The organism is Enterobacter cloacae complex sp. SHL018 (assembly GCF_049237905.1).
GTDB classification, from domain to species: domain Bacteria; phylum Pseudomonadota; class Gammaproteobacteria; order Enterobacterales; family Enterobacteriaceae; genus Enterobacter; species Enterobacter hormaechei_C.
Map to the genome: position 1 here is coordinate 1 of NZ_JBMKJE010000006.1, position 110,958 is coordinate 110,958.

General features: G+C 55.2%; 126 protein-coding genes (1 of these 126 only partly in view). 36 read left to right on the forward strand and 90 right to left on the reverse strand.

Annotated elements, in window-relative coordinates; translation table 11 throughout:
* Positions 1–350 precede the first annotated feature (350 nt).
* Positions 351–905 carry a gamma carbonic anhydrase family protein gene (locus ACOTY5_RS19305; protein ID WP_003863357.1) on the forward strand — a complete coding sequence of 185 codons (555 nt, stop codon included), beginning with the start codon at positions 351–353 and terminating at the stop codon, positions 903–905.
* Here the strand turns inward: ACOTY5_RS19305 and ACOTY5_RS19310 are convergent.
* Genes ACOTY5_RS19310 through dprA form a run of 6 tightly spaced genes read right to left on the reverse strand, consistent with a single transcriptional unit; the run spans position 881 to position 4,664 of the window.
* Complete coding sequence (locus ACOTY5_RS19310) at positions 881–1,129, reverse strand: DUF1488 domain-containing protein (protein ID WP_015571398.1); 249 nt, start codon at positions 1,127–1,129, stop codon at positions 881–883. The genes ACOTY5_RS19305 and ACOTY5_RS19310 overlap by 25 nt on opposite strands.
* A complete protein-coding gene (gene aroE / locus ACOTY5_RS19315; RefSeq protein ID WP_015571399.1) occupies positions 1,126–1,944 on the reverse strand; it encodes a shikimate dehydrogenase in 819 nt (272 codons plus the stop codon). The genes ACOTY5_RS19310 and aroE overlap by 4 nt, the downstream gene beginning before the upstream one ends.
* Before the next feature lie 4 nt (positions 1,945–1,948).
* Positions 1,949–2,521, reverse strand: a complete 573-nt coding sequence (tsaC, locus tag ACOTY5_RS19320; RefSeq protein WP_017383724.1) for an L-threonylcarbamoyladenylate synthase type 1 TsaC — start codon at positions 2,519–2,521, stop codon at positions 1,949–1,951.
* Complete coding sequence (locus tag ACOTY5_RS19325) at positions 2,514–3,068, reverse strand: type I DNA topoisomerase (protein WP_045142205.1); 555 nt, start codon at positions 3,066–3,068, stop codon at positions 2,514–2,516. Before ACOTY5_RS19325 ends, tsaC begins: the two co-directional genes overlap by 8 nt.
* 26 nt (positions 3,069–3,094) lie before the next feature.
* A complete protein-coding gene (gene smg / locus ACOTY5_RS19330) occupies positions 3,095–3,568 on the reverse strand; it encodes a DUF494 family protein Smg (protein WP_000460665.1) in 474 nt (157 codons plus the stop codon).
* Positions 3,540–4,664 carry a DNA-protecting protein DprA gene (gene dprA / locus ACOTY5_RS19335; RefSeq protein ID WP_032649694.1) on the reverse strand — a complete coding sequence of 375 codons (1,125 nt, stop codon included), beginning with the start codon at positions 4,662–4,664 and terminating at the stop codon, positions 3,540–3,542. The genes smg and dprA overlap by 29 nt, the downstream gene beginning before the upstream one ends.
* 127 nt (positions 4,665–4,791) lie before the next feature.
* Here dprA and def point away from each other — a divergent pair, with 127 nt between their 5' ends.
* The 5 genes from def (at position 4,792) to mscL (ending at position 9,571) form a co-directional block, all read left to right on the forward strand.
* Positions 4,792–5,301 (forward strand): peptide deformylase, encoded by a 510-nt coding sequence (gene def, locus ACOTY5_RS19340; protein ID WP_015571402.1) that lies wholly within the window; start codon positions 4,792–4,794, stop codon positions 5,299–5,301.
* A 24-nt stretch (positions 5,302–5,325) separates the two neighbouring features.
* On the forward strand, positions 5,326–6,273 hold the full coding sequence (gene fmt / locus ACOTY5_RS19345; RefSeq protein ID WP_017693884.1) for a methionyl-tRNA formyltransferase: 948 nt from the start codon (positions 5,326–5,328) through the stop codon (positions 6,271–6,273).
* Positions 6,274–6,325: 52 nt separating this feature from the next.
* Complete coding sequence (gene rsmB / locus ACOTY5_RS19350; RefSeq protein ID WP_032682266.1) at positions 6,326–7,612, forward strand: 16S rRNA (cytosine(967)-C(5))-methyltransferase RsmB; 1,287 nt, start codon at positions 6,326–6,328, stop codon at positions 7,610–7,612.
* Positions 7,613–7,634: 22 nt separating this feature from the next.
* Positions 7,635–9,011, forward strand: a complete 1,377-nt coding sequence (gene trkA / locus ACOTY5_RS19355; protein ID WP_003863337.1) for a Trk system potassium transporter TrkA — start codon at positions 7,635–7,637, stop codon at positions 9,009–9,011.
* 146 nt (positions 9,012–9,157) lie between these two features.
* Positions 9,158–9,571, forward strand: coding sequence for a large-conductance mechanosensitive channel protein MscL (gene mscL / locus ACOTY5_RS19360; protein WP_003863335.1), 414 nt, complete (start codon positions 9,158–9,160; stop codon positions 9,569–9,571).
* Here mscL and ACOTY5_RS19365 read toward each other — a convergent pair whose 3' ends face one another.
* The 31 genes from ACOTY5_RS19365 to rpsJ all read right to left on the reverse strand — a co-directional run bounded on the left by ACOTY5_RS19365 (position 9,572) and on the right by rpsJ (position 24,401).
* Positions 9,572–9,787 carry an alternative ribosome-rescue factor A gene (locus ACOTY5_RS19365; protein ID WP_017383729.1) on the reverse strand — a complete coding sequence of 72 codons (216 nt, stop codon included), beginning with the start codon at positions 9,785–9,787 and terminating at the stop codon, positions 9,572–9,574. It abuts the gene before it with no gap.
* 57 nt (positions 9,788–9,844) lie between these two features.
* Positions 9,845–10,270 carry a Zn(2+)-responsive transcriptional regulator gene (gene zntR / locus ACOTY5_RS19370; RefSeq protein ID WP_003863328.1) on the reverse strand — a complete coding sequence of 142 codons (426 nt, stop codon included), beginning with the start codon at positions 10,268–10,270 and terminating at the stop codon, positions 9,845–9,847.
* Positions 10,271–10,272: 2 nt separating this feature from the next.
* Positions 10,273–10,641, reverse strand: coding sequence for a DUF1992 domain-containing protein (locus tag ACOTY5_RS19375; RefSeq protein ID WP_023295520.1), 369 nt, complete (start codon positions 10,639–10,641; stop codon positions 10,273–10,275).
* A 107-nt stretch (positions 10,642–10,748) separates the two neighbouring features.
* Positions 10,749–11,132 (reverse strand): 50S ribosomal protein L17, encoded by a 384-nt coding sequence (gene rplQ, locus ACOTY5_RS19380; protein WP_001216368.1) that lies wholly within the window; start codon positions 11,130–11,132, stop codon positions 10,749–10,751.
* A gap of 40 nt (positions 11,133–11,172) precedes the next feature.
* The gene (locus ACOTY5_RS19385) at positions 11,173–12,162 is read right to left on the reverse strand and encodes a DNA-directed RNA polymerase subunit alpha (RefSeq protein WP_002919219.1); all 990 of its coding nucleotides are present in this window, start codon (positions 12,160–12,162) and stop codon (positions 11,173–11,175) included.
* A 25-nt stretch (positions 12,163–12,187) separates the two neighbouring features.
* Positions 12,188–12,808 carry a 30S ribosomal protein S4 gene (rpsD, locus tag ACOTY5_RS19390; RefSeq protein WP_003863314.1) on the reverse strand — a complete coding sequence of 207 codons (621 nt, stop codon included), beginning with the start codon at positions 12,806–12,808 and terminating at the stop codon, positions 12,188–12,190.
* A gap of 32 nt (positions 12,809–12,840) precedes the next feature.
* Positions 12,841–13,230 carry a 30S ribosomal protein S11 gene (rpsK, locus tag ACOTY5_RS19395; protein ID WP_003863312.1) on the reverse strand — a complete coding sequence of 130 codons (390 nt, stop codon included), beginning with the start codon at positions 13,228–13,230 and terminating at the stop codon, positions 12,841–12,843.
* A 16-nt stretch (positions 13,231–13,246) separates the two neighbouring features.
* Positions 13,247–13,603, reverse strand: coding sequence for a 30S ribosomal protein S13 (gene rpsM / locus ACOTY5_RS19400; RefSeq protein ID WP_003863308.1), 357 nt, complete (start codon positions 13,601–13,603; stop codon positions 13,247–13,249).
* 146 nt (positions 13,604–13,749) lie between these two features.
* Positions 13,750–13,866 (reverse strand): 50S ribosomal protein L36, encoded by a 117-nt coding sequence (rpmJ, locus tag ACOTY5_RS19405; RefSeq protein WP_000868187.1) that lies wholly within the window; start codon positions 13,864–13,866, stop codon positions 13,750–13,752.
* A gap of 31 nt (positions 13,867–13,897) precedes the next feature.
* Positions 13,898–15,229, reverse strand: coding sequence for a preprotein translocase subunit SecY (secY, locus tag ACOTY5_RS19410; RefSeq protein ID WP_003863305.1), 1,332 nt, complete (start codon positions 15,227–15,229; stop codon positions 13,898–13,900).
* Between the two features lie 7 nt (positions 15,230–15,236).
* Positions 15,237–15,671 carry a 50S ribosomal protein L15 gene (rplO, locus tag ACOTY5_RS19415; protein ID WP_003863304.1) on the reverse strand — a complete coding sequence of 145 codons (435 nt, stop codon included), beginning with the start codon at positions 15,669–15,671 and terminating at the stop codon, positions 15,237–15,239.
* A 3-nt stretch (positions 15,672–15,674) separates the two neighbouring features.
* Positions 15,675–15,854: a 50S ribosomal protein L30 gene (rpmD, locus tag ACOTY5_RS19420; RefSeq protein ID WP_003863301.1), complete on the reverse strand. Its 180-nt coding sequence runs from the start codon at positions 15,852–15,854 to the stop codon at positions 15,675–15,677.
* A gap of 6 nt (positions 15,855–15,860) precedes the next feature.
* Complete coding sequence (gene rpsE / locus ACOTY5_RS19425; protein ID WP_003863299.1) at positions 15,861–16,361, reverse strand: 30S ribosomal protein S5; 501 nt, start codon at positions 16,359–16,361, stop codon at positions 15,861–15,863.
* Between the two features lie 14 nt (positions 16,362–16,375).
* Positions 16,376–16,729: a 50S ribosomal protein L18 gene (gene rplR / locus ACOTY5_RS19430; RefSeq protein WP_003863297.1), complete on the reverse strand. Its 354-nt coding sequence runs from the start codon at positions 16,727–16,729 to the stop codon at positions 16,376–16,378.
* Between the two features lie 9 nt (positions 16,730–16,738).
* Positions 16,739–17,272, reverse strand: a complete 534-nt coding sequence (gene rplF / locus ACOTY5_RS19435; RefSeq protein WP_006178917.1) for a 50S ribosomal protein L6 — start codon at positions 17,270–17,272, stop codon at positions 16,739–16,741.
* Between the two features lie 12 nt (positions 17,273–17,284).
* The gene (rpsH, locus tag ACOTY5_RS19440) at positions 17,285–17,677 is read right to left on the reverse strand and encodes a 30S ribosomal protein S8 (protein WP_006178918.1); all 393 of its coding nucleotides are present in this window, start codon (positions 17,675–17,677) and stop codon (positions 17,285–17,287) included.
* A 30-nt stretch (positions 17,678–17,707) separates the two neighbouring features.
* Positions 17,708–18,013 (reverse strand): 30S ribosomal protein S14, encoded by a 306-nt coding sequence (rpsN, locus tag ACOTY5_RS19445; RefSeq protein ID WP_003863291.1) that lies wholly within the window; start codon positions 18,011–18,013, stop codon positions 17,708–17,710.
* A 14-nt stretch (positions 18,014–18,027) separates the two neighbouring features.
* Complete coding sequence (rplE, locus tag ACOTY5_RS19450) at positions 18,028–18,567, reverse strand: 50S ribosomal protein L5 (protein WP_003863290.1); 540 nt, start codon at positions 18,565–18,567, stop codon at positions 18,028–18,030.
* A gap of 14 nt (positions 18,568–18,581) precedes the next feature.
* On the reverse strand, positions 18,582–18,896 hold the full coding sequence (rplX, locus tag ACOTY5_RS19455; RefSeq protein ID WP_003863287.1) for a 50S ribosomal protein L24: 315 nt from the start codon (positions 18,894–18,896) through the stop codon (positions 18,582–18,584).
* Positions 18,897–18,906: 10 nt separating this feature from the next.
* Positions 18,907–19,278, reverse strand: coding sequence for a 50S ribosomal protein L14 (gene rplN / locus ACOTY5_RS19460; RefSeq protein WP_002919748.1), 372 nt, complete (start codon positions 19,276–19,278; stop codon positions 18,907–18,909).
* 166 nt (positions 19,279–19,444) lie between these two features.
* Positions 19,445–19,699, reverse strand: a complete 255-nt coding sequence (rpsQ, locus tag ACOTY5_RS19465) for a 30S ribosomal protein S17 (protein ID WP_002438707.1) — start codon at positions 19,697–19,699, stop codon at positions 19,445–19,447.
* On the reverse strand, positions 19,699–19,890 hold the full coding sequence (rpmC, locus tag ACOTY5_RS19470) for a 50S ribosomal protein L29 (RefSeq protein ID WP_003863282.1): 192 nt from the start codon (positions 19,888–19,890) through the stop codon (positions 19,699–19,701). The genes rpsQ and rpmC overlap by 1 nt, the downstream gene beginning before the upstream one ends.
* Positions 19,890–20,300, reverse strand: a complete 411-nt coding sequence (gene rplP, locus ACOTY5_RS19475; RefSeq protein WP_002919759.1) for a 50S ribosomal protein L16 — start codon at positions 20,298–20,300, stop codon at positions 19,890–19,892. Before rplP ends, rpmC begins: the two co-directional genes overlap by 1 nt.
* Before the next feature lie 12 nt (positions 20,301–20,312).
* Positions 20,313–21,014 carry a 30S ribosomal protein S3 gene (gene rpsC, locus ACOTY5_RS19480; protein ID WP_000529945.1) on the reverse strand — a complete coding sequence of 234 codons (702 nt, stop codon included), beginning with the start codon at positions 21,012–21,014 and terminating at the stop codon, positions 20,313–20,315.
* A gap of 17 nt (positions 21,015–21,031) precedes the next feature.
* The gene (gene rplV / locus ACOTY5_RS19485) at positions 21,032–21,364 is read right to left on the reverse strand and encodes a 50S ribosomal protein L22 (protein WP_002919773.1); all 333 of its coding nucleotides are present in this window, start codon (positions 21,362–21,364) and stop codon (positions 21,032–21,034) included.
* Positions 21,365–21,378: 14 nt separating this feature from the next.
* The gene (rpsS, locus tag ACOTY5_RS19490) at positions 21,379–21,657 is read right to left on the reverse strand and encodes a 30S ribosomal protein S19 (protein ID WP_001138117.1); all 279 of its coding nucleotides are present in this window, start codon (positions 21,655–21,657) and stop codon (positions 21,379–21,381) included.
* 16 nt (positions 21,658–21,673) lie between these two features.
* Positions 21,674–22,495 carry a 50S ribosomal protein L2 gene (gene rplB / locus ACOTY5_RS19495; RefSeq protein WP_000301859.1) on the reverse strand — a complete coding sequence of 274 codons (822 nt, stop codon included), beginning with the start codon at positions 22,493–22,495 and terminating at the stop codon, positions 21,674–21,676.
* 17 nt (positions 22,496–22,512) lie between these two features.
* Positions 22,513–22,815: a 50S ribosomal protein L23 gene (gene rplW, locus ACOTY5_RS19500; RefSeq protein ID WP_000617546.1), complete on the reverse strand. Its 303-nt coding sequence runs from the start codon at positions 22,813–22,815 to the stop codon at positions 22,513–22,515.
* On the reverse strand, positions 22,812–23,417 hold the full coding sequence (gene rplD, locus ACOTY5_RS19505) for a 50S ribosomal protein L4 (protein ID WP_000424395.1): 606 nt from the start codon (positions 23,415–23,417) through the stop codon (positions 22,812–22,814). The genes rplW and rplD overlap by 4 nt, the downstream gene beginning before the upstream one ends.
* Positions 23,418–23,427: 10 nt before the next feature.
* Positions 23,428–24,057 (reverse strand): 50S ribosomal protein L3, encoded by a 630-nt coding sequence (gene rplC, locus ACOTY5_RS19510; protein ID WP_003863274.1) that lies wholly within the window; start codon positions 24,055–24,057, stop codon positions 23,428–23,430.
* Positions 24,058–24,089: 32 nt separating this feature from the next.
* Positions 24,090–24,401 (reverse strand): 30S ribosomal protein S10, encoded by a 312-nt coding sequence (gene rpsJ, locus ACOTY5_RS19515; RefSeq protein WP_001181005.1) that lies wholly within the window; start codon positions 24,399–24,401, stop codon positions 24,090–24,092.
* A 380-nt stretch (positions 24,402–24,781) separates the two neighbouring features.
* Between rpsJ and ACOTY5_RS19520 the strand changes: the two genes are divergently transcribed.
* Positions 24,782–25,255 (forward strand): prepilin peptidase, encoded by a 474-nt coding sequence (locus tag ACOTY5_RS19520; protein WP_017383731.1) that lies wholly within the window; start codon positions 24,782–24,784, stop codon positions 25,253–25,255.
* Here the strand turns inward: ACOTY5_RS19520 and bfr are convergent.
* The 11 genes from bfr to fkpA form a co-directional block, all read right to left on the reverse strand.
* On the reverse strand, positions 25,239–25,715 hold the full coding sequence (bfr, locus tag ACOTY5_RS19525) for a bacterioferritin (RefSeq protein ID WP_003863270.1): 477 nt from the start codon (positions 25,713–25,715) through the stop codon (positions 25,239–25,241). The two genes, ACOTY5_RS19520 and bfr, sit on opposite strands and share 17 nt — an antisense overlap.
* A 72-nt stretch (positions 25,716–25,787) precedes the next feature.
* Entirely contained in the window at positions 25,788–25,982 is a 195-nt protein-coding gene (bfd, locus tag ACOTY5_RS19530) for a bacterioferritin-associated ferredoxin (protein WP_003863268.1), read from the reverse strand.
* Between the two features lie 178 nt (positions 25,983–26,160).
* Entirely contained in the window at positions 26,161–27,345 is a 1,185-nt protein-coding gene (gene tuf / locus ACOTY5_RS19535) for an elongation factor Tu (RefSeq protein ID WP_017693880.1), read from the reverse strand.
* Positions 27,346–27,414: 69 nt separating this feature from the next.
* Complete coding sequence (gene fusA, locus ACOTY5_RS19540; protein WP_006812195.1) at positions 27,415–29,529, reverse strand: elongation factor G; 2,115 nt, start codon at positions 29,527–29,529, stop codon at positions 27,415–27,417.
* A 96-nt stretch (positions 29,530–29,625) separates the two neighbouring features.
* Entirely contained in the window at positions 29,626–30,096 is a 471-nt protein-coding gene (gene rpsG / locus ACOTY5_RS19545) for a 30S ribosomal protein S7 (RefSeq protein ID WP_003861706.1), read from the reverse strand.
* 96 nt (positions 30,097–30,192) lie between these two features.
* Positions 30,193–30,567 carry a 30S ribosomal protein S12 gene (gene rpsL / locus ACOTY5_RS19550; RefSeq protein ID WP_000246815.1) on the reverse strand — a complete coding sequence of 125 codons (375 nt, stop codon included), beginning with the start codon at positions 30,565–30,567 and terminating at the stop codon, positions 30,193–30,195.
* A gap of 124 nt (positions 30,568–30,691) precedes the next feature.
* Positions 30,692–30,979, reverse strand: a complete 288-nt coding sequence (gene tusB / locus ACOTY5_RS19555; RefSeq protein ID WP_015571409.1) for a sulfurtransferase complex subunit TusB — start codon at positions 30,977–30,979, stop codon at positions 30,692–30,694.
* Between the two features lie 7 nt (positions 30,980–30,986).
* A complete protein-coding gene (tusC, locus tag ACOTY5_RS19560; RefSeq protein WP_003861700.1) occupies positions 30,987–31,346 on the reverse strand; it encodes a sulfurtransferase complex subunit TusC in 360 nt (119 codons plus the stop codon).
* Positions 31,346–31,732: a sulfurtransferase complex subunit TusD gene (gene tusD / locus ACOTY5_RS19565; RefSeq protein ID WP_003861699.1), complete on the reverse strand. Its 387-nt coding sequence runs from the start codon at positions 31,730–31,732 to the stop codon at positions 31,346–31,348. The genes tusC and tusD overlap by 1 nt, the downstream gene beginning before the upstream one ends.
* Positions 31,732–32,454, reverse strand: coding sequence for a helix-turn-helix transcriptional regulator (locus tag ACOTY5_RS19570; protein WP_003861697.1), 723 nt, complete (start codon positions 32,452–32,454; stop codon positions 31,732–31,734). Before ACOTY5_RS19570 ends, tusD begins: the two co-directional genes overlap by 1 nt.
* Positions 32,455–32,621: 167 nt before the next feature.
* A complete protein-coding gene (gene fkpA / locus ACOTY5_RS19575; protein ID WP_003861695.1) occupies positions 32,622–33,440 on the reverse strand; it encodes an FKBP-type peptidyl-prolyl cis-trans isomerase in 819 nt (272 codons plus the stop codon).
* Positions 33,441–33,678: 238 nt separating this feature from the next.
* On the opposite strand from fkpA, the gene ACOTY5_RS19580 reads away from it, so the two are divergent.
* Positions 33,679–33,897, forward strand: coding sequence for a protein SlyX (locus ACOTY5_RS19580; protein WP_003861693.1), 219 nt, complete (start codon positions 33,679–33,681; stop codon positions 33,895–33,897).
* 51 nt (positions 33,898–33,948) lie between these two features.
* Here the strand turns inward: ACOTY5_RS19580 and slyD are convergent, their stop codons facing one another.
* The 4 genes from slyD to kefG all read right to left on the reverse strand — a co-directional run bounded on the left by slyD (position 33,949) and on the right by kefG (position 37,204).
* The gene (gene slyD, locus ACOTY5_RS19585) at positions 33,949–34,539 is read right to left on the reverse strand and encodes a peptidylprolyl isomerase (protein WP_003861691.1); all 591 of its coding nucleotides are present in this window, start codon (positions 34,537–34,539) and stop codon (positions 33,949–33,951) included.
* Between the two features lie 94 nt (positions 34,540–34,633).
* The gene (locus ACOTY5_RS19590; protein ID WP_003861689.1) at positions 34,634–34,834 is read right to left on the reverse strand and encodes a YheV family putative zinc ribbon protein; all 201 of its coding nucleotides are present in this window, start codon (positions 34,832–34,834) and stop codon (positions 34,634–34,636) included.
* Positions 34,835–34,847: 13 nt separating this feature from the next.
* Positions 34,848–36,653, reverse strand: a complete 1,806-nt coding sequence (kefB, locus tag ACOTY5_RS19595; RefSeq protein ID WP_032103994.1) for a glutathione-regulated potassium-efflux system protein KefB — start codon at positions 36,651–36,653, stop codon at positions 34,848–34,850.
* The gene (gene kefG, locus ACOTY5_RS19600; protein ID WP_003861686.1) at positions 36,653–37,204 is read right to left on the reverse strand and encodes a glutathione-regulated potassium-efflux system ancillary protein KefG; all 552 of its coding nucleotides are present in this window, start codon (positions 37,202–37,204) and stop codon (positions 36,653–36,655) included. The genes kefB and kefG overlap by 1 nt, the downstream gene beginning before the upstream one ends.
* A gap of 132 nt (positions 37,205–37,336) precedes the next feature.
* Here kefG and ACOTY5_RS19605 point away from each other — a divergent pair, with 132 nt between their 5' ends.
* Together ACOTY5_RS19605 and ACOTY5_RS19610 are read left to right on the forward strand one after the other, a co-directional pair.
* The gene (locus ACOTY5_RS19605; protein WP_045142204.1) at positions 37,337–39,241 is read left to right on the forward strand and encodes an ABC transporter ATP-binding protein; all 1,905 of its coding nucleotides are present in this window, start codon (positions 37,337–37,339) and stop codon (positions 39,239–39,241) included.
* Between the two features lie 15 nt (positions 39,242–39,256).
* Positions 39,257–40,189 (forward strand): LysR substrate-binding domain-containing protein, encoded by a 933-nt coding sequence (locus tag ACOTY5_RS19610; protein WP_045142203.1) that lies wholly within the window; start codon positions 39,257–39,259, stop codon positions 40,187–40,189.
* A gap of 121 nt (positions 40,190–40,310) precedes the next feature.
* Here ACOTY5_RS19610 and ACOTY5_RS19615 read toward each other — a convergent pair whose 3' ends face one another.
* From ACOTY5_RS19615 to mdcA, 10 genes are all read right to left on the reverse strand, one after another.
* Positions 40,311–40,667, reverse strand: a complete 357-nt coding sequence (locus ACOTY5_RS19615) for a hypothetical protein (protein ID WP_052953321.1) — start codon at positions 40,665–40,667, stop codon at positions 40,311–40,313.
* A gap of 12 nt (positions 40,668–40,679) precedes the next feature.
* Positions 40,680–41,468, reverse strand: coding sequence for a DDE-type integrase/transposase/recombinase (locus ACOTY5_RS19620; RefSeq protein WP_080336132.1), 789 nt, complete (start codon positions 41,466–41,468; stop codon positions 40,680–40,682).
* Positions 41,469–41,572: 104 nt separating this feature from the next.
* Complete coding sequence (gene mdcH, locus ACOTY5_RS19625) at positions 41,573–42,469, reverse strand: malonate decarboxylase subunit epsilon (RefSeq protein WP_017384170.1); 897 nt, start codon at positions 42,467–42,469, stop codon at positions 41,573–41,575.
* Positions 42,469–43,086 (reverse strand): malonate decarboxylase holo-ACP synthase, encoded by a 618-nt coding sequence (locus ACOTY5_RS19630; protein WP_045142201.1) that lies wholly within the window; start codon positions 43,084–43,086, stop codon positions 42,469–42,471. Before ACOTY5_RS19630 ends, mdcH begins: the two co-directional genes overlap by 1 nt.
* A gap of 2 nt (positions 43,087–43,088) precedes the next feature.
* Positions 43,089–44,048, reverse strand: coding sequence for an AEC family transporter (locus ACOTY5_RS19635; protein WP_000222846.1), 960 nt, complete (start codon positions 44,046–44,048; stop codon positions 43,089–43,091).
* 123 nt (positions 44,049–44,171) lie between these two features.
* Positions 44,172–44,972 carry a biotin-independent malonate decarboxylase subunit gamma gene (gene mdcE / locus ACOTY5_RS19640; RefSeq protein ID WP_045142207.1) on the reverse strand — a complete coding sequence of 267 codons (801 nt, stop codon included), beginning with the start codon at positions 44,970–44,972 and terminating at the stop codon, positions 44,172–44,174.
* Complete coding sequence (locus tag ACOTY5_RS19645; protein ID WP_017384167.1) at positions 44,972–45,805, reverse strand: biotin-independent malonate decarboxylase subunit beta; 834 nt, start codon at positions 45,803–45,805, stop codon at positions 44,972–44,974. Before ACOTY5_RS19645 ends, mdcE begins: the two co-directional genes overlap by 1 nt.
* Entirely contained in the window at positions 45,798–46,097 is a 300-nt protein-coding gene (gene mdcC / locus ACOTY5_RS19650; RefSeq protein WP_000411786.1) for a malonate decarboxylase acyl carrier protein, read from the reverse strand. The genes ACOTY5_RS19645 and mdcC overlap by 8 nt, the downstream gene beginning before the upstream one ends.
* Before the next feature lie 9 nt (positions 46,098–46,106).
* Entirely contained in the window at positions 46,107–46,964 is an 858-nt protein-coding gene (locus ACOTY5_RS19655) for a triphosphoribosyl-dephospho-CoA synthase (protein ID WP_017384166.1), read from the reverse strand.
* Positions 46,964–48,619 (reverse strand): malonate decarboxylase subunit alpha, encoded by a 1,656-nt coding sequence (gene mdcA, locus ACOTY5_RS19660; RefSeq protein WP_045142200.1) that lies wholly within the window; start codon positions 48,617–48,619, stop codon positions 46,964–46,966. The genes ACOTY5_RS19655 and mdcA overlap by 1 nt, the downstream gene beginning before the upstream one ends.
* A 228-nt stretch (positions 48,620–48,847) precedes the next feature.
* Between mdcA and ACOTY5_RS19665 the strand changes: the two genes are divergently transcribed.
* From ACOTY5_RS19665 to ACOTY5_RS19675, 3 genes are read left to right on the forward strand one after another with little or no spacing between them, the layout of a single operon-like run.
* Positions 48,848–49,867, forward strand: coding sequence for a hydrolase (locus ACOTY5_RS19665; protein WP_017693875.1), 1,020 nt, complete (start codon positions 48,848–48,850; stop codon positions 49,865–49,867).
* Complete coding sequence (locus ACOTY5_RS19670; protein ID WP_014171926.1) at positions 49,867–50,085, forward strand: YheU family protein; 219 nt, start codon at positions 49,867–49,869, stop codon at positions 50,083–50,085. The genes ACOTY5_RS19665 and ACOTY5_RS19670 overlap by 1 nt, the downstream gene beginning before the upstream one ends.
* Before the next feature lie 30 nt (positions 50,086–50,115).
* Positions 50,116–50,985: a phosphoribulokinase gene (locus tag ACOTY5_RS19675; protein WP_003861663.1), complete on the forward strand. Its 870-nt coding sequence runs from the start codon at positions 50,116–50,118 to the stop codon at positions 50,983–50,985.
* Between the two features lie 94 nt (positions 50,986–51,079).
* Here ACOTY5_RS19675 and ACOTY5_RS19680 read toward each other — a convergent pair whose 3' ends face one another.
* Complete coding sequence (locus tag ACOTY5_RS19680) at positions 51,080–51,484, reverse strand: OsmC family protein (RefSeq protein ID WP_015571423.1); 405 nt, start codon at positions 51,482–51,484, stop codon at positions 51,080–51,082.
* Between the two features lie 310 nt (positions 51,485–51,794).
* On the opposite strand from ACOTY5_RS19680, the gene crp reads away from it, so the two are divergent.
* Positions 51,795–52,427 carry a cAMP-activated global transcriptional regulator CRP gene (gene crp, locus ACOTY5_RS19685; RefSeq protein WP_000242758.1) on the forward strand — a complete coding sequence of 211 codons (633 nt, stop codon included), beginning with the start codon at positions 51,795–51,797 and terminating at the stop codon, positions 52,425–52,427.
* A 57-nt stretch (positions 52,428–52,484) separates the two neighbouring features.
* Positions 52,485–54,572 carry a YccS/YhfK family putative transporter gene (locus ACOTY5_RS19690; RefSeq protein ID WP_006812214.1) on the forward strand — a complete coding sequence of 696 codons (2,088 nt, stop codon included), beginning with the start codon at positions 52,485–52,487 and terminating at the stop codon, positions 54,570–54,572.
* Here the strand turns inward: ACOTY5_RS19690 and argD are convergent.
* The 4 genes from argD to ppiA all read right to left on the reverse strand — a co-directional run bounded on the left by argD (position 54,569) and on the right by ppiA (position 57,732).
* Entirely contained in the window at positions 54,569–55,789 is a 1,221-nt protein-coding gene (argD, locus tag ACOTY5_RS19695) for a bifunctional acetylornithine/succinyldiaminopimelate transaminase (RefSeq protein WP_180258959.1), read from the reverse strand. The two genes, ACOTY5_RS19690 and argD, sit on opposite strands and share 4 nt — an antisense overlap.
* 87 nt (positions 55,790–55,876) lie before the next feature.
* Positions 55,877–56,440 (reverse strand): aminodeoxychorismate synthase component 2, encoded by a 564-nt coding sequence (gene pabA / locus ACOTY5_RS19700; protein ID WP_017693873.1) that lies wholly within the window; start codon positions 56,438–56,440, stop codon positions 55,877–55,879.
* Between the two features lie 30 nt (positions 56,441–56,470).
* Positions 56,471–57,055: a putative adenosine monophosphate-protein transferase Fic gene (locus ACOTY5_RS19705; RefSeq protein ID WP_045142198.1), complete on the reverse strand. Its 585-nt coding sequence runs from the start codon at positions 57,053–57,055 to the stop codon at positions 56,471–56,473.
* Positions 57,056–57,159: 104 nt separating this feature from the next.
* Positions 57,160–57,732, reverse strand: coding sequence for a peptidylprolyl isomerase A (gene ppiA / locus ACOTY5_RS19710; protein WP_003861649.1), 573 nt, complete (start codon positions 57,730–57,732; stop codon positions 57,160–57,162).
* A 278-nt stretch (positions 57,733–58,010) separates the two neighbouring features.
* Between ppiA and tsgA the strand changes: the two genes are divergently transcribed.
* From tsgA to ACOTY5_RS19735, 5 genes are all read left to right on the forward strand, one after another.
* A complete protein-coding gene (gene tsgA, locus ACOTY5_RS19715) occupies positions 58,011–59,195 on the forward strand; it encodes an MFS transporter TsgA (RefSeq protein ID WP_045142197.1) in 1,185 nt (394 codons plus the stop codon).
* A gap of 259 nt (positions 59,196–59,454) precedes the next feature.
* On the forward strand, positions 59,455–61,998 hold the full coding sequence (nirB, locus tag ACOTY5_RS19720; protein WP_017384160.1) for a nitrite reductase large subunit NirB: 2,544 nt from the start codon (positions 59,455–59,457) through the stop codon (positions 61,996–61,998).
* A complete protein-coding gene (gene nirD, locus ACOTY5_RS19725) occupies positions 61,995–62,321 on the forward strand; it encodes a nitrite reductase small subunit NirD (RefSeq protein ID WP_015571429.1) in 327 nt (108 codons plus the stop codon). The genes nirB and nirD overlap by 4 nt, the downstream gene beginning before the upstream one ends.
* A 134-nt stretch (positions 62,322–62,455) precedes the next feature.
* Complete coding sequence (gene cysG, locus ACOTY5_RS19730; protein ID WP_040118178.1) at positions 62,456–63,829, forward strand: siroheme synthase CysG; 1,374 nt, start codon at positions 62,456–62,458, stop codon at positions 63,827–63,829.
* A 142-nt stretch (positions 63,830–63,971) separates the two neighbouring features.
* Complete coding sequence (locus tag ACOTY5_RS19735) at positions 63,972–64,142, forward strand: YhfL family protein (RefSeq protein ID WP_008503029.1); 171 nt, start codon at positions 63,972–63,974, stop codon at positions 64,140–64,142.
* A 137-nt stretch (positions 64,143–64,279) separates the two neighbouring features.
* Here ACOTY5_RS19735 and trpS read toward each other — a convergent pair whose 3' ends face one another.
* From trpS to pilM, 12 genes are all read right to left on the reverse strand, one after another.
* Positions 64,280–65,284 carry a tryptophan--tRNA ligase gene (gene trpS, locus ACOTY5_RS19740; protein ID WP_015571430.1) on the reverse strand — a complete coding sequence of 335 codons (1,005 nt, stop codon included), beginning with the start codon at positions 65,282–65,284 and terminating at the stop codon, positions 64,280–64,282.
* Positions 65,277–66,038 carry a phosphoglycolate phosphatase gene (gene gph / locus ACOTY5_RS19745; protein WP_015571431.1) on the reverse strand — a complete coding sequence of 254 codons (762 nt, stop codon included), beginning with the start codon at positions 66,036–66,038 and terminating at the stop codon, positions 65,277–65,279. The genes trpS and gph overlap by 8 nt, the downstream gene beginning before the upstream one ends.
* The gene (gene rpe / locus ACOTY5_RS19750) at positions 66,031–66,708 is read right to left on the reverse strand and encodes a ribulose-phosphate 3-epimerase (protein ID WP_003861634.1); all 678 of its coding nucleotides are present in this window, start codon (positions 66,706–66,708) and stop codon (positions 66,031–66,033) included. Before rpe ends, gph begins: the two co-directional genes overlap by 8 nt.
* Before the next feature lie 39 nt (positions 66,709–66,747).
* Positions 66,748–67,560 (reverse strand): adenine-specific DNA-methyltransferase, encoded by an 813-nt coding sequence (gene dam, locus ACOTY5_RS19755; RefSeq protein ID WP_015571432.1) that lies wholly within the window; start codon positions 67,558–67,560, stop codon positions 66,748–66,750.
* A 67-nt stretch (positions 67,561–67,627) separates the two neighbouring features.
* Positions 67,628–68,917 carry a cell division protein DamX gene (gene damX, locus ACOTY5_RS19760; protein ID WP_045142195.1) on the reverse strand — a complete coding sequence of 430 codons (1,290 nt, stop codon included), beginning with the start codon at positions 68,915–68,917 and terminating at the stop codon, positions 67,628–67,630.
* Positions 68,918–69,009: 92 nt separating this feature from the next.
* Positions 69,010–70,098, reverse strand: a complete 1,089-nt coding sequence (gene aroB / locus ACOTY5_RS19765) for a 3-dehydroquinate synthase (RefSeq protein ID WP_017693868.1) — start codon at positions 70,096–70,098, stop codon at positions 69,010–69,012.
* A gap of 57 nt (positions 70,099–70,155) precedes the next feature.
* Positions 70,156–70,677: a shikimate kinase AroK gene (gene aroK / locus ACOTY5_RS19770; RefSeq protein WP_003861630.1), complete on the reverse strand. Its 522-nt coding sequence runs from the start codon at positions 70,675–70,677 to the stop codon at positions 70,156–70,158.
* 286 nt (positions 70,678–70,963) lie between these two features.
* On the reverse strand, positions 70,964–72,202 hold the full coding sequence (gene hofQ / locus ACOTY5_RS19775; protein ID WP_032104286.1) for a DNA uptake porin HofQ: 1,239 nt from the start codon (positions 72,200–72,202) through the stop codon (positions 70,964–70,966).
* Positions 72,114–72,518, reverse strand: coding sequence for a HofP DNA utilization family protein (locus ACOTY5_RS19780; RefSeq protein WP_040118180.1), 405 nt, complete (start codon positions 72,516–72,518; stop codon positions 72,114–72,116). The genes hofQ and ACOTY5_RS19780 overlap by 89 nt, the downstream gene beginning before the upstream one ends.
* Positions 72,508–72,900 carry a DNA utilization protein HofO gene (locus ACOTY5_RS19785; RefSeq protein ID WP_227789238.1) on the reverse strand — a complete coding sequence of 131 codons (393 nt, stop codon included), beginning with the start codon at positions 72,898–72,900 and terminating at the stop codon, positions 72,508–72,510. Before ACOTY5_RS19785 ends, ACOTY5_RS19780 begins: the two co-directional genes overlap by 11 nt.
* A gap of 63 nt (positions 72,901–72,963) precedes the next feature.
* Entirely contained in the window at positions 72,964–73,455 is a 492-nt protein-coding gene (locus tag ACOTY5_RS19790; RefSeq protein ID WP_017384154.1) for a PilN domain-containing protein, read from the reverse strand.
* A complete protein-coding gene (gene pilM / locus ACOTY5_RS19795; protein ID WP_017693865.1) occupies positions 73,455–74,228 on the reverse strand; it encodes a pilus assembly protein PilM in 774 nt (257 codons plus the stop codon). The genes ACOTY5_RS19790 and pilM overlap by 1 nt, the downstream gene beginning before the upstream one ends.
* Positions 74,229–74,348: 120 nt before the next feature.
* Here pilM and mrcA point away from each other — a divergent pair, with 120 nt between their 5' ends.
* Positions 74,349–76,901 (forward strand): peptidoglycan glycosyltransferase/peptidoglycan DD-transpeptidase MrcA, encoded by a 2,553-nt coding sequence (gene mrcA, locus ACOTY5_RS19800; RefSeq protein ID WP_017693864.1) that lies wholly within the window; start codon positions 74,349–74,351, stop codon positions 76,899–76,901.
* 94 nt (positions 76,902–76,995) lie between these two features.
* Here mrcA and nudE read toward each other — a convergent pair whose 3' ends face one another.
* Complete coding sequence (nudE, locus tag ACOTY5_RS19805; RefSeq protein WP_003861622.1) at positions 76,996–77,556, reverse strand: ADP compounds hydrolase NudE; 561 nt, start codon at positions 77,554–77,556, stop codon at positions 76,996–76,998.
* Positions 77,557–77,883: 327 nt separating this feature from the next.
* On the opposite strand from nudE, the gene ACOTY5_RS19810 reads away from it, so the two are divergent.
* The 5 genes from ACOTY5_RS19810 (at position 77,884) to pckA (ending at position 84,023) form a co-directional block, all read left to right on the forward strand.
* Positions 77,884–80,022: an intracellular growth attenuator family protein gene (locus ACOTY5_RS19810; RefSeq protein ID WP_017384151.1), complete on the forward strand. Its 2,139-nt coding sequence runs from the start codon at positions 77,884–77,886 to the stop codon at positions 80,020–80,022.
* Between the two features lie 64 nt (positions 80,023–80,086).
* Positions 80,087–80,770, forward strand: coding sequence for a GMP/IMP nucleotidase (yrfG, locus tag ACOTY5_RS19815; RefSeq protein WP_062934132.1), 684 nt, complete (start codon positions 80,087–80,089; stop codon positions 80,768–80,770).
* Complete coding sequence (gene hslR, locus ACOTY5_RS19820) at positions 80,767–81,168, forward strand: ribosome-associated heat shock protein Hsp15 (protein ID WP_003861618.1); 402 nt, start codon at positions 80,767–80,769, stop codon at positions 81,166–81,168. The genes yrfG and hslR overlap by 4 nt, the downstream gene beginning before the upstream one ends.
* Before the next feature lie 24 nt (positions 81,169–81,192).
* Positions 81,193–82,071 carry an Hsp33 family molecular chaperone HslO gene (gene hslO / locus ACOTY5_RS19825; RefSeq protein ID WP_023304550.1) on the forward strand — a complete coding sequence of 293 codons (879 nt, stop codon included), beginning with the start codon at positions 81,193–81,195 and terminating at the stop codon, positions 82,069–82,071.
* 335 nt (positions 82,072–82,406) lie between these two features.
* Complete coding sequence (gene pckA, locus ACOTY5_RS19830) at positions 82,407–84,023, forward strand: phosphoenolpyruvate carboxykinase (ATP) (RefSeq protein ID WP_017693860.1); 1,617 nt, start codon at positions 82,407–82,409, stop codon at positions 84,021–84,023.
* A 92-nt stretch (positions 84,024–84,115) separates the two neighbouring features.
* On the opposite strand, the gene envZ is transcribed toward pckA, so the two are convergent.
* Together envZ and ompR are read right to left on the reverse strand one after the other, a co-directional pair.
* On the reverse strand, positions 84,116–85,462 hold the full coding sequence (gene envZ / locus ACOTY5_RS19835) for a two-component system sensor histidine kinase EnvZ (RefSeq protein WP_003861615.1): 1,347 nt from the start codon (positions 85,460–85,462) through the stop codon (positions 84,116–84,118).
* Positions 85,459–86,178 (reverse strand): two-component system response regulator OmpR, encoded by a 720-nt coding sequence (gene ompR / locus ACOTY5_RS19840; protein ID WP_001157751.1) that lies wholly within the window; start codon positions 86,176–86,178, stop codon positions 85,459–85,461. The genes envZ and ompR overlap by 4 nt, the downstream gene beginning before the upstream one ends.
* Before the next feature lie 228 nt (positions 86,179–86,406).
* Between ompR and greB the strand changes: the two genes are divergently transcribed.
* The 5 genes from greB to feoC all read left to right on the forward strand — a co-directional run bounded on the left by greB (position 86,407) and on the right by feoC (position 92,442).
* Entirely contained in the window at positions 86,407–86,880 is a 474-nt protein-coding gene (greB, locus tag ACOTY5_RS19845) for a transcription elongation factor GreB (RefSeq protein ID WP_017384149.1), read from the forward strand.
* An 87-nt stretch (positions 86,881–86,967) separates the two neighbouring features.
* The gene (locus ACOTY5_RS19850) at positions 86,968–89,298 is read left to right on the forward strand and encodes a Tex family protein (protein ID WP_045142192.1); all 2,331 of its coding nucleotides are present in this window, start codon (positions 86,968–86,970) and stop codon (positions 89,296–89,298) included.
* A 319-nt stretch (positions 89,299–89,617) separates the two neighbouring features.
* Positions 89,618–89,845, forward strand: a complete 228-nt coding sequence (feoA, locus tag ACOTY5_RS19855) for a ferrous iron transporter A (protein WP_003861611.1) — start codon at positions 89,618–89,620, stop codon at positions 89,843–89,845.
* 30 nt (positions 89,846–89,875) lie between these two features.
* Positions 89,876–92,194 carry a Fe(2+) transporter permease subunit FeoB gene (feoB, locus tag ACOTY5_RS19860; protein WP_421631997.1) on the forward strand — a complete coding sequence of 773 codons (2,319 nt, stop codon included), beginning with the start codon at positions 89,876–89,878 and terminating at the stop codon, positions 92,192–92,194.
* A gap of 11 nt (positions 92,195–92,205) precedes the next feature.
* The gene (gene feoC, locus ACOTY5_RS19865) at positions 92,206–92,442 is read left to right on the forward strand and encodes a [Fe-S]-dependent transcriptional repressor FeoC (protein ID WP_015571443.1); all 237 of its coding nucleotides are present in this window, start codon (positions 92,206–92,208) and stop codon (positions 92,440–92,442) included.
* Here feoC and bioH read toward each other — a convergent pair.
* Positions 92,417–93,199 carry a pimeloyl-ACP methyl ester esterase BioH gene (gene bioH, locus ACOTY5_RS19870; RefSeq protein ID WP_045142191.1) on the reverse strand — a complete coding sequence of 261 codons (783 nt, stop codon included), beginning with the start codon at positions 93,197–93,199 and terminating at the stop codon, positions 92,417–92,419. The genes feoC and bioH overlap by 26 nt on opposite strands.
* 36 nt (positions 93,200–93,235) lie before the next feature.
* On the opposite strand from bioH, the gene gntX reads away from it, so the two are divergent.
* The 3 genes from gntX (at position 93,236) to gntT (ending at position 96,175) form a co-directional block, all read left to right on the forward strand.
* On the forward strand, positions 93,236–93,916 hold the full coding sequence (gene gntX, locus ACOTY5_RS19875; RefSeq protein WP_017384146.1) for a DNA utilization protein GntX: 681 nt from the start codon (positions 93,236–93,238) through the stop codon (positions 93,914–93,916).
* A gap of 61 nt (positions 93,917–93,977) precedes the next feature.
* Complete coding sequence (gene nfuA, locus ACOTY5_RS19880) at positions 93,978–94,553, forward strand: Fe-S biogenesis protein NfuA (protein WP_003861601.1); 576 nt, start codon at positions 93,978–93,980, stop codon at positions 94,551–94,553.
* Positions 94,554–94,858: 305 nt separating this feature from the next.
* Entirely contained in the window at positions 94,859–96,175 is a 1,317-nt protein-coding gene (gene gntT, locus ACOTY5_RS19885; RefSeq protein ID WP_017384145.1) for a gluconate transporter, read from the forward strand.
* A gap of 111 nt (positions 96,176–96,286) precedes the next feature.
* On the opposite strand, the gene malQ is transcribed toward gntT, so the two are convergent.
* Positions 96,287–98,365, reverse strand: a complete 2,079-nt coding sequence (malQ, locus tag ACOTY5_RS19890; protein WP_017384144.1) for a 4-alpha-glucanotransferase — start codon at positions 98,363–98,365, stop codon at positions 96,287–96,289.
* Between the two features lie 9 nt (positions 98,366–98,374).
* The gene (malP, locus tag ACOTY5_RS19895; RefSeq protein ID WP_015571448.1) at positions 98,375–100,768 is read right to left on the reverse strand and encodes a maltodextrin phosphorylase; all 2,394 of its coding nucleotides are present in this window, start codon (positions 100,766–100,768) and stop codon (positions 98,375–98,377) included.
* Between the two features lie 571 nt (positions 100,769–101,339).
* Here malP and malT point away from each other — a divergent pair.
* Positions 101,340–104,045: an HTH-type transcriptional regulator MalT gene (gene malT / locus ACOTY5_RS19900; RefSeq protein ID WP_045142189.1), complete on the forward strand. Its 2,706-nt coding sequence runs from the start codon at positions 101,340–101,342 to the stop codon at positions 104,043–104,045.
* A 62-nt stretch (positions 104,046–104,107) separates the two neighbouring features.
* Here the strand turns inward: malT and ACOTY5_RS19905 are convergent, their stop codons facing one another.
* Genes ACOTY5_RS19905 through glpE form a run of 3 tightly spaced genes read right to left on the reverse strand, consistent with a single transcriptional unit; the run spans position 104,108 to position 106,093 of the window.
* Positions 104,108–104,866 carry a DeoR/GlpR family transcriptional regulator gene (locus tag ACOTY5_RS19905; protein WP_045142188.1) on the reverse strand — a complete coding sequence of 253 codons (759 nt, stop codon included), beginning with the start codon at positions 104,864–104,866 and terminating at the stop codon, positions 104,108–104,110.
* Positions 104,867–104,882: 16 nt separating this feature from the next.
* Positions 104,883–105,713, reverse strand: coding sequence for a rhomboid family intramembrane serine protease GlpG (gene glpG / locus ACOTY5_RS19910; protein WP_015571451.1), 831 nt, complete (start codon positions 105,711–105,713; stop codon positions 104,883–104,885).
* Between the two features lie 47 nt (positions 105,714–105,760).
* Positions 105,761–106,093 carry a thiosulfate sulfurtransferase GlpE gene (gene glpE / locus ACOTY5_RS19915; RefSeq protein WP_015571452.1) on the reverse strand — a complete coding sequence of 111 codons (333 nt, stop codon included), beginning with the start codon at positions 106,091–106,093 and terminating at the stop codon, positions 105,761–105,763.
* A gap of 285 nt (positions 106,094–106,378) precedes the next feature.
* Between glpE and glpD the strand changes: the two genes are divergently transcribed.
* Entirely contained in the window at positions 106,379–107,887 is a 1,509-nt protein-coding gene (glpD, locus tag ACOTY5_RS19920) for a glycerol-3-phosphate dehydrogenase (protein WP_032649735.1), read from the forward strand.
* An 87-nt stretch (positions 107,888–107,974) separates the two neighbouring features.
* Here the strand turns inward: glpD and glgP are convergent, their stop codons facing one another.
* Complete coding sequence (gene glgP / locus ACOTY5_RS19925) at positions 107,975–110,422, reverse strand: glycogen phosphorylase (protein WP_015571454.1); 2,448 nt, start codon at positions 110,420–110,422, stop codon at positions 107,975–107,977.
* 18 nt (positions 110,423–110,440) lie between these two features.
* Positions 110,441–110,958 carry the 3' end of a glycogen synthase GlgA gene (gene glgA / locus ACOTY5_RS19930; protein WP_017384140.1) on the reverse strand. Its footprint extends 916 nt past the window's final position, so 518 of the gene's 1,434 nt are visible here — the last part of the coding sequence; the start codon falls outside the window, past its right edge; its stop codon occupies positions 110,441–110,443.

The following is a 110,958-nucleotide window of genomic DNA, read 5'->3' on the forward strand; positions in this document are numbered from 1 at the left end:
CTGATAAATTGTTAAAGAGCAGTTGCGACGCGCTTCAGCGCTCTGTCGCGAGGTGGCGTATATTACGCTTTCCTCTTTCAGAGTCAACCCGTTATTTCAGGATTTTTCTCTTCAACCGACCGGGTTATCTGTGAAGTGATTCACATCCGCCGTGTCGATGGAGGCGCATTATAGGGATCCCAGTTTTTAGCACAAGTATTTTTTAGATCTTTTTTTCCAACTGATGATTTTCCGTGCTTTTCGCTGAAAACCCACCCGATCCGCTTAAAAATTGACGCATTTTGCCTTGCCTCGATCCAGGAATACGATCAAAGTCTTCTTTAATAGCACTCATCTGTATCGAGGTAGATATGTTTGCAGTATTACGTCCTTATAAAGATCTGTTCCCCCAAAAAGGCGATCGCGTGATGATCGATGCCAGCAGCGTGGTCATTGGTGATGTTCGCATGGCCGATGATGTCAGCATCTGGCCACTCGTCGCGATCCGGGGCGATGTTAACTACGTTGCAATCGGTGCACGCACCAATATTCAGGACGGCAGCGTGCTGCATGTGACTCATAAGTCATCTTATAACCCTGAGGGCAATCCGCTCATCATTGGGGAAGATGTCACCGTCGGTCATAAAGTGATGCTCCACGGCTGCACAATCGGTAACAGGGTTCTCGTTGGGATGGGATCGATTTTGCTGGATGGCGTCATAGTAGAAGATGACGTAATGATTGGCGCAGGAAGCCTTGTTCCGCAAAACAAACGTCTGGAAAGTGGCTATCTCTATTTAGGCAGTCCGGTTAAACAGATCCGCCCCCTAAAAGAGGCGGAGATCGAAGGATTGAAATACTCAGCGAACAATTACGTTAAATGGAAGAATGACTATCTGGATCAGGATAACCAGACCCAACCCTGATCGTCTTCCTGCTGATCGCGGATCAAATCGCTGGCTTCCTCTTCCAGATCCCAGCGATTTTCGCAAAAGACCGCTAACGGATCTGAACCACCAAAGCGCTGATGCAACGTCTCCCCTTTAATCGCACAGGTGAGCTGCATTCCATGCACCAGCACCGGGAAACAAACCGCTTGCTTATTTTCATCCCAGATTTCTCTGTCGGGAAAATGAATCGCCTGATTCATGCCATCAGTTCCTGTTTCAGCTTTTCGATCACCGGTTCTACAGCAGGTAACACGCCATGCCAGAGTAGCACCGCATGAGCCGCCTGCCCCACCAGCATGCCCAGACCATCAGCCACGTGTTTTGCCCCCTGTTGTTCACACCAGGTCAGAAATGGCGTTTTCCCTTTTTGATAAAACATGTCATAGGCGTAGATGTGGGAATGAACCAGGGATGCAGGAATCGCCGGGATCTCTCCATTAATACCGCTTGAGGTGGCATTAATTACAAGATCAAATTCGTGACCCGCGAGATCGTCAAGTGCTACCGCAGTTACGCTGCCTGTGTGTGCGAACAACGCCGCCAGCTCTTCTGCTCTGGAGAAGGTACGGTTGGTGATTGTCACCGCACAATCCAGCGAAAGAAGAGGAAGCAATACGCCGCGCGACGCGCCACCCGCGCCGATCAGCAGGATCCGAAAGCCTGGTTTAATAAACGACAATCGCTCCAGATCGCTGAGTAAACCTATGCCATCGGTGTTATCGCCCAGAAGGCGACCATCTTCGAGCCGCTTAAGAGTATTGACGGCACCAGCGAGCGAGGCACGCTCGGTCAGCTCATCCGCGCGCCCGAAAGCCTCTTCTTTAAAAGGCACCGTGACGTTCGCACCTTTACCACCCGCATCAAAAAAGCTATTCAGCGTCGGTATAAATGCATCAACAGGCGCAAGAACCCGACCATACGGGTGATCTATCTGCAATTGCTCTGCAAACAGCTGATGGATCAGAGGCGACTTGCTGTGCGCGATCGGGTTACCAAAAACAGCATAGGTTTCCATAACATTATCCCTGGCGAAAACGTTCGCCGGTCAAGGCATCGCGAATTTCTGACGGGTTAAGACGACCCCCAGTTTCACCCACGGCTACAGGGAAATCATTCCCGAACTGCGCCAGAACTTCTTCTGTTGTCCGACAAGGGGGAAGCCCGGTCAGGTTGGCGCTGGTTGAAACCAGGGGTTTACCAAATGCCTGGCATAACTCCACCACCAAGGGATGGTCGGTAACGCGTACCGCGAGTGAATCGAAACGCCCGGTTAGCCAGCGCGGCGTTGTCGGTTGTGCAGGGAAAACAAACGTCACGGGACCAGGCCACGCAGAGAAAATGGTTTCCCGCTGTGCAGGTGTCAGCATGGAATCATCAATATAAGGCTTAAGCTGCTCGTAGTTCGCAGCGATCAAAATCAATCCTTTTTCGACTGGCCGCTGTTTTAGCGCCAGCAGACGGTTAACGGCGACTTCGCTGTCAGGATCGCACCCGACCCCGAAAACGGCTTCTGTTGGATAGGCGATGACTTCTTCTTTTTTCAGTATGTCCACCGCCTGCGCGATGGAGCCTGATGGCAGGTTATTATTCACTGATTTGATCCGCCGAAACCGGCTTTCCACATTGTTTATTGGCGCAAAAGCGTTTCAAGCCTTGCGCGGTTTTCTTTTCTATAAGTAACGGATAATCGCAATGAGGGCAGACGCCCGCTACTGGTTTGAAATTGATAACGAACTGGCATTCAGGATAGCGATCGCACGAATGGAAGGTCTTGCCATAACGAGAGCGGCGCTGCACCAATTGACCACGCTGGCACTGAGGGCAGGCAATTGCCGTTTCATCTGGTTTATCAATTTGTTCCGTATGTTCACATTCCGGATAGCGGCTGCATCCGATAAACATCCCGAACCGCCCCTGCCGCAGCGCCAGTTCGCCGCCACAGAGTGGACAAAGCTGTCCCTCCAGAATTTTGACGATATGTCCGTCCGCCTGGCTTTTCAGGGGACGGACATAATCACATTCCGGATAGTGTGAACAACCAAGAAACGGACCGTGTTTCCCGGACCGAATAACAAGTTCAGCCCCACACTGTGGGCAGGGCTCGTTTTTATGCACCGTGAAGAGTGCTGATTTGGCCATAACAACTCTTGTTGCTGCACATAGAATTAATGCAGCATACCTTCATTCACTTCAAAGAGTAATTCTTCCATTTGCTGATAGGCATTTTCACAGCCTGGGATGTTGAATAGAACCATCAGGATCACCCATTTGAGATCTTCCAGTTCAAATTCAGCAGTATCCAGCGCCATGACGCGCTCTATCACCATCTCTCTCGTTTCGAGGTTTAGCACCTGAATCTGCTCGAGGAATAAAATGAATCCCCGGCAGCTGGCATCCAGCCTTTCACACTCTTCAGCTGTATAGATGCGCACAGACAATGGGTCAGAAGCAAGCTGCATCGGTTCGGCGAGGCCGTCCTGATAATCAGCCAACTTATCCAGCCACATCAACGCATTATAAATATCTTCCCGCTCAAAACCTGCGTCGGTCAGATCCCGTGTTAATTTGTCCTGATCCACCTGCATTTCTGCTTCGTTGTGGATGTAAGTCTCAAACAAATACATCAGTACGTCGAACATGGCATGCCCTCCTTAATCGGACATAGCCGCCGGGTACAGCTGCGATCCACCCTGCTAACTCCAGTTCGAGTAGCTGTGCTACCGTTACTGGCACAGGTTGGCCGGCACGTTCAGCGACAACGTCAACAGGTGTTACCTCATCTCCTACGTTAGCCAGGAGCTTGGGAAATGGCAATGCTACTGCCTCCTGATCCGATGAAATATGTCGCTTTTGGAGATCATCCTGCAACCAATGCAATCCATATTGCAAATTTTCCAGGATATCCTCTTTACAGGTCACCAGCGTCGCCCCCTGTTTTATCAGCCAGTGAGGGCCTTCGCAGCCAGGGTTCCCCAACGGGCCGGGTAGCGCAAAAACTTCACGCCCCTGCTCCAGTGCGCACCTTGCGGTAACCAGCGATCCACTCCGAATCGCAGCTTCGACCACCAGCACGCCCTGGCTTAACCCACTGATGATCCGGTTACGCCGTGGAAAGTTACCCGGTCTGGGCGATGTCGAAAGTGAAAACTCAGATACTATCGCCCCCTCTGAAGCGATAAGTTGCTCAGCCAGAATGTGATGACGACGCGGATAGAGACTAAAAAGACCATTGCCAAGCACGGCGACACTTCGCCCTTTTGCTGACAACGCCGCATGATGTGCCACACCATCGATGCCGCAAGCCAGGCCACTGGTGATCGTAAAGCCACATTGGGATAGCTGTTCACTCAGCATTTTCCCCCACCGCTCGCCATACCACGAGGGCGCACGGCTGCCCACAACCGCAAGCTGCATGCTATTAAGCACGTCAACGCGGCCTCGCACAAATAGCGCCCCGGGAAAATCAGGTATAGAACGTAACAATGGCGGAAAGCGAGGATCATCCGCTGTGAGAAGGTGGTTGTCGGTGTGTTCCAGCCATTCCAGACTACGTTCAAGCTCACTCTCACTGAACGAAAAAAACTTTACGGCATGTTTGGGCAAAAGCCCTGACGCGTTGACAGCTTCAGCATCGACGGTTGCCTGGCGAAGCAGCCTCTGCGCAATCTCCAGCATCGCGTCACCGTATAACGACCCGATGTTTATAAGCCGTAACCATATCTCTGTGGACGTCATCCTTTTCCCTGCCATAAGCAGCCTCAGCAATCTTTGCGATTGGTCACTGATGCTGTCAATCGACCGGGGATTTGTCTAGAATAGAAGTAATATTCTTATCAACTCCTGAACACGACTCTGGAAATTTATGGCAGTTTTGCAAGTGTTACATATTCCTGACGAGCGCCTTCGCATCGTCGCGGAACCGGTTAAAGAAGTGAATGCAGAAATTCAGCGTATCGTCGATGATATGTTCGATACCATGTACGCTGAAGAAGGCATTGGCCTTGCCGCGACCCAGGTAGACATTCACAAACGTATTATTGTGATCGACGTTTCTGAAAATCGTGATGAGCGCCTGGTGCTGATCAACCCTGAGATGCTGGAAAAAAGCGGCGAAACAGGTATTGAGGAAGGCTGTCTGTCTATCCCTGAACAGCGCGCTTTGGTGCCACGTGCCGAAAAAGTTAAAATCCGCGCACTGGATCGTGACGGCAATCCGTTTGAGCTGGAAGCCGACGATCTGCTGGCGATTTGCATTCAGCATGAGATGGATCACCTGGTCGGTAAGCTGTTTATCGATTACCTCTCACCGCTGAAGCAACAGCGTATTCGTCAGAAAGTTGAGAAACTGGATCGTTTACGTTCTCGCGCTTAACGCCCCCCGGATACAAGGAATAACGTGTCTACATCACTACGTATAATCTTCGCGGGTACCCCTGATTTTGCGGCGCGTCATCTCGACGCGCTGCTATCGTCTGGTCATCAGATTGTTGGCGTATTTACTCAGCCTGATCGTCCGGCTGGCCGCGGTAAAAAATTGATGCCTGGCCCGGTTAAAGTGCTGGCAGAAACGCATGGTTTGCCGGTTTTCCAGCCTGCATCATTACGACCTCAGGAAAACCAGCAGTTAGTGGCAGACCTGAACGCTGACGTGATGGTAGTTGTGGCTTACGGCCTCATTCTGCCGAAAGCGGTACTCGATATGCCCCGCCTGGGCTGTGTTAACGTTCATGGTTCCTTGCTCCCACGCTGGCGTGGTGCAGCCCCTATTCAGCGCGCTCTGTGGGCAGGCGATGCTGAAACTGGCGTGACAATCATGAAGATGGACGTAGGTTTAGACACGGGCGACATGCTGTATAAACTGGCGTGTCCCATTACCGCAGAAGATACCAGCGCCACGCTGTATGACAAGCTGGCGGATCTCGGTCCGCAGGGGCTGATTGAGACGTTGCAACAGCTTGCTGACAATACAGCGACACCTGAAGTGCAGGATGAGGCACAGGTGACCTATGCTGAAAAACTGAGTAAAGAAGAAGCCCGGATCGACTGGTCCCTGTCAGCAGCTCAACTCGAACGCTGTATCCGCGCCTTTAATCCATGGCCGATGAGCTGGTTGATGATTGATGAGCAGCCAGTGAAAGTCTGGAAAGCTTCAGTTATTAACGGCAATACTTCGGCAGAGCCCGGTACGATTATCGACGCCAGCAAAAACGGTATCCAGGTTGCGACCGGAGAAGGGATCCTGAATCTTGAATCGCTGCAACCGGCCGGTAAAAAGGCAATGAGCGCGCAGGATCTATTAAATTCCCGTCGTGAATGGTTCATCCCTGGCAATCGCCTTGCCTGAACAAATTTACTCTTAAGGCCCGGTGTTTCCGGGCATTTTTATTTTTACGGTTATGAAAAGACAAAATCTACGCACTATGGCGGCTCAGGCCGTTGAGCAGGTTATTGAGCAGGGCCAGTCACTGAGTAATGTCCTGCCTGCACTGCAACAAAAGGTTTCCGATAAAGACAAAGCCCTGCTTCAGGAGCTGTGCTTTGGCGTGCTGCGCACCCTCTCTCAGCTTGAGTGGTTAATTAATAAGCTGATGTCACGCCCGATGAGCGGCAAGCAGCGTACCGTGCATTATTTGATCATGGTCGGTTTCTACCAGCTTCTTCATACCCGCATTCCACCTCATGCTGCGCTGGCTGAGACAGTGGAGGGGGCCGTTGCGATTAAACGTCCCCAGTTGAAAGGATTGATTAACGGCGTGCTGCGTCAGTTCCAGCGTCAGCAGGTCGAACTGCTGGCAGAATTTGCGCAAAGCGAAGCGCGCTTCCTGCACCCTGAATGGCTGCTGAATCGCCTTAAAAAAGCCTACCCACAGCAATGGCAAGACATTGCTGATGCCAATAACCAACGTCCGCCGATGTGGTTACGCGTTAATCGTAACCATCATACCCGCGACGCATGGCTGGCCCTGCTGGAAGAGGCCGGAATGAGCGGCTTCACACACGCTGCTTATCCTGATGCGGTTCGTTTAGCCTCCCCTGCACCGGTACATGCATTACCCGGTTTTGAAGAGGGCTGGGTAACGGTACAGGACGCATCCGCTCAGGGCTGCATGACCTGGCTTGAACCGAAAGACGGGGAGCAGATCCTTGATCTCTGTGCAGCGCCAGGGGGGAAAACAACGCACATTCTGGAAGTGGCGCCGCAGGCCAGCGTGATGGCCGTGGATGTTGATGAGCAGCGTCTTTCACGCGTCTATGACAACCTCAAGCGTCTGGGTATGAAAGCACAGGTTAAGCAAGGCGATGGACGTAAACCCGCAGACTGGTGTGGTGATACCCGGTTCGATCGTATTTTGCTGGACGCCCCCTGCTCTGCAACCGGCGTGATTCGTCGTCATCCCGATATCAAATGGTTGCGTCGCGATCGTGATATCAAGGAGCTTGCCCAGTTGCAATCCGAAATTCTGGATGCCATCTGGCCGCATCTCAAACCCGGCGGAACCCTGGTATATGCAACCTGCTCTGTTCTTCCGGAAGAGAACAGTCAGCAAATTGCGGCTTTCCTGAAACGCACCCCGGACGCGACGCTGCATGATACGGGGACGCCTGAGCACCCGGGTCTGCAAAACCTGCCGGGCGCAGAAGAGGGTGATGGTTTCTTTTACGCTAAGCTAATCAAAGAGTGATGTTGAGAACAGGTCACGAAAGATGAAAATTATCATTCTGGGCGCAGGGCAAGTTGGCGGAACGCTGGCGGAAAATCTCGTGGGCGAAAACAACGATATCACCATTGTGGATACCAATGGCGATCGCCTGCGCGTTTTGCAGGACAAGTTTGATCTTCGTGTTGTACAGGGGCACGGCTCTCACCCACGTGTGCTTCGGGAGGCGGGCGCAGACGATGCCGACATGCTGGTTGCAGTAACCAGTTCAGATGAAACCAACATGGTTGCATGTCAGGTGGCCTACTCGCTTTTCAACACACCGAACCGCATCGCCCGCATTCGCTCCCCGGACTATGTCCGGGATGCGGAAAAGCTGTTTAATTCCGAAGCAGTACCTATCGACCATCTTATTGCCCCTGAACAGCTGGTTATCGACAGTATTTATCGTCTGATTGAGTACCCGGGCGCGTTGCAGGTTGTGAACTTTGCGGAAGGAAAAGTAAGCCTGGCGGTTGTGAAGGCTTATTACGGCGGCCCGCTGATTGGTAATGCCCTGTCGACAATGCGCGAGCATATGCCACATATCGATACGCGTGTTGCGGCGATTTTCCGTCACGACAGACCTATTCGTCCGCAAGGGTCCACCATTGTCGAAGCCGGGGATGAAGTCTTCTTTATTGCGGCTTCTCAGCATATCCGTGCGGTGATGAGTGAACTTCAGCGTCTCGAAAAACCATATAAACGTATTATGCTGGTTGGCGGCGGTAATATTGGCGCAGGTCTGGCGAGACGGCTGGAAAAAGACTACAGCGTGAAGCTGATTGAACGAGATCAACAGCGCGCGTCGGAGCTGGCTGAAAAGCTTCAGAATACTATCGTGTTTTATGGCGATGCTTCGGATCAGGAATTGCTGGCCGAAGAGCATATCGATCAGGTTGATCTTTTTATTGCCGTCACCAACGACGACGAAGCGAATATTATGTCCGCCATGCTCGCTAAACGTATGGGGGCGAAAAAAGTAATGGTGCTTATCCAGCGTAAGGCTTATGTCGACCTGGTACAGGGTAGCGTAATTGATATTGCTATTTCGCCTCAGCAAGCCACCATTTCTGCCCTGCTAAGCCATGTACGTAAAGCGGATATTGTCGGCGTGTCGTCTCTTCGTCGTGGTGTTGCTGAAGCCATTGAAGCCGTCGCTCATGGGGATGAAACGACGTCGCGCGTTGTTGGTCGCGCGATCGACGAAATTAAACTTCCACCAGGCACCATTATCGGCGCCGTAGTGCGAGGTAACGATGTCATGATCGCCAATGATAATTTACGTATTGAGCAGGGTGACCACGTTATTATGTTCCTGACCGATAAAAAATTTATTACCGACGTCGAGCGTTTATTCCAGCCAAGCCCGTTCTTCCTGTAATGATTTGGGTGCTCAGACGAGAGCACCCAAATATTAACCTTCTAATTTTCATGCCTTTTATTTTTCATAACGATTATTTATCCCCAATGGCAATTAGCTAATCATTTGTTAAACTTATAGGCGTCAGCTGGCACAAGGAGAACATAATGAGTTTTATTAAAGAGTTTCGCGAATTTGCGATGCGCGGGAATGTGGTGGATTTGGCTGTGGGTGTCATTATTGGTGCGGCGTTCGGTAAGATCGTTTCATCATTAGTCGCCGACATTATTATGCCGCCGTTAGGACTGTTGATTGGAGGCATTGATTTCAAACAGTTCGCCTTCACCCTTCGGGAGGCTCAGGGCGATATCCCTGCGGTTGTAATGCACTATGGCGTATTCATTCAGAACGTATTTGATTTCGTGATCGTGGCATTTGCCATTTTCATGGCGATCAAACTTATCAACAGACTTAACCGTAAAAAAGAAGAACCGGCTGCTGCCCCGCCAGCACCAACTAAAGAAGAAGTCTTACTGACTGAAATTCGCGATCTGTTAAAAGAGCAGAACAACCGCGTTTAATCAGGCGACAGAAACAGAAAGGCCAGTGGTAAAAAAGCGATTAGCTTGCTTGCCACTGGCCTCCCAGTTACCCCGTTGTGCATGTTTACCTTTACGTAAATAACTCCCTTTTCCTTTCTTGTTCTTCTCAACACGCTGTCTGAAAAGCGGGTCGTGAAGCAATGCCTCAATGGCGTTATCCTTAATTTGTCCCTTCGTATGCTGATAGCGGCTCATCATTTCTCCTGAGCATAGTTAATGTCGGCGGGAGTCTAGTCCCTGGCTGATAAAAAATCAACAACCCTGAGTTTCACTACTGGCGCCCTGTTCAAGAGCTTCCAGTATTGAGCAATAAACACTGCTATGAGCGGTACCGCAGCACGCGTCATTTAACCTTTGCAGAGATCGCTGCATGGCTTGCAGCTCCTGAATGCGTCCTTCAACTTCATCCAGCCGGGCCTGAACGATGCTTTTAGATTCCTGACACGTATGATGTTCAGGATCGATACGGATCGACAGCAGTTCACGGATCGACTCCAGCGTGAAGCCGAGTTGCCGTGCATAGCGGATAAAACGAAGGCGTTGCAGGTCGTTATCCGTATAAAGGCGAAATCCACCTTCCGTTCTGACCTCATGATCGATCATCTGCTGCTTTTCGTAGTAGCGGATAGTATCCGGCGTTACGTTAGCAAGCTTCGCAAGTTCACCTATGCGGTACATGGCTACTCCTCGTTTATTTTTTGCATTAACCTTTCACTGTACTCACCATGCAAAAAGTCAGTATTCATTCCCGTCTGGCGCAGTTTTAGCTCGATGAGCGCCAACCGACGACTGATTTCGGAGTACCGCGGGTCATTCTTATGAATGCCTTTAAGCAGATCGGCAAGCTCGACGGCTTCATTGCGTTGCTGAAGTTCAGGCGGTAAACAACCTGCGTTTTTCAGTAAGCGATAACCGGCCCGTAATTCAGGGGGAATATGTGAATCATCGTCCAGAATCAGCGGCTCACCGCTACCGGGAAGATTTTCGAACTCGCCTTTGTTTTGGGCATCGCAAATATGGCGTTCAGCCCACTGATCGAGCAACCACATAATGAACTCCAGGGGGTGAGCAGAAAAGATACAGACATTGTAGATAAGTGGAGATTCTGCGGATATAAAAAAACCCGCCGAGGCGGGTTTTTTTACGTTACTACAGATTACTCTGCAGCAGCTTCTGCTTTCTCTGAACGATCAACCAGCTCGATGTAAGCCATCGGCGCGTTGTCGCCTGCACGGAAGCCACACTTCAGAATGCGAGTGTAACCACCGGCACGGCTCGCGAAACGCGGGCCCAGTTCGTTAAACAGTTTTGCCACGATCTCGTTATCACGAGTACGGGCGAATGCCAGACGACGATTAGCAACGCTGTCAGTCTTGGCAAGAGTAATCAGCGGCTCAACTACGCGACGCAGCTCTTTCGCTTTAGGCAGGGTCGTCTTGATGATTTCATGACGAACCAGTGAACCTGCCATGTTGCGGAACATAGCCTGGCGATGGCTGCTGTTGCGGTTCAGTTGACGACCACTCTTACGATGGCGCATGACCTTATCCTTCTCAGTAAAACCTTAACCTGTGATCCGGTTACTCGTCAGCAATGCTTGCCGGTGGCCAGTTTTCCAGGCGCATGCCCAGAGACAGACCACGTGAAGCCAGCACGTCTTTAATCTCGGTAAGAGATTTTTTACCCAGGTTCGGCGTTTTCAGCAACTCAACCTCGGTACGCTGTACCAGATCACCGATATAGTGGATAGCTTCTGCCTTGAGGCAGTTAGCAGAGCGGACAGTCAATTCCAGATCGTCAACAGGGCGCAGCAGGATCGGATCGAATTCTGGTTTCTCTTCTTTCACTTCCGGCTGACGTACATCACGTAAGTCAACGAAAGCTTCCAGTTGTTCTGCCAGGATGGTTGCCGCACGACGAATCGCCTCTTCAGGATCGATTGTGCCATTGGTTTCCATTTCGATGACCAGCTTGTCCAGGTCGGTACGCTGTTCTACACGCGCTGCTTCAACATTGTAGGCAATACGCTCTACAGGGCTGTAACATGCGTCGACCAGCAGACGGCCGATTGGGCGCTCATCTTCTTCCGAATGAATTCGGGCAGAAGCCGGCACATAACCACGACCGCGCTGAACTTTGATACGCATGCTAATAGCTGCGTTCTCATCGGTCAGGTGGCAGATCACGTGCTGCGGCTTGACGATTTCAACATCACCGTCGTGGGTGATGTCGGCTGCAGTCACAGGGCCAATGCCAGATTTATTCAGAGTAAGAATAACTTCATCTTTACCCTGAACTCTCACCGCCAGCCCTTTCAGGTTGAGCAGGATTTCAAGGATATCTTCCTGAACGCCTTCTTTGGTGCTGTACTCATGAAGTACACCATCAATCTCAACCTCGGTCACCGCGCAACCCGGCATCGATGAGAGCAGAATACGGCGCAGTGCGTTACCCAGAGTATGGCCAAAGCCACGCTCTAAAGGCTCAAGGGTCACCTTGGCGTGCGTCGAACTCACTTGCTCGATATCTACCAGGCGCGGTTTTAGAAACTCTGTCACAGAACCCTGCATTGTGTCCTCTCTTTGGTACTAAGCTTTACTTGGAGTAAAGCTCGACGATCAGGTGTTCGTTAATGTCCGCAGACAGATCAGAACGTTCTGGCTGACGCTTGAACGTACCTTCCATCTTGCCAGCATCAACTTCCAGCCAGGTTGGCTTTTCACGCTGCTCAGCCAGCTCCAGAGCGGCTTTCACGCGAGATTGCTTTTTCGCTTTCTCACGAATGCTAACAACGTCATTCGCTTTAACCTGATAAGAAGCGATGTTAACAACACGACCGTTTACCATGATTGCTTTATGGCTAACCAGCTGGCGTGATTCAGCACGAGTCGCGCCGAAGCCCATACGGTATACAACGTTGTCCAGACGACCTTCCAGCAGAGCCAGCAGGTTTTCACCTGTGTTGCCTTTCAGACGTGCTGCTTCTTTATAGTAGTTACGGAACTGACGCTCCAGCACACCGTAGATACGGCGAACTTTTTGCTTTTCACGCAACTGCACACCATAGTCAGACAGACGCGGTTTACGCGCACCGTGCTGGCCAGGAGCTTGTTCAATTTTACACTTGGTATCGATCGCGCGAACGCCAGACTTAAGGAATAAGTCGGTGCCCTCACGACGGCTCAGCTTGAGCTTAGGACCCAAATATCTTGCCATTTTCTATCTCCAACTAACCTAAAAAACGAGCGTTATACGCGACGTTTTTTCGGCGGACGACAACCGTTATGAGGGATCGGAGTCACATCAGTAATATTCGTGATGCGGAAACCAGCGGCGTTCAGAGCGCGAACAGTAGATTCACGACCCGGACCCGGACCTTTAACCATAACTTCCAGATTCTTGATGCCGTATTCTTTTACGGCTTCAGCGCAACGCTCTGCTGCAACCTGAGCTGCGAACGGAGTGGATTTGCGAGAACCACGGAAACCGGAACCACCGGCTGTTGCCCAACCCAATGCGTTACCCTGACGATCAGTAATAGTAACGATGGTGTTGTTGAAAGAAGCATGGATATGAGCCACGCCGTCAGAGACTTGTTTTCTTACACGTTTACGTGCACGAACTGGTGCCTTTGCCATTATTCAATCACCCCGATTATTTCTTGATCGGTTTGCGCGGACCCTTACGGGTACGAGCGTTGGTCTTAGTACGCTGACCGCGCACTGGCAGACCACGACGATGACGCAAACCGCGATAGCAACCAAGATCCATCAGGCGCTTGATGCTCATGCTGATTTCACGGCGCAGATCACCTTCAACGACAAATTTGGCAACTTCGTCACGCAGCGTGTCGATTTGTTCTTCAGACAGCTCACTGATCTTAACATCTTCAGCGATACCCGCTGCAGCCAGAATGGCTTTAGAACGGGTCTTGCCGACGCCATAGATCGAAGTTAATGCGATCACAGCATGTTTCTGATCAGGAATGTTAATGCCTGCTATACGGGCCACTATGCACTCCTACTATTTAATATGTACGCACCATGCTGAAAAGCCCGTTTTCAGGATACTCAAATGGAAACGTACAGACATACAAAAGATTGGCTGGCTAATCTAGCCAGCTCAACCCAACTTTGCAAGAAAAATATGCGAAATAATCAGCCTTGGCGCTGTTTATGCTTCGGCTCGGCACTGCAAATCACACGGATGACACCATCACGCTTAACGATTTTGCAGTTACGGCATAATTTCTTGACGGAAGCACGAACTTTCATTTTTACTCTCCGTAACTTCTCAGGCGACCAGTTAGCGGCCGTAGCCTTTCAGGTTCGCCTTCTTCAATGCAGACTCATACTGACTGGACATCATCAGAGTTTGCACTTGAGCCATAAAGTCCATAATCACGACCACAACGATAAGCAGTGAGGTCCCACCGAAGTAGAACGGTACTTTCATTGCATCACGCATGAACTCCGGGATCAGGCAGATAAAAGTAATATAAAGCGCACCAACCAAAGTCAGGCGAGTCATTACTTTATCGATATACTTCGCCGTTTGCTCTCCCGGACGAATTCCTGGTACAAATGCACCGGACTTCTTCAGGTTATCTGCTGTTTCACGCGGGTTGAAGACCAACGCCGTGTAGAAGAAACAGAAGAAGATGATCGCAGACGCATAGAGTAACACATAAAGTGGTTGCCCAGGCTGCAAATACAGCGAAATTGTTGTCAGCCAGTTCCAACCAGTACCGCCCCCGAACCATGACGCGATGGTTGCCGGGAACAGAATAATACTGGAAGCGAAGATAGCCGGGATAACCCCCGCCATATTCACTTTCAGCGGTAAATGTGTGCTCTGTGCAGCATAGACACGACGACCCTGCTGACGTTTAGCGTAGTTCACCACAATGCGGCGTTGACCACGTTCAACGAAGACAACAAAGAACGTCACTGCAAATACTAATACTGCAACCAACAGCAACAGGAGGAAGTGCAGGTCGCCTTGACGCGCTTGCTCGATAGTATGGGCGATGGCCGGCGGGAGACCCGCAACGATACCGGCGAAGATAATGATTGAGATACCGTTACCGATACCTCGTTCAGTAATCTGTTCGCCGAGCCACATCAGGAACATGGTCCCTGTGACCAGACTTACAACAGCGGTGAAATAGAATGCAAAGCCTGGGTTTAATACCAGGCCCTGCATACCAGGCATATTCGGAAGACCGGTAGCAATACCGATCGACTGGAATATTGCCAGCACCAGAGTGCCGTAACGGGTGTACTGGCTAATCTTACGACGTCCAGACTCCCCTTCTTTCTTCAACTCTGCCAGGGCCGGATGAACGACCGTCAGCAGCTGGATAATAATCGATGCCGAAATGTACGGCATAATACCCAGTGCGAAAATAGAAGCACGGCTGAGAGCACCACCAGAGAACATGTTGAACATTTCAATGATGGTGCCTCGCTGTTGCTCAAGCAGTTTGGCAAGTACAGCGGCATCAATACCAGGGATCGGAATAAAAGAGCCAATACGGAACACAATCAGCGCGCCGATTACAAACAGCAGTCTGCGTTTCAGCTCGCCAAATCCACCTTTGGCACTTTGAAAATCTAATCCCGGTTGCTTAGCCATCTGCTACTTATTCCTCAATTTTACCGCCAGCAGCTTCGATAGCAGCACGAGCACCTTTAGTAACACGCAGGCCACGAACAGTTACCGGAGTAGAAACTTCACCAGCCAGGATCACTTTCGCGAACTCGATCTGGATACCGATAATGTTAGCCGCTTTCAGCGTGTTCAGGTCTACAACGCCGCCTTCAACTTTCGCCAGGTCAGACAGACGGATTTCCGCTGTGATCGCTGCTTTGCGAGAGGTGAAGCCGAACTTCGGCAGACGACGGTACAGTGGCATCTGGCCACCCTCGAAACCGCGACGTACGCCACCGCCAGAACGAGAGTTCTGACCTTTGTGACCACGACCACCGGTTTTGCCGAGGCCAGAACCGATACCACGACCCAGGCGTTTACCCGCCTTTTTAGAGCCTTCGGCCGGAGACAGAGTATTTAAACGCATCTCTTACTCCTCAACTTTAACCATGAAGTAAACCGCGTTGACCATACCACGAACAGCAGGAGTATCCTCGCGCTCAACGGTATGACCAATACGACGCAGACCCAGGCCAAGCAGCGTTGCCTTGTGTTTCGGCAGACGACCGATTGCACTGCGGGTTTGAGTGATTTTAATAGTCTTTGCCATGGTCAATTACCCCAGAATTTCTTCAACGGATTTACCACGCTTGGCAGCGACCATTTCTGGAGAATTCATATTTTCCAGGCCATCAATAGTTGCACGAACCACGTTGATCGGGTTGGTGGAACCATATGCTTTAGCCAGAACGTTATGAACTCCAGCAACTTCCAGAACGGCGCGCATTGCACCACCGGCGATGATACCGGTACCTTCGGAAGCTGGCTGCATGAATACACGAGAACCCGTGTGAACACCTTTAACTGGGTGTTGCAGGGTACCGTTGTTCAGCGCGACGTTAATCATATTGCGACGGGCTTTTTCCATCGCTTTCTGGATCGCTGCTGGAACTTCACGCGCTTTACCGTAACCAAAACCAACGCGACCGTTACCATCACCCACTACAGTCAGAGCTGTGAAGGAGAAAATACGACCACCTTTAACGGTTTTAGATACGCGGTTTACCGCGATCAGCTTTTCCTGCAGTTCGCCAGCCTGTTTTTCGATGTGAGCCATCTTACACCTCTACCTTAGAACTGAAGGCCAGCTTCACGGGCAGCATCTGCCAGTGCCTGGACACGACCATGATATTGGAACCCGGAACGGTCAAAGGAAACATTGCTGATGCCTTTTTCCAGAGCGCGTTCAGCGACAGCTTTACCTACAGCTGCTGCGGCGTCTTTGTTACCGGTATACTTCAATTGTTCTGAGATAGCTTTTTCTACAGTAGAAGCAGCTACCAGAACTTCAGAACCGTTCGGTGCAATTACCTGTGCGTAAATATGACGCGGGGTACGATGTACCACCAGGCGAGTTGCACCCAGCTCTTTGAGCTTGCGGCGTGCGCGGGTCGCACGACGGATACGAGCAGATTTCTTATCCATAGTGTTACCTTACTTCTTCTTAGCCTCTTTGGTACGCACGACTTCGTCGGCGTAACGAACACCCTTGCCTTTATAAGGCTCAGGACGACGGTAGGCGCGCAGATCTGCTGCAACCTGACCGATCAGCTGTTTATCAGCGCCTTTCAGCACGATTTCAGTCTGAGTCGGACATTCTGCAGTGATACCGGCCGGCAGCGGATGCTCAACAGGGTGTGAGAAGCCCAGAGACAGGCCTACTGCATTCCCTTTGATAGCTGCACGATAACCTACACCAACCAGCTGAAGCTTTTTAGTGAAGCCTTCGGTAACACCAACAACCATTGAGTTCAGCAGGGCACGCGCGGTACCAGCCTGAGCCCATCCATCCACGAAACCATCACGTGGACCGAAGGTCAGAGCGTTATCTGCATGTTTAACTTCAACAGCATTGTTGAGGGTACGAGTCAGCTCGCCGTTTTTACCTTTGATCGTAATAACCTGACCGTCGATTTTTACATCAACGCCGGCAGGAATAACGACCGGTGCTTTAGCAACACGAGACATTCTTTCCTCCGATTAGGCTACGTAGCAGATAATTTCGCCACCAAGACCAGCCTGGCGCGCTGCACGATCAGTCATAACACCTTTAGAGGTAGAAACAACTGCGATACCAAGACCAGCCATTACTTTTGGCAGCTCATCTTTTTTCTTATAGATGCGCAGGCCTGGGCGGCTGACACGCTGAATGCTTTCTACAACAGCTTTACCCTGGAAATACTTGAGAGTAAGTTCCAGTTCCGGCTTGGTGTCGCCTTCAACTTTAAAATCTTCGATAAAACCTTCTTCCTTCAGCACGTTGGCAATTGCCACTTTCAGCTTGGCGGAAGGCATGGTGACCGCAACTTTGTTCGCGGCCTGACCGTTACGGATACGGGTCAGCATATCCGCGATCGGATCTTGCATGCTCATCTGTCTTTACTCCCGTGATTCAATTGGTAATTACCAGCTAGCCTTTTTCAAGCCTGGCACTTCACCGCGCATGGCGGCTTCACGCAGTTTGATACGGCTCAACCCAAACTTGCCCACATAACCATGTGGACGACCTGTTTGACGACAGCGGTTACGCTGACGAGACGGGCTGGAATCACGCGGCAGAGACTGCAGCTTGAGAACCGCATTCCAACGATCTTCGTCGGAAGCGTTCACATCAGAAATGATCGCTTTCAGTTCAGCGCGTTTAGCGAAGAATTTATCAGCTAAAGCTACGCGCTTTACTTCGCGTGCTTTCATTGATTGCTTAGCCATTCAGTAACCCTACCTTACTTGCGGAACGGGAAGTCAAAGGCAGCCAGCAGAGCACGGCCTTCTTCATCAGATTTCGCAGTAGTGGTAATGGTAATATCCAAACCACGCACGCGGTCGACTTTATCGTAGTCGATTTCTGGGAAGATGATCTGCTCACGGACACCCATGCTGTAGTTACCACGACCGTCGAAAGACTTAGCGGACAGGCCACGGAAGTCACGGATACGTGGAACAGCAATAGTGATCAGGCGCTCAAGGAACTCCCACATGCGTTCGCCACGCAGAGTTACTTTACAGCCGATCGGATAGCCCTGACGGATTTTGAAGCCTGCAACAGATTTGCGTGCTTTGGTGATCAGCGGTTTTTGACCGGAGATTGCTGTCAGGTCAGCTGCTGCGTTATCCAGCAGTTTCTTGTCAGCGATCGCTTCACCAACACCCATGTTCAGGGTGATCTTCTCGACCCGAGGGACTTGCATGACAGAATTGTAGTTAAACTCAGTCATGAGTTTGTTAACTACTTCGTCTTTGTAGTAATCATGCAGTTTCGCCATCGTACTACTCCAAATTACTTGATAGTTTCGCTGTTAGATTTGAAGAAACGGACTTTTTTACCGTCTTCGAATCTAAAGCCTACACGGTCAGCCTTGCCGGTAGCCGCATTGAAGATTGCAACGTTAGAAACCTGAATAGCAGCTTCTTTTTCAACGATGCCGCCTGGTTGGTTCAGGGCCGGAACCGGCTTCTGATGTTTCTTAACCAGGTTGATACCTTCAACGACAAGTTTGCCGGAAGACAGAACATTTTTTACTTTACCGCGTTTACCTTTATCTTTACCGGTTAACACGATAACTTCGTCATCACGACGGATTTTCGCTGCCATGATTCGCTCCTTAGAGTACTTCTGGTGCCAGAGAGATAATTTTCATGAACTTCTCAGTACGAAGTTCACGAGTTACCGGCCCAAAGATACGCGTGCCGATAGGCTGCTCGCTGTTATTGTTTAAAATAACGCATGCATTACCATCGAAGCGAATGACAGAACCGTCAGGGCGACGAACACCCTTCTTGGTGCGCACCACTACCGCCTTCAGCACATCACCTTTTTTGACCTTACCACGTGGAATTGCTTCCTTGATGGTGATCTTGATGATGTCGCCTACGCCTGCGTAGCGACGGTGCGAGCCACCCAGAACCTTGATACACATTACGCGACGTGCACCGGAGTTGTCGGCGACGTTCAGCATAGTCTGTTCTTGGATCATTTTAGTGCTCCGCTAATGTCAACTACTACCTGAGACTCTAAAATCAGAGCCGTTAAAAAGCCCCATATCGAGGGCGCGGCATTATAACACCGCTTCTGCAATATGGGTAGAAAAAATAAACGGCTCATCGCTGAGCCGTTTATTCGTATTGAGAATGCGTACTCTATTACAGAACCGCTTTCTCTACAACGCGAACCAGCGTCCAGGACTTAGTCTTGGACAGTGGACGGCATTCACGGATTTCAACCTTGTCGCCGATACCACATTCGTTGTTCTCGTCATGTACGTGCAGTTTGGTCGTACGCTTGATGAATTTACCGTAGATCGGGTGTTTCACAAAACGTTCGATAGCTACAACAATGGATTTCTCCATTTTATCGCTAACAACACGACCTTGCAGAGTACGGATTTTATCGGTCATTACGCACCCGCCTTCTGAGTCAGTAAAGTCTTAACGCGCGCAACATTGCGACGCACTTGCTTCAGCAGGTGAGTCTGTTGCAGCTGGCCACTTGCAGCCTGCATACGCAGGTTGAACTGCTCACGCAGCAGGTTCAGCAGCTCAGCGTTCAGCTCTTCAACGCTTTTTTCACGCAGCTCTTTTGCTTTCATTACATCACCGTCTTAGTTACAAAGGTGGTTTTGATAGGCAGTTTCGCTGCTGCCAGGCCGAAGGCTTCACGGGCCAGCTCTTCCGGAACACCGTCCATTTCATAAAGGACTTTGCCCGGTTGGATCAAGGCAACCCAGTACTCCACGTTACCTTTACCTTTACCCATACGAACTTCCAGTGGCTTCTCGGTGATCGGTTTGTCCGGGAATACACGGATCCAGATCTTACCTTGACGCTTAACTGCACGGGTCATTGCACGACGTGCTGCTTCGATCTGACGTGCAGTCAGACGACCACGGCCAACAGCTTTCAGACCGAAAGTGCCGAAGCTAACATCCGTACCCTGCGCCAGACCACGGTTGCGGCCTTTGTGCACTTTACGGAATTTTGTACGCTTTGGTTGTAACATCAGCGACGCTCCTTATTTACGGCCTTTACGCTGCTGCTTTTTAGGTTGAGCAGCCGGTTTTTCCGGTTGTTCAACAGCAGCCATACCACCCAGGATCTCACCTTTGAAGATCCATACCTTAACGCCGATTACACCGTAAGTGGTGTGCGCTTCAGAGGTGTTGTAGTCGATGTCAGCACGCAGAGTGTGCAGCGGTACGCGACCTTCGCGGTACCATTCGGTACGTGCGATTTCCGCGCCGCCCAGACGGCCGCTAACTTCAACTTTGATACCTTTAGCGCCCAGACGCATTGCGTTCTGTACAGCACGCTTCATAGCACGACGGAACATAACACGACGTTCCAGCTGAGAAGTGATGCTGTCAGCAACCAATTTAGCGTCCAGTTCAGGCTTACGAACTTCAGCGATATTGATCTGTGCAGGAACGCCAGCGATATCCGCTACGACCTTGCGCAGTTTTTCTACGTCTTCGCCTTTCTTACCGATAACGATGCCAGGGCGAGCAGTGTGAATAGTCACACGGATGCTCTTAGCTGGACGCTCGATAACGATACGAGATACAGACGCTTTAGCCAGTTCCTTAGTCAGGTACTGACGTACTTTAAAATCGCTGTCCAGGTTGTCAGCGAATTCTTTGGTGTTCGCAAACCAGGTAGAGTTCCATGGTTTTACAATACCCAGGCGAATACCATTAGGATGTACTTTCTGACCCATTGCTAGTCTCCAGAGTCTCAGCGATCGGACACAACCACAGTAATGTGGCTGGTGCGCTTCAGGATGCGATCTGCACGACCTTTCGCACGCGGCATAATGCGCTTCATGCTTGGGCCTTCATCTACGAAAATTTTCGCGACTTTCAGATCGTCGATGTCAGCGCCATCGTTGTGTTCAGCGTTAGCAATGGCAGATTCCAGTACTTTCTTGACCAATACCGCAGCTTTCTTGTTGGTATAGGTCAGGATGTCCAGGGCCTGCGACACTTTCTTACCGCGAATCAGGTCAGCAACAAGGCGAACCTTCTGTGCAGAAGAACGAGCATGGCGATGTTGAGCTAAAGTTTCCATCTCTTCCTCCTACCTTATTTCTTCTTCGCTTTTTTATCAGCAGCGTGGCCGCGATAAGTACGAGTCGGTGCGAATTCACCCAGTTTGTGACCAACCATTTCGTCGGTAACAAAGACTGGAACGTGCTGACGACCATTATGGACAGCGATGGTCAAACCGATCATGTTAGGAAAGATCGTTGAACGACGGGACCAAGTGCGCAGGGGCTTCTTGTCTCCGCTTTCCACCGCTTTCTCTACCTTCTTCAGCAAGTGCAGGTCAATAAAAGGACCTTTCTTGAGAGAACGTGGCATGGCTTATCCTCTAAAATTATTTGCTACGGCGACGTACGATAAATTTATCAGTACGCTTGTTGCTGCGGGTCTTCTTACCTTTGGTCTGAACGCCCCACGGAGTTACCGGGTGCTTACCAAAGTTACGACCTTCACCACCACCATGTGGGTGGTCGACTGGGTTCATCGCAGTACCGCGAACGGTAGGACGAACACCACGCCAGCGTGCAGCACCAGCTTTACCCAGAACGCGCAGCATATGCTCAGCATTGCCAACTTCGCCCAGAGTAGCGCGGCAGTCTGCTTCGACTTTACGCATTTCACCAGAACGCAGACGCAGGGTGACATAAGCACCGTCACGCGCAACGATCTGAACGTAAGTACCCGCGGAACGCGCCAGCTGACCGCCTTTACCTGGTTTCATTTCTACGTTATGAACGGTAGAACCAACCGGGATATTGCGCATCGGCAGGGTGTTGCCTGCTTTGATTGCAGCATCAACGCCAGACTGAATCTGGTCGCCAGCTTTCAGGCCTTTAGGGGCCAGGATGTAACGGCGTTCGCCATCTTTGTACAGAACCAGCGCGATGTTCGCGGAACGGTTCGGATCGTACTCAAGACGCTCAACAACTGCTGGGATACCGTCTTTGTTGCGTTTGAAGTCAACAATACGATAAGCCTGCTTGTGGCCACCACCGATGTGACGAGTGGTGATACGGCCATTGTTGTTACGACCACCGGATTTGCTGTTTTTTTCCAGCAACGGAGCAAAAGGTTTGCCCTTGTGCAGCTCAGGGTTAACCACTTTAACTACGTGGCGACGACCCGGAGATGTCGGTTTACATTTAACAACTGCCATTGTATTACTCCTCCGACTTACTCAGCGCCGCCAACGAAGTCCAGGTTCTGGCCTTCTTTCAGGGTGACGTAAGCTTTTTTCCAGTCGCTACGACGACCGATACGCTGTCCGTGACGTTTAACTTTCCCTTTAACTACCAGGGTGTTAACGACTTCGACTTCGACTTCAAACAGTTTCTGCACAGCAGCTTTGATCTCTGCTTTGGTCGCGTCTTTAGCAACTTTGAGAACGATGGTGTTTGTTTTTTCCATCGCAGTAGACGCTTTTTCAGAAACGTGCGGTGCGCGCAGCACCTTCAGCAGACGTTCTTCACGAATCATGCCAGCATCTCCTCAACTTGCTTAACAGCATCAGCAGTCATTACGACTTTGTCGAAGGCGATCAGGCTAACCGGGTCGATACCAGTCGCATCGCGTACGTCAACCTTGTGCAGGTTACGCGCGGCCAGGAACAGGTTCTCGTCCAGCTCACCGGTGATGATCAGCACATCTTCCAGAGCCATGTCTTTCAGTTTCTGTGCCAGCAGCTTAGTTTTAGGCGCTTCAACAGAGAACTTCTCGACAACGATCAGACGATCCTGACGTACCAGTTCGGACAGAATGCTTTTCAGCGCGCCGCGGTACATCTTTTTGTTAACTTTTTGACTGTGGTCCTGTGGACGCGCAGCGAAGGTCACGCCACCTGAACGCCAGATCGGGCTCTTGATAGAACCTGAACGCGCACGGCCGGTACCTTTCTGGCGCCATGGCTTTTTGCCTGAACCAGTTACTTCAGCACGAGTCTTCTGAGCACGAGTACCCTGACGAGCACCAGCTGCATAAGCAACAACAACCTGGTGAACCAGCGCTTCGTTGAAATCACGACCGAAGGTAGTTTCGGAAACAGTCAGCGCGCTCTGCGCGTCTTTCAATACTAATTCCATTGCTATCCCCTTACGCCTTCACAGCTGGTTTAACGATCAGGTCGCTACCGGTTGCACCCGGGACCGCACCTTTAACCAGCAGCAGGTTGCGCTCAGCGTCAACACGTACTACGTCCAGGCTCTGAACGGTTACACGTTCGTTGCCCAGCTGACCTGCCATTTTCTTGCCTTTGAACACTTTGCCCGGAGTCTGGTTCTGACCGATAGAACCCGGAACGCGGTGAGACAAGGAGTTACCGTGAGTAGCGTCCTGGGTACGGAAGTTCCAGCGCTTAACGGTACCAGCAAAACCTTTACCTTTAGAGGTACCGGTTACGTCAACTTTTTTAACGTCAGCAAACAGCTCAACGCTAATGTCCTGACCTACGGTGAACTCTTCGCCTTCAGCAAGACGGAATTCCCACAGACCACGGCCAGCTTCAACGCCAGCTTTAGCGAAGTGACCCGCTTCTGGTTTGGTTACACGGTTAGCTTTTTTAGCACCAGTGGTAACCTGAATAGCGCGGTAGCCATCGTTAGCCAGATCTTTAACCTGAGTAACGCGGTTTGCTTCAACTTCGATTACGGTTACTGGGATAGAAACGCCATCTTCAGTGAAGATGCGGGTCATACCCACTTTTTTACCGACTAAACCAATCATTGTTTCAACCTCTCAATCGCTCGATGACCTGATTAACCCAGGCTGATCTGCACGTCTACACCGGCAGCCAGATCCAGACGCATCAGAGCATCAACGGTTTTCTCAGTTGGCTCAACGATGTCAACCAGACGCTTGTGAGTGCGGATTTCGTACTGATCACGCGCATCTTTGTTAACGTGCGGAGAGATCAGAACGGTAAAGCGCTCTTTGCGGGTCGGCAGCGGGATCGGACCACGGACTTGCGCACCAGTGCGCTTAGCAGTCTCGACGATTTCCGCGGTTGATTGATCGATCAGACGATGATCAAACGCTTTAAGGCGGATACGGATTCTTTGGTTCTGCATGAGACCAGAGCTCCAATTATTTTATAAACGAAAATGATTACTCCTCAAACCCATTACGATTGATGGGAGAGTGTAACCGTTCTTACGTAGCTCCCCAATTGGGAGCATTGTTGAGTAACAAAGTGAGCTACTCTGGTTCAGATTGAACCCGCCGTCAATTACGACAAGCCCGCGCATTATACGTAAATCAGAGAAAGACGCAAGTGCCGTTTAGAAATTAAGCGCCAAAGACGTACTATACGTAAGGCCGCGCAATTTTTTATGCAAAGTATCCCTTCTCTACTCTTTGTCTGAAGCCGCTACGCAATTGCTGTTTTTACACATTGCCGGGCATGCAGATTATTACGAGTATGCGCTCAAACCATTTTGAGGCTCTCGCTATGCTACTGTCCCTCCCCTTTCTGCTGATCTATTTTGCGTTATCGGCCTTGCTTGTTCGCACCGATATTCGCACGGGGCTTCTTCCCGATAAATTTCTTTGCCCGCTGCTATGGACGGGCCTGCTCTACCAGCTTTGTCTCCATCCTGATTTTTTGCCGAGCGCGGTAGTGGGTGCGATGACAGGATATGCCGGATTCGCCATTATCTATTGGGGATACCGGCTCATCTGCCGACGTGAAGGGATGGGATATGGCGACATAAAATATCTGGCGGCGCTGGGGGCATGGCATGGCTGGTGTGTACTACCAATACTGGCATTAGTGGCCGCGTTAATGGCTCTGCTGTATCTGGTTGCTTTCTCGTTGTTTACCCCTGATAAGCAGGCATTAAAAAACCCACTGCCTTTTGGGCCATTTCTGGCGGCAGCGGGTTTATGCGTTGGCTGGGAAAGCCTGATTAACTTTCCACTTTGATCTGAGACTGAAGGTAGTTCTGTAGGCCAATTTTGCTAATGAGATCTAGTTCGGTCTCAAGCCAGTCGATGTGCCCTTCTTCATCGGCCAGGATCTGGATCATCATATCGCGGCTGACGTAGTCATGTACGCTGTCCGCATAGGCAATGGCTTCACGCAGATCTTTTGCACCCTCCAGCTCCAGCCGGAGATCAGAACGCAGCATCTCTTCGACATCTTCTCCGATGCCCAGTTTTCCGAGATCCTGTAGGTTAGGAATGCCTTCGAGGAATAAAATACGCTCAATGTATTTATCGGCGTGTTTCATTTCATCAATGGACTCATGGTATTCAACATCGTTGAGGCGAGTCAGTCCCCAGTTTTTAAACATTCTTGCATGGAGAAAATACTGATTGATTGCGACAAGCTCATTTCCCAATAATTTATTGAGATAACTTATGATTTTAACATCACCTTTCATTATATAGTCCCTCCGCTTCCACTCATTGAAGCGTAGATCGGGCTACGGGGATGTCAAAAAAAAGATAGAGGCTTACGCGATCTCTTTGAATTCCGGGATCTGCATCAGTTCGTCCTGCATGATCTCACGCGCTGCGCGAACGCATTTACCGCATTGATTTCCCACCGGAACAAACTTGCGAAGCTGCTGGAAAGATTGTGGTTGAAACTGGCGAACGGCCTGACGAATTTTTTTGTCGCTTACACCATTACATAAACAAACGTACATAAAGACTCCCGTTCAAAATATGCGCAAAGTGTAAGTGAGAATGGTTATGATTACAATAGCGCGGGCGTCGGAATACGTGGCGGGAGAAAGCAAAAAATGCGAATTTTTATGACAATGCCCCAACGGCAGAAAACAAAAAAGGACGCCGGAGCGTCCTTTTTATTTCAGGGATAATTAATTAGCCCAGAACTTTAGCAACAACGCCCGCGCCAACGGTACGGCCGCCTTCACGGATTGCGAAACGCAGACCGTCGTCCATCGCGATTGGGTGGATCAGCGTCACAACCATCTTGATGTTGTCGCCTGGCATTACCATCTCTACGCCTTCTGGCAGTTCGATGGTACCGGTCACGTCAGTTGTACGGAAGTAGAACTGTGGACGGTAGCCTTTGAAGAACGGAGTATGACGGCCGCCTTCGTCTTTGGACAGAATGTACACTTCAGATTCGAACTTGGTGTGTGGCTTGATTGAGCCTGGCTTCGCCAGAACCTGACCACGTTCGATTTCTTCACGTTTGATACCACGCAGCAGAACACCAACGTTCTCACCAGCACGGCCTTCGTCCAGCAGTTTGCGGAACATTTCAACGCCAGTACAGGTAGACTTCGCAGTCTCTTTGATACCAACGATTTCAACTTCTTCACCAACTTTGATGATACCGCGCTCTACACGACCGGTAACAACGGTACCACGACCGGAGATGGAGAATACGTCTTCGATTGGCAGCAGGAATGGCTTGTCAATCGCACGCTCTGGTTCTGGGATGTAAGAATCCAGGTAGCCAGCCAGTTCGATGATTTTCTCTTCCCACTCTGCTTCGCCTTCCAGCGCTTTCAGCGCGGAACCACGAACGATTGGAGTGTCGTCGCCTGGGAAATCGTACTGAGACAGCAGTTCACGAACTTCCATCTCTACCAGTTCCAGCAGCTCTTCGTCATCAACCATGTCACATTTGTTCAGGAACACGATGATGAAAGGAACGCCTACCTGACGACCCAGCAGGATGTGCTCACGAGTCTGAGGCATAGGGCCGTCAGTCGCAGCAACAACCAGGATCGCGCCGTCCATCTGCGCAGCACCGGTGATCATGTTTTTAACATAGTCGGCGTGGCCTGGGCAGTCTACGTGTGCGTAGTGGCGAGTCGGGGTGTCATACTCAACGTGAGAGGTGTTGATGGTGATACCACGAGCTTTTTCTTCTGGTGCGTTATCGATCTGGTCGAAAGCACGAGCAGCACCGCCGTAGGTTTTAGCCAGTACGGTGGTGATTGCAGCAGTCAGGGTAGTTTTACCATGGTCAACGTGGCCGATAGTACCAACGTTGACGTGCGGTTTTGTACGTTCAAATTTTTCTTTAGACACGGCTATATTCCTTACTATAGTGCTCTCCCCTTCGGAGAGAGCACGGGACTTAGGTTTTAATCCTGTGGATTACTTACCACGGGCTTCGATAACGGCCTGAGCAACGTTGTTCGGCGCATCATCATACTTCAGGAATTCCATAGTGTATGATGCACGACCTTTGGTCAGAGAACGCAGCTGAGTTGCATATCCGAACATTTCAGACAGCGGAACTTCAGCGTGGATCTTAACGCCAGTTACTTCGGATTCCTGACCACGCAGCATACCGCGACGACGGCTCAAGTCACCGATAACGTCACCGGTGTTCTCTTCAGGAGTTTCTACTTCAACCTTCATGATCGGCTCAAGCAGAACTGGTTTTGCTTTCTTAAAGCCTTCTTTAAAGGCAATAGACGCAGCCAGTTTAAACGCCAGTTCAGAGGAGTCAACGTCGTGGTAAGAACCGAAGTGCAGACGAACACCCATGTCTACAACCGGGTAACCAGCCAGAGGACCAGCTTTCAGCTGCTCCTGGATGCCTTTATCAACGGCAGGGATGTATTCGCCAGGAATTACACCACCTTTGATGTCGTTGATGAACTCGTAACCTTTAGGGTTAGAGCCCGGCTCCAGTGGGTACATGTCGATCACAACGTGACCGTACTGACCGCGACCACCAGACTGCTTAGCGTGTTTACCTTCAACATCGGTAACTTTCGCGCGAATCGCTTCGCGGTAAGCAACCTGAGGTTTACCCACGTTCGCTTCAACGTTGAATTCACGCTTCATACGGTCAACGATGATGTCCAGGTGCAGTTCACCCATACCAGCGATGATGGTCTGGTTAGATTCTTCATCAGTCCATACGCGGAATGATGGGTCTTCTTTCGCCAGACGGCCCAGAGCCAGACCCATTTTTTCCTGGTCAGCTTTGGTTTTTGGTTCAACTGCGATGGAGATTACCGGCTCAGGGAATTCCATACGCTCCAGAATGATCGGGTGATCCGGGTCACACAGGGTGTCACCAGTGGTCACGTCTTTCAGACCGATAGCAGCAGCGATGTCGCCCGCACGAACTTCTTTGATCTCTTCACGTTTGTTAGCGTGCATCTGTACGATACGGCCAAAACGTTCACGCGCCGCTTTCACGGAGTTCAGGATGGTGTCACCGGAGTTAACCACACCAGAGTAAACGCGGAAGAAGGTCAGGTTACCCACGAATGGGTCGGTAGCAATTTTGAACGCCAGTGCAGAGAACGGCTCGTCATCACTTGCGTGACGCTCAGCCGGAGTATCTTTACCGTCGTCCAGGATGCCGTTGATCGCAGGAACGTCAACCGGGGATGGCAGGTAGTCAACTACCGCATCCAGCATCGCCTGAACACCTTTGTTCTTGAACGCAGAACCACAGGTTACCAGGATGATTTCGTTGTTCAGAACGCGCTGACGCAGAGCAGATTTGATCTCTTGCTCAGACAGTTCTTCACCACCCAGATATTTCTCCATCAGCTCTTCAGAAGCTTCTGCTGCGGATTCGATCAGGTTCTGGTGCCATTCGTCAGCCAGGTCCTGCATCTCTGCCGGGATATCTTCGTATTCGAAGGTAACGCCCGCATCTGCTTCGTTCCAGTTGATGGCTTTCATTTTCACCAGGTCGATAACGCCGGTGAAACCTTCTTCAGCACCAATTGCCAGCTGAAGCGGAACAGGGTTCGCGCCCAGACGGGTTTTGATCTGGCCAACAACTTTCAGGAAGTTAGCACCCATACGGTCCATTTTGTTAACGAACGCGATGCGTGGAACTTTATATTTGTTTGCCTGACGCCATACGGTTTCAGACTGTGGCTGAACACCACCAACTGCGCAATAAACCATTACCGCGCCGTCAAGAACACGCATGGAACGTTCTACTTCGATGGTGAAGTCAACGTGCCCTGGGGTGTCGATGATGTTTACGCGATGCGGTTCGTACTGCTTAGCCATACCTGACCAGAATGCAGTAGTCGCTGCGGAGGTGATAGTAATACCACGCTCCTGCTCCTGTTCCATCCAGTCCATGGTGGCTGCGCCGTCATGAACTTCACCGATTTTATGGTTTACACCGGTGTAGAACAGAATACGTTCGGTAGTAGTGGTTTTACCGGCGTCGATGTGCGCACTGATACCGATGTTACGGTAGCGTGCGATGGGTGTTGTACGAGCCATTTGATTCCTCGTTTATATCTTTAGGCGTTCAGTTAAGTTACCCAGAGCGGGCGGCTTCTCTGAAGCGCCCGCCTGGTGACTACGACTCCGAAGGGATTACCAACGGTAGTGTGCGAACGCCTTGTTGGCTTCTGCCATACGGTGAACGTCTTCACGTTTCTTAACTGCGGTACCTTTGTTTTCCGCAGCATCAGAAAGTTCGTTCGCCAGACGCAGAGCCATGGATTTATCACCGCGTTTACGAGCAGCTTCAACGATCCAACGCATTGCCAGAGCATTACGACGAACCGGACGAACTTCAACTGGAACCTGATAAGTAGAACCACCAACGCGGCGAGACTTAACTTCTACAGTCGGGCGCACGTTGTCGAGAGCGACTTCGAAGGCTTCCAGTTCATTTTTACCAGAACGCTGAGCCAGGGTCTCCAGCGCGCTGTATACGATTGCTTCTGCGGTAGATTTTTTACCATCTACCATCAGGATATTTACAAATTTTGCCAGCAGTTCTGATCCGAATTTCGGATCTGGAAGAATTTTACGCTGACCAATGACGCGACGACGTGGCATGGGATTACTCCGTTGTTAATTCAGGATTGTCCAAAACTCTACGAGTTTAGTTTGACATTAAGATAAATCAGTTTGGCCTTACTTAACGGAGAACCATTAAGCCTTAGGACGCTTCACGCCGTACTTGGAGCGAGCCTGCTTACGGTCTTTAACACCTGAGCAGTCCAGCGCACCACGAACGGTGTGGTAACGAACACCCGGAAGGTCTTTAACACGACCGCCACGGATCAGGATCACGGAGTGCTCCTGAAGGTTGTGACCTTCACCACCGATGTAGGAAGTCACTTCGAAACCGTTAGTCAAACGCACACGGCATACTTTACGCAGTGCGGAGTTTGGTTTTTTAGGAGTGGTGGTATATACACGAGTACATACGCCACGTTTCTGCGGGCAGGCTTCCAGCGCAGGCACGTTGCTTTTTGCAACTTTGCGTGCACGTGGTTTGCGTACCAGCTGGTTAACTGTTGCCATTAAATAGCTCCTGGTTTTAGCTTTTGCTTCGTAAACACGTAATAAAACGACCTCATACAATATGAGGACGCGAAATTTTAGGGCTACGTCGAAAAGGTGTCAAGAAATATACAGCGATCTCAAATCACCAGTTCATTTGACTGGCGTGCGTCACAGTAAGATTGACGAAATCAGTATAGCCAACCACGTCAATTTTGGCTGAAATTTGACCAGAAAGACCCCGCGCATCCAGATCCTCTTTCAGCGCAGAGACTGTTATGGGGGCATTAGCGAGGATTTCAACAAAACGGCTGCCTTCAAGCGCCGCAAGCACGCCATCCTGAATCAGCAGCAGATCATCACCTTCGCGCAGCATGCTCAGTAACGTGTCGATATCGCATTGCCACGGTGAACGGCTCAGGGTATGGAGCATGACAGCCTCAGAAAGTCAGAACGGTATCGTAGTGAGAGAGTTGTTCGCGCAGCGCAGCAGATGTCAGGATCGTCACGTCCAGCACGAACGGTGTTTTCTCGTTTAACCCACGCGCGGCCAGCGAGTCGGCGCACACATAGAAGGTTTCAATGTCATAGAGCGGCAGAACTTTGAAGGTCGCAATGTAGTCGCGCGCAAGAATGGCCTGCGGTTGTTGGCCTGCCAGAAGCTGGAATACGCCATCGCCTAAAAAGAAGACGCCGATATCTTCGGTTAAAGCCGATGTCGCGAGCAATGCATCCAGCCCTTCCCGGCCTGAAGCGCTGCCATGCGGCGCAGAAGTAAAAACAAACGCTACGCGCTTCATCAAAATTGCACCACTCTGTCGCAGGTCAACGCCGCCTGTGCCAGGGCACCTAGTCCGCTGAGCGAAAAGCCCGGTTGCAGGTTAGCCCCCGCCAGACCAAGGCGTTCGGCTTCGGTCGCATCCGTCACGCCGCGACGCAGTGCCGCCGCGACGCAGATATGCAGGTCAACGCCCTGCGTTTCGTTTAATTTTTGCCAGGCGCGCACGAGGTCAAACTCATCGCTCGCCGGAGACGTAAACTGGTTCGCGTTATATACGCCTTCGCGATAAAAGAAGACGCTTGCCAGTTCATGACCGGCATCAAGCAGCGCATGGGCAAACTGTAGCGCGCTGCTGGCCTGCTGGGTACCGTACGCCGGGCCCGTCACCATTAACGCAAAACGCATTACTTGTCTTGTCCCAGGAAGTCGCCGCTTTTGAACTGGCGAATATAGAGGTAAACCGTGTGTTTGGAGATATTCAGGCGATCGGCCACCTGGTTGATGGCATCTTTGATATCAAAAATCCCTTTCTCATAGAGGTTCAGGACGATCTGACGATTCTTGGCGTTGTTGGATACGTTGCGATCGGCATTCACCTCTTCAATGGTGAACTCCAGCGTCTGGGTCACGAGATCCTCAACCGAAGAAGCAAAGTTCACCGATGAGCCCACGTCCGGCGTTTCTGGCGGGATGAAGGTGCTCATGATTTGCGAGAATGGCACATCAAGGTTCATGTTGATGCACAGCAAACCGATTACCCGGTGTTCGCGATTTCGAATCGCGATCGTTTCTGATTTCATCAGCACGCCACTTTTGGCGCGGGTGAAATAGCATTTTGAGACGCTGCTGTCCGCGCCGGTCATGTCATGCAACATACGCAATGCAAGGTCGGTGATTGGCGAACCAATTTTACGGCCAGTGTGCTCACCATTCGCAATGCGGATAGCGGAACACTTAAGATCTTGCAGGGAATGCAATACGATTTCGCAGTGGGAACCAATGAGCATCGCTAACCCGTCCACTACCGCTTCGTAGGATTTCAGAATATCGAAGTCGGTCTGGTCAAATGGACGTTGATCCAGCAAATCAAGTTCACTGGTTTCGTTGGTTAAAAGCGACCTGGACATGAAAAAAACACTCCTTTTCAGGAGCCTGTCGTTAGGTTTTCAGGGCAGGCTCATTATCTACACGGACAACTAAATTAATACAGCGTGTATAACGCTTTCCAGTGTTAATTATATCTGCCCCACAATAAAAAAACCGCCGCCTGTAAAGGCGGCGGTTTTTTTCAGCATTACTTCTTAGCTGCTGCGGCTTTGTCGTCAGCCGGTGCGTCTGTTTTCGCATCCGCTTTCGGCGCCGGTTTGATGTCCAGCAGTTCTACATCAAATACCAGCGTGGAGTTAGCCGGGATACCCGGAACGCCGGTTTTGCCGTAAGCCAGATCCGGTGGGATGACCAGCTTGATTTTACCGCCTTTCTTGATGTTCTTCAGGCCTTCGGTCCAGCCCGGGATCACACCATCCAGACGGAAGGAGAGAGGCTCACCGCGGGTATAAGAGTTATCGAACTCTTTACCGTCGATCAGCGTACCTTTGTAGTTCACCACAACGGTGTCGCTGTCTTTAGGCGCGTCGCCGGTACCTTCTTTCTCAACTTTATAGATCAGGCCAGTAGAAGACGTTTTAACGCCTTTCTCTTTAGCGAACTTGTCGCGGTAGGCTTTGCCTTTCGCTTCGTTATCTTTAGCGTCTGCTTCCATCTTGGTCTGAGCGGCGCCTTTCACGCGCGCTTCAAACGCTTGCAGAGTCTGCTCGATTTCCTGGTCAGACAGTTTGCTCTTGTCTGCGAACGCATCCTGAACCCCTGCGATCAGCTGGTTTTTGTCCAGTTTGATGCCCAGTTTCTCTTGTTCTTTCAGAGAGTTTTCCATGTAACGACCCAGAGACGCGCCAAGTGCGTAGGCGGATTTCTGGTCGTCATTTTTGAATGCCGCTTTGCTGTCTGTAGTCGCAGCAGGCTTCGCAGCAGTATCAGCAGCGAAAGACAGCGGCGCATTGAGCGCTACAGCCATAGTGGTCGCCAGCAGCGTAACTTTAAACAGTGATTTCATCCATATCTCCAGGACCTGAGGTCTCTCACCCCAGTGTTAAACGTAAATGAGTGACGTACTATAAAACGTTGTGGAAGAAATCTACAGACAGACTCCCCCGAATGTCGCTTCTTTTCAGACTATTTTTGTTTAAATAAGTTTCTTGTCAGGGAGATGGATACTGTACTTAAGGAAAAAGTCAGCTAAACTTCGCCGCCGCTGGTCCATTATGGCGAATGAGAGATAAACGAGGTGAATGATGAAGGATACAACGATCGAAGCGAGACTGGCTGAGCTGGAAAGCCGCCTGGCTTTTCAGGACATCACCATCGAAGAACTGAACCAGACCGTGACGGCCCATGAGCTTGAAATGGCAAAACTGCGCGATCACATGCGCCTGCTGACGGAAAAGCTGAAGGCCACGCAGCCGTCAAACATTGCCTCTCAGTCAGAAGAGACACCACCACCTCATTATTGAGGCGTAAAAAAAGCGGGATTATCCCGCTTTTTTATTTTCCGGAGTACGGAATCAGTGGCAACCGCAGCCGCCGTTACCGCAACCACCTTTACCGTGGCCGTGGTCATGACCATGGTCGTGGCCGTGACCACCGCAGCAGCCGTCGTGGCCGTGATCGTGGTCATGATCGTGACCGTGCGCACCGTGAACGTGGCCATGAGCCAGCTCTTCTTCGGTCGCTTCACGGATCGCAACAACTTCTACGTTGAACTTCAGGTTCTGACCCGCCAGCATGTGGTTGCCGTCAACCACAACGTGGTCGTCTTCCACTTCAGTGATTTCAACCGGAACCGGACCCTGGTCAGTTTCCGCCAGGAAGCGCATGCCAACCTGCAACTCGTCGACGCCCATGAATACGTCTTTAGGAACGCGCTGAACCAGGTTGTCGTCATACTGACCGTAAGCGTCGTTCGCGCCTACAGCAACGTCGAATTTGTCGCCAACTTCATGGCCTTCCAGCGCCGTTTCCAGGCCGGAAATCAGGGAACCGTGACCATGCAGGTAGTCCAGCGGCGCACTCACCGGAGACTCATCAACCAACACACCGTCTTCTGTACGTACCTGATAGGCCAGGCTGACCACCAGGTCTTTTGCTACTTTCATGATATCTCCTGAGCGTGGGAAAATTGCTGGCGCAGATTGTAGCGGAAATCTGCACCCGTGTACCCTTAAGCTTAAAAAAACTCAGAGCATATCGCTAGTCTGGATGAAAAATGCCGATCACTTGCTCTTCTTTGCGAACGTGATCGCGGGCTTCTTTATCGGCCTCACGCATCTGGTGACCGCACTTAACACATTCAACGATATCGATATTATTTTCACGCCACATGGCCAGTGTATCTTGCGCCTGGCAGGATGGGCATTTTGCGCCCGCGATAAAGCGTTTACGTACAGCCATCTTTCGTTACCCTTTATTCAAATTCATCCCAGCCGTCGAGCTGGCGTCGTTCCTGTTGCATCTCACGCTGGAAGATCTCCTCCAGTTCGCGACGCGCTTCCCGCACGCGGGAGATCTGCGCCGTGTCGCTGTGCACGGGCATCAGTTCACGCAGCATTCGCATATCCAGCCGGCGGAAATGCATCTGGGCGCGTTGCGCCTGGTGAGGATGCATACCCAGCGAAACCAGCGCCTTGCGTCCCAGCTCCAGCGCGCTGGAGAAGGTTTCGCGGGAGAAGTGTTTCACACCCGCCTGCAAAAGTTCGTGAGCCTCCACACGTCCACGCGCACGCGCCAGAATATGCAGATGCGGGAAATGCTGCTGGCACAGCTCCACCAGCTTCATCGTGTCTTCCGGATCGTTGCAGGTGATGACGATGGACTCCGCAGCCTCTGCCCCCGCCGAGCGCAACAGCTCAAGCTGCGTCGCATCGCCGTAGTACACCTTATAACCATATTTGCGCATCAGGTTGACGGCGCTGATATCGCGCTCCAGCACCGTAATGCGCATTTTATTCGCCATCAACAGGCGACCAATCACCTGTCCGAAGCGACCAAAGCCCACGACGATCACCTGCGGTTTATCATCTTCCACCCACGGCGCTTCGTCTTCATCGTCTGCGGGATTCAGGCGGCGCGACAGCAGTTTGTCCACCAGCTTCATCAGCAGCGGGGTGGTCATCATCGACAGCGTAACCGTCACCAGCAGCAGCGCCATCTGGTCATCTTTGAACAGCTTCTGAGACGACGCCGTGGAAAACAGCACAAACGCAAATTCTCCACCCTGGCTTAACACGCTGGAAAACTGCATTCTTTCCGAGCTGCGCAGCCCGTAAATCCTCGCGAGGAGATACAGCACCAGCGTTTTGACCGCCACCAGCACGGCGACACTCGCAATAACCCACAGCAGATGGGTATAGAGCACGCCAAGATTAAGCGCCATACCCACCGAGATAAAGAACAGCCCTAGCAGCAGCCCCTTAAACGGATCGATGGCGGTCTCCAGCTCGTGGCGGTACTCGCTTTCCGCAAGCAGCACCCCGGCGATAAACGTCCCAAGCGCCATCGACAGCCCCAGCGCATCCATAAACAGCGCTGAGCCAAGCACCAGCAGCAGCGTTGCGGCGGTGAATACCTCGCGCACGCCGGATGCGGCAATAAACCGGAACACCGGACGCAGTAAAAACCGTCCGCCGATCAGCATCCCCGCGAAGGCCAGCACCTTCATGGATATCTTCATCCAGTCGAAATGATCGTCTCCGGATCCCGCCAGCAGCGGCACCAGCGCCAGCGCCGGGATCACCGCTAAATCCTGGAACAGCAGCACCGAAAAACCCAGTTGCCCCGCCTCGTTGCGGTTCATCCCTTTGTCGCGCATCAGCTGAAGCGCCATCGCCGTCGACGACATCGCAAGACCGATCCCACCAATCACCGCGGCCTGCCAGGAAAACTGTGTCAACATCAGCAGTCCCGCGAGAATGGCCGCGCTGAGCAACACCTGCGCCGCCCCGACGCCAAAAATAGATTGCCGCAGTTGCCACAGCTTGGCGGGGTTCAGCTCCAGCCCGATGATAAACATCAGGAAGACCACGCCCAGCTCGGAGAAGTGGAGAATTTCATCCACATCGCTGATAAACCCAAGCCCCCAGGGGCCAATGGCGATCCCCGCCAGCAAATAGCCCAGCACCGCGCCAATGCCGAGACGCGCGGCAAGCGGGACCGCGACGACGGCGGCAAACAGAAACAGCACCCCGGCAAGGAGTAAATTCGAACCGTCCATTAGCGTCCTCCCGCCGGAATCGGTGACGCCAGCCATTCGCCATAGGCCCTGGCATGGCTCGCCAGTGCTTTCGGATCCTGTCGCCGTGCCCAGTAGATAATAATCGGGCTCATCCAGTGCATACGGCACATCGCCGCCGTCAGCTCAAACGGCCGCAGAATGTCGCTCATGGGGTAACGGTTCAGCCCGTCGTGACGGTAAGCGCTTTCCGGCTCACCGGTGGTAATGACACTCCGCCAGTACTTTCCCGCCAGCTGGTTGCCCCCCACCCCGCTGGAGAAGCCCCGGCTCAGCACGCGGTCCAGCCACTCTTTGAGCAGCGCCGGACAGCTGTAGGTATAAAGCGGATGCTGGAACACAATCACGTCGTGCTGACGCAGCAGTTCCTGCTCGTAAGGAATATCGATAAAAAAATCAGGATAGTGCGCGTAGAGATCGTGCACCGTTACGTTACTGAGCTGTGTGGCCGGCTTAAGCAGCACCCGGTTCGCCACCGAGTCCTGTGATTCCGGATGGGCATACAGCAGCAGCACTTTCGCTGTCTGAGACATCACTCCCCTCCCGGTTCTGTTTTTGTGTATTGTTGTCGTTTTGGGCTACCATGGCGGCCCGGTGGGGAAAATGGCCCACACCTTACATTATCATAATGACAAATTAACATAGTCGGAACATACGGCGCTTCTATGATTGTTTTCTCCTCGTTACAAATTCGTCGCGGCGTGCGCGTCCTGCTGGATAACGCGACTGCTACCATCAACCCGGGCCAGAAAGTGGGGCTGGTCGGCAAAAACGGCTGCGGTAAATCCACCCTGCTGGCGCTGCTGAAAAACGAGATAAGCGCGGATGGCGGTAACTTTACCTTCCCGGGCAACTGGCAGCTCGCCTGGGTGAACCAGGAGACGCCCGCGCTGAGCGAACCCGCGCTCGACTATGTTATCGACGGCGATCGTGAATACCGCAAGCTCGAAGCGGAGCTCAACGCCGCCAACGAACGTAACGACGGCCACGCCATCGCCACCGTCCACGGCAAGCTGGACGCCATCGATGCCTGGACCATTCGCTCCCGTGCCTCCAGCCTGCTGCACGGTCTGGGTTTCAGCAACGAACAGCTTGAACGCCCGGTGAGCGATTTCTCGGGCGGCTGGCGCATGCGCCTTAACCTGGCCCAGGCGCTGATCTGCCGCTCCGACCTTTTGCTGCTCGATGAACCAACCAACCACCTCGATCTTGATGCGGTTATTTGGCTGGAGAAGTGGCTCAAGAGCTATCAGGGCACTCTGATTCTGATCTCTCACGACCGCGACTTCCTCGATCCGGTAGTGGATAAAATCATTCATATCGAACAGCAAAGCATGTTCGAATACACCGGCAACTACAGCTCTTTCGAGCGCCAGCGCGCGACGCGCCTTGCCCAGCAGCAGGCGATGTATGAAAGCCAGCAGCAGCGCGTGGCGCACCTGCAAAGCTTTGTGGATCGCTTCAAGGCCAAGGCGTCAAAAGCCAAGCAGGCGCAGAGCCGCATCAAGATGCTGGAACGCATGGAGATGATCGCCCCGGCGCACGTGGATAACCCGTTCCACTTCAGCTTCCGCGAGCCGGAAAGCCTGCCGAACCCGCTGCTGAAAATGGAAAAAGTGAGCGCGGGCTATGGCGATCGCATTATCCTCGACTCTATCAAGCTCAACCTGGTGCCAGGTTCACGCATTGGTCTGCTGGGACGTAACGGCGCCGGTAAATCGACGCTGATCAAGCTGCTGGCGGGCGAGCTTAACCCGGTCAGCGGCGAAATCGGCCTGGCGAAAGGCATCAAGCTTGGCTACTTCGCCCAGCATCAGCTGGAATTTTTACGCGCGGATGAATCGCCGATCCAGCACCTGGCGCGCCTGGCGCCGCAGGAGATGGAGCAGAAACTGCGCGACTACCTCGGCGGCTTTGGCTTCCAGGGCGATAAGGTGACTGAAAACACCGAGCGCTTCTCCGGCGGTGAAAAAGCCCGTCTGGTGCTGGCGCTGATCGTCTGGCAGCGTCCAAACCTGCTGCTGCTTGATGAACCAACCAACCACCTCGATCTCGACATGCGTCAGGCGCTGACCGAAGCGCTGATCGAGTTCGAAGGAGCGCTGGTTGTCGTATCGCACGACCGCCACCTGATCCGCTCCACCACCGACGATCTCTATCTGGTGCACGGCGGCAAAGTGGAGCCGTTCGACGGCGATCTGGAAGATTACCAGCAGTGGCTGACGGAAGTGCAGAAGCAGGAAAACCAGCCGGAAGAGTCAGCGAAAGACAACGCCAACAGCGCCCAGGCGCGTAAAGACCAGAAGCGCCGTGAAGCGGAACTGCGCACCCAGACGCAGCCGCTGCGTAAAGAGATTGCCCGTCTCGAAAAAGAGATGGAAAAGCTCAACGCCACGCTTGCTGCCGTCGAAGAGAAGCTGGGCGACAGCGAACTGTACGATCAGAGCCGCAAAGCGGAGCTGACGGACTGTCTGCAAACTCAGGCGAAAACCAAATCCAGCCTCGAAGAGTGCGAAATGGCATGGCTGGACGCGCAGGAACAGCTGGAAGCGATGCTGCAAGCCGACTAACACGCCGGGAGGGTTATGGGCTTCGATACCACGAGCGAGATTACATTCCGTAAGCTCAGCATCTTCATGACGTTCATGGAGAAGGGCAATATCGCACGTACCGCCGAAACGCTCGGCCTGAGCGGTGTCAGCGTGCACCGCGCGCTGCATACCCTCGAAGAGAACGTCCGCTGCCCGCTCTTTGCTCACAAAGGGCGTAACCTGATTGCCCTCCCCTCCGCGTGGACGCTGCTGGAGTATTGTCAGGAGGTGATGCAGGTGATGGAGCGCGGGCTGGAAGAGTCGCGCAAGATCGCCGGTATCGGCCAGGGACGGTTGCGCGTCGGCACGCTCTACTCGCTGACGCTGGAAACCGTGCCGCGCCTGATAATGGGCATGAAGCTGCGCCGTCCGGATCTGGAGATGGATCTGACGATGGGCTCGAACGAAACCCTGCTCCATATGCTGGATGAGGGATCGCTGGATGCGATTTTAATCTCTATTTCCGAAAGCGATATCGACCGTAACAGCCTCGAAGTGCTTCCTCTGTTCCATGACGATATTTTCCTTGCCGCACCGGCCTCTGCCACGCTGAATACCCACGGGCCAGCGGATCTCCGCGATTACAAAGATCAGAAATTTGTCGCGCTTGCAGAAGGCTTTGCGACCTACGCCGGGTTCCAGGAAGCGTTCCATATCGCCGGGTTTGAACCAGAGATTGTTACCCGGGTGAACGACATTTTCTCAATGCTCAGCCTGGTGCAGGCGGGCGTCGGCTTTACGCTGATGCCGGGAAGGATGAAGAAGGTCTACGAGAATTCCGTGCAACTGTTGAAGCTGGCGGAGCCGTACCAGATGCAGCAGCTGATCGCGATTGTCTTTGCCCGCAACCGCGAGCAGGATCCGAGCCTGCGCGCGCTGGCCGCCGAAGGGCGGATGTATGCCAGAAGTTTGCAGGATAGTGCCTGATGTTATTGCCCGGTGGCGGCTGCGCCTTACCGGGCCTACTCCCGAATTGTAGGCCCGGTAAGCGTAGTGTATGACCGGATACATAGGTGACAGATCAGACCGGGAACATAGGTAACACTTTTCAGTCTATCCGGAGCACACTCTGGGTTTTTCGGTCGTAGTACGCAAGCGTTATTCCGTTAAAGATGATGGCCTCCAGGCCATCATCCTGTTCTTCCAGCATGATGTACTCATCAGTCAGCGCTTCACTCAGGAACACCGTCCCCTTTTTCCCCATATAGAGTGTCCCCCTTGATTTCACCCTGTAGACCGTACCTCCTTCCGGATAAGCATATTCAGGAACCCTGCCATCCCAGTGCCGGCCTGAGGGCTGCCATACCGTTCCGGGCGTTGCACCCGCCAGGGCTTCATGCGGCCTTTCGTAGTTAAATTCTTCCCGGTAGACACTGAACCACCGCTGTTGTTCTTCCATCGTCATAAAGGTGTTGCCCTATTTTACTGCACTTTTCAGCGAACGGTGCATTCGCTCATGACGGCCGTTTTCTTCCGGATGCCCCTTTCTGATACGTTCCGGTCTGATGCCCAGCTTTATCAGCCAGACTGCAAGGCGACTTAACCCGGCGATACCTGTTCCTGCGAAAGGCTGACCATTATCCGTTCTCAGAACTTCCGGCAGACCGTACTCCAGGAACGCATCCGTCAGGCACTGCCTGACGAAGGGCTCGCTCTCCCGGTCCGTTCCCCGGCAGCTCAGAAGATACCGGCTGTGATTGTCGGTCAGGGTGAAGGGATGACAGTATTCCCGGCTCAGCAGCCTGAACTTGCCTTTAAAATCAGCGCTCCAGACCTGATTGTTCTCACTGATGATGGTCAGGGGCTGGCGATTGCCCGGGGTTCTGCGTTTTCGCTTTTTATCCGGAACCAGGCCTTCACGCTTGAGGATATCGCCGATAGTGCTGGCAGCGGGGACGGTAAAATCGACGTGATGATTGAGCAGCCACATCCGCAGTTTTTTGGGGCCCCAGTCAGGGTGTTTTTGCCTCAGGGCCGTAAGCTGCCCGGCGATATCATCAGGAACTGTCCGGGAGTGGGAGTGCGGAGCACGCGACCGGTCAGAGAGAGATGACAGGTCAGAGGGGTCAAAACGCTGAAGCCATTTGTAACCGGTTTTTCGGCTGATGCCGAAGAGACGGCAGAGGGCTGAAAAAGAATCCGTACCTGCACGGCAGGCACGGATAAAATCAAGGCGTTGCATAGGTCGGGTCTCAGTCCAGGGCATAGCGAGTCTCCTCTTCTATGCCAGTTATAACTGTTACCCATGTATCCGGTCTAAAGTGTTACCCATGTTTCCGGTTCATACCGCAGCGCCACCGGGCTAAAAACTCATGCACGAAGCCGACCCGCCAGATGCACCGCCACGTCCACCCCGCTGCGCTCCAGCGAAATGGACTCCCCTTCCCACGCCGCCTGCCGCGTCAGACAGGTCAGAATCCCCCCTGGCGGCATCTCAATCGCCAGACGCGCTTCGCGCTCGTTAGCGGAAATCACCGCCTCCTGCCAGCGCACGGTTCGCGCCATATTCATCGCCAGATCGTCGGCAATTTTCTCCGGCTGCCAGAGCACGCGTCCGGTACTGCCGCTCAGGTACGCACAGCGCGGACGTGAAAGCGTGACCGAATTAAATGCTGCCACCAGCTTCTGCGCCGGTTCCGCCAGCAGTTCACAGTGCGACGGTACGCTCACCGCCAGCCGCTTAGCCTTGCTCGCGCCTTTTGCCAGGGCGCGCTCCGCCACCTGCGCCATGCCGTCATCGGTTCCGGCAATCACGATCTGCGTTTCGGCGTTCAGGTTAGCAATATAGGTTCCTGTCCCCTGAAGCAGGTTTTCCACCTGGGGCAGGGTCAACCCCATAATCGCCGTCAGGCCGTAGCCGTGCGGGTATGCCTGCTCCATCAGATCGCCGCGCAACGCCACCAGCTTCAGCGCGTCCGTAAAGTCCAGCGCGCCGGCGATAACCGCCGCAGGATAAGCGCCAATGGACAGCCCGCTGACGATATCCGGCGACACGCCGCGACGTTCCAGCTCGCGCGCCCACGCCACGCCGGCAATCAACAGCGAAAGCTGAACCGCACGGGTGTGGGTTAACGAGGATGCGCTGTCCAGGGTATCAACTTCCGCCCCCAGCACAGCACGGGCCTGCTCCAGCTCCGTTCCCGGCAGGTTTTGCAGCATACCTTCATGCTGTGTGCCCTGCCCCGGAAAGGTAAACAGTATTTTCATTACTCCTCCCTGTGCCATGGATCCGCCACCAGGCGCGGTCCACATTGCGTTTTTAGCAGCGTTTTGCCGTCGCGTAACCATTCCGCCAGCGCGAATCCGCCCTCGGGCGTGTCCACCTGCGTATCCGCCCGGCACAACGCACGGCTGAGCTGAGCCTGCCAGCCAGTAAACGCCTCAGGGGAAACGGCACGCGGGGCGCGGATGAGCAGATCGAGATCGCTGTCGGCGTGGATCACCGGAATGCCGGTCGCCAGCGCGTAACCCGTACTGCCGGTTATCCCCCACGTCCACGGCCACGACTGCTGCGCAAGCTGAAGCGCCACCTGAACCGGCGGCTGAGTGATAAACGGCGAACGCAGCAGGTCGGCGGCAACGCTCAAATCTTCGGGCGACACCACGCGCAACACGTTCTCAGGCTTCACCCATCCGCCCGCCCGCTGGTCGCGGCGCAATCCGCGCACGCCAACGGGAATACGGCCTTCATTATCAACATCACGCCGCACCACTACCGGTAGCCCGGTATGCCAGGCCGCGTCCACCCAGGATTCGGTAACCCCTTCCAGGGCGTCGCGCGCGGTAAGCCAGATGAGGTCGTGTGGGCGTAATGTTGTGGTCATGATTACATTCCTGAAGTCAGCGAGATAAACAGCGGCAGCGACAGGATACACAGTACGGAGCTCAACAGCAGCACGGCTTCAGCATCCGGCGACTGCACGCCAAAGCGGTTACCGAACACCACGCCAAAGAAGCCCGCGGACAGCGCAATCATCAGGATGGCGGTGATCGCCACGGAGCCGTGCAGACCGAAGATTAAAACGATACCCCAGGCGATCGCTGGCTGGATCAGCAGCTTGGCGATAGTGGAAGTGATCACCATGGTGTTGATCTGAAGTTTACGCGCGGAGAGGATCACCCCGGTCAGGAACAGCGCCGCAGCGGTCGCAGACAGTCCCAGCGGTTTAATCGCCGCCAGTACCAGCTCCGGCATTTTGATGCCGATAGCGGACAGGATCACACCCAGCAGCGGGCCCATCACGATCGGTTTTTTAATGGAACGCCACATCAGCACCGGCAGCATGGAAAGCGTTGAACCCGAGTTATTGCCTTCGGCGCGGGCTTTCTCACGCTCCAGAATCAGCAGGCAGAACGGGGTCATCAACACTGAACCACAGGCGATGGAGACCGCCACGGACAGTGAGGTTGAAGGGCCTTCGCCCAGCACGCTGCCCAGAATCGGCAGGCCAAGCGCCGCGTAGTTTGGCAGGGCGACGGTAAGCGTCAGCACGGCCGCATCCTGCGGGGATTTTTTAAACACTTTCGTCGCGAGGAAGTAGATGACCGCATAGGTGATCCACATCGCCAGGGTGAGCACCAGGATCAGCGGCGACTGCGCCACGATGCCGGTCCACGGGGTTTGCACGGTGGCGCTGAACAGCGCAGCCGGGAGTGCAAAATCCATCACGAAGATATTCAGCAGGGAAACATTTTTGTTATCGACCATCTTTGCCTTACCGGCCCAGAATCCCAGCAGCATGATGACGAAAATCGGTGCAAGAGCATGAACAATTACGTAAGTCATAAATCACCTGTAGTAAAAAAGTTTAAGCACTGGCGCGATGTTTATTATTTTCAGGATGCAGGTTCCCGCGTGGACGCAACGGGCGCGCCCACGGGGTGATGCATCTGGCAGGTCTCTTTTTACTTACCAGCTGGCTCGCATACGTTCACGTACGAGCGCCGAGCTGCGGCGGTTGTCAGCACCCAGACGGTTTTTCAACGTGGTGTCCTGACGAGCGTCGCTGATGGCCTGTTGCAGGGTGGTTTTCACCCGCGTCAGATCGCTTTCGGTAGGGGCATCCGGATTGCTGATATCCAGCAGGTCGGAAAGCAGCCCCAGCGTGGCGTAGTTGCTGATGTCATACGCCATTGGCGGAATGGTTGCAGCCAGTTTTTCCAGCGCCTCAACGGTACGCAGCGTAATGCGCGCCGCAGACTCTTTGCCCATGGCATGGATCAGCACGCCTTTATCGTTGAAGGCAATCAGACGGTTAGCCTGGTAGCCGTGCGCCAGAAACGCGCCGGACATGGCCTTACCGACGATAAGACCAATCACCGGATGACCCGCCAGCCGCGCATTAGCGTAGGCGGCAGCGGCGCCGGCCAGCGCCTGGTGGATACCAAACGCCTCTTCGCGACGGCCATAGGCCTGGCTTGGGACGTCGATTACCGCCACAATCGGGCGCTTCACGGCTTTATCTGCGTCGGCGGCGACGGTTTCGCTGACCACTTTTGCCAGCGTCCATCCTTCCAGCAGGCCGACTTCACCCTGCGCCGCGCGCGGGAAGTGGTTGTTGGCGTCCGGCACCACGGCGACAAAACGCACCGTTTCACCGTTTAGCTCGCCGTCTGCGGCCTTCACGGACGGGCATAACCCCTCCAGACGTTTCGCGTTCGGGGCCAGAGTTTCCAGCCAGAGTTCGCCACGGCTAATTGAGTTAGTCATCATTTCACCTCCCGGGCAAAAAGCGCTTTAATCTGTTCGGCATCGGCCTGTTTGCGGGTGTCGAAATTCGTCAGACGGTTCAGGTAATCGTCGTAGTTATCGGTGCGATGTTTCGCCGGTACGCCTTTGGCGATGGCTTCGTTCATCGCGGCTTTCACCGCGTTCACGCCGTCGCCCACCAGCGCGTCCACCAGCCCGCTTTCAAAGCGTACTTCGCCGCCGGTCATGCTCCAGATAAACGGACGGTCGCGGGAGTCATACTCTTCAATGCCCGCTTCCTGCTCGATAACCTGCGGACCGTTGAGGCCGAGCCGCGCTTCGCGGGTCACAATCAGGTAGCTGCACAGCGCCGCGGCGATAGACATCCCACCGAAGCAGCCCACGGTCCCGGCGACAATCCCGACGACCGGGGTATAGCGACGCAGGTCAACGATCGCGGCGTGGATATCGGCAATCGCCGCCAGGCCGAGGTTGGCTTCCTGCAAACGTACGCCGCCGGTTTCGAGGCACAGCACCGCCTGAGTCGGAATGCCGTTGCGGTTATCTTCCGCCGCCAGCTCCAGCGCTGCCGCCATTTTGGCGCCGGACACTTCGCCCATGCTGCCGCCCTGGAAGGTGCCTTCAATCGCCACCACCACCGCAGGCTGGCCGTTGATGGTCCCTTTCGCGACCACCATGCCGTCATCGGCCTGAGGAACAATCCCCTGTGGCCCAAGCCACGGAGAGATAATGCCTTCAAACGGATCCAGCAGTTCGCGGTAGCTGCCGTCGTCGAGCAGCGCCTGCGCACGCTGGCGCGCTTTTAATTCGATAAAGCTGCTGTCATCACGCATGGTTCACCCCTTCAAAAACCTGTTCGATACGAATGCGTGCCACGCCCGGCGTCGCGCCGAAGTCGTGGATGGTCAGCTTACCTGCGGGCAGGCTGCTAACGGTTTGCAGGCGGTTGAACAATGCCTCCCAGCGCCCGCGGCTGTTGTCGACGGAGGTGGTGATATCAATGGTTAAGGTCTGGCCCGGTTCGGCGGTGAAAAGCACCTCCATATCCCCGGAACCGACGACCCCTGCCAGCGCCCTGCCGCTTACTTCGCGGCTGGCGGGCACGGTCAATGTGATTTTTTCCATAACATCCTCTTAATGCTTTGAATAGGGCGTTTCGGCGCGGTCAAGAAACAGCGTGGCGGCAAGCAGGTCTGCGGCTCCGCCCGGCGAGGCGTTAAGCGCCAGCATCTGACGGTCTAACCGCGCCAGCGCCTGCTGCCCGGCGAGGGTTGCGCATCCTCCGGCGTTCAGCACCGCACGGGCGCCGTTCTGCATGGCGTCCAGCCCCTCCATGCCGGCGCGCGACAGCACGCAGGTGTCGGTGAGCGAGGTCATGATCGCCATCAGCGCGTCGAGTCTGGCCTGCGTTTCGCTGCTGCCGTTGAGACGGCTGAGGCGAAGCTGCGGCAGCGCGCGCTGCATGATGTGCGGAAACGCCTGCTGAGCCTCTTCACGCGCGCCCGGCACACGGTAGCGGTGCGTAACGCGTAACCCCTTGCTGAACACTTTCGGCGCCGCGTCATCCGGCAGCTTCGCCAGCTGAGCGGCGGTGTTCGCGACGGTTTGCGCCCGGGCATCGCCGCCCAGCATCGCCACCGCGCTCACCAGCAATCCCAGCGCCCAGATCGCGCCACGGTGCGTGTTCACGCCGTCGGTAGCGGCCATCATCTGCCGTTCACCTTCGCGACCCAGGCGGCCAACGGTTTGCCTGAGGGCAATATCCGCCGGACGCTGCCAGCTCTGCTGCGCCAGCGCCTGAAACGTGGGGGTCAGGCTGTGAGCGGAGCGCTCCATCAGCGCAAGCGATAAATCGTGGTGCGCGCCGTTCCCCCGGCTGTCCACCAGACCGGGCTTCGGGCTTAAACGTGCTTCGTCAATCAGACACTGCGTGGCGGTTCGCGCCAGCCATTCGGCACCGCCTTCAACCTGGATCTGGGGCAGAAGTTTCATTACCAGCTCCGGAATTTCGCAGGTGGGTTGTAAAGACCGCCGGACCATTCCACCAGGTCCGCGACGCTACCGGCCGCCAGCAGCGAACGGGTGGCATCGGTGCGGCGAATGCCCATATCTTCCGGATACACAACCTTGCCGCTCTGGCGCAGTTCCGCCACGCGTTTGGCGTCAACGCCCAGACCGATATCGGTGATACCCGCCACGGCGGCGACCATGGCGCGACGCTCTTCCAGATCTTTCGCCCGGTAGAGGTAAGCAATCCCCTCTTCCGTCAGCACGTGGGTGACGTCATCGCCGTAAATCATGACCGGCGCCAGCGGCATACCAGAGGCTTTCGCGACCTCAACGGCGTCGAGTTTTTCCACGAAGGTTGGCTTCACGCCCGCCTGGAAGGTTTCCACCATCTGCACAACCAGCTTTTTACCGCGCTGCATCGGGTCAGGCTCGGTGATCATGTTCAGCCAGGCCGGTGTGGCGTGGCGACGACCGTGCGGATCGTGGCCCATGTTTGGCGCGCCGCCGAAGCCGGAAAGACGGCCGCGAGTCACGGTTGAGGAGTTAGCGTAACCGTCGACCTGTAGCGTGGAGCCGATAAACATATCGACCGCGTACTGACCTGCCAGCTGACAGAAGGCGCGGTTAGAGCGCATGGAGCCGTCGGCACCGGTAAAGAACACGTCAGGACGGGCGCGGATGTACTCTTCCATTCCCAGCTCGCCGCCGAAGCAGTGGACGCTCTCCACCCAGCCGCTTTCGATGGCCGGGATCAGCGTTGGATGCGGGTTCAGGGTCCAGTGTTTACAGATTTTGCCTTTGAGTCCGAGCTGTTCGCCGTAGGTTGGCAGCAGCAGCTCGATCGCTGCGGTGTTAAAGCCAATCCCGTGGTTCAGGGACTGCACCTGGTGTTCAGCGTAGATGCCTTTAATCGCCATCATCGCCATCAGGATGTGTTCCTGTTTGATCAGGCGCGGGTCACGGGTGAAGAGCGGTTCGATAAAGAACGGCTTATCGGCAACCACCACAAAATCAATCCACGAGCCCGGAATATCCACACGCGGCAGGTCGCACTCGTCGTCCACCAGCTCGTTTACCTGCGCGATGACGATGCCGTCATGGAACGCGGCGGCTTCCACCAGCGCCGGAGTATCTTCGGTACTCGCCCCGGTATAGAGGTTGCCTTTGCGGTCCGCTTTAAAACCGGCAATCAGCGCCACGTTTGGCGATAGGTCGACGTATAAACGTGAGTAGAGTTCGATGTAGGTGTGAATCGCCCCGATTTCGAGCTGACCATCCTCCAGCAGTTGGGAGATTCGCAGGCTTTGCGTACCGGAGAAGGAGAAGTCCAGCTTGCGGGCGATGCCTTTCTCAAAGATGTCCAGATGTTCGCTGCGGCCCACGCTCGGCATGATCATATGCAGATCGTGCACGATTTTCGGGTTCACTTCCGCCAGTGAACGGGAAAGGAAATCCGCCTGCTTCTGGTTGTTGCCTTCCAGAACGACTTTGTCGCCTGGTGCGATCAGTTTTTCCAGCATGGCGACAAGATCGCCGGTTGGCAGTACCTTGCCCTGCACCGGTACGGACGCCAGACGACGCGCTTTCTCACTGCGTCGGGTGTTCCATTGCCGGGTGGGTGTTTGCCCAGATAACATTATTAACCTCCTGATTCAGCACATCATTCTGATTTGCTTAACGTTGAGTAAAGTGTGCGCTCTGGTGAGAAAGGCATCAATTAAGCGTAGAGCCAAATCATTAGCCTGAGAGTAATAATCAAGGTAAATATTTGTGATCGGGATCAGTTCATGTTTCGGAAAAACGGGCTAAACGGGGTACAATTCGGAAGGTATAGTTAATTTCTGACAAGAATCAGCATCGCCCTTATGACCCAAATCATTCCCTCAGACTTCGACATTGCAGCCGAAGAGAGCGCAGAGTTCGTGCCCATGCGCGGTGTGGCTAACCCTCACCTGCAAACCATGCTGCCGCGCCTGATCCGCCGCAAGGTACAGTTCACCCCGCACTGGCAACGGCTGGATTTGCCGGATGGCGATTTTTTGGATCTCGCCTGGAGCGAAGATCCGGATCGGGCCAGACATAAACCCCGTCTGGTGGTGTTTCACGGTCTGGAAGGCAGCCTGCACAGCCCTTACGCACACGGTCTCATTGAGGCGGCGAAAGCCCGCGGCTGGCTTGGGGTAGTGATGCATTTTCGCGGATGCAGCGGCGAGCCTAATCGTCAGAAACGTATTTATCACTCGGGTGAAACCGAGGACGGTACCTGGTTCCTGCGCTGGCTAAGAGACAATTTCGGCGAGGCGCCAACGGCAGCGGTGGGGTATTCGCTGGGCGGCAATATGCTGGCCTGCCTGCTGGCGAAGGAGAGCGACGCCGTACCGCTGGATGCGGCGGTGATCGTCTCTGCGCCCTTTATGCTGGAGCAGTGCAGCTATCATATGGAAAAGGGGTTTTCGCGAGTGTACCAGCGCTACCTGCTCAACCTGCTGAAAGCCAACGCCGCGCGCAAGCTGAAGGCCTATCCGGATACGCTGCCTGTGACGCTGCAACAGCTCAAACGCGTGAAGCGCCTGCGCGAGTTTGATGATTTGATCACCTCGAAAATTCACGGCTTTGCCGATGCGATTGACTATTACCGTCAGTGCAGCGCCATGCCTTTACTGAACCAAATCACGAAACCTACGCTGATTATCCACGCCAAAGATGATCCGTTTATGGATCATCACTCGATTCCGGCGCCCGATCATCTGCCGGCCAACGTGGAGTATCAGCTCACCCAATTCGGGGGACACGTCGGCTTTGTCGGCGGCACGCTGCGTCGGCCAAAAATGTGGCTTGAGACGCGTATTCCCGACTGGTTAACGGCTTATCTGGACGGTAAATAATGATTATTCCCTGGCAGGATCTCTCTCCCGACACGCTCGATAATCTGATTGAAAGCTTTGTCTTGCGCGAAGGCACCGATTATGGTGAACATGAACGTTCGCTTGAACAAAAGGTCAACGATGTTAAGCGCCAGCTTAAAAGCGGCGACGTGGTGCTGGTATGGTCCGAACTGCATGAGACGGTCAATATCATGCCACGCAACGCGTTTCACGGCTGATCTTTACACTTTTCCAGTCAGGGAGTTGCTATGTCTGCCAGACATCCGGTTATTGCCGTTACGGGTTCGAGTGGGGCGGGAACCACTACCACCAGCCTCGCCTTCCGCAAGATCTTCGCCCAGCTTAACTTACGGGCGGCAGAGGTAGAAGGCGACAGCTTTCACCGCTACACGCGCCCGGAGATGGATATGGCCATCCGCAAGGCGCGCGATCTGGGTAAACACATCAGCTACTTCGGCCCGGAGGCGAATGACTTCGGCCTGCTGGAGCAAACCTTCCGTGAATACGGGCAAAGCGGTACCGGGCAGTCCCGCAAGTATCTCCACACCTACGATGAAGCCGTGCCCTGGAACCAGGTCCCCGGCACGTTCACGCCCTGGCAGCCGCTGCCGGAACCGACTGACGTGCTGTTTTACGAAGGATTGCACGGCGGCGTGGTGACGCCTCAGCACGACGTGGCGCGCCACGTGGATTTGCTGGTGGGGGTGGTGCCGATTGTTAACCTTGAGTGGATCCAGAAGCTGACGCGTGACATGAGCGAGCGCGGCCATTCGCGAGAGGCGGTCATGGACTCGGTGGTGCGCTCCATGGAAGATTACATCAACTTCCTGACGCCGCAGTTCTCCCGAACCCACATTAACTTCCAGCGCGTCCCCACCGTGGACACCTCCAACCCGTTCGCTGCAAAAAGCATCCCTTCCCTGGACGAGAGCTTTGTGGTGATCCACTTCCGCAACCTGGAAGGCATTGATTACCCCTGGCTGCTGGCGATGCTACAGGGTTCGTTTATTTCGCACATGAATACGTTAGTGGTGCCCGGGGGAAAAATGGGGCTGGCAATGGAGCTGATCATGACACCGCTGGTGCAGCGGCTGATGGAAGGAAAGCAGATCGCGTGACGCCTGTTGCCGGATGGCGCTTCGCTTATCCGGCCTACGTTCGTGCAGTTGTAGCTTTGGTAGGGCGGGTCAGCGAAGCGCCACCCGCCAAAAATTAAGCCGCGATCACTTCATACGAATGGGTGATTTTTACCGCTTTCTCCAGCATTAACGCCACAGAGCAGTATTTTTCCGCAGACAGGTCAACCGCACGCGAGACCGCCGCATCCTTCAGTTCTTTGCCAGTGACGATAAAGTGCAAATTAATATGCGTGAACAGGCGGGGCGCCTCTTCACGACGTTCCGACGTCAGCTTCACTTCACAATCGGTCACGTCATGACGGCCTTTTTGCAGGATCGACACCACGTCGATCGCACTGCATCCGCCTGCCGCCATCAGCACCATTTCCATCGGGCTTGGCGCTTTATCGCCGGAGTTGCCATCCATCAAAACCTGGTGCCCGGAAGCAGACTCGCCCAGGAACGTTAACCCTTCAACCCATTTCACACGCGCTTGCATATTCACTCACTCCAACGTTGCATTTTTTATGACAGATTACGTGTACGTTACATTTCTCGCAACGGAAGGCGACCTGCGTCATGCTGAAGCGAGACACCAGGAGACACGCGGCGAAAGCTATGCTAAAACACTCTGGATGCTACAGTAATACATTGACGTTACACATGTATGCAGAGGACATCAAACTTTACTGGCTGCGAAACGTTACGACAGCCGACTTCCCAGGTATGGGTAAGAATTCGATTGCAACCCCAGAGTCCGGATGCATCTTATGACTCTGGTGACAGCTTATAACAGAGGATAACAGCGCATGGTGCTTGGCAAACCGCAAACAGACCCGACTCTCGAATGGTTCTTGTCTCATTGCCACATTCATAAGTACCCATCAAAGAGCACGCTGATTCACCAGGGTGAAAAAGCGGAAACGTTGTATTACATCGTTAAAGGCTCGGTGGCCGTGCTGATCAAAGATGAAGAAGGGAAAGAGATGATCCTTTCTTATCTGAACCAGGGCGATTTTATCGGTGAACTGGGCCTGTTTGAAGAAGGCCAGGAACGTAGCGCCTGGGTTCGTGCAAAAACAGCATGTGAAGTGGCTGAAATTTCTTACAAGAAATTCCGTCAGCTGATTCAGGTCAACCCTGACATCCTGATGCGTCTTTCTTCCCAGATGGCACGCCGTCTGCAAGTGACCTCTGAGAAGGTGGGTAACCTCGCCTTCCTGGACGTGACCGGTCGTATCGCGCAGACGCTGTTGAACCTGGCGAAACAGCCAGACGCCATGACCCACCCTGACGGTATGCAAATTAAAATTACCCGTCAGGAAATCGGTCAGATCGTCGGCTGCTCCCGTGAAACAGTGGGCCGTATCCTGAAGATGCTGGAAGACCAGAACCTGATCTCTGCCCACGGTAAAACTATCGTGGTCTACGGAACCCGTTAATTTCGGTCAAACGGCGTGCCGCCGCAGGGTGGCACGCCGTTTTTGTCTCTACTCCTCATGTGGCGCAGGCTGATCTATCACCCGGAAGTTAACTACGCACTACGACAAACGCTGGTGTTGTGTCTTCCCGTGGCCGTGGGCCTGATCCTCGGACATCTTCAGCAAGGCCTGCTGTTTTCCCTCGTGCCCGCCTGCTGCAACATTGCCGGTCTGGATACACCGCATAAACGCTTTTTTAAACGTCTGATTATTGGCGGCTGCCTGTTTGCCGGCTGTAGCCTTGCCGTACAACTCTTACTGGCCCGCGACATTCCTCTGCCGTTGATCCTGACCGTGCTGGCGATGACGCTCGGCGTCACCGCCGAAATCAGCTCGCTGCACGCCCGGCTGCTTCCCGCGTCGCTGATTGCCGCCATCTTCACCTTAAGCCTTGCGGGCAATATGCCGGTGTGGGAGCCATTGCTGATTTACGCCCTCGGCACGCTATGGTACGGGCTGTTTAACTGGTTCTGGTTCTGGCTGTGGCGGGAACAGCCGCTGCGCGAATCCCTGAGCCTGCTCTACGTGCAGCTTGCTGAATACTGCGAAGCAAAATACACCCTGCTCACTCAACATACCGACCCGGAAAAATCCCTGCCGCCGCTGCTGGCGCGCCAGCAAAAAGTGGTGGATCTGATCAGCCAGTGCTATCAGCAGTTGCACATGCTTGCCGCCAACAAAAATCATGAATACAAGCGGCTGCTGCGAACCTTCCAGGTCGGGCTGGATTTGCAGGAGCATATCTCCGTCAGCCTTCATAATCCGGAAGAGGTGCAAAAGCTGGTGGAGCGCAGCCATGCGGAAGCGGTGATCCGCTGGAACGCGCAGACCGTCGCGGCGCGCCTGCGGGTGCTGGCTGACGATATCCTCTATCACCGCTATCCGACGCGCTTTAACATGGACAAACAGCTCGGCGCGCTGGAAAAGATTGCGCGTCAGCACGCGGATAACCCGGTCGGGCAATTTGCTGCCTGGCATTTCAGCCGCATCGCCCGGGTGTTACGCACCCAGCGCCCGCTTTATGCCCGGGACCTGATGGCCGATAAGCAAAAACGGCTGCCGCTGCTGCCCGCGCTCAAAAGCTATCTATCACTGAAATCTTCCGCCCTGCGCAATGCCGCGCGGATCAGTGTGATGCTGAGCATCGCCAGCCTGATGGGAATGGCCCTGCACCTGCCGAAACCCTACTGGATCTTAATGACCGTGCTGTTTGTCACCCAGAACGGCTATGGCGCCACGCGGGTGCGCATTCTGCATCGGGCGGGCGGTACGATGGCGGGGCTGATTATCGCGGGTGTGACGCTGCACTTTCACGTGCCGGAAGGCTATACCCTGGCCGGTATGCTGGCGATCACGCTGGTGAGCTACCTGATCATCCGCAAAAACTACGGCTGGGCGATGGTGGGCTTTACGGTCACGGCGGTGTATACCCTGCAACTGCTCACGCTTAACGGGGAACAGTTTATTATTGCCCGGCTGGTCGATACGCTAATTGGCTGCCTGATCGCCTTTGGCGGCATGGTCTGGTTGTGGCCGCAGTGGCAAAGCGGGTTGCTGAGGCAGAACGCCCACGACGCGCTCGAAGCCGATCAGCAGGCCATTCGTCTTATTCTGAGCGATGACCCGCAGCCCTCTCCGCTGGCCTACGAGCGCATGAAGGTCAACCAGGCGCATAACGCCCTGTTCAACTCCCTTAACCAGGCCATGCAGGAGCCGGGCTTTAACGCGCACTATCTGGCTGACATGAAGCTGTGGGTCACGCACAGCCAGTTTATCGTCGAGCATATTAATGCCATGACCACGCTGGCGCGCGAACACACGATGCTGACGCCAGACCTGGCGCAGCGCTATTTGCAGTCGTGTGAAATTGCGTTGCAGCGCTGTCAGCAGCGTCTGGAGTATGACGCGCCGGGTGAGTCAGGGGATTCGAATATTCTGGAAGCGCCGGAGACGCTGACCCACGGGCCGATGAGCACCCTTGAGCAGCATTTACAGCGCGTTCTCGGGCACCTGAACACCATGCACACCATTTCGTCGGTGGCATGGCGTCAGCGCCCGCATCACGGGATTTGGTTAACGCGCCGGTTAAAACGAACCGCGTATTAGTCGCTGACGATCTTCGCGACCGCCGCGGCAAAACGGGTTAATCCGTCTTCGATGTCTTTGTCTTCCACCACCAGCGATGGCGCAAAGCGCATCACGTCCGGCCCGGCGTTGAGCACCATGACGCCTTCGTGCGCGGCGGCGTGCAGGAAATCGCGCGCGCGGCCTTTGTACTGCGGCTTCAGTTCGGCGCCGATCAGCAGCCCCATCCCGCGGATGTCGCTGAAGACATCAAACTGTTGGTCAATCTGCTGGAGATGTTTCACAAACAGGTCGCGTTTCGCATTCACGCCATTCAGGACGTCCGGCGTATTAATGATGTCGAACGCCGCACCCGCCACGGCGCACGCCAGCGGATTACCGCCGTAGGTGGAGCCGTGTGAGCCTACATGAAATGCGGAAGCGATATCCTGGGTGGTGAGCACCGCACTGACCGGGAAACCGCCACCGAGCGCTTTCGCGCTGGTCAGAATATCCGGCGTTACGCCGTAGTGCATATAAGCAAACAGGTCTCCGGTACGCCCCATCCCACACTGCACTTCATCAAACACCAGCAGCGCCTGGTGCTCGTCGCACAGCTCGCGCAGCCCTTGCAGAAATTCCGGGGTGGCCGCCGTGACGCCGCCTTCCCCCTGAATGGGCTCGACCACCACGGCACAGGTGTGATCGTCCATCACCGCTTTAACGGCGTGGAGATCGTTAAACGGCACGTGGATGATATCCGCAGGTTTCGGACCAAAGCCGTCGGAATACTTCGGCTGGCCGCCAACGGAAACGGTAAAGAAGGAGCGACCGTGGAAGGCGTTATGGAAGGCGATGATTTTGGTTTTGTACGGGCTATGACGCGTGGTTGCGTAGTAGCGCGCCAGCTTAAAGGCGGTTTCGTTGGCTTCGGTGCCGGAGTTCATAAACAGCACGCGTTCGGCGAAGGTGGCATCGATGATCTTACGCCCCAGACGCAGCGCCGGTTCGTTGGTGAACACGTTGCTGGTGTGCCACAGCGTTTCGCCCTGTGTTTTCAGCGCGTCCACCAGCGCAGGATGGCAATGGCCCAGCGCCGTCACCGCAATACCGCCTGCGAAATCAACATACTCGTTGCCCTGCTGATCCCAGACGCGGCTGCCTCTGCCTTTCACCGGGATAAACTCAGCCGGTGCATAAATCGGCAGGATCACTTCATCAAATGTCGCGCGGGTAATTGCTGGTTGTTCAGTTGCCATGTCATGACCATCCATTTTTATGTCACAGTGCCTGTGAAAATATAATCACAAAATATGCATAAAAAATCACAACAAGGCAACAGATATTCAGCGATTAAGGAAATTGGCCAGCAGCGCGTGCCCCTGTTCGCTGAGAATGCTTTCCGGGTGGAACTGCACCCCTTCCAGATCGTACTCGCGGTGGCGAATGCCCATGATCTCCTGCGTCTCGCTCCAGGCGGTAACCTCAAAGCAGGCCGGCAGGGTCGGCGGATCAATGATCAGAGAATGGTAGCGCGTCACGGTTAACGGATTGTTTAGCCCCAGGAATACGCCGGTACCGGTGTGCGTGATCGGTGAGGTTTTGCCGTGCATGACTTTCGCGGCACGGACAATGGTGGCGCCAAAGACCTGCGCAATGGCCTGGTGACCCAGGCAGACGCCCAGAATCGGCAGTTTGCCCGCATAGTGGCGGATGACCTCCAGCGAGATGCCGGATTCCGACGGGGTACACGGCCCCGGCGAAATCACGATTTTCTGGGGTGCCAGCGCGTCAATGTCAGCCAGCGCGATCTCATCGTTACGGCGGACAACCACCTCTGCCCCCAGCTCACAAAAATACTGGTAAAGGTTCCAGGTAAAGGAATCGTAGTTATCAATCAGCAGAATCATGGCGGCTCCTGAAAAAATGGCCGCCCTATTTTACGCAGATTCCCGCGCTTCGCTCACAACTTTGGCAAAGATGGCGTTCAGGGCGGTCAAATCCCCCATCGCCCCGCTCTGGTTGGCGGCTGCCCAGTCGTCCGGGTCGATCCCCTGCCAGTTCAGCACATAGCCCGCATGGATAGCCAGTTGTTCAAAGAAGATCCGCTGGGCCACGCCATTACCGCTAATAAACGGATGTAGCATGTTGATTTCACAGTAGTAATGACTGATTCTGTCTGTAAACTCTTCTTTCTGAAGGCCCACCAGATATTTATCACTTTCCAGCGAAGCCATCAGCTCATTACCCACTTTCTCGATGTACTCGAAATGGCAAAAAGGAATGTCGCCCTTAGAAATATCGGCGGTGCGCAGCTCGCCCGCGCCTTTCATTTCGTTGCGGAATAAATGGCGGTGAATAAGACACAGATGGGGTAAACCCGGTGCGGAAGGCCCCAGTTCCAGCGTCTCGATATCAGGTTTAGCGGGACCCTTACCTTTTTCAAGGAGGCAGCTGGCCTGAAAATTGACCTTACGTTGTTGCTCCCAGAGACGGGATTTTTGCTTGTCGGTGAGTTTTTTCACTACGCCTCCCTGAATAGTCCGTTTGCCACAAGTATAAGCAGCAAAACGCGCTTTCGCAGGGAGGGCGGAAAGACACGGGCAAGATGTGCCCGTGTGGGGGAACGTTACGGCAGCACTTTCGCGGAGAGAATGACGACAGGCTTAGTCGGCACATTCTGGTATGGACCGACATCGTGAGTCTGAACCTGAGAGATCTTATCCGCCACGTCCATGCCTTTCACCACTTTGCCGAACACCGCGTAGCCAAAGTCGCGCTGACCGTGGTCCAGGAAGGCGTTATCAGCCACGTTGAGGAAGAACTGGCTGGTGGCGCTGTCTTTGTCCGCCGTACGCGCCATGGAGATGGTGCCGCGCTTGTTCAGCAGGCCGTTGTCTGCTTCATTTTTGATGGGCGGGTTGGGCTGTTTCTGCTGCATCTGCTCGTTAAAACCGCCACCCTGAATCATAAAGCCCGGGATCACGCGGTGGAACGTGGTGTTGTTATAAAAACCACTGTTCACGTAGTCGAGGAAGTTTTTCACCGAAACAGGGGCTTTCTGGCTATCCAGCTCCAGCTCAATATTCCCCGCAGAGGTAGTTAGCAGGACGTGGGGGTCTCCTTTGGCTGCCAGCGCAGCAGGGGAAACGGCAGAAAGAGCAAACACAGCTGCGACAGCCGCCAGTGTTGATTTGAGCATGAGAATTCCTTAACAAAGCGCAGTATAAAAAGCGAATGGCTTGATTCTAAAGAGCAGTATGAACCCAGACCAGTCTTTTACCTAATTTTACCAAATTGAAACAATTATTACCGCGCAAACGATTGTTCACCCCGCAACGTAATGTGATCTGCATCACGTTAAAACCTGCAATTGTGCTCAAAATTTTCTGAAAAGATTTAATTAGATCACTTTCGCGACTAAAATCTGCCCGCTCAAACGCAGTCATTGCGTTTTTCTTTACTTTTAACAGGCCAGACATGACTAACAGCAATCGCATCAAGCTCACATGGATCAGCTTCTTCTCTTACGCCCTGACCGGCGCGTTGGTGATCGTCACCGGGATGGTGATGGGAAATATCGCAGACTACTTCCAGCTGCCCGTTTCCAGCATGAGTAATACCTTCACCTTCCTGAACGCGGGGATCCTGATCTCTATTTTCCTTAATGCCTGGCTGATGGAAATCGTGCCGCTGAAAACGCAGCTGCGTTTCGGCTTCGTGCTGATGGTTGCCGCCGTGTCGGGCCTGATGCTGAGCCACAGCATCGCCCTCTTCTCTGCCGCCATGTTCGTGCTGGGTCTGGTGAGCGGGATCACCATGTCGATCGGTACATTCCTGATTACGCATATGTATGAAGGCCGCCAGCGCGGCGCGCGTCTGCTGTTCACCGACTCCTTCTTCAGCATGGCCGGGATGATTTTCCCGATGGTCGCCGCGTATCTTCTGGCGCGCAGCATTGAGTGGTACTGGGTGTACGCCTGCATTGGTCTGGTTTATGTCGCGATCTTTGTTCTCACCTTCGGCTGCGAGTTCCCGGTGCTGGGCAAAAAAGCGCAGACTACGTCCGAGCCGGTTGCGAAAGAAAAATGGGGTATCGGCGTACTGTTCCTCTCCATCGCCGCGCTGTGTTACATCCTCGGCCAGCTGGGCTTTATCTCCTGGGTTCCTGAATACGCGAAAGGTCTGGGCATGAGCCTGAACGACGCGGGTAAACTGGTGAGCGATTTCTGGATGTCTTACATGTTCGGCATGTGGGCGTTTAGCTTTATCCTGCGCTTCTTCGACCTGCAACGGATCCTGACCGTTCTGGCGGGTCTGGCAACCGTGCTGATGTATCTGTTCATCAACGGTTCCCCGGAGCATATGCCGTGGTTCATCCTGACCCTGGGCTTCTTCTCCAGCGCGATTTATACCTCGATCATCACCCTTGGCTCTCTTCAGACCAAAGTGGCCTCGCCAAAGCTGGTGAACTTCGTGCTGACCTGCGGCACCATCGGCACCATGCTGACCTTCGTGGTCACGGGCCCGATTGTTGCGCACAGCGGCCCGCTGGCGGCGCTGCATACCGCTAACGGTCTGTATGCAGTGGTATTCATCATGTGCTTCGTGCTGGGCTTTGTGACCCGTCACCGTCAACACAACCCGGCAACAGCTACCCACTAATCGCCGTAACCCCTTTGCGTACTGCAAAGGGGTTTTCCCCTGCTCACCCGCCCTTCCCGCCGATGGGTAAAAACCCCACTAAATTTGTGCGAAAAACGAGCAAGCACAAAAATCAAACAATATCCGTCACTTATAAAAATCCTGACAAATCATAGATATACCCACTAAGGGGTAGGTGAAGGCGTATTTGATTTGCATCAATAAGTGCCCCTGCTGAATCGTTAAGGTAGGCAGTAATAGAAAAGAAATCGAGGCAAAAATGAGCAAAGTCAGACTCGCTATCATCGGTAACGGCATGGTCGGCCACCGCTTTATTGAGGATCTTCTCGATAAAGCCGATGCTGAGCAGTTCGATATTACCGTGTTCTGTGAAGAACCCCGCAAGGCGTACGACCGTGTGCACTTGTCTTCCTACTTCTCTCACCATACCGCCGAAGAGCTCTCTCTGGTGCGTGAAGGGTTCTACGAGAAGCATGGCGTAAAAGTGCTGGTGGGCGAACGCGCTATCACCATCAACCGTCAGGAGAAAGTGATCCACTCCAGCGCCGGACGTACGGTTTTTTACGATAAGCTGATCATGGCGACGGGCTCGTATCCGTGGATCCCGCCTATTAAAGGGTCGGAAACCCAGGATTGCTTCGTTTACCGTACCATTGAAGACCTCAACGCCATTGAATCCTGCGCACGTCGAAGCAAACGCGGCGCGGTTGTCGGCGGTGGTCTGCTGGGTCTGGAAGCGGCAGGCGCGCTGAAAAACCTCGGCGTTGAAACCCACGTCATCGAATTTGCCCCGATGCTGATGGCGGAACAGCTGGACCATATGGGTGGCGACCAGCTACGCCGTAAAATCGAAAGCATGGGCGTGAAGGTTCACACCAGCAAGAACACCAAAGAGATCGTGCAGGAAGGCACCGAAGCGCGTAAAACCATGCGCTTTGCAGACGGCAGCGAGCTGGAAGTGGATTTCATCGTCTTCTCCACCGGTATTCGCCCGCGCGATAAGCTGGCCACCCAGTGCGGTCTGGCCGTTGCGCAGCGCGGCGGGATCATGATCAACGATACCTGCCAGACCTCCGATCCGGATATCTACGCCATCGGCGAATGCGCCAGCTGGAATAACCGCGTATACGGTCTGGTTGCACCAGGGTACAAAATGGCGCAGGTCGCCGTTGACCATATCCTCGGCAGCGAAAACGCCTTCACCGGCGCAGACATGAGCGCCAAGCTGAAGCTGCTGGGCGTGGACGTGGGCGGTATTGGTGATGCGCATGGCCGCACCCCGAACTCCCGCAGCTATGTTTATCTGGACGAAAGCAAAGAAGTCTACAAACGTCTCATCGTCAGCCAGGACAACAAAACCCTGCTCGGGGCGGTGCTGGTGGGTGATACCAGCGACTTCGGTAACCTGCTCCAGCTGGTGCTGAACGCCATTGAGCTGCCGGAGAACCCGGACGCGCTAATCCTCCCGGCGCACGCCTCCAGCGGTAAGCCATCCATCGGCGTGGATAAACTGCCGGACAGCGCGCAGATTTGCTCCTGCTTCGACGTGACCAAAGGCATGCTGATCTCCGCCATTAACAAAGGCTGCCACACCGTTGCGGCGCTGAAGGCGGAAACCAAAGCCGGGACCGGCTGCGGCGGCTGTATTCCTCTGGTCACTCAGGTGCTGAACGCCGAGCTGGCAAAACAGGGCATTGAAGTGAACAACAACCTGTGCGAGCACTTCGCTTACTCTCGCCAGGAGCTGTATCACCTGATCCGCGTGGAAGGCATTAAGTCCTTCGACGAACTGCTGGAGAAACACGGCCAGGGCTATGGCTGTGAAGTATGTAAGCCTACCGTCGGTTCCCTGCTGGCGTCCTGCTGGAACGAATATGTGCTCAAACCAGAACACACTCCGCTTCAGGACACCAACGATAACTTCCTGGCCAATATTCAGAAAGACGGGACTTACTCGGTGATCCCGCGTTCTGCCGGAGGGGAGATTACCCCGGAAGGGCTGGTCGCCGTGGGCCGTATCGCCCGTGAGTTTAACCTGTACACCAAAATCACCGGCTCCCAGCGTATCGGCCTGTTCGGTGCGCAGAAAGATGACCTGCCGGAAATCTGGCGTCAGCTGATTGAAGCGGGCTTTGAAACCGGTCACGCGTACGCCAAGGCGCTGCGCATGGCGAAAACCTGCGTGGGCAGCACCTGGTGCCGCTACGGCGTGGGCGACAGCGTGGGCTTCGGCGTAGAGCTGGAAAACCGCTACAAAGGCATCCGTACGCCGCACAAAATGAAGTTCGGCGTCTCAGGGTGTACCCGTGAATGTGCGGAAGCACAGGGGAAAGATGTGGGTATCATTGCCACGGAGAAAGGCTGGAACCTGTACGTGTGCGGTAACGGCGGGATGAAACCTCGCCACGCGGATCTGCTGGCCGCCGATCTCGATCGCGATACGCTGATCAAATACCTCGACCGCTTCATGATGTTCTACATTCGTACCGCCGATAAGCTGACCCGTACCGCGTCCTGGCTGGATAATCTCGAAGGCGGCATCGACTACCTGAAGTCGGTCATTATCGACGACAAGCTGGGTCTGAATGAACAGCTGGAATCCGAGATGACTCGCCTGCGCGAGGCGGTGATCTGCGAGTGGACCGAAACCGTGAACACGCCAGCAGCGCAGACGCGCTTCAAACACTTTATCAACAGCACCCAGCGCGACCCGAACGTGCAGGTGGTGCCGGAGCGCGAACAGCATCGTCCAGCGACCCCGTATGAACGTATTCCGGTGATGCTGGTGGAGGAAAACGCATGAGCCAGTGGGTAAACATCTGCAATATTAACGACATTCTGCCAGCAACCGGCGTCTGTGCCCTGCTGGGCAACGAGCAGGTGGCGATTTTCCGCCCTCGCCACGATGAACAGGTCTATGCCATCAGCAATATCGACCCGTTCTTCGAGGCCAGCGTGCTCTCCCGCGGTCTGATTGCGGAGCACCAGGGCGAGCTGTGGGTTGCCAGCCCGCTGAAAAAGCAGCGCTTCCGCTTAACCGACGGACTCTGCATGGAAGATGAAAGCTTCTCGGTCAAACACTACGACGTCCGCGTGAAGGACGGCGAGGTGCAGCTGAAAGCGTAACCCCTCGCCTTTTCAATAGGAAAGGCTTATGACCCCTTATGGGTAACGGCAGGAAAAACCGTATGTTCTGTACGATTCCTGCTGTTATCCTGACGTCAATTCTTCCCCCGCCATGAATGCTGTGAGGTAACGTCGTGGATCACCTGCCGATTTTTTGTCAATTACGCAACCGCGACTGCCTGCTCGTGGGCGGCGGCGATGTGGCTGAACGCAAGGCACGCCTGCTGTTAGAGGCGGGTGCCCGGCTGACCGTCAACGCCCTCACCTTTGCCCCACAGTTTGACGTCTGGGCGCAGGAAGGGATGCTCACCCAGGTGCAGGGCGAATTTGATGAATCCCTGCTGGATACCTGCTGGCTGACCATCGCCGCAACGGATAACGATGACGTTAACCAGCGCGTCAGCGACGCCTGCGAAGCGCGCCGCATCTTCTGTAACGTTGTGGATGCGCCGAAAGAGGCGAGCTTTATCATGCCGTCGATTATTGACCGTTCACCGCTGATGATTGCGGTGTCGTCCGGCGGGCGCTCGCCCGTTCTTGCCCGTCTGCTGCGGGAAAAACTGGAAGCCGTGCTGCCGCAGCATCTTGGTCAGATTGCCCAATACGCCGGGGAGCTGCGCTCCCGCGTGAAGCAAACCTTCGCAACCGTGGGCGAACGCCGTCGCTTCTGGGAGAAGTTCTTTGTCAACGACAGGCTGGCGCAGTCCCTTGCCAATCAGGACACCAAAGCCGTTGAAGAGACGACCGAACAGCTCCTGAGCGAGCCGCTGGACCATCGCGGTGAAGTGGTGCTGGTGGGCGCAGGTCCCGGCGATGCGGGCCTGCTGACGCTGAAGGGTCTCCAGCAGATCCAGCAGGCGGACATCGTGGTGTATGACCGTCTGGTCTCTGATGACATCATGAATCTGGTGCGCCGCGATGCTGACCGCGTGTTCGTCGGCAAACGGGCAGGTTATCACTGCGTGCCGCAGGAGGAGATCAATCAGATCCTGCTGCGGGAAGCGCAAAAAGGAAAGCGCGTGGTGCGCCTGAAGGGTGGCGATCCGTTTATCTTTGGTCGTGGCGGCGAAGAGCTGGAAACCCTGTGCAACGCGGGTATTCCGTTCTCCGTGGTGCCGGGCATTACGGCGGCGTCCGGCTGTTCTGCCTATTCCGGCATTCCGTTAACCCATCGCGACTATGCCCAGAGCGTGCGCCTGGTGACGGGCCACCTGAAAACCGGCAGCGAACTGGACTGGCATAATCTGGCCGCTGAAAAGCAGACGCTGGTGTTCTATATGGGGCTAAATCAGGCAGCCACGATCCAGGCGAAACTGCTGGAGCACGGCATGGAAGCAGATATGCCGGTCGCGCTGGTGGAAAACGGCACCGCCATTACGCAGCGCGTGGTCGATGGCGTGCTGACGCAGCTGGGCGAGCTGGCGCAGCAGGTTGAAAGCCCGGCGCTGATCGTGGTGGGTCGCGTGGTAGCCCTGCGCGAAAAACTGAACTGGTTCTCCAGCCACTAACGCATAATCTCTCCCGGGAGTAGTCTTTAAGCGGACTACTCCCTTCTTACCTCAGTCGATAACATACCGCCCGCATAATGGAACTTTTCCATTTATTCCCTCGTGTTACATCCAATTTTCGATTTATTGACAAGGAATGCGTATGTTCAAACTGGCAAAAGCTGCCGTTCTGGTCGGCCTGTTATCAACTCTGACGGCCTGCACCGGTCACGTTCAAAATACTAAAAATAATTGCAGCTACGATTACCTGCTTCACCCGGCGATCTCCATTTCGAAGATCATCGGCGGTTGCGGCCCGGCGGCACAGCAGTAAGCGTTTTTCAGGCGTAAAAAAACCGGGGATGTCCCGGTTTTTTTGTTTCGTCAGTTTTGTCGGGTGGCGGCTCCGCCTTACCCGACCTGCACGGTCCCGTAGGCCGGGTAAGCGTAAGCGCCACCCGACAAAGCGGCTTAAGGTTTCGCCACAAACCCAATCGCGTCGTACACCGCTTTCAGAGTTTCGGAGGCGCGCGCGCTGGCTTTTTCCGCGCCCTCTTTCATCACTTTTTGCAGGAAAGCTTCGTCGTTACGGTAACGGTGATAGCGCTCCTGCAACTCGGTCAGCATGCCGGAAACGGCGTCTGCCACTTCGCCTTTCAGGTGGCCGTACATCTTGCCTTCAAAGTGTTTTTCCAGCTCAGGGATGCTCTGTCCGGTCACACCGGAGAGAATGTCCAGCAGGTTAGACACGCCCGCTTTGTTCTGCACGTCGTAGCGCACCACTGGCGGCTCGTCGGAGTCGGTCACCGCACGCTTGAGCTTTTTCACCACCGATTTCGGATCTTCCAGCAGGCCGATAACGTTGTTGCGGTTATCGTCAGACTTGGACATCTTTTTGGTCGGCTCCAGCAGCGACATCACGCGCGCGCCGGATTTCGGAATAAACGGCTCAGGCACTTTGAACACGTCACCGTAAAGCGCATTGAAGCGCTGGGCAATATCGCGGCTCAGCTCCAGGTGCTGCTTCTGGTCTTCACCCACCGGCACCTGGTTGGTCTGGTACAGCAGAATGTCGGCCGCCATCAGCACCGGATAGTCAAACAGACCGGCGTTGATGTTTTCAGAGTAGCGGGCAGACTTATCCTTGAACTGGGTCATGCGGCTCAGCTCGCCGAAATAGGTGTAGCAGTTCAGCGCCCAGCCCAGCTGCGCGTGCTCTGGCACGTGAGACTGAACGAAAATGGTGCTCTTCTCTGGATCGATACCGCACGCCAGGTACAGCGCCAGCGTATCAAGTGTTGCTTTGCGCAGCTTCTCGGGATCCTGACGCGCGGTGATAGCATGCAAATCCACGATGCAGTAAATGCAGTGGTAGTCATCCTGCATGCTCACCCACTGACGTAACGCACCCATGTAGTTACCAATGGTCAGTTCACCTGAAGGCTGTGCGCCACTAAAAACGATGGGCTTAGTCATTATTCAATTCCTGATGTTCACTGTGCGAGAGCCCGAGTGCGGGCAACAAATCTTTGAAGTGGTCGAACACAACGTCCGGCTCACTCAGCGTAATGGCTTCACCGTAGTTGTAGCCGTAGGTCAACCCAACCGACGGGCAACCTGCCGCTCTGGCAGCCAGAATATCATTGCGGGAATCCCCGACAAAGAGCAGCTCCGCAGGCGCTAAGGATAATTTTCCTGCCACCAGCAATAGCGGTTCCGGATGCGGCTTTTTATTCTGCACGTCATCGCCGCCCACAATTACGGAGAAGTATTTCGCGATATCCAGCGCTTCCAGCAGAGGCGCAACGAACGGTGTCGGCTTGTTAGTCACCAGTCCCAGCGGGATGCCTTTGGCATGTAGCGCACTCAGCGTTTCAGCGACATCCGGGAACAGGAAGCTACCCTCTTCGACGGTCTCTTCGTAGAAACGGTCGAACAGTTTGCGCAGAATACGCTGCTGCTCATCCTGGGGAATATCCGCGTGGTCAACACTCGGTTTACCTTGCGCGGAACGCTGAGAGGCACGCTCCTGACGAGCCCAGGACAGCGCGCGCTCCATCAGCACGTCTGCACCGTTACCAATCCACGTCACCACGCGCTCTTCGCCTGCAACGGGGAGTTCAAGGGCATACAGCGCCTGATCGACGGCGCGGGTTAATCCTGGCGCGCTGTCGACCAGCGTGCCGTCGAGGTCAAATGCTACACCCCGAATAGCCTGCAATTTATCCATGACTTACCTTCGCCAGTTCACGGCGCATTTCATCAATGACTTTTTTGTAATCCGGTTGATCGAAGATGGCGGAGCCTGCAACGAACATATCCGCCCCTGCCGCCGCAATCTCACCGATATTATTGACCTTCACGCCGCCGTCCACTTCCAGACGAATATCATAGCCAGACTCATCAATACGGCGGCGCACTTCACGCAGTTTGTCGAGGGTCTGAGGGATAAATGACTGACCACCAAAGCCTGGGTTGACGGACATCAGCAGGATCACGTCCAGCTTGTCCATCACGTAGTCGAGATAGCTCAGCGGGGTCGCCGGGTTAAAGACCAGTCCCGCCTTACAGCCGTTCTCTTTGATCAGCTGTAGCGTGCGGTCAACGTGTTCGGAGGCTTCCGGGTGGAAAGTGATGATGCTGGCACCCGCCGCGGCGAAATCAGGCACGATGCGGTCAACCGGTTTCACCATCAGATGCACGTCAATGGGCGCGGTGATCCCGTAGTTACGCAGTGCTTTAAGCACCATCGGACCGATGGTCAGGTTGGGAACGTAGTGGTTATCCATAACGTCGAAATGGACGACATCCGCGCCAGCCGCGAGAGCTTTGGCAGTGTCTTCACCCAGGCGGGCAAAATCGGCCGACAGAATTGAGGGGGCAATCAAAAACTGTTTCATCCGCATCTCCTTGAAATGTGTTTACCGGCGGGCAAAGGCTCAGGGTCGATAAAGCGCCAGAAGTTCGTCCACCTTTTTACGTGTGCCGCCGTTGCTGCTAATGCTACGCCGCACTTTTACCTGAAAATGCTTCGCGGCTTTGTACCATTCGCGCGTATCAGGCGTGTCGTGATTCGAAATTAACACCGGAATTCTTTTGCTGACCAGCTTTTCCGCCATCTCAGCCAGACGAGCCTGCTCGGCCGGGCTGAAGCTATTGGTGTGGTAGGCGGTGAAATTTGCCGTGGCAGACAGCGGCGCGTAAGGCGGGTCGCAGTAGACCACCGAGTTTACGCCCGCCAGATCCATGCACTCTTCATAGGAGAGACAGTAGAACTCGGCATTCTGCGCTTTTTCAGCAAAGTGATACAGTTCGTCCTGTGGGAAATAGGGACGCTTATAGCGGCCAAACGGCACGTTAAACTCGCCACGCAGATTATACCGGCACAGACCGTTGTAACCATGGCGGTTGAGATAAAGAAACAACAGCGCGCGACGGAACGGATCCTGGCTTTGATTAAACTCAGCGCGGAACTGATAGTAGACGTCCGGGTTGTTGTTCTCTGGCGTAAACAGCTTCCGCGCCTCTTCCACATACTCATCGGTACGCAGTTTGACGATGTTATAGAGGCTGATAAGGTCGCTGTTGATATCCGCCAGGATATAACGAGAAAAATCGGTATTCAGGAACACCGATCCAGCACCCACAAAGGGCTCGATAAGACACTCGCCTTTCGGCAGGTGCTTTTTAATATCGTCGAGCAGGGGGTATTTCCCCCCTGCCCATTTCAGAAAAGCGCGATTTTTTTTCATGCTGACTAACTGATTACACCTTCTCCGGCTGTGGAGAAAGCTCCGACAGCATCCTGCGCTTTAAACATTACTTCAGATCGGCCTGCACCTGATGAATCGGCTTCGCCCACGGGTTTTTCGCCTGCACGTCGGCTGGCAGCGTGGAAACGGCACGTTTTGCTTCATCTTTGGAAGCATAAATACCACTCACCAGCACATACCACGGTTGACCGTTACGGGTCGTCTGATAAACCACGTAGTTTTTCAGATTCGATTTCTTCGCCCAGGCGTTGAGGTTGTCATAGTTAGACGAACTGCTCAGCTGAAGGGTGTAGTTGCTGGAAGAGGCCGACTGCAAAGAACCCACGTTGCCCGTCGTTTTACCTGATGCAGCGCCCGTTTTGGCTGCGGGAGCCGCAGGTGTTGTTGCAGCAGGCGCGGTTGTGGTCGCCGTTGCTTTCGGTGCAGTGGTTGCCGCAGGCGTTGGCGCTTTAACCGGCTGGGTCACTGCAGGTTTGGTCTGCGCTGGCGCTTTCGTTTCTGGCGCTTTTGCCACGGTTTGCGGTTTCGTCTCACGCTTCGGCTCAATCACAGCCTGCTTACGCTCCTGGCGTGGCGCAGTCTGCGTCTGGCGCGGTTTGGTTTCCGTTGTCGCCGTTTGCTGCTGGGCATTGCTGCCATGAACTGGCGCAACGGTGGCTGGTTCAGTTGGCAGCGTGGAGTTCACCACGGCAGCGTTAACCTGCTCCTGATTCTGCGACTGCATCAGCGCATTGTTCAGATCGCCCTGAACTTCAACACGCTGCTGACCTTCAGGCGTCGCAGGCGCCTGGCCCTGAGTCGGGGTCGCAGAGACAGGCGGCAGAGAGATATCCTGGCCAGCGCTGGTGTTACCTGCGGTCTGCTCTGCGGAAGTGGTGCCCGGCGCAGGCTGAGCGCCATTCGCCTGGTTGCTCGCATCGTTACCAGACAGGTCGATGCTCTTCTCGGCAGACGCCGTCTGCTCGGTAGAATTGGTAGAAGGTGCTTTTAGCGCGGACCCAATGCCGACAATCAGCAAGACCAGCACCAGAACGCCAAGGCCCATCATGATGTACTGACGGGAGGCCGGTTTTGCCGCTACCGCTTTTTTACGTTTGCGCGGACGACGTTCAACAGGCTGTTCATCCATTAACTCTTCTTCGGATTCATACTCCTCGTCTTCTCGCTCATTTCGCGCGTTACGGCTACGCGAAGGGCGACGATCGTCTGCATCCAGTTCGACATCGTCAAAATTGATCTGCGGCTCGTTATCACGTTCTGAAGATTGACGAGAACGACCAGTACGACGATCGCTGGGATCGGGTTTCAGCTCGTCTTCTGGTTTGAATTCATCCATTTAACACCCCACTCAAAGGCTTCTGCCAACGACTCTGCATTTACCTGAAGCTAAAACGACCACCTGTTACAGCGGTCTGACCTTTCTAGTTGTTACGCCTGCTGACAATCAGCAATAGCGCCAAGTACGACTTCGTGCGGCACTCCGCCGCGCACTTCACTTTTCCCTATTGCAAGCGGGAGTACCAGACGCATCTCACCTGCCAATACTTTTTTATCGCGCATCATGTGGGGAAGGTACGCCTGCGCAGACATTTCCTGCGGACCACTCACCGGCAAGCCAGCACGTTTAAGCAACGCGATGATACGTGCTGTCTCTTCCGGCCTGAACTGCCCCAGACGTTCAGAGGCTCGCGCCGCCATAACCATTCCGGCAGCGACAGCTTCACCGTGAAGCCAGTTACCGTAGCCCATTTCGGCTTCGATCGCATGACCAAACGTATGCCCCAGATTCAGTAAAGCACGTAAGCCGGTTTCACGCTCATCTGCGGCAACGACTTCTGCTTTCAGCTCACAACAACGGCGAATACAGTAGGCCATTGCCTGCCCGTCGAGGCGCAGCAGCGCATCCATATTCTCTTCCAGCCAGGTGAAGAATTCCCCGTCAAGAATAATGCCGTATTTGATCACTTCTGCAAGGCCGGACGCCAGTTCGCGCGCTGGCAAGGTTTTCAGACAGTCGAGATCCACCACCACCGAGGCAGGCTGGTAGAACGCGCCAATCATGTTTTTGCCGAGCGGATGGTTAACCGCCGTTTTACCGCCCACAGAAGAATCGACCTGTGAGAGCAACGTGGTTGGAATTTGAATAAAGCGCACGCCGCGCTGATAGCTGGCGGCTGCAAAACCGGTCAGATCGCCCACAACGCCGCCGCCCAGGGCAAGCAGTGTTGTATCACGACCGTGCGGTTTTTGCAGAAGTGCGGTAAAGACGGTATCCAGTACCGTCAGGCTTTTGTACTGCTCGCCATCGGGCAGAATCACACTGTCGACCTTCACGCCCGCCTGCTCAAGCAGCTGACGTACACGGTCGAGATAAAGCGGAGCCAGCGTCTCGTTGGTGACCAGCATCGCCTGATCACCCGCTTTCAGTGGTAAGAAGGAAGCTGGGTCGTTAAACAAACCAGCCGCGATGGTGATAGGGTAACTACGTTCCCCGAGAGTAACTGTAATCCTCTCCATGACGCGACATCCACCTTAAATGCTTTTACCCGCAGGCGAGTGTATATAAAGCCAGAATCAGTTGCTTTCCAGCATATGAATAATCTGGTTTGCAACCACTTTAGCGCTTTGATCGTCAGTACGAATGGTCACATCAGCAATCTCTTCGTACAGAGGATTGCGTTCATCGGCCAAAGCTTCCAGAACTTCACGTGGCGGTGTTTCAACCTGCAACAACGGGCGCTTTTTATCACGCTGCGTGCGTGCCAGCTGTTTTTCGATGGTCGTCTCAAGATAGACCACTACGCCACGGGCGGAGAGACGGTTGCGGGTTTCGCGAGATTTTACAGAGCCGCCGCCAGTTGCCAGCACAATGCCCTGTTTTTCCGTGAGTTCGTTGATCACTTTTTCTTCTCGGTCACGGAAACCTTCTTCGCCTTCTACGTCGAAGACCCAGCCCACATCCGCTCCGGTTCGTTTCTCAATCTCTTGATCAGAATCGTAAAATTCCATATTGAGTTGTTGAGCTAACTGACGCCCAATAGTGCTTTTGCCGGCACCCATAGGCCCAACCAGAAAGATATTGCGTTTCTCTGCCATTTTTTCGGTACTACTAAGACTATTCGTTAATGGTAATCCCCGCTGCGCAGACACCCGGCGTAGCAGGACATGAACTGAAACCTCATTTGCAATAGAGCGAGAGTCAGACGAAAAATTATCTCAATACTCCGGCTTGTTTGGCAACTGATTAAATCACCGTTCCCGGCGCATAAGGAAATAAGACGTAAGTCCAACTCAAATCGGTACTCCTTGTATGCTAATTCATGCCCCACGTCAAACATCTGCAACAAACTGAATGCAAAATCATTGCGGGGATCGTTACCCATTAATGAATACTGACCAGACGTGGCGTGATAAACACCACTAACTCGCGCCGTTCGTTATCTTTTCCGTCATGGCGGAACAGCTGACCCAGCCACGGAATGTTGCCCAGCACGGGCACGCTGTCGCGTCCGGTTTTATTCTTTTGCGAAAAGATCCCGCCCAGCGCGAGCGTTTCCCCACTTTTTACCTCTACCTGCGTTTCGATCTCCTGCTTATCGATCGCCAGCGTTTCGCCGTCTGCCTGTTGCAGCACCTGGCCGGGCATATTTTCACTGATATGCAGTTTCAGGCGCACGCGACCACCCGGCAGGACCACCGGCGTGACCTCCATGCCTAATACCGCCTCTTTAAATTCAACGGATGTCGCCCCGCTCTCGCCGCTGGAAACCTGATACGGAATTTCGCTGCCCTGCTTGATGCTGGCCGGCTGCATGTGCGACGCCAGCAGCCGCGGGCTGGCGATGATATCCACCTGCTGCTTTTGCTCAAGCGCCGACAACTCAAGATCCAGCATCCTGCCGTTGATGCGCCCGATGTTAAACCCTGCGTGAGTGGTTGCACTGGCCACCGACAGGTCCGCCCCCAGCGTCGTGACCTGACCCACCTTACCGGCCTCCGTTGCGTCAGCGAGGTTCCATTTCACCCCCAGTTCACGCAGGCTTTTTTCACTGATGGTCACAATCTGCGCCGCCAGTTCCACCTGCTCGACGGGCAGATCCATCTGCACAGCCCAGCGCTGGAGCATATCCACCACCGTCTGGTTATCCCTGACCAGGAAACGGTTGGTGCGCTTGTCGACGGAGAGACTGCCTTTCGGGCTTAAGAGCTTTTCCGCCGCTTTTTGCAATTCGGCCGCATCCGCATAAGCAAACGGAATGCTGTGAGAGTGCAGTGGGGCGTCAAGCAGACGCTGGGCCCGCTCCTGCTCTTTACGCGTCTGTTGCTCCCGTTGCCAGGCCGCCGTATGCACATAAAAAATGCCGCCCTCTTCCCGCAATACCAGCCCGGCGCTGTTCACGACCGTCTGAAGCGCCTGCCTCCAGGGCACCCGCGTTAAATTCAGCGAAAGCGAACCGCTGACATCCGGCGACACCACCAGATTGCGATCCTCCTGCGCTACCAGCGCCTGTAATATCTGCACCACCGGAACATCATCCACCAGCAGGGTGACCGGTTTTGGCGTCGCGGCCCACAGGGGCTGGCTGAGTGCCGCCAGTAACAGCCCTATCCTTATCTTCACTTTTTTTCGTTCCTTCTCGTTGCCATGTCCATCGCTTCGGCTCGCACATGTCGCCGACATCAACGGTCAGTTGTTGGTTATCTATCGCGCTCACCTGCCAGCCTGTCGGTAACAGCATCTGCGTTTTTACCCGGTGCCAGCGTTTCTGCCCGTCCTGCATAAGGCCGATATCCCTGCTGCCGCTGACTACCCCCTGATACCGCCACTGGCTGAGTTGCCCGGCTGCGCAACGCTCTTCCGGTACAGAGAAGGGATCCCGCATCCCGGTCAGGAAAAGCGGAGAAAGCAGGATCAGCAAACGGGCTTTACTGCGCATGACCGATCTCCAGTTGCAGGCTGAGGCGTAACTGTTTGCCCTGTGGGGTGATGGAAAACGCACTCACCCGCGCGTTCTCAAGCGCCAGCCGGGAAAAGAGCGCCGGAACCGCGCCCCAGGAGGCATCCAGCGCCAGCTCTCCCCCACTCTGCTGCGGCTTCCAGTACACCAGCCTTGCGTCCTCACGCTGAAAAGCCAGGGGAGAAAAGGGCTGCGAGGGCGTCACTTGCGTAACCACTGCTCGCCGTCCGGCCTCTGGCCACAGCGAGGCGTTGATTCGCTTCGCACTGATGGCCTGCGCCTGAATATCGGTGTAGCGCAGAGCTGCGGGCCTGAGCAGCAGTCCCCAAATTGCCCACGCAACAAGCCCCGATGCGATCAACCAGCAAAGGACGCGCCGGGAAGGACGTGCATCAGTCCAGCGTTGATACCAGATACCCACGGGCTACCTCCGGCTATGCAGTTGAAAAGAGAACATCCATCGCCCCTGGCTATCCTGTTGCATTTCGCCTGCCGGTCCGGGGTTAAATCCCGTCACCCTTTTCAGGGCATCGGTCATGGCGGTGAGCGCTGGCAGTGAGGTGGTATAGCCGGTCAGGGTCAGCGAGGGTGGCTGATAACGCAGCGCCGTTAGCCACGCCTGCCGGGGCATTGCGCTGGCAAGGGACTCCAGCGCAGGTTGCCAGGCCGGATCAAACGGCAGCGAAGGGGTTTTCTGCCCCGCTGACTGCGGCTGACGGGCTCTCAATACTTTCTGTACCGCACGTGTCCCCGCCAGTTCGCTCTGCAACGCCTGCAATGCGAGAGTCTGCGTCGCCCGCAGGCTGATACTCCCCGCCAGCATCACCAGCCATGAGCCAGCAAACAGCAGCCCCCAGAAACGCAGGCGCTGATTACGTTGCTGCCGACGCCAGGGTAAAAGATTGGGCATGCTCATTACGGCGCCTCGCTCATGGCCAGCGCCAGGGCGACGGTGTAATCAGCACCGCATTCCGGCAGCGGCGGCTGGCACAGCGTCACCGCTTCCCAGGGATCGCGGGCAGCATCAAACACGGCGATATCAGAAGGAGAAAGCGCAAGCAGCGCCGCCAGTTCATTCACCGTCGCCGCTTCTGTGGTGTAGCGCCGCCCCCACTGGTGACGCATCGCCCATAGCCACTGGTGTTGATCTCTCCAGGCGACGCACCGGGCGGGGGCAACAGCAGAGAGAAGATTAGCCAGCGCGCCGGCATCCGGGGCGATTGCTGCCAGACGCAAACGCAGCGCGTTCGCCAGCGTCAACAGGGTATCGACCTCTCTGTTTTGCGCTGCGGTAACCTGAAAAGTGTTGCTGAACGTATCATGCGCGTAGTCAAAGCAGAGCGTATCGGCGGGCATCTCCAGCTCACGCGCTAATGCGGCGCCTACCCAGGTGAGCTGTTCGCTGTCACGCAAGGTAACGGATGGACGAGGCAACGCGCGTTGCAGAACGCGCGTCGCCGGAAATGAGAGAAATACCCGATGCGAGTGCGGCAATGTTTTCCGCCAGCCACGTAATGCGTTAACCAGCTGTTCTGGCTTAAGTATTTTGCCTTCCCCGATAACGCCGTCCGACAGCGGCACCGCCCACCAGCGCCGTAAACGCCATCCGGCCCGCTCTCTGGTCAGCGCTACCGCAACCACCTTATCCTGTTGAATATGAACGCCTGTTTGCCACGTTTTAAAAGCCATGCTTCACGATCTCCTTATCGCCCGTCGGAGTGACGGCTATATCAATGAATCAGGCTTGCCTTTATACTACCGCGCGATTGTTTAGAAACTGCCCAGGCTAAACCAAATGGGAAATCTCCGGTGAAGTTCGTAAAGTATTTATTGATCCTTGCAGTCTGTTGCATTCTGCTGGGAGCAGGCTCGATTATTGGTTTGTACAAATATGTCGAGCCGCAACTCCCTGATGTCGCCACGCTTCGTGATGTGCGGCTTCAGATCCCTATGCAGGTCTATAGCGCCGATGGTGAACTGATGGCGCAATACGGCGAGAAACGTCGTATCCCTCTGACCTTAAATCAAATTCCACCCGTGATGGTGAAGGCTTTTATCGCCACCGAGGACAGCCGTTTTTACGAGCACCACGGTGTCGATCCGGTCGGTATTTTCCGTGCGGCAAGCGTGGCGCTGTTCTCCGGTCATGCCTCTCAGGGGGCAAGTACCATTACCCAGCAGCTGGCGCGTAACTTCTTCCTCAGCCCGGAAAAGACGCTGATGCGTAAGATCAAAGAGGTGTTCCTCGCGATCCGCATTGAGCAACTGCTGAGCAAAGACGAGATCCTTGAGCTTTACCTCAACAAGATCTATCTGGGCTACCGCGCCTATGGCGTAGGGGCTGCGGCTCAGGTCTATTTTGGTAAGCCGATCGATCAGCTCACGCTGAGCGAAATGGCGACCATTGCCGGCCTGCCAAAAGCGCCATCCACGTTTAACCCGCTCTACTCGCTGGACCGCGCCACCGCGCGCCGTAACGTGGTGCTGTCGCGTATGTTGAGCGAAGGCTATATCAGCCAGTCTGAGTACGATAAGGCGCGCAGCGACGTTATTGACGCCAATTACCATGCGCCGGAAATTGCTTTCTCTGCACCGTATCTCACTGAAATGGTTCGCCAGGAGATGGTGAGTCGCTACGGTGATAAAGCGTATGAAGATGGTTATCGCGTCTATACCACCGTGACCCGCAAGGTGCAGCAGGCTGCCCAGCAGGCGGTGCGTAATAACGTGATGGATTACGATATGCGTCACGGCTATCGCGGCCCGTCCAACGTGCTGTGGAAAGTGGGTGAAGGCGCATGGGACAGTAAAAAAATCACGGATTCCCTGAAAGCGCTGCCGACCTATGGCCCGCTGCGTCCGGCGGTCGTCACCCAGGCCGATCCACAGGAAGCAGTGGCGATGATGGCCGATGGCACATCCGTTTCGCTGCGCATGGAGGGTGTCCGCTGGGCGCGTCCATACCGTTCTGACACCCTTCAGGGGCCTACGCCACGTAAAGTGACCGATGTCGTACAAACCGGACAACAAATCTGGGTGCGTCAGGTCGGCGATGCCTGGTGGCTGGCGCAGGTGCCGGACGTAAACTCTGCGCTGGTCTCCATCAATCCGCAGAACGGCGCCGTGATGGCGCTGGTTGGCGGGTTCGATTTCAACCAGAGCAAATTTAACCGCGCGACCCAGGCGCTGCGTCAGGTTGGTTCGAACATCAAACCGTTCCTGTATACCGCGGCGATGGATAAGGGGCTGACTCTCGCCAGCATTCTCAACGACGTGCCAATTTCCCGCTGGGATGCCGGTGCGGGCTCTGACTGGCAGCCGAAGAACTCTCCGGCGCAATACGCTGGCCCTATCCGTCTGCGCCAGGGCCTTGGCCAGTCGAAGAACGTGGTCATGGTTCGCGCGATGCGTGCGATGGGCGTGGATTATGCGGCAGAGTATCTGCAACGCTTTGGCTTCCCGGCGCAAAACATCGTTCATACTGAATCTCTGGCGCTCGGCTCCGCGTCCTTTACGCCGCTCCAGGTTGCGCGTGGCTACTCGGTGATGGCGAACGGCGGCTTCCTGGTCGATCCGTATTTCATCAGCAAAATCGAGAACGATCAGGGCGGCGTACTATTTGAAGCGAAACCGAAAATTGCCTGCCCTGAATGCGATATTCCGGTGATTTACGGCGACACGCCAAAATCCAATGTCCTGGAAAACAAGGATATGGAAGATGTGGCGATCTCTCAGGAACGTCAGAATCTGGCGGTGCCGCAGCCTCAGCTGGAACAGGCCAATCAGGCGCTGGTCGCCCAGAGTGGCGCGCAGGAGTATGCCCCGCACGTGATCAGCACGCCGCTGTCGTTCCTGATTAAGAGCGCACTGAACACCAACATCTTTGGTGAACCGGGCTGGCAAGGCACCGGCTGGCGAGCGGGCCGCGATTTGCAGCGCCACGACATCGGCGGCAAAACCGGGACAACCAACAGTTCAAAAGATGCCTGGTTCTCAGGTTATGGCCCGGGGGTTGTCACCTCCGTCTGGATTGGTTTTGACGATCACCGCCGCGATCTGGGGCGCACGACCGCCTCTGGCGCGATTAAAGATCAGATTTCCGGTTACGAAGGCGGCGCGAAGAGTGCGCAACCTGCCTGGGATGCATACATGAAGGCCGTTCTCGAGGGCGTACCAGAGCAGCCGCTAACGCCTCCGCCGGGCGTGGTGACGGTGAATATCGACCGCAGTACCGGACAGCTCGCGAATGGCGGTAACAGCCGTGCCGAGTATTTCATCGAGGGCACTCAGCCAACCACGCAGGCAGTGCATGAGGTGGGTACGGAATTGATTGATAACGGCGAAACGCACGAGCTGTTCTGACGCCAATAAAAAAGCCGGGTGGCGACTACGCCTGACCCGGCCTACAACGTCAATGCAAAACGGCAACCTTCGGTTGCCGTTTTTAATGGTGGCGCTACAAACGTCCCTGTCCCTTCAGCCACTCCCGCACCAGGAACAGTGCGCTCACGTTGCGCGCCTCGTTAAAGTCAGGATCTTCCAGCAAATCCATCAGATGAGCCAGCGGCCAGCGAACCTGCGGTAGCGGTTCCGGCTCGTCTCCTTCCAGCGATTCAGGATAGAGATCTTCCGCGACAACGATGTTCATTTTGCTGGAGAAATAGGACGGTGCCATGCTCAGCTTTTTCAGGAACGTCAGCTCTTTCGCGCCAAAACCGACCTCTTCTTTCAGCTCCCGGTTTGCCGCTTCAAACACCGTTTCACCCGGGTCGATCAGTCCTTTGGAGAAGCCCAGCTCGTAGGATTCTGTGCCCACGGCGTATTCACGAATGAGGATCAGGTGCTCGTCGACGATGGGCACAATCATCACCGCTTCACGCGAGGAGGGGCGCATACGCTCATAAACACGACGCACACCGTTGCTGAACTCCAGATCCACGCTTTCGACATTAAACAGACGCGATTTCGCGACGGTTTCAACATTCAGAATGGTGGGCTTTTGTAAGGGTTTGGTCATCTTGACGGGTCTTTGCTGGGTGAACTGGCTTTATTGTGCGATACGCCGCACGGTTTCGGCAATGTCAATTGCTCTTTATTTACATTTATGCAACGTAACTGTAGGCGATTCTCATTTCAAAACAAATGTCAAGAGGTTGAAATGTTTCCAGGAATTTGCTGATATCGCGCCGGAACAGGCTTTGTTATCATTACCGGTCACTGGGATGCGCGTCAACATGCTCAAGTTAGACTCCATACTTGCCGATAGCCGACCACAGAATCTCATTCATTGTACAAAAGGTGCGACTGACAACACCTGTAAGAAGATAAGTAAGATGGGGAAAGCATGAGCACCATTTTGATTTTTCTCGCTGCTGTGCTGGCCTGCGCGTCGATTGCGGTGTGGGTATTCAGGCGCCGCGTACATCGCCGTTATCGGCTGCCCTTTTTGAACGCGTTCGCCGGGGCAAACACGCGCAAGCTTTCGCCAGAGGAACGCAGCACCGTTGAGCAGTATCTCGACACGCTGAACCGATCCCGGCTTTCGCCTGGCCCTACCGGTGCCAGCGCCGCCCCCGTATCGCTCAACCTTAACGCCCAAAGCGACACCGTTCTGTGCGTGACGCGCTCCATTACCCGCTACGGCATTACAACCGACGATCCCAACAAGTGGCGTTACTATCTCGACTCTGTTGAAGTGCACCTGCCTCCCTTCTGGGAGCAGTATATTAACGACGAAAACAGCGTCGAGCTCATCCATACCGATACGCTGCCGCTGGTTATCTCCCTCAATGGTCATACGCTGAGCGAATATGTTCAGGAAGCGCCACGCTTTGCGCTGGAACGCGCAAGCGGAACGCAGGCCTCTATTCGCGGTGAAGAGACTGAGCAGATCGAACTGCTGAACATCCGCCAGGAGACGCATGAAGAGTACGTCCTGAGCCGCCCGGATGGCATTCGCGAAGCGGTGTTGATTGTCGCCTCGTTCCTGCTCTTTTTCATCTGCCTGCTGACGCCGGACGTGTTTGTTCCGTGGCTCGCGGGTGGTGCAGTACTGCTTCTGGCCGCCGGGCTGTGGGGCATATTTGCTCCGCCGGCAAAAACGTCATTACGCGAAATTCACTGCCTGCGCGGAACCCCAAAACGCTGGGGACTGTTCGGTGAGAACGATCAGGAACATATCAACAATATCTCGCTCGGGATCATCGATCTTATCTATCCGCGCCACTGGCAGCCGTGGATTGCGCAGGACCTTGGCCACAAAACGGATATTGATATCTATCTCGACCGCCACGTTGTACGCCAGGGGCGCTACTTATCCCTGCACGACGAAGTGAAAAACTTCCCGCTTCAGCACTGGCTCCGCAGCGCGGTGATTGCCGGTGGCGCCGCGTTAATCTTCGTCATGCTGCTGCTCTTCGTGCCGCTGGATATGCCGATTAAATTTACCCTGTCGTGGATCAAAGGGGCGCAAACTGTGGAAGCCACCAGCGTACAGCAGCTCGAAGAAGCGGGTGTACGCGTGGGAGATACGTTGCGCCTCAAAGGCACCGGGATGTGTAATATCCACACGCCGGGCGCCTGGAACACGCGCCAGAACTCGCCGTTCGCGCCGTTCGACTGCTCTCAGATCATCTGGAATGACGCCTCTCCGCTGCCGCTGCCGGAATCGGATGTGGTCAACAAGGCCACTGCGCTCACCCAGACGATTAATCGCCAGCTCCATCCAAAACCGGATGATGATTCTCGCGTCAGCCCTGCCCTGCGTTCGGCTATTCAGAAGTCGGGCATGGTACTGCTGGATGACTTTGGCGAAATCGTCCTGAAAACAGAGGATCTCTGTTCCGCCCAGGATGACTGTATCCGGCTCAAGAACGCGCTGGTCAACCTCGGCAACAGCAAAGACTGGGACGCGCTGGTGAAACGCGCCGAAGCGGGACGCCTGGACGGTGTGAACGTGCTTCTGCGTCCGGTCAGCGCCGAGTCGCTGGATAACCTGGTGGCGACCTCTACCGCCCCCTTCGTGATGCGTGAAACCACCCGTGCTGCCCAGGCGCTTAACAGCCCGGCGCCCGGCGGTTTTGTGATTGCCAGCGATGAAGGCAGCGACCTGGTGGATCAACCTTATCCGCAGGTTTCGCTCTATGACTATCCTGCCCAGGAGCAGTGGAGCGAATTCCAGCGTCTGGCGCAGATGCTGATGCAGACGCCATTCAGCGCGGAAGGGATCGTCACCACCCTCTTTACCGACGCCAACGGCACGCGTCATATTGGCCTGCACCGTATGCCGGATAGCGCTGGCCTGTGGCGCTATATAGGGACATCCCTGCTGCTGATTGCAATGCTGGCGTGCATTGTCTGGAACGGTTATCAGGCCGTACGCCGCTATCAGCGTTCCCGCACGCGGCTGGCAGAAATCCAGGCCTACTACGAAAATTGCCTGAACCCGAAACTGATCTCCTCTTCCGAGAGCCTGATCGGATAACGTCCCTGCGCGACAAGTTGTGCTACCCTGTCGCGCACGTTTCTTCTGGCTGGAGTTCCCCCTTATGCATCTTAATATCGACTGGCAGGCGGTCGATACCGTCCTGCTTGATATGGACGGCACGCTGCTTGATCTCGCCTTTGATAACTATTTCTGGCAAAAGCTGGTCCCGGAAACATACGGTGAACAGCAGGGGATCTCCCCGGCGGAAGCGCAGGAATTCATTCGTTCGCAATATAGCGCGGTGCAGCATACGCTAAACTGGTACTGTCTTGACTACTGGAGCGAGCGACTCGGTTTGGATATTTGTGCCATGACCACCGCCCAGGGCGCACGCGCCGTACTGCGCGACGATACGGTCCCGTTCCTGGATGCGCTGAAAGCCTGCGGTAAGCGCCGCATTTTGCTGACGAATGCGCATCCCCATAACCTGGCCGTGAAGCTGGAACATACCGGTCTTGCTTCACACCTTGATTTATTGCTTTCCACCCACACATTTGGTTATCCGAAAGAGGATCAGCGGTTGTGGCATGCCGTGGTTGAAGAGACCGGTTTACAGCCGGAACGCACGCTGTTTATTGACGACAGCGAGCCGATTCTGGATTCTGCGGCCGCTTTTGGCATTCGCTATTGTCTGGGCGTGACTAATCCGGATTCCGGCCTGGCTGAAAAAAGCTATCTGCGACATCCGGGGCTGAACGACTATCGCCGGATGACCCCCTCACTCACCGTGAAGGAGACGCCATGAAAGAAAAACCCTCTGATGGGGTAAGACTGGATAAATGGCTGTGGGCCGCCCGTTTTTACAAAACGCGCGCCCTTGCCCGTGAAATGGTTGATGGCGGAAAGGTGCATTACAACGGTCAGCGCAGCAAACCGAGCAAGCTGGTTGAACTGAATGCCACGCTAACGCTTCGCCAGGGCAACGATGAGAAAACGGTGGTGGTGAAAGCCATTACCGAGCAGCGGCGGCCCGCAACCGAAGCCGTTTTGCTGTATGAAGAGACGGCCGAAAGCATAGAGAAGCGCGAGAAAACCGCGCTGGCGCGCAAGATGAATGCGCTGACCATGCCTCACCCGGACCGGCGACCGGATAAAAAAGAGCGCCGCGATCTGATGAAATTTAAACACGGTGAGAGCGAGTAACCCTCACCTGCACGAGAGATGAAAATGGCCCAACACGACCAATTACACCGCTATCTGTTTGAACAATTCGCCGTGCGCGGCGAGCTGGTCACCGTATCCGAAACCTGGAAACAGATTCTGGAAAACCACAACTACCCGCTGCCGGTGAAAACCCTGTTGGGCGAACTGCTGGTTGCCACCAGCCTGCTGACCGCCACGCTGAAGTTCGCTGGCGATATTACCGTTCAGTTGCAGGGTGATGGCCCGATGTCGCTGGCGGTGATCAACGGCAATAACCAGCAGCAGATGCGCGGCGTGGCGCGCGTTCAGGGCGATATTCCTGAAAATGCGGATCTGAAAACGCTGGTCGGAAATGGCTATCTGGTTATCACGATCTCGCCTGAAGAGGGTGAGCGCTATCAGGGCGTTGTCGGTCTGGAAGGCGACACGCTTGCCGCCTGCCTGGAAGATTACTTCATGCGTTCCGAACAGCTGCCAACCCGCCTGTTCATCCGCACCGGTGAAGTGGATGGTCAGCCTGCTGCCGGTGGTATGCTGCTTCAGGTTCTGCCTGCGCAGGATGCGCAGACCAATGATTTCGAGCATCTGGCAACGCTGACGGAAACCATCAAAGCGGAAGAGCTGTTCACCCTGTCGGCGACCGACGTGCTGTGGCGTCTGTACCACGAAGAAGAAGTGACGGTTTACGATCCGCAGGATGTGGAATTTAAGTGCACCTGCTCTCGCGAGCGTTGTGCTGGCGCCCTGAAAACGCTGCCGGATGAAGAGATCGACAGCATCATGGCGGAAGACGGTGAGATCGATATGCACTGTGATTACTGCGGTACGCACTACGTGTTCAATTCCATGGATATCGCGGAGATCCGCAATAACGCCTCTCCGGCGGACCCGCAGGTTCACTAAACCTCTTTCCCCTCACTCCTTTGGGGTGAGGGGTAAAAAACGCCACCCAAGCTGAATCGTTTTGCCAGTGTAACCCTTACGTAATTTTCTTACATGTATGCGATTACATTCACATTCTTCTGGATAAATTCACCAGAGATTAACCTTTTAAGAACATTTTCCCCATCCAAAAAGCGATTCCTGCGATAATCTGCCCGCCCTGTGACTGGAGTCGCAGCGTTTTCCGTTAGTAAGGGTTTTGGCCAGATACGTAAATCTATGAGCCCCGTCGCGGTTAACATCCCCAGAAAAACCCTACAATTTCAGGCAGTACATATTGGCTAAGGAGCAGTGATATGCGTGTTAATGGTTTAACCCCGCAAGATCTCAAGGCTTATGGTATTCACGACGTCCAGGAAGTGGTCTACAACCCCGATTACGATACGCTGTATCAGGAAGAGCTCAATCCGGCACTGGAAGGATACGAGCGTGGTGTGTTGACGAACCTGGGTGCTATCGCCGTCGATACGGGTATTTTTACCGGTCGTTCGCCTAAAGATAAGTATATCGTCCGAGACGACACCACCCGCGATACGCTGTGGTGGGCTGATAAGGGCAAAGGGAAGAACGATAACAAACCGCTCTCCCCGGAAACCTGGCAGCATCTGAAAGGACTTGTCACCCATCAGCTTTCCGGCAAGCGTCTGTTTATTATTGATGCGTTCTGCGGCGCTAACGCCGACACCCGTCTCTCCGTACGGTTCATTACTGAAGTGGCCTGGCAGGCGCATTTCGTGAAGAACATGTTCATTCGTCCGACCGATGAAGAACTGCAAGACTTCACCCCTGACTTTATCGTGATGAACGGCGCGAAATGCACCAACCCGCAGTGGAAAGAGCAGGGTCTGAACTCCGAAAACTTCATCGCCTTCAACCTGACCGAGCGTATCCAGCTGATCGGCGGTACCTGGTACGGCGGCGAAATGAAGAAAGGGATGTTCTCAGTCATGAACTACCTGCTGCCGCTGCGCGGTATCGCCTCCATGCACTGCTCGGCGAACGTCGGGGAAAAAGGCGATGTAGCAGTGTTCTTCGGCCTTTCCGGCACCGGTAAAACAACGCTGTCCACCGATCCAAAACGTCGTCTGATTGGCGACGATGAACACGGCTGGGATGATGACGGCGTGTTTAACTTTGAAGGCGGCTGCTACGCGAAGACCATTCGCCTGTCGGAAGAGGCAGAGCCGGATATCTACCACGCGATTCGCCGCGATGCGCTGCTGGAAAACGTCACCGTGCGTGCCGATGGTTCTATCGACTTCGACGATGCCTCGAAAACGGAAAACACCCGCGTCTCTTACCCGATCTACCACATCGAGAACATCGTCAAGCCGGTATCGAAGGCGGGTCATGCCACGAAGGTGATTTTCCTGACCGCAGATGCGTTCGGCGTGCTGCCACCGGTTTCCCGCCTGACCGCCAGCCAGACGCAGTACCATTTCCTCTCCGGCTTTACCGCTAAACTGGCGGGTACCGAGCGCGGTGTGACCGAGCCAACCCCAACCTTCTCCGCCTGCTTCGGCGCGGCGTTCCTGTCGCTGCACCCAACGCAGTACGCGGAAGTGCTGGTGAAACGCATGCAGGCATCCGGCGCCCAGGCGTACCTGGTGAACACCGGCTGGAACGGTACGGGCAAACGTATCTCCATCAAAGATACACGCGCCATCATCGACGCGATTCTGGATGGTTCGCTGGATAACGCCGAGACCTTTACGCTGCCGATGTTCGATCTGGCGATCCCAACAGAGCTGCCGGGCGTGGATACGCGTATCCTGGATCCGCGTAACACCTACGGTTCACCGGAACAGTGGCGTGAGAAGGCTGAATCGCTGGCGAAACTGTTTATCGAAAACTTCGAGAAGTATACCGACACACCGGCCGGTGCTGCGCTGGTGAGTGCGGGACCAAGGTAAAAGCAAAAAGGCAACGAAAGTTGCCTTTTTTAATGTTTTCTCCCTCTCCCCGTGGGAGAGGGCCGGGGTGAGGGCATCAGGCCCCCCCTTTTTTAACTCTCTTTCACCTGCCCCCGTAAAACCGGCACCGGTAACCACGCACGAATGCTCAAACCGCCCCGCTCGCTGGTGCCAATTTCCAGCAGTCCGTTATGGTTATCAACAATACGCTGCACAATCGCCAGGCCTAAGCCGGTTCCGCTGGTGCTGCGCGCGCTGTCGCCGCGCACAAATGGCTGGAACAGGTGCTTACGCTGCTCAGGCTTAATGCCCGGACCATCGTCTTCCACCTGGAACCAGGCGCGGTTGAGTTCCGTACCGCTGCTGACTTTGATCCAGCCGTTGCCGTACCGCGCCGCGTTGACCACCATATTCGCCACCGCGCGTTTAATGGAGAGCGGATGCATACGTACCTGAATCTCACCTGCCTGAAGGTCGGTCGCAATTTCACGTTCGTAGCCGCTTTCGGCGGCAACCACTTCGCCCAGAACCGCGTTCAGATCCGCCATCTCCATCGGCATCTCCTGCCCGGTGCGCAGGTAGTCGATAAACTGCTCGATGATGGCGTTACACTCTTCGATATCCTTGTTGATGGACTCTGCAAGATAACCATCCTGCTCGCCCATCATCTCTGTTGCCAGCCGGATACGCGTCAACGGGGTGCGAAGGTCATGGCTGACCCCCGCCATCAGCAGCGTACGGTCGTCCGCCAGCTGTTTAACGCCTGCCGCCATGTGGTTAAACGCACGCGTTACCGAGCGCACTTCCGATGCGCCATACTCACGCAGCGGCGGAGGGATAATACCTTTACCGACCTGCAATGCCGCATGCTCCAGATCGACCAGCGGTCGGTTCTGGATACGAATAAACAGCCATGCGCCGCCGATGGCCAGCAGCATGATCGCCAGGGTGTATCGGAACAGCGGCGAGAAGTCGCCCTGATGAATCTCGGTGAGCGGAACGCGCACCCAGATGTTGGGTGACAGCCAGGTTTTCAGCCAGACAACCGGCGAGCTTTTATTGACCTCAACGCGCACTTCCGTCGGGCCGCCAAGCTGCTGCGCCATCTGCTGGCTAAGGAATTCATAGTGCTGCGCCCAGCGCAGGCCGGCATCTTCCGCCGCTTCGTTCGAGTAGAGAGAAATGCCCAGCTCACGGTAGATTTCCCGACGGAATGCCGGGGGAACAACCAACTGCGTGCCGTCCTCCAGTTGCAGTTTGTCGGTCATCAGCATACGCACTTCGTATGCCAGCACCTTATTAAACTGCTGAAGGCTCGGCAGGATTGCAAAGTTCAGCACCACCAGGTAGGTCGTCACCAGACTGACAAACAGCAGGGTGACGATCAATAACAGCGTGCGGGCAAACGAACTTCGCGGCGAGAAGCGCATTCGCCTCATGCTTTAGAGCCGTCCGGAACAAACACGTAGCCCAGACCCCACACGGTCTGAATATAACGAGGATGCGCCGGATCTTCTTCCACCATACGGCGCAGACGAGAGATCTGCACGTCGATAGAACGCTCCATCGCGGAGTATTCACGACCACGCGCCAGGTTCATCAGCTTGTCACGGGAGAGCGGCTCACGCGGGTGACTGACCAGCGCTTTCAGCACCGCGAACTCGCCGCTGGTGAGCGGCATTGGCTCATCTTCACGGAACATTTCACGGGTGCCGAGGTTCAGCTTGAACTTACCGAATGCAATGACGGCCTCTTCCTGAGATGGCGCGCCCGGCAGCTCGTTCGCCTGACGACGCAGCACGGCGCGAATACGTGCCAGCAGTTCACGCGGGTTAAACGGCTTTGGAATGTAGTCATCAGCGCCAATCTCAAGGCCGACAATGCGGTCAACTTCTTCACCCTTCGCCGTCACCATGATGATCGGCATCGGGTTGCTCTGGCTGCGCAGACGGCGGCAAATAGAGAGCCCGTCTTCGCCAGGCAGCATCAGGTCCAACACCATCAGGTGGAAGGATTCACGCGTCAGCAGACGATCCATCTGTTCCGCGTTCGCGACGCTACGAACCTGGAAGCCCTGCTCGGTCAGATAACGTTCCAGCAGCGCACGCAGGCGCATGTCGTCATCTACGACCAGAATTTTGTAGTTCTCTTGCATTGTATGTACTCCCAAAGGTTCGGATAAGCCTGGAACAGCGTATTCTAAAAAAGTGCACGGGTTCGACCAGCAAATTCTGGTATAAATTCTAGACGAAATTGTTACAAAGCATATTTAACAGCAGCTTATCTGTTCATTTCATCACATAAATCATTATTAATCTTGTCTGTTACACTGTGCGCTACGTATTGTGCGCAAAGACAGTTAACCGGCATTAAAGGCTGCACCATGAAAACGCCTCTGATCACCCGTGAAGGGTACGAGAAACTCAAAAAAGAGATGGATTACCTGTGGCGCGAAGAGCGTCCGGAAGTGACCAAAAAAGTCACCTGGGCAGCAAGCCTGGGCGACCGCAGCGAGAATGCGGACTACCAGTACAATAAAAAGCGGCTGCGCGAAATCGATCGCCGGGTACGCTACCTGACGAAGTGCCTCGAGAATCTCAAAATTGTCGATTACTCCCCGCAGCAGGAAGGTAAAGTCTTCTTCGGCGCGTGGGTCGAAATTGAAAACGACAGCGGCGACACCCTGCGTTTTCGTATCGTCGGCTACGATGAAATTTTCGGTCGTAAGGATTACATTTCTATCGACTCACCCATGGCCCGCGCCCTGCTGAAAAAAGAGGTAGGCGATTTAGCCGTTGTCCAGACGCCTGCGGGTGAAGCAAGCTGGTACGTCAACGAAATCGAGTATGTTAAATAGTCCGAGAGCGCCCTCCCCGGCTGGCATTTTTTGGTGTCAGCCCGTATAACTATCCCCCTGATTTTCGATCCACAAGATGAACTGACCATGATGAAAGAGTCGCTCTGCCGCATTATTGCGGGTGAACTTCAGGCCAGAGCCGAACAGGTAGAAGCTGCCGTTCGCCTGCTTGATGAAGGGAACACCGTGCCGTTTATTGCACGTTATCGTAAGGAAGTCACCGGCGGTCTGGATGACACGCAGCTGCGAAACCTGGAGACCCGTCTGGGCTATCTTCGCGAGCTGGAAGACCGACGTCAGGCGATCCTCAAATCTATCGGCGAGCAGGGCAAGCTGACCAGTGACCTGGAAAAAGCCATTAACGGTACCCTGAGTAAAACCGAGCTCGAAGACCTCTATCTGCCGTACAAACCGAAGCGCCGCACGCGCGGGCAGATTGCGATCGAAGCCGGCCTTGAGCCACTGGCCGATCTGCTGTGGAACGAGCCGTCTCACGATCCGGAAACCGAAGCCGCCAAATTTATCGACGCCGATAAAGGCGTAGCGGACACCAAAGCCGCGCTGGACGGCGCGCGCTACATTCTGATGGAGCGCTTCGCCGAAGACGCGGCGCTGCTGGCCAAAGTGCGTGATTACCTGTGGAAGAACGCGCATATCGTCTCCACCGTGGTGTCCGGCAAAGAGGAAGAAGGCGCGAAATTCCGCGACTACTTCGATCACCACGAACCCATTTCTACCGCGCCGTCTCACCGCGCGCTGGCGATGTTCCGCGGCCGTAACGAAGGCGTGCTGCAACTCTCCCTGAATGCCGATCCACAGTTTGACGAGCCGCCAAAAGAGAGCCACTGCGAGCAGATCATTATCGACCATCTGGGCCTGCGCCTGAACAACGCCCCGGCGGACAGCTGGCGCAAAGGCGTGGTGAGCTGGACCTGGCGCATCAAGGTGCTGATGCACCTCGAAACCGAGCTGATGGGCACCGTGCGCGAGCGCGCCGAAGACGAAGCGATCAACGTCTTCGCCCGTAACCTGCACGACCTGCTGATGGCGGCGCCAGCTGGCCTGCGCGCCACCATGGGTCTCGATCCGGGTCTGCGTACCGGCGTGAAGGTGGCCGTGGTTGACGGCACCGGCAAGCTTGTCGCCACCGACACCATTTACCCGCACACCGGTCAGGCAGCGAAAGCGGCTGTCGTCGTCGCCGCGCTGTGCGAGAAGTACAACGTTGAGCTGGTTGCCATCGGTAACGGTACGGCGTCCCGAGAAACTGAACGTTTCTATCTCGACGTGCAGAAGCAGTTCCCGAAAGTGACGGCGCAGAAAGTGATCGTCAGTGAAGCGGGGGCATCTGTCTATTCCGCCTCGGAACTGGCAGCGCAGGAGTTCCCGGATCTGGACGTTTCCCTGCGCGGCGCGGTCTCTATCGCCCGTCGTTTGCAGGATCCGCTGGCGGAGCTGGTGAAGATTGACCCGAAATCCATCGGCGTGGGCCAGTATCAGCACGACGTGAGCCAGACGCAGCTGGCGCGCAAGCTGGATGCGGTAGTGGAAGACTGTGTTAACGCCGTCGGCGTGGACCTGAACACCGCTTCCGTGCCCCTGCTGACCCGCGTGGCGGGCCTGACCCGTATGATGGCGCAGAATATCGTCGCCTGGCGTGATGAAAACGGTCAGTTCCAGAACCGCCAGCAGCTGCTGAAGGTGAGCCGTCTGGGGCCGAAAGCATTTGAGCAGTGCGCGGGCTTCCTGCGCATCAACCACGGCGATAACCCGCTGGATGCCTCTACCGTTCACCCGGAAGCCTATCCGGTTGTCGAGCGTATCCTGGCCGCCACCCGGCAGGCGCTGAAAGACTTGATGGGCGACAGCAGCGCGCTGCGTAACCTGAAAGCGGTGGATTTCACCGACGAACAGTTCGGCGTGCCGACGGTCACCGACATCATCAAAGAGCTGGAAAAACCGGGCCGCGATCCGCGTCCTGAGTTTAAAACCGCGACCTTTGCTGAGGGCGTAGAAACCATGAACGACCTGCTGCCGGGCATGGTGCTGGAGGGGGCGGTAACCAACGTCACCAACTTTGGCGCGTTTGTGGATATCGGCGTGCATCAGGATGGTCTGGTGCATATCTCTTCCCTCGCCGACAAGTTCGTTGAAGATCCGCACACCGTGGTCAAAGCGGGCGACATCGTGAAGGTGAAAGTGCTCGAAGTGGATCTCCAGCGCAAGCGTATTGCCCTGACCATGCGTCTGGACGAGCAGCCGGGCGACACTAACGCGCGCCGTGGCGGTAATGGCGGTGGCCGTGAACAGCAGCGTCCGGCAGCGAAAGCCGCGAAGCCACGCGGACGTGACGCACAGCCGGCGGGCAACAGCGCGATGATGGATGCGCTGGCAGCGGCGATGGGTAAGAAACACTAATGCTGTAAATGCCCGGTGGCGCGACGCTTACCGGGCCTACGGTTTTGTAGGCCGGGCAAACGCAGTGCCGCCCGGCAAGCAGGCCGCAGGGAATAAAAATAAATATGTTGTATCCATATTTAAACCACGAATTATCACCTCATTAACAAATAGCCCTCTTTTTATTTTCACCTCAATTTCGAAAATATTGAGCAAGGTCAAGCAGACCGCAAATTAATACGATTAACAACATCCCGTCACATTTTTATTATTGCTGATAAAAACCATTCTCATTATCATCGCAGTGTAGATTATTTAACCTATCGTGGAATCAGGCGCTATGCAATTCACTCCAGACAGTGCGTGGAAAATTATCGGTTTTACCCGTGAGATAAGCCCGGCCTATCGGCAGAAGCTCCTGTCACTGGGCATGCTACCCGGCTCATCATTCCAGGTTGTGCGCGTTGCGCCGTTGGGCGATCCAGTTCATATCGAAACCCGACGCGTTAATCTGGTTCTGCGTAAAAAAGACCTCGCATTAATTGAAGTTGAATCTTTATCCCGTTAACAAGCCAGCGGTTTCAGTGAGTCTATTACAATGAAAAAATTAACTATTGGCTTAATTGGCAATCCTAATTCCGGCAAGACAACCTTATTTAATCAGTTAACCGGCGCACGCCAGCGTGTGGGAAATTGGGCAGGCGTGACGGTGGAACGCAAAGAAGGCCAGTTCACCACGACAGATAATCAGGTCACGCTGGTTGATTTACCGGGGACCTATTCCCTCACCACGATTTCATCCCAGACCTCTCTCGATGAGCAAATTGCCTGCCACTATATTCTGAGCGGCGACGCGGTTCTGCTTATCAACGTGGTGGATGCCTCTAACCTCGAACGAAATCTGTATCTCACGTTACAGCTGCTGGAGCTGGGTATTCCCTGCATCGTGGCGCTTAACATGCTCGACATCGCGGAGAAGCAAAAGCTGCGCATCGACGTCGATGCCCTCTCCGCCCGTCTGGGCTGCCCGGTGGTTCCGCTGGTTTCCACCCGCGCTCGCGGCATTGACGCCCTGAAGCTGGCGATTGACCGCCACACGGGCAATGCCGACGTCGAACTGGTGCACTACGCCCAGCCGCTGCTGCGCGAAGCCGGGCAGCTGGCGCAGGAGATGGATAACAGCATGCCCGCCAGACAACGTCTGTGGCTTGGCCTGCAAATGCTGGAAGGCGATATCTACAGCCGCGCCTACGCAGGCGATGCGGCGGATAAGCTGGACGTCGCACAGGCTCGCCTGAGCGACGAGCTGGATGACCCGGCCCTGCACATTGCGGATGCGCGCTATCAGGCCATTGCCGCTATCTGTGACGTGGTCAGCAATGCATTAACCGCTGAACCCAGCCGCTTCACCGCCGCCGTGGATAAGATTGTGCTCAACCGCTTCCTCGGTTTACCGATCTTTTTACTGGTGATGTATGTGATGTTCCTGCTCGCCATTAACATCGGCGGTGCATTACAACCTATCTTTGATGGCGGCTCTGTCGCTATCTTCGTGCACGGTATTCAGTGGCTGGGCTACACCCTCCACTTCCCGGAATGGTTGACCATCTTCCTTGCGCAGGGGATCGGCGGCGGGATCAATACCGTCCTGCCGCTGGTGCCGCAGATCGGCATGATGTACCTGTTCCTCTCCTTCCTTGAGGATTCCGGTTACATGGCGCGCGCCGCCTTCGTGATGGACCGCCTGATGCAGGCGCTGGGGCTGCCGGGCAAATCCTTCGTGCCGCTGATTGTCGGCTTTGGCTGTAACGTGCCGTCAGTCATGGGCGCGCGTACGCTGGATGCCCCGCGCGAACGCCTGATGACCATCATGATGGCGCCGTTCATGTCCTGCGGCGCGCGGCTGGCGATCTTCGCGGTCTTTGCCGCGGCGTTCTTTGGTCAGGAAGGAGCGCTGGCCGTCTTCTCCCTGTATGTGCTGGGTATCGTGATGGCTATTCTCACCGGCCTGATGCTGAAGCACACCATCATGCGTGGCGAAGCGTCGCCGTTCGTGATGGAACTGCCGGTTTATCACGTTCCGCATCTGAAAAGCCTGATTATTCAGACATGGCAGCGCCTGAAGGGCTTCGTTCTGCGCGCCGGTAAGGTGATTGTGGTGGTCAGCATTTTCCTGAGCGCCCTGAACAGCTTCACTCTGAGCGGCCAGGCCGCGGACAACATTAATGACTCTGCCCTGGCCTCCGTCAGCCGGATCATTACGCCGGTCTTCAAACCGATTGGCGTTCAGGAAGACAACTGGCAGGCAACCGTGGGCCTGTTCACCGGCGCGATGGCAAAAGAGGTGGTTGTCGGCACCCTGAACACGCTTTACACCGCGGAAAACATCCAGGAAGAGGAGTTTAATCCGGCAGCGTTCAACCTCGGCGATGAACTGCTTGGCGCGGTGGAAGAAACCTGGCAGAGCCTGAAAGACACCTTCAGCCTGAGCGTACTGGCGAACCCGATTGAAGCCAGCAAAGGCGACGGCGAAATGGCGACCGGAGCAATGGGCGTGATGGGCCAGAAATTTGGCAGCGCGTCGGCGGCCTACAGCTACCTGATCTTCGTCCTGCTCTATATTCCGTGCATCTCGGTCATGGGCGCCATTGCCCGTGAGTCCAGCCGCGGCTGGATGGGCTTCTCCATTCTGTGGGGGCTGAACATTGCCTACTCACTGGCGACCGTGTTTTATCAGGCCGTCAATTACAGCCAGCATCCGCGCTACAGCCTGGTCTGTATCCTCGCGGTGATCCTGTTTAACGTGATGGTGATTGGCCTGCTGCGCCGGGCGCGTAGCCGCGTTGACGTTAACCTGCTGGCAACGCGCAAAACCCCGACGACCTGCTGTAGCAGCCCTGCGGGCGACTGTCACTAAAGGGAAGAAAGATGGCATCGTTGATTCAGGTTCGTGACTTACTGGCGTTACAGGGGCGAATGGAGGCGAAGCAGCTCAGCCTCAGCCTGCATACGCCGCAGCCGATGATCGATGCCATGCTGGAAAGGCTGGAGGCCATGGGGAAAGCCGTGCGCATTCAGGAAGAGCCGGACAGTTGTCTGTCCGGCAGTTGTAAGAGTTGTCCTGAAGGTAAAGCCTGTCTCAGGGAGTGGTGGACGCTTCGCTGATAAAACCGGACAGCGCCGAACAAAACTCAGCAGGATGAGAGATGAACGGCGCATGTGCCGCTTTGGCAACCACCATTGATTTACTCTCCGGCCACAGCGCATCCAGCAGCGGAACCACCTTGCGCGGAACCAGTCCATCCAGATAGCCATAAATACGCAGATGCGGCACCGTTAACGACGCCAGCGGCTCGCGCAGATCGGCCGTTTTCAGGATTTCCAGCCCTCCGTTCAGCACCTCAACCTCCGGCATCGGCAGAGAAAGCACCGTCTGCTTCAGCGTCCGCGCATCCTGACGGGCGGTTTCTGTTCCCATCGTCTGTAATGCCAGGAAACGCTCCACCGTCCGCTGGAAGTCTTCGCTCAGCTGATGCTGGAACCCGGCCAGCACCTCAGGTTTGATGCCCGGCCACGCCTCGCGGGCGCTGAAACAGGGTGATGAGGCAACGGTGATCAGCGCCTGGACCCGTGCAGGATGGCGCAGCGCAATCTGGCTTGCCACCAGCCCGCCCAGGCTCCAGCCGAGCCAGACGGCTTTTTGCGGCGCCGCTTCCAGAACCTGCTCCGCCATGTCGTCGAGCGTCATCGCGCCGTAGCCGTGGCTGCGGCCATAGCCCGGTAGATCCACCAGGTGTACCGTGAATTGCGAGGCCAGTTCCTCACTTATGCAACGCCACACTTCGGCGTTCAGTCCCCATCCGTGCAGCAGCACAAGATGACAATTTCCCGTCCCAACGGTCTGCCACCACAGCGTCTTCATCAGTTAACGTTCTCTTTTTTCACATGGAGGTTGCGTATGCTAACAGTGCCCGGCTTGTGCTGGCTATGCCGAATGCCACTTGCGATGAGCGCGTGGGGCGTCTGTTCCGTTTGCACGCGAGCACTGGGTTACCTGAAGGGCTGTCCGCAATGCGGCTTGCCTGCCGTAAGCCAGACGCTCCCCTGCGGCCGTTGCCTGAAAAAAGCGCCGCCGTGGAGCGCGCTGGTGGCGGTAGATGATTACGTTTTGCCGCTGAGTCGTCTGGTTCATCAGTTTAAGTTTTCCAGCCAGACTGCACTGGCGCAGCCCCTGGCACGCCTGTTGTTACTGGCGGTATTACAGGCGCGAAGAACGCGCGGGCTGCCGCCGGTCGACACGCTTGTGAACGTGCCACTGTTTCAGCGTCGGCACTGGCGGCGGGGATACAATCAGAGCGACCTGCTGTGCCGTCCGCTCGCCCACTGGCTGGGTTGCCGGTACCCAGCCTCTGCGCTGAAACGTACTCATGCCACTGCCGTTCAGCACCGGCTCAACGCCCGGTCGCGCAAAAGGAACCTGAAAAACGCCTTTCGCCTTGAATTGCCGGTCAACGGCCTCCATATCGCGATTGTGGATGATGTCGTCACCACGGGCAGTACCGTGGCTGAACTTTCCCGACTGCTTTTGCAAAGCGGCGCCGCGTCAGTTCAGGTATGGTGTCTGTGCCGTACCTTGTAGCCCTTCTTCAATGGGCGTATGATTATACCCAGGTAATTTAGTCAACTATTAGGCCAAAGCTATGATCCGTATTTCCGATTCTGCACAAGCGCACTTTGCCAAACTGCTGGCAAATCAGGAAGAAGGGACGCAGATCCGCGTGTTTGTGATCAATCCAGGCACTCCGAATGCAGAATGTGGTGTCTCTTATTGCCCTCCGGATGCTGTGGAAGCAACTGACACTGCCCTTAAATTTGAACAGCTCACCGCGTACGTTGATGAGCTGAGCGCGCCGTATCTTGAAGATGCGGAGATTGATTTCGTCACTGACCAGCTGGGTTCTCAGCTGACGCTGAAGGCGCCAAACGCGAAGATGCGTAAAGTTTCTGACGATGCCCCGCTGATGGAGCGTGTGGAATATCTGCTGCAATCGCAGATCAACCCGCAGCTGGCCGGCCACGGGGGACGTGTTTCCCTGATGGAAATCACCGAAGATGGTCTGGCGATCCTGCAATTCGGCGGCGGCTGTAACGGCTGCTCCATGGTTGATGTAACCCTGAAAGAAGGGATCGAGAAGCAGCTGCTGAACGAATTCCCGGAACTGAAAGGCGTGCGCGATCTGACCGAGCACCAGCGCGGCGAGCACTCTTACTACTGATTCAGTACCCGTCTGTATTGCCCGGTGGCGCTGCGCTTACCGGGCCTACTTTTTCTTGCCTCCCCCTCTGTATGTTGACCTGCGTCTCATAATTTAAATTTTACCTGCCTGGGTGATTCTCAATCACATCATGTTACCCGTATCATTCTCGTGGGCACTCAACACCCTTATAACAGCCGACTAAACTTAACGTTTTCGCAGGCATCAGTATGAGTGCCGTTAACACTCTGTTCCCAGTTGGGACAACCGGAATTTGTCGTTGAAACAATGACGTTACCCATAACAATTCAAAGGCCAGGTCAATCATGCCATTAGTCATCGTCGCTATCGGTGTTGTGTTATTACTGCTCTTGATGATCCGCTTCAAAATGAACGGATTTATCGCTCTGGTTCTGGTGGCACTTGCAGTCGGTCTGATGCAGGGAATGCCGCTGGTTAAAGTTATCAGCTCCATTAAAGCCGGTGTCGGCGGTACGCTCGGCAGCCTGGCGCTGATCATGGGCTTCGGCGCCATGCTCGGTAAAATGCTCGCGGACTGCGGTGGCGCACAGCGTATTGCCACAACGCTGATCGACAAATTTGGTAAGAAGAACATTCAATGGGCGGTGGTGTTAACCGGTTTTACCGTCGGTTTCGCGCTGTTCTATGAAGTGGGCTTCGTGCTGATGCTGCCGCTGGTGTTCACCATCGCCGCTGCCGCCAACATCCCGCTGCTGTTCGTGGGTGTGCCGATGGCTGCGGCGCTGTCCGTCACCCACGGTTTCCTGCCGCCGCACCCGGGCCCAACGGCTATCGCCACCATCTTCCATGCCGATATGGGTAAAACCCTGCTGTTCGGTACGATTCTGGCGATCCCGACGGTGATTCTGGCAGGCCCGGTGTATGCGCGCTTCCTGAAAGGCATTGATAAGCCTATCCCGGAAGGGCTGTACAGCGCCAAAACCTTTACTGAAGAAGAGATGCCAGGCTTTGGCGTCAGCGTCTGGACCTCACTGGTACCGGTGATCCTGATGGCGATGCGTGCCATAGCAGAGATGGTTCTGCCGAAAGGTCACGCGTTCCTGTCCGTTGCGGAGTTCCTGGGCGACCCGGTGATGGCGACGCTGATTGCGGTCCTGATCGCCATGTTCACCTTCGGTCTTAACCGTGGCCGTTCCATGGATCAGATCAACGACACGCTGACTTCTTCCATCAAAATCATTGCCATGATGCTGCTGATCATCGGCGGTGGCGGCGCGTTCAAGCAGGTGCTGGTCGACAGCGGCGTGGATAAATACATCGCGGCCATGATGCATGAAACCAACGTCTCCCCGCTGCTGATGGCATGGTCTATTGCCGCGGTGTTGCGTATCGCGCTGGGCTCTGCGACCGTTGCGGCGATTACCGCGGGCGGTATCGTTGCGCCGCTGATTGCGACCACGGGCGTAAGCCCTGAGCTGATGGTTATTGCGGTCGGTTCCGGTAGCGTGATTTTCTCCCACGTGAACGATCCGGGCTTCTGGCTGTTCAAGGAGTACTTCAACCTGACCATCGGTGAAACCATCAAGTCCTGGTCCGCGCTGGAAACCATTATTTCGGTGTGCGGTCTGGTCGGGGTGCTGCTGTTGAATATGGTGGTTTGATGTATTAAGTCGGGTGGCGGCTATGCCTTACCCGACCTACTTAATGCACGTAGGCCCGGTAAGCGTTAGCGCCACCGGGCAATAAAAAACCCGCCACTGGCGGGTTTTTTATCACTTCTTCGCTGCTGCTTTTCGCCGTTTATCCAAATCCTTAATCAACCTGTTCACCCCGTCATCGGCAAACATCGCTTCAAGCGTTGTGGACAGCTTGCGACGCCAGTTTTTGTACTGATAGCTGGTGCCGGGGATGTTTACCGGCTCCGCCATATCAATCCAGTCTTCCGGTTGCAGACCGAGCAACGCGCTGTTGCTGTCGGCAATATAGCGCTGTAAGCCACGGTTAAGCGTTGGCGTCATCGACATCAGCGACGCCTTATGCCCGGCGCGCTTCGGCAGACAGCCATGCTTATGCAGCGCATCCAGCAACCCCTGCTTCGCCAGCTCGCGATCCTGATACAGCCCACGCAGAACCTCTTCATCCGGGTAGAGACCCAGCGTTTTGCCGAGCGTCAGGTCGCCGCTTTCCCAGTAGCCTCTGAGCGTAGGAAGATCATGCGTCGTCGCGACTGCCATTGACTGTTCAGGGTACGCTTTCGGCGCGCGGAAGGTTTTCTCATGGTCGTTTTCAAAATAGAGCACTTTGTAGGAGTAAACCCCGCTGTCGCGGAGCTTGCTGACAATTTCCACCGGCACGGTACCGAGATCTTCGCCAATCACCATGCACTGATGACGTTTACTCTCCAGCGCGAGGATTGAGAGCAGGTCGTCCACCGGATACTGCACGTACGCCCCGTGGTCAGCCGTTTCACCGTACGGGATCCACCACAGGCGCAGCACGGACATCACGTGGTCGATACGCAACGCACCGCAGTTCTTCATGTTAGCGCGCAGCAGGTCGATAAACGGCTCGTAGGCACGCGCCGCCATCACGTGCGGATCCATCGGCGGTAAGCCCCAGTTCTGACCAAGCGGGCCCAGAATATCCGGCGGCGCCCCCACAGAAGCTTTCAGGCAGTAAAGTTCACGGTCACACCAGGTTTCCGCCCCGCCTTCCGCCACGCCGACGGCCAGATCGCGATACAACCCGATCGGCATGTTATAGCCCTGGCTCACCTGCCAGCAGGCGGCAAACTGGCTGTACGCCAGCCACTGCAACCAGAGATAGAAATCCACCTCGTCGGCATGCGTCTCACAGAATGCCTTCACTTCCGGGGTATCAACGGACTGATAGGCTTCCGGCCACACCGGCCAGCCCCAGCGCATCTCGTCCTCCTGAACCTGATACGCATGCAGCGCATCAAACGCTGCCTGCCAGTAAAGGCTCTCGCCTTCCTGCATCACAAACTGGCGGAAGGCTGCCATCTGCTCGTCGTCACGCTTCGCAAAGCCCTTCCAGGCCAGACGCAGAGCCGCCATTTTCAGCGCGGTCACGGAGGCATAATCAACCCAGTCCGCATCGCGGGCCTGTTTCAGCAGCTGTTGCGTAGTCTCAAGCTTCCACCACGCCTGCGCCTCTTTGCTGTTTTTGAAATCGTCTAACGCGTTAACGTCGATGTAAATCACGTTCAGCCAGCGACGGGAAGACGGGCTGTACGGGCTGGCGCTTTCCGGATTCGCCGGATAGAGGGCGTGGATCGGGTTGAGGCCGATGAACGCGCCGCCGCGCTCACCAACAGATGCCAGCATCTTTTTCAGGTCGCCAAAATCACCAATGCCCCAGTTGCTGTCCGAACGCAGGGTATAGAGCTGCACGCAGGCGCCCCACAGCTTTTTGCCTTCACGCAGCGCCTGCGGCTCATAGCAGCGCTTTGGCGCCACAATCACCCGACAGTGAAAACGCTGGTCGTCCCGGGTCAGCGTAAGCGTGTGGTAGCCCTCCGGCAGCTTCGCCGGAAGGTTAAGGGTTTTGCCGCCGGTGGCATGGCCTTTGTGCTGATGCCCCTCTTCGGTGGTGAGCAGCCAACTGAACTCGCCGCGCCCTTCCACCGCCAGCGGCATCTTTTTGCCTGCGGTAAAGACCTTGACGTTCGGCACCGGCGCACCCGACGCTTTCGCGTCGGTTTTGTGCATGGCATCCAGCAAACGTCTTTTGGTGTCCGCACCAATAGACTGCGGTTTGCCGTGCGCATTGATGTAACTGAGGCTAATTCCCGCCGCCTGCGCGGCACTGTCCAGACGTTTACTCTCCATCGCGCTTCCTTAGCGTTTTGCCTGCCAGATACGAGCCTGATAATCACGGATTGAGCGGTCAGAGCTGAACATACCGCAGCGCGCGGTGTTCAGGATACACGCGCGGGTCCAGGCATCCTGGTCGCGATACAGCACGTCGACCTGCTTCTGCGCTTCAACGTAAGCAGAGAAGTCAGCCATCACCAGGTACGGGTCGCCGCCCTGTTTGTCCATGCTGTGCAGCATCTGGTCAAACGCGTGCTTGTCGCCGTCACTGTACTTCCCGCTTTCCAGCTCTTTGAGCACCGCATCCAGCACTTTATCTTTTTTACGCCATTTCACCGGGTCGTACCCTTTGGCTTTGATGGCTTTCACTTCTTCAACAGTATGGCCGAAGATAAAGATGTTCTCTTCGCCGACCTTCTCGGCGATTTCGACGTTCGCACCGTCCAGCGTGCCGACGGTCAGCGCGCCGTTCAGGGCCAGCTTCATATTGCCGGTACCGGACGCTTCTTTACCGGCGGTAGAGATCTGCTCGGAAATATCCGCCGCCGGGATCAGCATTTCAGCCGCAGAAACGCAGTAGTCCGGCAGGAACACCACCTTCAGCTTGTCGCCCACTTTCGGATCGCTGTTGATCGCCGCCGCCACTTTATTAATGGCAAGGATAATGTTTTTCGCCAGGTAGTAGCCCGGCGCCGCTTTCGCACCGAACAGGAACACGCGCGGGACGCGGTCGGCCTGCGGGTTCTCGCGGATCTCTTTGTACAGCGCCAGAATGTGCAGCAGGTTCAGGTGCTGACGTTTGTACTCGTGCAGTCGTTTGATCTGGATATCGAAAATCGCATTCGGGTTGATCTCAATTCCGGTGCGCATTTTCACAAACTCGGCCAGACGAACCTTGTTCTCCAGCTTAATGGCGCGGTACTGCTCGCGGAACTTCGCGTTGTCGGCCTGTTTTTCCAGGTTGATGAGCTGGTCCAGGTCGTTGGCCCACTCTTTCTTCAGGGTCTTGTCCAGCAGGCCGGCCAGCAGCGGGTTGCACTGCTTAATCCAGCGACGCGGCGTGATGCCGTTGGTCACGTTATGGAATTTGGTCGGCCACAGCTGGTGGTATTCCGGGAAGAGATCTTTCACCACCAGATCCGAGTGCAGCGCGGCCACGCCGTTCACCGCAAAGCCGCTGACCACGCACATGTTCGCCATGCGCACCTGCTTGTCGTGCACAACGGCCAGCTTCGCCCAGACGGCCTTATCGCCCGGCCAGGTTTTCTCCACCAGCGTTTTGAACTGGTCGTTAATCTTGTTGATGATCTGCATATGGCGCGGCAGCAGCGTTTTCACCAGCTTCTCATCCCAGCACTCGAGCGCTTCCGGCATCAGGGTGTGGTTGGTGTAGGCGAAGGTGCGGCTGGTAATGGCCCAGGCGTCGTCCCAGCTCAGCTGATGCTCGTCGATCAGCACGCGCAGCAGCTCCGGGATCGCAATGGTCGGATGCGTGTCGTTAAGCTGAATAACTTCGAAGTCCGGCAGCTGAGCCAGCTTGCGGCCCGCCAGGTGGTGGCGACGCAGAATATCCGCCACGGAGCAGGCGCACTGGAAGTACTGCTGCATCAGACGCAGCTTTTTACCCGCCAGATGATTATCGTTCGGGTAGAGGACTTTGGTCAGCTTCTCGGCGTCGATCCCCTGCTGCTCGGCGCGCAGGAAATCACCGTCGTTGAATTTGGTCAGGTTAAACGGATGCGCGTGCTTCGCCTGCCACAGGCGCAGCGGCTGCGCCACGCCGTTACGGTAGCCGAGTACCGGCAGGTCCCAGGCTTCACCGGTAATGGTGAACGCCGGTTCCCAGAGTCCCTGCTTCGTGACTTTCCCGCCAATCCCGACCTGCACATCCAGCTGCGCGTTGTGGCGGAACCACGGATAGGTATTGCGGTGCCAGTCGTCTGGCGCTTCCATCTGATGGCCGTCGGCAAATGACTGACGGAACAGGCCGTACTGATAGTTCAGGCCATAGCCAATCGCCGACTGGCCCACGGTTGCCATGGAATCCAGGAAACAGGCTGCCAGACGTCCCAGACCGCCGTTACCCAGCGCCGGATCAATCTCTTCTTCCAGCAGATCGGTCAGGTTGATGTCGTGTTCTTTCAGCACGTCACCGACCTCCTGATACCAGCCAAGGTTCAGCAGATTGTTACCCGTCAGACGGCCAATCAGGAACTCCATTGAAATGTAGTTGACGTGACGCTGGCCTTTCACGGGCTTCGTCACAGGCTGAGCGTCCAGCTGCTCTGCGAGCGCCCCGCTCACCGCCTGCCACCACTGGTGAGGCGTCATTTCGTTTGCAGCATGAAGGCCAAAACGCTGCCACTGACGCGTCAGGGCAGCCTGAAATTGAGCTTTGTTGAAAGTAGGCTGTGACATAGGGAATCGGCATCCTGTAGAGAGTAAAAACATTTAGCGCTAGTGTGCCTGGCTCATTGCGCCTCTTCCTCCTCCTGTCGGGGATTAGACAGGGAGGAGTAGCGGGGATGAGCATAAAAGTGTGATCGAGGCCACTGTGTGAGTGTGCGCTTCGCTGAAAAAGCGATCCCGGAAGAGCGTCAAAGAAATGAAATGCAGTTTCGGAGGAATTAATCATCGCTGAAATGATTACTTACGTAGAATAATATTTCCGCGCGTCGGGATTATTCAGCACCCCTATTAAGCCGATGCAACTTTCCCCGAAGTTAATTAACTTCAGCGTCATTATCTCTTTCTGAAACCAGTTTCAGCGCAACCGCGACTTATGCAGACAAGCCAGAAGCAGCGCGGCATCCAGCCATTTACGGAAAGTTCCATCAGTGATGAGAATGTTTTGTGACAGAGTGCAAATTCAGAGCCTCCAAACCCAGACATAACTTGCAATAGTTCCTCTATTGGCCGAACTTATAGATATTAATTACGAAGCGCAAAAAAAATAAATTCTCTCGTTCCCCACAGTGAAGTGAAAACTATGTTGATTCCGTCCAAATTAAGTCGCCCGGTTCGTCTTGACCATACTGTGGTCCGCGAGCGCCTGCTGGCTAAACTTTCCGGTGCGCATAATTTCCGACTGGCGCTGGTTACGAGTCCTGCGGGTTATGGAAAAACAACGCTCATTTCGCAATGGGCGGCAGGTAAAAGCGATCTTGGCTGGTACTCCCTGGATGAAGGGGATAACCAGCAGGAGCGTTTTGCCAGCTATTTAATTGCCGCGATTCAGCAGGCAACCAACGGACACTGCGTCACCAGCGAGGTGATGGTGCAAAAGCGCCAGTACGCCAGCCTGTCCTCTCTTTTCTCCCAGCTGTTTATCGAGCTGGCCGAATGGCATCGCCCGCTGTATGTGGTGATTGATGATTATCATCTGATCACCAACCCGGTTATTCACGAGTCCATGCGTTTCTTCCTGCGCCATCAGCCGGAAAACCTGACGCTGGTTGTCCTGTCGCGTAACCTTCCGCAGTTGGGCATTGCCAACCTGCGCGTGCGCGATCAGCTGCTGGAAATCGGCAGTCAGCAGCTGGCCTTTACCCATCAGGAAGCGAAGCAGTTCTTTGACTGCCGCCTGACGTCTCCGATTGAGGCGTCGGAAAGCAGCCGCCTGTGCGATGACGTTGCCGGCTGGGCCACGGCGCTTCAGCTGATTGCCCTCTCCGCGCGGCAAAACAACAGCCCGACGCATCAGTCCGCACGCCGCCTGGCGGGCATCAACGCCAGCCACCTGTCGGATTATCTGGTGGATGAGGTACTCGACAGCGTTGACCTCTCCACCCGCCATTTCCTGCTGAAAAGCTCCCTGCTGCGTTCCATGAACGATGCGCTGATTGTACGCGTCACCGGCATTGAAAACGGGCAGCTTCAGCTCGAAGAGATTGAACGTCAGGGTCTGTTCCTGACGCGCATGGACGATCCCGGCGAATGGTTTAGCTACCATCCGCTGTTTGGCAGCTTCCTGCGCCAGCGTTGCCAGTGGGAACTGGCCGCAGAGCTGCCTGACATTCACCGCGCCGCCGCCGAAAGCTGGATGGCGCAAGGTTTCCCGAGCGAAGCTATCCACCATGCGCTGGCCGCCGGGGATGCCGGTATGCTGCGCGATATTCTGCTCAACCACGCGTGGGGACTGTTCAACCACAGTGAACTGACGCTGCTGGAAGAGTCGTTAAAAGCGCTGCCGTGGGAAAGCCTGCTGGAGAATCCGCGTCTGGTGCTGCTCCAGGCCTGGCTGATGCAGAGCCAGCATCGCTACAGCGAAGTGAACACCCTGCTGGCGCGCGCCGAGCAGGAGATGGAAAGTGAGATGGATACCACCCTGCATGGCGAATTTAACGCCCTGCGTGCGCAGGTGGCGATTAACGACGGTGACCCTGATGAAGCCGAACGGCTGGCGATGGTCGCGCTGGATGAGCTGCCGCTGGCGAATTTTTACAGCCGTATTGTGGCCACCTCGGTACACGGCGAAGTGCTGCACTGTAAGGGCGATCTCACGCGTTCGCTTTCACTCATGCAGCAAACCGAACAGATGGCGCGCCGCCACGATGTCTGGCATTACGCCCTCTGGAGCCTGATCCAGCAAAGCGAGATTTTATTTGCTCAGGGATTCCTGCAAGCCGCCTGGGAAAATCAGGAGAAAGCGTTCCAGCTGATCCGTGAACAACATCTGGAACAGCTGCCGATGCACGAGTTCCTGTTGCGTATTCGCGCTCAGCTGCTGTGGGCATGGTCGCGTCTGGATGAAGCAGAAAGCTGTGCCCGCCAGGGTCTGAATGTTCTTTCAAGCTTCCAGCCGCAGCAGCAGCTCCAGTGTCTGGCTCTGCTGGTGCAGTGCTCGCTGGCGCGCGGCGACCTGGATAATGCCCGCAACCATCTTAACCGCCTGGAAAACCTGCTCGGCAACGGGCAGTACCATAGCGACTGGGTGTCCAACGCCGATAAGGTCCGGGTGATTTACTGGCAGATGACCGGCGATAAAAAGTCCGCCGCCAACTGGCTGCGTCATACGCCTAAACCGGAATTTGCCAATAACCACTTCCTGCAAAGCCAGTGGCGCAACATCGCTCGCGTGCAGATCCTGCTGGGTGACTTTGAGCCTGCCGAGATTGTGCTGGAAGAGTTAAACGAAAACGCCCGCAGCCTGCGCCTGATGAGCGATTTAAACCGCAACCTGCTGCTGTTAAACCAGCTTTACTGGCAGGCGGGCCGTAAAAACGATGCCCAGCGCGTACTGCTGGAAGCGTTACAGCTGGCGAACCGCACCGGGTTTATCAGCCACTTTGTGATTGAGGGTGAAGTGATGGCCCAGCAGCTGCGCCAGCTGATTCAGCTCAACACGCTGCCGGAACTCGATCAGCATCGCGCCCAGCGCATTCTGCGCGAGATTAACCAGCATCATCGCCACAAGTTTGCGCACTTCGATGAGAACTTTGTTGAACGTCTGCTGAACCATCCAGAAGTGCCGGAGCTTATCCGCACCAGCCCGCTCACCCAGCGTGAATGGCAGGTGCTGGGGCTGATCTACTCAGGCTACAGCAACGAGCAGATTGCCGGTGAGCTGGCGGTGGCGGCGACCACCATCAAAACGCACATTCGCAATCTGTATCAGAAGCTGGGCGTGGCGCACCGTCAGGATGCGGTGCAGCATGCGCAGCAGCTGTTGAAGATGATGGGATATGGAGTGTAGATCCTCTGCGGTCTGATGCCCTCACCCCGGCCCTCTCCCACAGGGAGAGGGAGAACGGCTTTTCAACACAACTCTAACTGCACATTATTATCTTTAATCACCTGCATGACGCCCGCCGGCGGCATCACGTCGGTGTAGACCGCATTCACCATGCTGATGCTGCCCATGTTCACCATCGCATTACGACCAAACTTGGAGTGATCCACCACCAGCATTACATGGCGTGAGTTCTCAATGATCGCGCGCTTGGTGCGCACCTCGTGGTAATCAAACTCCAGCAGCGAGCCGTCGCTGTCGATGCCGCTGATCCCCAGAATGCCGAAGTCGAGGCGGAACTGAGAGATAAAATCGAGCGTCGCTTCGCCGATAATGCCCCCGTCGCGGCTACGCAGTTCGCCGCCCGCGAGGATGATGCGGAAATCGTCTTTCTGCATCAACGTGTTGGCCACGTTCAGGTTGTTGGTCACCACGCGCAGGTTCTCGTGGTTCAGCAGCGCATGGGCGACCGCTTCCGGCGTGGTGCCGATATCAATAAACAGCGTCGCGCCGTTCGGGATCTGGCTCGCCACTTTACGGGCGATACGCTCTTTCTCTGCCGTTTGCGTCGCCTTACGGTCATGCCATGAGGTGTTCACCGAGCTGGACGGCAGCGCGGCGCCGCCGTGGTGACGCAGAATACGGTTCTGATCGGCCAGGTCGTTGAGGTCACGACGGATGGTTTGCGGGCTGACGGCAAACTGCTCCACCAGCTCTTCAGTACTAACGTATCCCTGTTTTTTTACCAGTTCGATAATGGCGTCATGACGTTGTGTTTGTTTCATGAAATATCCCTGGGTATTATGTTCGTTTTCGCGCATGGAGCGTATCGGCCAGCGCCATCGCCAGCCCAACCGCCAGGCCGGTAACGTGCGCACCATTGGCGATAGACATACCAAACAGATCAAACCATCCGGCAATAAGCCATATTAACGCAAAGGTTATTAATCCACGTTGTAAATAGATGCCGCTATCCGGGTCGCGCTCGCCTCTGAGCCAGGCGTAACCCATCAGGGCGTACACCACGCCGGATAACCCGCCAAACCATGGACCGCTGAATTTGTGCTGCACGTAGCCGCTTAACAGGGCGCTGATAAGGGTGATCACAATCAGCTTGCCGCTGCCGAGCCGCTTCTCCACCGCCCCGCCGAGATACCACCACCACAGCAGGTTAAAGAGGATATGCATCACCGAGAAGTGCATCAGCGCATGCGTGAAGTAGCGCCAGACGTCAAATTGCAGGGAGGGATCGTACGGCCATGCGAGGGCAATCATCACGCTCTGGTCGCCCACCACGCTCATAATAATGAAGACGATGATGCAGGCTGCCATCAAAAGCAGCGTAAACGGCCCTGCGCGCTCGCGGAGGGTGGCGAGAAACGGAAAACGTTGATAGTGCAGGCCACTGCCGGTCTGGCCGGATTGCCAGCTTGCCGCCAGATAACGCGGGTCGCCCGGGTTTTCCAGAAAACGCGCCAGCTCGTCATTCACGCGGCCGGCCTGGCTTTCGTCTGCCAGCCAGACATCCGTCTGTGTATGCTGCTGAATAGTCAGGATAATGCCCTGCGTCGCCATATAGTCGACAAACGCCTGGGCGACGCGCGGGTTGCTAAAAGAGGTGATCATCAACATGGGCAGCGGTCGCTTATTTCCACACAAAAGGGGACAGTATAGCGGGATCAGCGCTCAAACGCGTATTCAACTTCTGCCGGGAAATGACGATGCCAGGCATCGAAGCCGCCATCGACGCTGTACACCGCGTCGTAACCCTGCTGGAGCAGATACTGCGCCGCGCCTTTACTACTGTTGCCGTGATAGCACATCACCATCACCGGGGTATCGAAGTCGTTATCGCGCATAAACGCGCCCAGCGTATCGTTGGTGAGATGGAACGCGCCCGGCGTGTGGCCCATCGCAAAGCTCTGCGGATCGCGGATGTCCACCAGCACCGCTTGTCCCTGGTGCATCTTCTGGTGGGCTTCTTCTACGTTAATACATTCAAACTGATCCATGGTGTTCTCATCTTATATTCAGGTGTGGTGCGGTTTTCCCCTCACCCTACCCTCTCCCGGAGGGAGAGGGAAACGGATCACCCTCTCCCCGTGGGAGAGGGCTGGGGTGAGGGCATCAGACCGCACTATTTTACCCCGTAGTGTACGTCCTGGCGGCGGGTAAACGCCATTATGTTATCCATATCACTCTAAATTGTTTTTTTGATGTTACCAAAAGCGCGTTCCTTTGCTATTATGAGCGATATCGAACATTTTTGAGCTTTAACGAAAGTGCATGAGGGTGTTATGGAAACCAAAGATCTGATTGTGATAGGCGGTGGCATCAACGGTGCCGGTATTGCGGTTGATGCCGCAGGACGCGGTTTATCCGTGCTGATGCTGGAAGCTAACGATCTCGCCTGCGCGACGTCGTCCGCCAGCTCCAAGCTGATCCACGGTGGCCTGCGCTACCTGGAACACTACGAATTCCGCCTGGTCAGCGAAGCGCTGGCTGAACGCGAAGTACTGCTGAAAATGGCTCCGCATCTGGCAATCCCGATGCGTTTCCGTCTGCCTCATCGCCCGCATCTGCGTCCGGCGTGGATGATCCGCATTGGTCTGTTTATGTACGATCATCTGGGTAAACGCACCAGCCTGCCGGGTTCGACTGGTTTGCGTTTTGGCTCAGAGTCGGTCCTTAAGCCTGAAATCGTGCGCGGTTTCGAATATTCCGACTGCTGGGTGGACGATGCGCGTCTGGTGCTGGCTAACGCGCAGATGGTCGAGAAGAAAGGCGGCGAGGTGAAAACCCGTACCCGCGCGACCGCCGCACGCCGCGAAAACGGCCTGTGGATTGTGGAAGCGGAAGACGTGGATACCGGCGAGAAGTTCAGCTGGAAAGCGCGCGGCCTGGTGAACGCCACCGGCCCGTGGGTAAAACAGTTCTTCGATGACGGTATGCACCTGCCTTCTCCGTACGGCATCCGCCTGATCAAGGGCAGCCACATTGTGGTGCCGCGCGTGCATACCCAGAAACAGGCTTATATCCTGCAAAATGAAGACAAGCGCATTGTGTTTGTGATCCCGTGGATGGACGAGTTCTCCATCATCGGCACCACCGACGTAGAGTACAAAGGCGATCCGAAAAACGTTGAGATCGACGAGAGTGAAGTCAGCTATCTGTTGAAAGTGTACAACGCGCACTTTAAGAAACAGCTGGCGCGCGATGACGTGGTCTGGACCTACTCCGGCGTGCGTCCGCTGTGTGATGACGAGTCTGACTCACCGCAGGCCATCACCCGTGACTATACGCTTGATATTCATGACGTGAACGGTCAGGCGCCCCTGCTGTCGGTATTTGGCGGTAAGCTCACCACCTACCGTAAACTGGCGGAGCATGCGCTGGAGAAACTGGCGCCGTATTACAAAGGCATCGGCCCGGCGTGGACGAAAGGCGCCGTGCTGCCTGGCGGCGATATCGGCGATAACCGCGACGATTACGCCGCGAAGCTGCGTCGCCGCTTCCCGTTCATTACCGAAGGAATGGCGCGCCACTATGCCCGCACCTACGGCAGCAACACCGAACTGTTCCTCGGCGAGGCGAAAGAGATTGCCGATCTGGGCGAGCATTTTGGCCATGAGCTGTACGAAGCGGAACTGCGCTACCTGGTGGAACACGAGTGGGTGCGCCGTCTGGACGATGCTATCTGGCGTCGTACTAAAGAAGGGATGTGGCTGAATGCCGAGCAGCAGTCTCGCGTGGCGCAATGGTTGCAGCAGCATGCGGGAAAGCGTGAATTGTCGTTGGCGTCGTAATTGAAAAAAAGCCGGGTGGCGGCTCCGCCTTACCCGGCCTACTCGATCCCGTAGGCCCGGTAAGCGCAGCGCCACCGGGCTTTGTTTTTACAACCGCACCGGATCAATATGCCAGATATTCTCGGCATACTCTTTGATAGTCCTGTCCGACGAGAAGTATCCCATGTTGGCGATGTTATGCATCGCGGCGCTGGTCCACTTCTCCTGCTGACGGTACAGTTCGTCCACCTTATCCTGACAATCCACGTAGCTGCGGTAATCCGCCAGCACCTGATAGTGATCGCCAAAGTTAATCAGCGAGTCCACCAGATCGCGATAGCGTCCGGGCTCCTCAGGGTTAAACACGCCGGTGGCGATTTGCGTCAGCACCTGGCGTAACTCGTCATCCTCTTCATAATACTCACGCGGCGAGTAGCCCTGCTTGCGCAGCGCCTCCACCTCTTCCGCCGTATTCCCGAAAATAAAGATATTCTCCGCGCCCACATGCTCCAGCATTTCGACATTTGCGCCGTCCAGCGTGCCGATAGTCAGCGCGCCGTTCAGGGCAAACTTCATATTACTGGTGCCGGATGCTTCCGTCCCCGCCGTGGAAATCTGCTCAGAGAGATCCGCCGCCGGAATAATCAGCTGCGCCAGGCTTACGCTGTAGTTCGGGATAAACACGACCTTCAGCTTATCGCCAATGTCCGGATCGTGATTCACCACCTTCGCCACATCGTTGATGAGATGAATGATGTGCTTCGCCATGTAGTACGCGGACGCCGCCTTACCGGCAAAGATTTTCACGCGCGGCACCCACTCCGCCGTCGGGTCAGCCTTAATGCGGTTGTAGTGGGTAATAACGTGCAGGACATTCATCAGCTGACGCTTGTACTCGTGGATACGTTTGATCTGCACGTCGAACAGCGCTTTCGGGTTCGCCACCACGTTCAGATGCATCGCCAGCCAGACCGCCAGACGCTTCTTGTTCAGCAGCTTGGCTTCCCGTACCGCTTTATTCACCGTCGGGAAATCAATGTGCTGCTCCAGCTCGCTCAGCTGGCTCAAATCGGTGCGCCAGGTGCGGCCAATGTTCTCATCCAGAACGTCGGAGAGCGGCTGGTTCGCCAGCGCCAGCCAGCGGCGCGGGGTGACGCCGTTGGTCACGTTGCAGAAACGCGTCGGGAAGATCTTCGCAAAGTCCGCAAACAGGGACTGCACCATCAGGTTCGAGTGCAGCTCTGACACGCCGTTCACCTTGTGGCTGATCACCACCGCCAGCCAGGCCATGCGTACGCGACGCCCGTTGGATTCATCAATGATCGAGGCGCGGCTCAGCAGACCGGTATCGTTCGGGTACTGCTCCTGCAAGGTCTTGAGGAAATAGTCGTTGATCTCGAAGATGATTTGCAGATGGCGTGGCAGAATTTTGCCGAGCATATCCACCGGCCACGTCTCCAGCGCTTCACTCATCAGCGTATGGTTGGTGTACGAGAACACCTGGCAGGTTACTTCAAACGCGTCATCCCAGCTGAACTTATGCTCGTCAATCAGCAGGCGCATCAGCTCAGGGATCGACAGCACCGGATGGGTATCGTTGAGGTGAATGGCGGTTTTTTCCGCCAGATTCGCATAGGTTTTGTGCAGCTGATAGTGACGGCTAAGGATATCCTGAATCGTTGCCGAGACGAGGAAATACTCCTGACGCAGGCGCAGCTCGCGGCCTGAGTAGGTCGAGTCATCCGGATACAGGACGCGTGACACATTCTCGGAGTGGTTTTTATCTTCCACCGCCGCGAAGTAGTCACCCTGGTTGAATTTACCCAGGTTGATCTCGCTACTGGCCTGCGCGTTCCACAGGCGCAGCGTATTGGTCGCATCGGTGTCGTAGCCGGGGATGATCTGGTCATAGGCCACGGCGAGGATCTCCTCGGTTTCCACCCAGCGGGATTTTTTCCCTTCCTGCTGAATACGCCCGCCAAAACGCACCTTGTAGCGCGTGTTGTGGCGCTTGAACTCCCACGGGTTACCGTACTCCAGCCAGTAGTCTGGAGACTCTTTCTGACGACCATCCACGATGTTCTGCTTGAACATACCGTAGTCGTAGCGAATACCGTAGCCGCGCCCCGGCAGCGCCAGCGTCGCCAGTGAATCGAGGAAACAGGCGGCAAGACGCCCGAGACCACCGTTACCCAGCCCCGGGTCGTTCTCTTCGTCAATCAGCTCTTCTAAATCCAGCCCCATCTCTTCCAGTGCGTTTTTGACGTCGTCATAAATCCCGAGCGATAACAGCGCATTGGAGAGGGTGCGACCAATCAGAAACTCCATCGACAGGTAATACACCTGTCGCGTCTCCTGCGAAAGCTGGGCGCGGTTGGAGCGCAGCCAGCGTTCGACCATACGGTCACGCACTGCAAACAGCGTGGCGTTCAGCCACTCATGTTTGTTGGCAATAACGGGATCTTTCCCAATGGTAAACATCAGCTTATAGGCGATGGAGTGTTTCAACGCCTCAACGCTGAGCGTGGGGGAAGAGTAGCTAAATGGAGCATTCATATCAGTAACTTCGCCTCGTTACATCAAGCGTTGATAAAGGTCGCGGTAGGACTGCGCCGCAACGTGCCAGCCAAAGTCCATGGACATCGCCTGACGTTGTACGTAACGCCACAGGGATGGACGGGACCACAAGACGAAAGCACGCCGGATCGCCCGAAGCAGCGACCAGGCATTACTGTCCTCGAAAACAAACCCGCTGGCGATACCGTCCGCCAGGTTTTCGAGGGAGCTATCAGACACCGTATCCGCCAGCCCGCCCGTGCGGCGTACCAGCGGCAACGTGCCGTATTTCAGACCATAGAGCTGCGTCAGGCCGCAGGGCTCGAAGCGGCTCGGCACCAGAATCACGTCCGCGCCGCCCATGATGCGGTGCGAGAACGCTTCGTGATAGCCAATCTGCACGCCCACCTGCCCCGGATGTTCCGCCGCGGCCGCAAGGAAACCTTCCTGCAATACCGGGTCGCCCGCGCCGAGCAGCGCCAGCTGGCCGCCCTGCTCCAGTAATCCCGGCAGCGCTTCCAGCACCAGATCCAGCC

Bases quoted from the DNA above. Each gene is read 5' to 3' on its own strand.
- ACOTY5_RS19305 (WP_003863357.1), top strand. From the start codon at position 351: ATGTTTGCAGTATTACGTCCTTATAAAGATCTGTTCCCCCAAAAAGGC.
- ACOTY5_RS19310 (WP_015571398.1), bottom strand. From the start codon at position 1,129: ATGAATCAGGCGATTCATTTTCCCGACAGAGAAATCTGGGATGAAAAT.
- aroE (WP_015571399.1), bottom strand. From the start codon at position 1,944: ATGGAAACCTATGCTGTTTTTGGTAACCCGATCGCGCACAGCAAGTCG.
- ACOTY5_RS19325 (WP_045142205.1), bottom strand. From the start codon at position 3,068: ATGGCCAAATCAGCACTCTTCACGGTGCATAAAAACGAGCCCTGCCCA.
- smg (WP_000460665.1), bottom strand. From the start codon at position 3,568: ATGTTCGACGTACTGATGTATTTGTTTGAGACTTACATCCACAACGAA.
- dprA (WP_032649694.1), bottom strand. From the start codon at position 4,664: ATGACGTCCACAGAGATATGGTTACGGCTTATAAACATCGGGTCGTTA.
- def (WP_015571402.1), top strand. From the start codon at position 4,792: ATGGCAGTTTTGCAAGTGTTACATATTCCTGACGAGCGCCTTCGCATC.
- rsmB (WP_032682266.1), top strand. From the start codon at position 6,326: ATGAAAAGACAAAATCTACGCACTATGGCGGCTCAGGCCGTTGAGCAG.
- trkA (WP_003863337.1), top strand. From the start codon at position 7,635: ATGAAAATTATCATTCTGGGCGCAGGGCAAGTTGGCGGAACGCTGGCG.
- mscL (WP_003863335.1), top strand. From the start codon at position 9,158: ATGAGTTTTATTAAAGAGTTTCGCGAATTTGCGATGCGCGGGAATGTG.
- ACOTY5_RS19365 (WP_017383729.1), bottom strand. From the start codon at position 9,787: ATGAGCCGCTATCAGCATACGAAGGGACAAATTAAGGATAACGCCATT.
- zntR (WP_003863328.1), bottom strand. From the start codon at position 10,270: ATGTACCGCATAGGTGAACTTGCGAAGCTTGCTAACGTAACGCCGGAT.
- ACOTY5_RS19375 (WP_023295520.1), bottom strand. From the start codon at position 10,641: ATGTGGTTGCTCGATCAGTGGGCTGAACGCCATATTTGCGATGCCCAA.
- rplQ (WP_001216368.1), bottom strand. From the start codon at position 11,132: ATGCGCCATCGTAAGAGTGGTCGTCAACTGAACCGCAACAGCAGCCAT.
- ACOTY5_RS19385 (WP_002919219.1), bottom strand. From the start codon at position 12,162: ATGCAGGGTTCTGTGACAGAGTTTCTAAAACCGCGCCTGGTAGATATC.
- rpsD (WP_003863314.1), bottom strand. From the start codon at position 12,808: ATGGCAAGATATTTGGGTCCTAAGCTCAAGCTGAGCCGTCGTGAGGGC.
- rpsK (WP_003863312.1), bottom strand. From the start codon at position 13,230: ATGGCAAAGGCACCAGTTCGTGCACGTAAACGTGTAAGAAAACAAGTC.
- rpmJ (WP_000868187.1), bottom strand. From the start codon at position 13,866: ATGAAAGTTCGTGCTTCCGTCAAGAAATTATGCCGTAACTGCAAAATC.
- secY (WP_003863305.1), bottom strand. From the start codon at position 15,229: ATGGCTAAGCAACCGGGATTAGATTTTCAAAGTGCCAAAGGTGGATTT.
- rplO (WP_003863304.1), bottom strand. From the start codon at position 15,671: ATGCGTTTAAATACTCTGTCTCCGGCCGAAGGCTCTAAAAAGGCGGGT.
- rpmD (WP_003863301.1), bottom strand. From the start codon at position 15,854: ATGGCAAAGACTATTAAAATCACTCAAACCCGCAGTGCAATCGGTCGT.
- rpsE (WP_003863299.1), bottom strand. From the start codon at position 16,361: ATGGCTCACATCGAAAAACAGGCTGGCGAACTGCAGGAAAAGCTGATC.
- rplR (WP_003863297.1), bottom strand. From the start codon at position 16,729: ATGGATAAGAAATCTGCTCGTATCCGTCGTGCGACCCGCGCACGCCGC.
- rplF (WP_006178917.1), bottom strand. From the start codon at position 17,272: ATGTCTCGTGTTGCTAAAGCACCGGTCGTTATTCCTGCCGGCGTTGAT.
- rpsH (WP_006178918.1), bottom strand. From the start codon at position 17,677: ATGAGCATGCAAGATCCGATCGCGGATATGCTGACCCGTATCCGTAAC.
- rpsN (WP_003863291.1), bottom strand. From the start codon at position 18,013: ATGGCTAAGCAATCAATGAAAGCACGCGAAGTAAAGCGCGTAGCTTTA.
- rplE (WP_003863290.1), bottom strand. From the start codon at position 18,567: ATGGCGAAACTGCATGATTACTACAAAGACGAAGTAGTTAACAAACTC.
- rplX (WP_003863287.1), bottom strand. From the start codon at position 18,896: ATGGCAGCGAAAATCCGTCGTGATGACGAAGTTATCGTGTTAACCGGT.
- rplN (WP_002919748.1), bottom strand. From the start codon at position 19,278: ATGATCCAAGAACAGACTATGCTGAACGTCGCCGACAACTCCGGTGCA.
- rpsQ (WP_002438707.1), bottom strand. From the start codon at position 19,699: ATGACCGATAAAATCCGTACTCTGCAAGGTCGTGTTGTTAGCGATAAA.
- rpmC (WP_003863282.1), bottom strand. From the start codon at position 19,890: ATGAAAGCAAAAGAGCTGCGTGAAAAAAGCGTTGAAGAGCTGAACGCT.
- rplP (WP_002919759.1), bottom strand. From the start codon at position 20,300: ATGTTACAACCAAAGCGTACAAAATTCCGTAAAGTGCACAAAGGCCGC.
- rpsC (WP_000529945.1), bottom strand. From the start codon at position 21,014: ATGGGTCAGAAAGTACATCCTAATGGTATTCGCCTGGGTATTGTAAAA.
- rplV (WP_002919773.1), bottom strand. From the start codon at position 21,364: ATGGAAACTTTAGCTCAACATCGCCATGCTCGTTCTTCTGCACAGAAG.
- rpsS (WP_001138117.1), bottom strand. From the start codon at position 21,657: ATGCCACGTTCTCTCAAGAAAGGTCCTTTTATTGACCTGCACTTGCTG.
- rplB (WP_000301859.1), bottom strand. From the start codon at position 22,495: ATGGCAGTTGTTAAATGTAAACCGACATCTCCGGGTCGTCGCCACGTA.
- rplW (WP_000617546.1), bottom strand. From the start codon at position 22,815: ATGATTCGTGAAGAACGTCTGCTGAAGGTGCTGCGCGCACCGCACGTT.
- rplD (WP_000424395.1), bottom strand. From the start codon at position 23,417: ATGGAATTAGTATTGAAAGACGCGCAGAGCGCGCTGACTGTTTCCGAA.
- rplC (WP_003863274.1), bottom strand. From the start codon at position 24,057: ATGATTGGTTTAGTCGGTAAAAAAGTGGGTATGACCCGCATCTTCACT.
- rpsJ (WP_001181005.1), bottom strand. From the start codon at position 24,401: ATGCAGAACCAAAGAATCCGTATCCGCCTTAAAGCGTTTGATCATCGT.
- ACOTY5_RS19520 (WP_017383731.1), top strand. From the start codon at position 24,782: ATGCTACTGTCCCTCCCCTTTCTGCTGATCTATTTTGCGTTATCGGCC.
- bfr (WP_003863270.1), bottom strand. From the start codon at position 25,715: ATGAAAGGTGATGTTAAAATCATAAGTTATCTCAATAAATTATTGGGA.
- bfd (WP_003863268.1), bottom strand. From the start codon at position 25,982: ATGTACGTTTGTTTATGTAATGGTGTAAGCGACAAAAAAATTCGTCAG.
- fusA (WP_006812195.1), bottom strand. From the start codon at position 29,529: ATGGCTCGTACAACACCCATCGCACGCTACCGTAACATCGGTATCAGT.
- rpsG (WP_003861706.1), bottom strand. From the start codon at position 30,096: ATGCCACGTCGTCGCGTCATTGGTCAGCGTAAAATTCTTCCAGATCCG.
- rpsL (WP_000246815.1), bottom strand. From the start codon at position 30,567: ATGGCAACAGTTAACCAGCTGGTACGCAAACCACGTGCACGCAAAGTT.
- tusB (WP_015571409.1), bottom strand. From the start codon at position 30,979: ATGCTCCATACCCTGAGCCGTTCACCGTGGCAATGCGATATCGACACG.
- tusC (WP_003861700.1), bottom strand. From the start codon at position 31,346: ATGAAGCGCGTAGCGTTTGTTTTTACTTCTGCGCCGCATGGCAGCGCT.
- tusD (WP_003861699.1), bottom strand. From the start codon at position 31,732: ATGCGTTTTGCGTTAATGGTGACGGGCCCGGCGTACGGTACCCAGCAG.
- ACOTY5_RS19570 (WP_003861697.1), bottom strand. From the start codon at position 32,454: ATGTCCAGGTCGCTTTTAACCAACGAAACCAGTGAACTTGATTTGCTG.
- fkpA (WP_003861695.1), bottom strand. From the start codon at position 33,440: ATGAAATCACTGTTTAAAGTTACGCTGCTGGCGACCACTATGGCTGTA.
- ACOTY5_RS19580 (WP_003861693.1), top strand. From the start codon at position 33,679: ATGAAGGATACAACGATCGAAGCGAGACTGGCTGAGCTGGAAAGCCGC.
- slyD (WP_003861691.1), bottom strand. From the start codon at position 34,539: ATGAAAGTAGCAAAAGACCTGGTGGTCAGCCTGGCCTATCAGGTACGT.
- ACOTY5_RS19590 (WP_003861689.1), bottom strand. From the start codon at position 34,834: ATGGCTGTACGTAAACGCTTTATCGCGGGCGCAAAATGCCCATCCTGC.
- kefB (WP_032103994.1), bottom strand. From the start codon at position 36,653: ATGGACGGTTCGAATTTACTCCTTGCCGGGGTGCTGTTTCTGTTTGCC.
- kefG (WP_003861686.1), bottom strand. From the start codon at position 37,204: ATGTCTCAGACAGCGAAAGTGCTGCTGCTGTATGCCCATCCGGAATCA.
- ACOTY5_RS19605 (WP_045142204.1), top strand. From the start codon at position 37,337: ATGATTGTTTTCTCCTCGTTACAAATTCGTCGCGGCGTGCGCGTCCTG.
- ACOTY5_RS19610 (WP_045142203.1), top strand. From the start codon at position 39,257: ATGGGCTTCGATACCACGAGCGAGATTACATTCCGTAAGCTCAGCATC.
- ACOTY5_RS19615 (WP_052953321.1), bottom strand. From the start codon at position 40,667: ATGACGATGGAAGAACAACAGCGGTGGTTCAGTGTCTACCGGGAAGAA.
- ACOTY5_RS19620 (WP_080336132.1), bottom strand. From the start codon at position 41,468: ATGCCCTGGACTGAGACCCGACCTATGCAACGCCTTGATTTTATCCGT.
- mdcH (WP_017384170.1), bottom strand. From the start codon at position 42,469: ATGAAAATACTGTTTACCTTTCCGGGGCAGGGCACACAGCATGAAGGT.
- ACOTY5_RS19630 (WP_045142201.1), bottom strand. From the start codon at position 43,086: ATGACCACAACATTACGCCCACACGACCTCATCTGGCTTACCGCGCGC.
- ACOTY5_RS19635 (WP_000222846.1), bottom strand. From the start codon at position 44,048: ATGACTTACGTAATTGTTCATGCTCTTGCACCGATTTTCGTCATCATG.
- mdcE (WP_045142207.1), bottom strand. From the start codon at position 44,972: ATGACTAACTCAATTAGCCGTGGCGAACTCTGGCTGGAAACTCTGGCC.
- ACOTY5_RS19645 (WP_017384167.1), bottom strand. From the start codon at position 45,805: ATGCGTGATGACAGCAGCTTTATCGAATTAAAAGCGCGCCAGCGTGCG.
- mdcC (WP_000411786.1), bottom strand. From the start codon at position 46,097: ATGGAAAAAATCACATTGACCGTGCCCGCCAGCCGCGAAGTAAGCGGC.
- ACOTY5_RS19655 (WP_017384166.1), bottom strand. From the start codon at position 46,964: ATGAAACTTCTGCCCCAGATCCAGGTTGAAGGCGGTGCCGAATGGCTG.
- mdcA (WP_045142200.1), bottom strand. From the start codon at position 48,619: ATGTTATCTGGGCAAACACCCACCCGGCAATGGAACACCCGACGCAGT.
- ACOTY5_RS19665 (WP_017693875.1), top strand. From the start codon at position 48,848: ATGACCCAAATCATTCCCTCAGACTTCGACATTGCAGCCGAAGAGAGC.
- ACOTY5_RS19670 (WP_014171926.1), top strand. From the start codon at position 49,867: ATGATTATTCCCTGGCAGGATCTCTCTCCCGACACGCTCGATAATCTG.
- ACOTY5_RS19675 (WP_003861663.1), top strand. From the start codon at position 50,116: ATGTCTGCCAGACATCCGGTTATTGCCGTTACGGGTTCGAGTGGGGCG.
- ACOTY5_RS19680 (WP_015571423.1), bottom strand. From the start codon at position 51,484: ATGCAAGCGCGTGTGAAATGGGTTGAAGGGTTAACGTTCCTGGGCGAG.
- crp (WP_000242758.1), top strand. From the start codon at position 51,795: ATGGTGCTTGGCAAACCGCAAACAGACCCGACTCTCGAATGGTTCTTG.
- ACOTY5_RS19690 (WP_006812214.1), top strand. From the start codon at position 52,485: ATGTGGCGCAGGCTGATCTATCACCCGGAAGTTAACTACGCACTACGA.
- argD (WP_180258959.1), bottom strand. From the start codon at position 55,789: ATGGCAACTGAACAACCAGCAATTACCCGCGCGACATTTGATGAAGTG.
- pabA (WP_017693873.1), bottom strand. From the start codon at position 56,440: ATGATTCTGCTGATTGATAACTACGATTCCTTTACCTGGAACCTTTAC.
- ppiA (WP_003861649.1), bottom strand. From the start codon at position 57,732: ATGCTCAAATCAACACTGGCGGCTGTCGCAGCTGTGTTTGCTCTTTCT.
- tsgA (WP_045142197.1), top strand. From the start codon at position 58,011: ATGACTAACAGCAATCGCATCAAGCTCACATGGATCAGCTTCTTCTCT.
- nirB (WP_017384160.1), top strand. From the start codon at position 59,455: ATGAGCAAAGTCAGACTCGCTATCATCGGTAACGGCATGGTCGGCCAC.
- nirD (WP_015571429.1), top strand. From the start codon at position 61,995: ATGAGCCAGTGGGTAAACATCTGCAATATTAACGACATTCTGCCAGCA.
- ACOTY5_RS19735 (WP_008503029.1), top strand. From the start codon at position 63,972: ATGTTCAAACTGGCAAAAGCTGCCGTTCTGGTCGGCCTGTTATCAACT.
- trpS (WP_015571430.1), bottom strand. From the start codon at position 65,284: ATGACTAAGCCCATCGTTTTTAGTGGCGCACAGCCTTCAGGTGAACTG.
- gph (WP_015571431.1), bottom strand. From the start codon at position 66,038: ATGGATAAATTGCAGGCTATTCGGGGTGTAGCATTTGACCTCGACGGC.
- rpe (WP_003861634.1), bottom strand. From the start codon at position 66,708: ATGAAACAGTTTTTGATTGCCCCCTCAATTCTGTCGGCCGATTTTGCC.
- dam (WP_015571432.1), bottom strand. From the start codon at position 67,560: ATGAAAAAAAATCGCGCTTTTCTGAAATGGGCAGGGGGGAAATACCCC.
- damX (WP_045142195.1), bottom strand. From the start codon at position 68,917: ATGGATGAATTCAAACCAGAAGACGAGCTGAAACCCGATCCCAGCGAT.
- aroB (WP_017693868.1), bottom strand. From the start codon at position 70,098: ATGGAGAGGATTACAGTTACTCTCGGGGAACGTAGTTACCCTATCACC.
- aroK (WP_003861630.1), bottom strand. From the start codon at position 70,677: ATGGCAGAGAAACGCAATATCTTTCTGGTTGGGCCTATGGGTGCCGGC.
- ACOTY5_RS19780 (WP_040118180.1), bottom strand. From the start codon at position 72,518: ATGCGCAGTAAAGCCCGTTTGCTGATCCTGCTTTCTCCGCTTTTCCTG.
- ACOTY5_RS19790 (WP_017384154.1), bottom strand. From the start codon at position 73,455: ATGAGCATGCCCAATCTTTTACCCTGGCGTCGGCAGCAACGTAATCAG.
- pilM (WP_017693865.1), bottom strand. From the start codon at position 74,228: ATGGCTTTTAAAACGTGGCAAACAGGCGTTCATATTCAACAGGATAAG.
- nudE (WP_003861622.1), bottom strand. From the start codon at position 77,556: ATGACCAAACCCTTACAAAAGCCCACCATTCTGAATGTTGAAACCGTC.
- ACOTY5_RS19810 (WP_017384151.1), top strand. From the start codon at position 77,884: ATGAGCACCATTTTGATTTTTCTCGCTGCTGTGCTGGCCTGCGCGTCG.
- yrfG (WP_062934132.1), top strand. From the start codon at position 80,087: ATGCATCTTAATATCGACTGGCAGGCGGTCGATACCGTCCTGCTTGAT.
- hslR (WP_003861618.1), top strand. From the start codon at position 80,767: ATGAAAGAAAAACCCTCTGATGGGGTAAGACTGGATAAATGGCTGTGG.
- hslO (WP_023304550.1), top strand. From the start codon at position 81,193: ATGGCCCAACACGACCAATTACACCGCTATCTGTTTGAACAATTCGCC.
- pckA (WP_017693860.1), top strand. From the start codon at position 82,407: ATGCGTGTTAATGGTTTAACCCCGCAAGATCTCAAGGCTTATGGTATT.
- envZ (WP_003861615.1), bottom strand. From the start codon at position 85,462: ATGAGGCGAATGCGCTTCTCGCCGCGAAGTTCGTTTGCCCGCACGCTG.
- ompR (WP_001157751.1), bottom strand. From the start codon at position 86,178: ATGCAAGAGAACTACAAAATTCTGGTCGTAGATGACGACATGCGCCTG.
- greB (WP_017384149.1), top strand. From the start codon at position 86,407: ATGAAAACGCCTCTGATCACCCGTGAAGGGTACGAGAAACTCAAAAAA.
- ACOTY5_RS19850 (WP_045142192.1), top strand. From the start codon at position 86,968: ATGATGAAAGAGTCGCTCTGCCGCATTATTGCGGGTGAACTTCAGGCC.
- feoA (WP_003861611.1), top strand. From the start codon at position 89,618: ATGCAATTCACTCCAGACAGTGCGTGGAAAATTATCGGTTTTACCCGT.
- feoB (WP_421631997.1), top strand. From the start codon at position 89,876: ATGAAAAAATTAACTATTGGCTTAATTGGCAATCCTAATTCCGGCAAG.
- feoC (WP_015571443.1), top strand. From the start codon at position 92,206: ATGGCATCGTTGATTCAGGTTCGTGACTTACTGGCGTTACAGGGGCGA.
- bioH (WP_045142191.1), bottom strand. From the start codon at position 93,199: ATGAAGACGCTGTGGTGGCAGACCGTTGGGACGGGAAATTGTCATCTT.
- gntX (WP_017384146.1), top strand. From the start codon at position 93,236: ATGCTAACAGTGCCCGGCTTGTGCTGGCTATGCCGAATGCCACTTGCG.
- nfuA (WP_003861601.1), top strand. From the start codon at position 93,978: ATGATCCGTATTTCCGATTCTGCACAAGCGCACTTTGCCAAACTGCTG.
- gntT (WP_017384145.1), top strand. From the start codon at position 94,859: ATGCCATTAGTCATCGTCGCTATCGGTGTTGTGTTATTACTGCTCTTG.
- malQ (WP_017384144.1), bottom strand. From the start codon at position 98,365: ATGGAGAGTAAACGTCTGGACAGTGCCGCGCAGGCGGCGGGAATTAGC.
- malP (WP_015571448.1), bottom strand. From the start codon at position 100,768: ATGTCACAGCCTACTTTCAACAAAGCTCAATTTCAGGCTGCCCTGACG.
- malT (WP_045142189.1), top strand. From the start codon at position 101,340: ATGTTGATTCCGTCCAAATTAAGTCGCCCGGTTCGTCTTGACCATACT.
- ACOTY5_RS19905 (WP_045142188.1), bottom strand. From the start codon at position 104,866: ATGAAACAAACACAACGTCATGACGCCATTATCGAACTGGTAAAAAAA.
- glpG (WP_015571451.1), bottom strand. From the start codon at position 105,713: ATGTTGATGATCACCTCTTTTAGCAACCCGCGCGTCGCCCAGGCGTTT.
- glpE (WP_015571452.1), bottom strand. From the start codon at position 106,093: ATGGATCAGTTTGAATGTATTAACGTAGAAGAAGCCCACCAGAAGATG.
- glpD (WP_032649735.1), top strand. From the start codon at position 106,379: ATGGAAACCAAAGATCTGATTGTGATAGGCGGTGGCATCAACGGTGCC.
- glgP (WP_015571454.1), bottom strand. From the start codon at position 110,422: ATGAATGCTCCATTTAGCTACTCTTCCCCCACGCTCAGCGTTGAGGCG.